We start from the raw sequence: 114,996 nt of genomic DNA, 5'->3' as shown, positions 1-114,996 counted from the left end.
TGGCCGGGCGCGTGGCCGCGATCGCTGACGGCTATGACATCGCGACCGTACCGCTGGAAGACCTCGGCGGGCGGGCCAATCTGCTTCGGCCCGTCTGGCAGAATGGGGAATTGCTGGTGGACTGGAGCCTGGACGAAATCCGGGCTCGGGCGACTGCAGCCAGCCTGCCCCGCTAGGTCAATCGACGAGGCGCATGTAACGCGGGTAGAGACCGGCTTCGTCGGATGGCACTGGCACGCGTTCGCCAAATGCCTCGTCGGAACGGCTGCGCTCATCGACGATGAAGGCATCCAGCCAGTTGGCAGGTGCGTAGCGAGGACCTTCGTCTTCACTGTTTGCGTGGTCGACAGGCGCTTCGATCAGGTCGAGGTCGTAGGTGGATGGATTACGCGATACCTGGTCGAGGAGGATACTGGATGCTTCCGTCATGGTCGCCTGATCAACGCCTTTATGGGAGCGGGCGACTTGAAAGACCCGATCCGTTACCGATTTTTGTTGGAGCGATGATGCGAAGTCTCGGTTAACGAAACCTTGGCAGATGCTCTTCTCTTTGGGTCAATTCTCATCGATGAAAAGATAGAGGCATGAGTTTCAGACCTCCCATTTTTCTGCTGTCGTCGTCTACCAAGGACACGATGACACCGCTCGACATCGAGCTTGCGGGCGAAAAGGCTGATGCGCTGGCGCGCGCCGGTCGGAAGGCCGAAGAGGCGCTCAGTCGGCTTGCAGCTGCACGAAATCAGGAGAAGGCTTCGCTGGATGCTCTGATCGATACGGCAGCCGATGCGGTATTTGCTCTGACCATTCAGCGGGAGCTCTGCGGCTTGAGAAACCAGCAGGACATGATCAGGAGATACGAAATCCCGGGCGATGTCATGGCGCGCGTCGGCATTACCCGGAAAGGGTGAAGAGCGGCGCCACGGCCGCCATCCGCGCCCTGACGTCAGCTATGCGCGAAAATGTCGGTTTCTTCCCAGCCCAGCAGATCCAGCTTTGCGCGTGTCGGCAGGAATTCGAAACAGGCCTTTGCGTGCTCCAATCGACCATCGCGCATGAGGCGGTGCATCAGCTTGTCGCGAAGCGCATGCAGATGCAGGACATCGGATGCCGCATATTCGAGCTGGGCCTGGCTCAGCGTTTCGGCCGCCCAGTCGGAGGACTGCTGTGCCTTTGAGATGTCGATTTCCAGCATCTCCTTCAGATTGTCCTTTAAGCCGTGCCTGTCGGTGTAGGTCCGGGTCAGACGAGATGCGATCTTCGTGCAGAAGACGCCGGTGGTGGTGACGCCGAAGGTATGAAAGAGGACGGCGATGTCGAATCGACCGTAATGGAAGATCTTCACACGCGTCGGATCCGCCAGCATGGCAACCAGATTGGGGGCTTGCGTCTGCCCGGCAGCAATCCGGATGACATCGGCCGTGCCATCACCCGGCGAAAGCTGGACCACGCAAAGGCGATCCCTGCGCGGGACCAGACCGAGGGTCTCTGTGTCGATTGCTATGGCATCCGTATAGCGGGCTGCATCTGCGGCGGAGATATCCCCGTCGTGATAGCGAATTTTTGTCATTTTTGCCTCCGGAAGCCATCGATCAGTTCCTGCCCGCTATAGCGGAAAGCTCCCGGCAGCACCATCCCGGGCCGAAACGGCGGGTTTACTCGCCAGCAGGAGGGTGCTGAGATGGGGTTAGAAGGCGATGACAGCTTTGTGACAGGTGCATGCAGCAATTCGTGCAGGGGCTAAAACTGATCAATTTGTGATCAAATGCGTGTTCGAATTCGGCGAATCGAAAGAGACGAAAGGCATTCGCGCGCCATTTGTTGAAGTCGAAACCCATCTCTGCCCGAAGCTATGCAAGAAACGCACTGCTGCGTTGCAACAACCGCGATTGGCAAATCAGAGCGATGCGCATATAACAAGACCATCGAAGCGGCGCACTCCTCCTCCCAGTGCCGCTCGGTAGGATCGGCAATACTCCTCCTCCTCCCAATTGCCGATCAAGTTTAAGAGCCTGGCGCATCCTCCTCCCGCGCCAGGCTCTTTTCATTTCTAGCTCCCCCATTTCGATATCATCCTCCATGCCGGTCGCACCGCAGAGTGTTCTGCTTGCTGCAAAGGCGTGCGGACCCATATAAGGCCTTCAGGCGAAACCGCTGAGGAGGCATACATGTCGGTAAAGTTCGGGACGAGTGGATTAAGAGGACTGTCGACGGAGCTCGTCGGTTCTGTTTCGGCACTCTACGCGACCGCCTTTGCGCGGCACATGTTGGACAGCGGCGCGTTGCAGACCGGATCGCCCGTGGTCATCGGCCGTGACTTTCGACCATCGAGCCCCGAAATCGCCGGCACCATCATGGCGGCTGTGAAGCGCCTTGGACTCGAACCCATCGACTGCGGCACGATCCCGACACCGGCACTCGCTCTCTACGGCGCTTCGATCGGTGCTGCAGGGATCATGGTGACGGGGTCCCATATCCCCGCCGACCGGAATGGCATCAAGTTTTACCGACCTGACGGCGAAATCAACAAGAGCGACGAAGACGCGATCACTCGTCTCGCCAGCGAGCTCAAGGATAGCGCTCAGGCCAACATGGTCGATGCCGGTGGCGGTGCGAACCACGAAGCCGACACGACGAAACTGTTCGTCGATCGTAATCTCGGCGTCCTTCCGGCAGGCTCCCTCGCGGGAAAACGGATCGGGATCTACCAGCACAGCTCGGTTGCCCGGGACATGCTGGTCACCGTCTTCGAGCACTTCGGTGCGACCGTCTTCCCGCTCGGGCGCTCTGAGCAGTTCATTCCCGTCGATACCGAGGCCGTTTCTCCCGACACCGTGACACAGCTCGCCCGCTGGACGGACGAGCTGGCGCTTGATGCGGTTCTTTCCACCGACGGAGACGGGGACAGACCGCTGGTCGCGGACGAGCATGGCATGCCGCTTCGCGGCGACCTGCTCGGGCTGGTCACCGCACGTTTTCTGGGGGCCGCCGTCGTCGCGACACCCGTGACCTCGAATTCCGGGCTTGAACAGGATGGCGGCTTCAGCGTTCGGCGAACCCGGGTTGGGTCTCCCTATGTGATCGCCGCCATGGAAGAGGCGCTAGCGAGCGGCGAACTCCGCGTCATCGGTTTCGAGGCGAATGGTGGTCTGATGCTGGGATCCGACTTTTCGATCGGAGAAACCCTGATCAAGGCCTTGCCGACCCGCGACAGTTTCCTGCCGGCGCTTGCCGTGCTTGGCACAGCCGCACAACGCGGTCTGTCGCTTTCGGCACTGGTCAATGATTTCAATCTTCCCGTGGCGCTCAGCGACCGTCTGGAAAATTATGCAAGTGAACGCAGCGCCTCTTTGATGGCGCATCTGCGCGGCTCCCGGCAGCAGTTGGAAACATTCCTCTCGCCGATCGGCACCGTCGAGACAGTGATTGACATCGACGGGCTGCGGGTGACTTTGACCGATGGCCGCGTCATCCATTTCCGTCCTTCGGGCAATGCTCCGGAAATGCGGTGCTATGTCGAGGCGGCGGACGCGGACAGTGCTGCGGCCCTGCTCAAGCAGGGTCTATCGCTGCTTGCAAGCTGGTCGATCTGAACCGAGCCGCCTGACGGGGCGTATTGGTTGATGACAGAAAACATGAGGACGTCATGACCAAGATTGCCTGGATTACCGGTTCAAGCACCGGCATCGGCCGCGCGCTGGCGGAACGACTGATACGCGACGGATACCGCGTGGCCGTCAGTGCACGCAGCGCCGATGCACTCGCGTCACTGGCCGCGAGCCACCCGGGCAAGGTCGGCGTCTATCCGCTCGATGTGACCGATCCTGCCGCTGTGAGGCAGGTCTTCGCCTCGATCGAGAACGAGATGGGCCCGGTCGATCTCGCGGTCTTTGCGGCCGGCTCCTATACCCGCGACTATGCCGAGGATTTCGACAGCGCGCGGACGCGGCAGATGTTCGAACTCAACGTGCTCGGCACGGCGTCATGCCTGGAAACGGTGATGCCGGCGATGATTACCCGCCGCAGCGGCCATATTGCGGTCGTGGCGTCTGTTTCGGGGTATGTGGGACTACCAGGTGCTGCGACATACGGCGCGACGAAGGCTGCTCTCAACGTGATGTGCGAAGCGCTCTATCCGGAGCTTGAGCGCCACGGCGTCAAAATGACCATCATCAATCCGGGTTTCGTCGACACGCCGCTGACGAAGAAGAACGACTTCCCCATGCCATTCCTGGTGTCAGCGGAAGAAGCGGCCGATACCATCGCCAAGGGGCTGGCGAAGGGGAAGTTCGAGATCATCTTCCCGTGGAAGATGGCGCTTACCATTCGCTTCCTGCATGCCCTGCCCCATTCGCTTCGGTTCGCCCTGACACGCAAAATGCTGCGTCCAAATCCCTGAACGCAGCATTCACTCGATATTCGAAATCAAAGTTCAGGCTGGCTTGTCCAGCCTGAATTGAACGACGTCGATGCGGCCGAAGCGGAAGCCGACGGCGCAATAGTGCAGGTAAAGACGCCACATGCGGTAGAAGCGACGGTCGAAGCCCAATGGCTCGATCTTCTGCCAGTTGGCGGTGAAGGCGTGGTCCCAGGCGATCAGCGTGCGATCATAGTCGCGGCCGAACCGGAAGCGGTCGCCAATCCTCAGACCGGCAGCTTCCGCATCCCGCTCGAAGGCGGTGACCGACGGCAGCATGCCACCCGGGAAGATATAGGTCTGGATGAAATCGGCGCTGCGGCGATAATAGTCGAAGCGGCTCTCATCGATGGTGATCGTCTGGATGAGGGCCTTGCCCCCCTCAACCAAGCGTTCCTGCACGGACTTGAAATAGACCGGCCAATTCTCTTCACCGACGGCCTCGAACATCTCGATCGAGACGATCTTGTCGAACTGGCCGCGGCAATCGCGGTAATCCTCGAGCCGGATGTCGACCCGATCGGCAAAGCCTGCCTTTTCCAGGCGGTCGCGGGCGAACTTCGCCTGTTCGTTGGACAGGGTGAGGCCGGTGACCCGACAGCCGGTCTTGCGGATAGCATGCTCGGCAAAGCCGCCCCAGCCGCATCCGATTTCCAGGACGTGGTCGTCCGGCCCGATCTGCAGCTCTTCGACGATGCGGGCGTATTTGGCTTCCTGGGCATCCGCAAGGCTCATGGCCGGCGCCGTGTAGAGCGCCGAGGAGTAGGTCATGGTCTGGTCGAGCCAGAGACCATAGAAGGCGTTCCCGAGATCATAATGATAGGCGATATTTCGCCGGCTACCCTTTTTCGAGTTGCGGCGCAGCTTGTGACGCAGGCGCGCCAGCGCCTTGAAGAGGGATGAGGAGGCGAGCACCGCACCGAGCTGGGCTTCGTTGGACAAAGCGAGTTCCAGAACGGCGCCGATATCGGGCGAATCGAGGTCGCCGTCCATGAAGGACTGTGCGAAGCCGAGCGTTCCGCCGGTCAGGAGGCGCAGGACAGGGCTCGCATTGCGCACGCACAAGACGGCATTCGGCCCCGGCTTCTCGCCGATCGCCACATGCTCTCCGTATCCTTCAAATTGAAGTGTGAGACGCCCGACGGCGATGCGATCGGCCCAGCGGCACATCATGCGCTGCCAGAATGTGAGAGAGCTAACCACAGGGTGCATTTCCTGCTCAGCGTGACTCATGACTTATTCATCCCATTCTGCACGACGATCGTAGACGCTATTCTGGCTGCTGCCGGCTCATGTCGATAGATGGGAACCCCCTTCCACCAAAGCTTCAGTGCCTCCCAATGAATGCCGCCCATCACTTTGAGGGTCATCAAAGGGTACTTCAGCAACATGTGCAACAAGCCTCTGTCCGACAAAGGACGGCGCCGGCCGGAAAAAGTTGCAAACAAAAGTGGCCCATCGGGATCGCTCTCGCCGATATTGATCGCGACATCGTCATCCGGCGGGCTGATGCGGAAATTGTATTCGCAGTTCATCGGCATGAAGGGGGAGACATACATCTCCTTGTCGCAGCTGTGGCGCAGGATGCCGTTCGCTTCTGCTTCCACCGGGATCACATAGGTGTGGCGCTCGTTGAAGGTGTTGCACACCTCGTAAAGGACTGCGGCAAGACCGCCCTCGGCGCGGTAGCAGAAGAAGACGGTGATCGGATTGAAGACATAGCCGAAGATCCGGGGATAGCAGAGCATGCGGATCTTCCAGCGGGCGTCTTCAAGCCCTGCCGCTGAAAGTCGTTCCTCAAGCCACGGGCGGAGCTCTCCGGTGCGACCATTGCCATGATCGACATCATGCACGGAATACAGCGCTGCGCGGTTGTAGCCGAAGAGGCGCAGGCCGTTGTTCAGCTGATCGATTTCGTCCAGGTCGATCAGAAGCGAGAACACGCTGTAGCGAAGGCTGTGCTTCTTAGGCCGGCTGCGAACATGCAGCACATGCCCGGCATAGATGGCGGACTGAAGCGTCATTCCGCAGCCTCAAGCTGACGGCTGATTACGATGCGGCCGGATTCGTTTTCGACCGACCAGGGACGGCGAACGCCGCCGAGCGCCTCGGCTACAGCAAGGCCCGCCTGCAGGCCATCCTCATGGAAGCCGCTTCCGAAATAGGCGCCGCAGAACCATGTGTTGCGGCGACCCTGCAGCTGCCAGATGCGGCGCTGCGCACGGATGGCGGCGACATCGAATAGGGGATGTTCATAGTTGAATGTCCGGATGACCTTGGACGGGTCGATCGGGCGGCATGGGTTGAGCGTCACGAAGAGCGGGGTCGCCGGATCGAGCGACTGCAGCATGTTCATCCAATAGGTGACGCAGAGGGTTTCGCTTGCGTCCGCCTGCTTGCCGGCGACGTAGTTCCAGCTTGACCAGACTGCCTTGCGCTTGGGCATCAACTGTTCGTCCGAATGGAGGACGGCGAGATTGGGCGTGTATTGGAAGGACTCGAGGATCTCACGCTCCTCGGTATCGGGATCTTCGAGCAGGTCGATGCTCTGATTGGCATGGGTGGCGAGAACGACATCATCGTAGGCTTCGACGCCGCCATGCACGTCTGTGACTTCCGCACCGGTAATGCCGCGGCGAACGCCCGTCACGGCCGTGCCGAGACGCACCTCGCCAGAGAAATCAGCTAGGATCCGCGCGACGTATTCGCGGCTGCCGCCCTTTACGGTGCGCCAGCGCGGGCGATCCTTGAGCACCAGCAATCCGTGGTTTGCGAAGAAGCGAATGAAGGCGTGGAGCGGATAAAGCCGCATTTCCGAAGCCGTTGTGGACCAGATGGCAGCGCCCATCGGCAGGAGATGATCCTCAATGAAGGATGGCGCATAGTCGGCCGAGGCCAGATAGTCGCCGAGCGATACACCCTCAAGCTCCCGTCGATCAAGAAGGCCCGGCGCCTCCTTGTAGAAGCGGAGGATGTCCTTGACCATGCGCCAGAAGCGCGGACGCAGGATGTTCGACTTTTGCCCCAGGAGACCGGAAAGGCCCGAGCCCGAATATTCGAAGGCCCCGTCACCGAGCGACGCTGCAAAGGACATGTTCGACGGCAGGGTCGGGACGTCAAGATGCTCGAACAGCTTCACGAGATTGGGATAGTTGCGGTCGTTATAGACGATGAAGCCGGTGTCGACGGGAATGTCCTTGGCTGCGCCCGGCGCCAGGACCGTATTGGAATGGCCACCCGGCCGGCTCTCCGTTTCATAGAGAACGACGTCGGCGCTTTTCGACAGCAACCAGGCGCAGGAAAGACCCGAAATGCCCGACCCGATGACCGCGATCCTGCGTTTACCGCCGAATGCGGCCTTCGTCGTACCAGTGTCCATTACCCGCCCTTTACAAACTCTTTTATCCAATGGATTCGCCAATGATTACGCAAGGTAAATCTCAATGGATTGATTGGCGCGAATAAATTCACATCAAGTGATCCGTCCGCAAAACGGCGGCGTAAAGCGCTTCATGATGAACGCGATACACATCTCGGCAGATGCGTGCCACAATGACCCCGGGCGAACCGCACGGCAACAGGTCGTTGCGTCGCTCAAACGAGGGAAAAAAAGCGTTTCGATGACCGAGTCGGTGGAAGAACTGGACCAGCGTAACTTCTCGCAGCTTTTGGCCGCCGTTGGCCGCGATAGAGACATCGAAGCATTCGAGACGATCTTCAAATATTACGGTCCAAAGGTGCGTGCCTATATGGCGAAGCTTGCCCGCGATGGGCAGGCAGCTGAGGAACTGATGCAGGAGACGATGCTCGCGGTCTGGAACAAGGCCGAGCAATTTGACCCGACAAGGGGAAATGTTTCCAGCTGGATCTTCACCATCGCTCGAAATCAACGCATCGACGCCTTCCGTCGCGAAAAACGTCCGACCTTCGACCCGTCTGATCCGGCTTTCGTGCCGGATGACGTGCCGCCGGCCGATGTCGAATTCGAAGGCAGGCAGGAGGCAGATCGCCTGCGCCGCGCCATGGAAACCCTACCACCCGAACAGCTCGAACTCCTCAAAATGTCATTCTACAGAGAAGCATCCCACAGCATGATCGCAGCCGAACTCGGACTGCCGATGGGAACCGTCAAATCCCGCATTCGCCTCGCCTTTGCGAAGCTGCGCGCAGCCTTGGAGGAGCGAGCATGACCCTCCACGTTCAACATCATCTCAGCGACGAACTGTTGCTCGATTACGCGACCGGAAACCTGGCCGAAGGCTGGAGCATTGCGGTTGCGACGCATCTGGCGCTCTGCCCGGCCTGCCGCGATCGGCTTTCCTTCATGGAACACACCGGCGGCCAGCTTCTCGAAGCGACCGAGGTGAAGTCTGATGAAACCTCGTCCGCAGACAGCTGGGCATCGATGAAAGCCAAGCTCGGAAAGAAGGCTGGCGCGACGTCTTCTGCGAAGCCCGTTGCCACGCCAGCAGACATTCCGGTTCTGCCCGAACCGCTGCGCTCCTATCTGGGCGGCGATGTGGAAGCCTTGAAATGGAAGGCTCTCGGTCGTGGTGCCTATCACATCCCGATCAAAACCGGTGATTCGGAAAGTCAGGTTCGCCTGCTCAAGATCCCGGCCGGCAAGCCTGTGCCCGAACATTCGCATGGCGGGCGGGAACTGACGCTTGTGCTGAAGGGTGCCTTCACCGATGGTGCAACGGTGTTCAAGCGCGGTGACATCGAGGAAGCCGACGAGACGTTGACGCACCAGCCGGTGGCGACACCGGAAGAGGATTGCATCTGTCTCGCCGTGACCGACGCGCCGCTGAAGTTCAAGAGCCTTCTGGTCCGTCTGGTCCAGCCGGTTCTCGGAATCTGATTGAAGGCCGGGCAGGCGCCCGGCCAGAGGGAAGACAAATGCCTTATGTGATCGCCTACGCCGCCACGGCCGTTGTCTTCTTTGCCCTCGACTATCTCTGGCTGACGCGCATTGCGATCGGCTTTTATCGCGAGCATATCGGCAGCCTGCTTCTGGCAACGCCGAATTTTGCAGCCGCCGGCATCTTCTACCTCTTCTACGTGATCGGTCTCGTCTACTTCGCCGTCATGCCAGCCGTCTCGGCGGGCAGCGTGCTGACGGCCATCTTCAATGGCGCCCTGCTTGGCCTGCTCGCTTACGGCACCTATGACATGACCAACCTCGCCACCTTGAAGGGCTGGTCGCTGCAGGTGAGCCTTGTCGACATGGCCTGGGGTGCTTTTCTTTCGGCCATGGCCTCGGCGGCCGGCTACTACGCCGTTTCGCGCTTTACGCAGTGAGCGCTGGAAGGGCGTCTTCGGGCGCCCTATGTTCTCGGCATGATCAAGCCGGACCTACTTCTCCATCCGACACCCGGTGGGCTTTATTGCCCGCTGGGTGATTTTTTTGTCGATCCGGTTCGGCCTGTCGACCGGGCGTTGATCACGCACGGACATTCCGACCACGCTCGCTCCGGCCATACACACGTACTCGCCACCCAACAGACCCTCGACATCATGGCAATCCGCTACGGTGAGGACTTCTGTGTGACGTCACAGAGCGCTGCCTTCGGAGAAACCATTTCGATCAATGGTGTTGCGATCCGCTTTCATCCGGCAGGCCATGTGCTTGGCTCGGCACAGATCGAAATCGAAGCACAGGGGACACGGATCGTTGTTTCCGGCGACTACAAGCGCGGGGCGGATCCGACCTGTGCGAGTTTCGAGCCGGTTCCCTGCGATGTCTTCATCACCGAAGCGACCTTCGGACTGCCGGTCTTCCACCATCCGGAGCCACGGCTGGAAATCCAGAAGCTGCTGACCTCGCTGCAGCAGTTTCCCGAACGCAGCCATCTGATCGGGGCTTATGCGCTCGGCAAGGCCCAACGGGTGATTTCGCTCATCCGGCGCGGCGGCTACGAGAAGCCAATTTATATTCATGGCTCGATGGCGCGGCTCTGCGACTATTACACCGAGCAAGGCGTGGAGCTGGGGGACCTCAGGCCAGCGACCACCGAGGACAAGAAGTCGGGCAGCTTCAAGGGCGCTGTCGTTATCGGACCGCCGTCTGCCTTCAATGATCGCTGGGCGCGCCGCTTCGAGGATCCCCTCGCCATCTTTGCGTCCGGCTGGATGATGGTGCGCCAGAGAGCGAAGCAGCGCGGCGTGGAACTGCCGCTCGTCATTTCCGACCACTGCGACTGGCCGGAACTTTTGGACACGATCCGCGAGGTCGGCCCGCAGGAGGTTTGGGTAACCCATGGGCGGGAGGAAGCGCTGGTGCGCTGGTGCGAGCTGTCCGGGATCAAGGCACGGCCGCTGCACCTCGTCGGCTATGAAGACGAGGGAGACTGAGATGAAGGCCTTTGCCCGCCTCCTCGATCGCCTTGTGCTGACACCCAGCCGCAACGGCAAGCTGACGCTGCTCGTCGACTATTTCCGTAACACGCCCGATCCCGACCGCGGCTATGCGCTGGCCGCGCTGACCGATGGGCTCGACATCAAAGGTGTGAAGCCGGCGCTGCTGAAGGAACTGGTGCTGGAGCGGATGGACCCGATCCTGTTCCAGTATTCCTATGATTATGTGGGTGACCTTGCCGAGACAATCTCGCTGGTCTGGGAGCCGCAGGCGCTGGAAGCCGAGGCCGAGCAGGATCTCGAAAGCTTGTCCAAGATCGTCGAGCGGCTGCAGAGGCTTGGGCGAAACGAGACGCGCTCCGTCATGCGGGACCTCTTTGACAGGCTCGACACATCCGAGCGGTTCGCGCTGATCAAGCTGGTCACCGGAGGACTTCGGATTGGCGTATCTGCGCGCCTCACCAAGCAGGCGCTGGCGCTCTACGGCGACAAGGATGTCGTTGACATCGAGAGCCTCTGGCATGGGCTGAAGCCTCCTTATACCGAGCTCTTCGACTGGCTGGAAAACCGGGTCGAAAAACCTGTCTTGTCGACGCCAGCGATCTTCCATTCGGTTATGCTGTCGACGCCGATCGAAGACAGGGATCTGCCCAATCTCGATCCAAACGACTTCGCTGCCGAATGGAAATGGGACGGCATTCGTGTGCAGCTGTCCTGCTCCGACGGCAAGAGCCGGCTCTATTCGCGCTCAGGCGACGACATCTCGGGGGCCTTTCCTGACATCATCGAGGCAGCGCAGTTCGAGGGGGTGATCGACGGCGAACTGCTCGTCGGCGGCACATCGCGGACCAATGCGCCGACGCGCACCTTTTCGGATCTCCAGCAGCGCCTCAATCGCAAGACGGTGACGGCCAAGATGCTGGAGGACTACCCGGTCTTCATCCGCGCCTATGACATTCTGTTCGAAGGCGACGCAGATGTGCGGCCGGAGACCTTCCTCACACGCCGCGAACGCTTAAGCGCGCTCGTCGAGCAGCAGGAGCCTAGACGTTTCGATCTCTCGCCGCTGGTTTCCTTCTCGACGTGGGAAGAACTGGAGCAGCGGCGCGCTGCCCCACCTGATCCCGTCATCGAAGGGGTGATGCTCAAGCGCCTGGATAGCAGCTATCAGGCCGGACGCGCCAAGGGACCGTGGTTCAAATGGAAGCGCGACCCGATGAATGCCGATGCCGTGCTGATGTATGCCCAGCGCGGGCACGGCAAACGCTCAAGCTACTATTCCGACTTCACCTTCGGTGTCTGGACGGCGATCCCCGGCGAAGGGGACGTGCTCGTGCCCGTCGGCAAGGCTTATTTCGGCTTCACCGATGATGAACTAGAAGTGCTCGACCGTTTCGTGCGCAACAATACGGTGGAGCGCTTCGGCCCGGTTCGCAGCCTGAGGGCAGAACCCGAGCACGGCTTTGTCGTCGAGGTGGCCTTCGAGGGCCTGGCGCGGTCAACGCGGCACAAATCCGGGATCGCGATGCGGTTTCCCCGCATCGCACGGCTTAGGCAGGACAAGCTGCCGAAGGATGCCGATCGCCTGGAGACGCTGGTCGCGATGCTCTGACGGCTCGCGTGTCTCCAGGATTAGCGCGTGGTCAGGCAGCGGGAGACACTGTCCTGCCAGCCGGCAATGGCAGCTTCCCGTTCGGTCACATCCATGCCCGGCTCGAAGCGGCGATCGCGCTTCCAGGTCGCGGCAAACCCCTTCTGGTCGGGCCAGAGGCCGGCGCGGGATCCTGCGAGCCAAGCGGCGCCGAGGACCGTGGTTTCGAGAACAACGGGGCGATCGACGGGGGCAGCCAGGATGTCGGCGAGGCGCTGCATCGTCCAGTCGGACGCGACCATGCCGCCATCGACGCGGAGCACCGTCTTCGACGCGCTGCCATTCCAGTCCTTCTTCATGGCCTCGAGGAGATCATGGGTCTGGTAGGCGACGCTTTCGAGCACGGCTCGGGCGAATTCTGCCGGGCCCGTTCCACGGGTCAGGCCGAAGATAGCACCGCGGGCATCGGCATCCCAATGGGGTGCACCAAGGCCGGTAAAGGCCGGCACGAGATAGACGCGCTGATGCGGATCGGCCTTGCTGGCGAGCGCATCCGTTTCCGAAGCGACCTTGACGAAACCCATCTGGTCGCGGAGCCACTGGACGGCGGCACCGGCGATGAAGATAGAGCCTTCGAGCGCGTAGGTTGTCTCGCCATTCAGTCGATAGGCGATGGTGGTGAGCAGGCGGTTCGACGAGGCGACGCGATCGCGGCCAGTGTTGAGAAGCGCGAAGCAGCCTGTGCCATAGGTCGACTTCATCATGCCCGGCTCGAAGCAGGCATTGCCGATGACGGCGGCCTGCTGGTCGCCGGCGACGCCGAGGATTGGGATCGCGGCGCCGAGCACGGACTGATCGGTGATGCCGAAATCGTCTGCGCAATCCTTGACCTCAGGCAGCATGGCGCGCGGGATCTCGAGGATCGACAAGAGTTCGTCGTCGAAGCTGTTGGCGCTGATGTCGTAGATCAGGGTGCGCGAGGCATTGGTCGCGTCGGTCGCGTGAACCTTGCCGCCGGTCAGCTTGTAGATGAGCCAGCTATCGACCGTGCCGAAGCAGATCTCGCCGTTCTCCGCGCGCACCTTCAGCCCGTCGACGTTCTTCAGCAGCCAGGACAGCTTAGTACCGGAGAAATAAGGATCGAGCAGCAAACCGGTCTTGTTCGTAAAGAGCGGCTCCAGGCCCTTATGCTTGAGCTCGTCGCAGAACCGGGCCGTGCGGCGGTCCTGCCAGACAATGGCATGGTGAACCGGCTGGCCGGTCTCGCGGTCCCAGACGACGACGGTTTCGCGCTGGTTGGTGATGCCGATCGCGGTCACATCGGTGATATCGATCTTGGCGGCAGCGACCGCCTTTTCGATGGTAGCGAGCACAGTCTGCCAGATCTCGTCCGCATCATGCTCAACCCATCCGGAATCCGGGAAATGCTGGGTGAACTCCTGCTGGGCGACGCCGACGATATGCATCTCGTGATCGAAGATCATCGAGCGGGTCGAGGTCGTTCCTTGGTCGATGGCCAGAATGTAACCGCTCATCAGGCGCAAACTCCTTAATTGAAGAAGCCGGGGCGTAGATTTCGCCCCGGCGGTTGTCAATGGATCAGAATACTGACCGGATCACTTCTGCCAGCTCTTGACCAGTTCGTCGTAGTTGACGGTGATCGGCTGTTCCTTCTCGTTCTCGATCTTCAGCTGCGGAGCGAGATTGCCCTTGGCAACGGCATCAGCGTTCCACTCTTCGAGGGTCTTTTCCTCGGCAAGCTTCGGACCGATATCGCCCTGGACGCCAGCGCGTTCGAGACGCTCAAGGACCTTTTCCTGCTCAGCGCAGAGCGAGTCCATGGCTTCCTGCGCAGTCTTTGCACCGGAAGAAGCGTCACCGATTGCCTGCCACCAGAGCTGGGCCAGCTTCGGATAGTCAGGAACGTTGGTGCCGGTCGGCGACCACTGCAGGCGAGCCGGCGAGCGGTAGAATTCGACCAGACCGCCGAGCTTCGGAGCGCGATCGGTGAAGGACTGGTGATCGAGGGTCGACTGACGGATGAAGGTAAGGCCAACATGGCTCTTCTTCACGTCAACAGTCTTCGAGGTGACGAACTGTGCGTAGAGCCAGGCGGCCTTCGCACGATCTTCCGGGGTGGACTTCATCAGCGTCCAGGAACCAGCGTCCTGATAGCCGAGCTTCATGCCGTCCTTCCAGTAGACACCATGCGGGCTCGGAGCAAAGCGCCACTTCGGCGTACCGTCGGCGTTGACGACCGGCAGGCCTTCCTTGACGAAGTCGGCAGTGAAGGCGGTGTAGGTGAACATCTGCTGGGCGACTTCACCCTGCGACGGCACCGGACCGGATTCGGAGAAGGTCATGCCCTGGGCAGCCGGAGGGGCGTACTTCTTCATCCATTCGAGATACTTCTCGATGGCGTAGACGGAGGCAGGGCCGTTGGTGTCACCGCCGCGGGCGACGCAAGAGCCGACCGGACGGGAGTTTTCGTCGACCTTGATGCCCCATTCGTCAACCGGGTTGCCGTTCGGGATGCCCTTGTCGCCGTTGCCGGCCATGGAGAGCCAGGCGTCGGTGAAGCGCCAGCCGAGCGACGGGTCCTTCTTGCCGTAGTCCATGTGGCCGAAGACCTTCTTGCCGTCGATTTCGCGACCGGTGAAGAATTCAGCGATGTCCTCGTAAGCAGACCAGTTGACCGGAACGCCGAGATCGTAGCCGTACTTCGCCTTGAAGTCGGCCTTGTTTTTCTCGTCGTTGAACCAGTCGTAGCGGAAGAAGTAGAGGTTGGCGAACTGCTGGGTCGGCAGCTGGTAGAGCTTGCCATCCGGAGCGGTCGTGAACGACTTGCCGATGAAGTCATCAATGTCGAGGGTCGGGCTGGTGACGTCCTTGCCTTCGTTCGCCATCCAGTCGGTCAGGTTGCGGACCTGCTGGTAGCGCCAGTGAGTGCCGATGAGGTCGGAGTCGTTGATGTAGGCGTCGTAGATGTTCTCGCCCGACTGCATCTGCGTCTGCAGCTTTTCAACGACGTCACCTTCACCGATCAGATCGTGGGTGATCTTGATGCCGGTGATGGCGGTGAAGGCCGGAGCGAGGACCTTCGATTCATATTCATGCGTGGTGATGGTTTCGGAGACGACCTTGATCTCCATGCCGGCGAAAGGCTTCGCGGCATCGATGAACCACTGCATTTCGGCTTCCTGCGTGGCACGATCGAGTGCCGACATGTCGCCGACCTCGGCGTCCAGGAACTTCTTCGCCGCTTCCATGTCGGCGAATGCGACACCCGTCATTGCCAGAAGCATGGCGGCCGTCGTCGTCAAAAGGTGCTTTCGCATAGTTTCCTCCCTAAGGTTGCGAATGCGTTCAGTTTGCAGTCCCGAGGATGGCGACCTCCCGCCGCCATCCATCTTGTCTTGCCCTAGACGAAGCGGAAGACGCCGATGGCGTAGACCACGGACAGGGCGAGAGCCCACCACAGGTTCGGTCCAACGAGACCGAGCCAAGCGAGATTGATGAAAGCCGATCCAAGCAGCGACACGAAAAGGCGGTCACCGCGGGTCGTCTCGAAGCGCAGAATGCCGGTTCGCGGATTGCCGCCCGGGGACAGATATTCCCAGACTGCCATCGACAGGATCAGGCTGAAGATCACGACGAAGAATATGGCCGTCGGCGTCGTCCAGGCCATCCATGTAAAGTCCATTTGAACCTCCTCAGACGCGGCCCAGGGCAAAGCCCTTGGCGATGTAGTTGCGGACGAAATAGATCACGAGCGCTCCGGGTATGATCGTCAGCACGCCGGCTGCGGCCAGCACGCCCCAATCCATGCCGGAAGCAGAAACCGTACGCGTCATGATGGCGGCGATCGGCTTGGCATCCGTTGTGGTCAGAGTGCGGGCAATCAGAAGCTCGACCCAGGAGAACATGAAGCAGAAGAAGGCGGCGACACCGATGCCGGATGCGATCAGCGGCATGAAGATCTTCACGAAGAACTTCGGGAAGGAATAGCCGTCGATATAGGCGGTCTCGTCGATCTCCTTCGGCACGCCCGACATGAAGCCTTCGAGGATCCAGACAGCCAGCGGCACGTTGAACAGGCAGTGTGCGATGGCGACTGCGATGTGCGTGTCGATGAGGCCGAAGGCAGAGTACAGCTGGAAGAAGGGAAGTGCGAAGACGGCTGGCGGCGCCATGCGGTTGGTCAGCAGCCAGAAGAACAGATGCTTGTCACCCAGGAAACGATACCGCGAGAAGGCATAGGCAGCCGGCAGGGCGACAGCAACTGCGATCACGGTGTTCATGCACACATAGATGATCGAGTTGATGTAGCCCTTGTACCACGAGGGATCCGTGAAGATCACCGCGTAATTGGCAAGTGTCGGATTGACGGGCCAGAGCGAGAAGGCACCCGTAATCTCTGCATTCGTCTTGAAGCTCATGTTGACGAGCCAATAGATCGGCAGGAGCAGAAAGATGATGTAGATTGTCGGAACCAGAAAGCCGAGGCCGGTGCGGTTGTCAGTGCTTTTCATCGGTATCTCCCTCAGCCCTTCGCGTCACTGTTGGTCATGACGGTGTAGAAAACCCAGGACAGCGCGAGGATGATCAGGAAGTAGATGATCGACATCGCAGCCGCCGGACCAAGGTCGAACTGGCCAACCGCCATCTTGACGAGGTCGATAGACAGGAAGGTGGTCGAATTGCCCGGGCCGCCGCCTGTCAGGACGAAGGGCTCGGTGTAGATCATGAAGCTGTCCATGAAGCGCAGCAGCACGGCGATCAGAAGCACGCGCTTCATCTTCGGCAACTGGATAAAGCGGAACACGGACCAGCGCGATGCGCCGTCGATCTTGGCGGCCTGATAGTAGGCATCCGGGATCGAGACGAGACCGGCATAGCAAAGCAGCACGACAAGGCTCGTCCAGTGCCAGACATCCATGACGATGATGGTGACCCAGGCGTGGATCGGGTTCTGCGTGTAATTGTAGTCGAATCCGATGGCATTCAGCGAATAGCCGAGAAGACCGATATCGACGCGGCCGAAGACCTGCCAGATGGTGCCGACAACATTCCACGGAATGAGCAGAGGCAGCGCCATGAGAACGAGGCAGACCGGAACGCCTAGTCCGGTTTTCGGCATGTTAAGCGCGATGAAGATGCCAAGCGGCACCTGGATCGCAAGAATGATCATCGAGAAGATCAGGTTGCGTCCGAGCGCATCCCAGAAGCGGTCGGACGAGAGGATATCGGTGAACCAGTCGGTGCCGGCCCAGAAGAACTGATTGTTGCCGAAGGTGTCCTGGACAGAATAGTTCACCACGGTCATCAGCGGAATGACGGCTGAGAATGCCACCAGCACCAGGACCGGAATGACCATGAACCAGGCTTTGTTATTCCAAGTCTTTTCCATGGTTCAGCCCTCCATTCCAACGCGCCAGGAATCGGCGAAGATGCCGACGCCCTCGGGGACGAATGTTACCTTCGGATCTGCGGGGATATCCGCATCCTCTGGGATGACGATCGACAGCGGGTTGCCGGCGAACTGCGCTCGCACGATCTTCTGACGGCCGATATCCTCGACCTTGGCGACGGTCACGGGCATGCCTTCGCGTCCGAGACGCAGGAATTCGGGGCGGATGCCGAGTTCGATCTTGCTCTGGCCGGACAGTTTGGGCGTTCCCGGCAGGTTCACCGTCTGGTCGCCAACGATCGCGGTTGTGCCATTCACCTTGACCGGCATCACATTCATGCCCGGCGAGCCGATGAAATAGCCGACAAAGGTGTGGCTCGGGCGCTCGAAGAGTTCGGCCGGCGTCCCGATCTGGACGATCTGGCCGTCATACATGACGACGACCTTATCGGCGAAGGTGAGCGCTTCGGTCTGGTCATGGGTGACATAGACCATGGTGAAGCCGGACTGGCGGTGCAGGCGCTTCAACTGCGAGCGCAGCACCCATTTCATATGCGGGTCGATCACCGTCAGCGGCTCGTCGAAGAGGATCGCGTTGACATCCGAGCGCACGAGACCGCGACCGAGCGAGATCTTCTGCTTCTGGTCCGCCGTCAGGCCTTGCGCCTGCTTGCGGGCCATGGGCTGCAAGTCGATCATGTCGAGGATCTCGTTCACCCGCTTGTTGACCTGATCTTCCGGCACATGCCGATTGCGCAAGGGGAAGGCCAGGTTGTCGTAGACGCTCATGGTGTCGTAGACGACCGGGAACTGGAAGACCTGGGCGATGTTGCGGGCAGCCGTCGGCAGGTTGGTTACGTCAACGCCGTCGAATTCGATCCGGCCATCCGAGGGATGGATCAGGCCCGAGATGATGTTGAGCAGCGTGGTCTTGCCGCAGCCCGACGGACCGAGCAACGCATAGGCGCCGCCATCATCCCATTCGTGATGGACTTCCTTCAGGGCATAGTCGCCGGCTGCGCGGGCGGCCGGGGTGTAGGCGTGGCGGATATGGTCGAGGTTGATGCGTGCCATGACGTTCCTCCTCACGCAGCCAGTTCGGCGGGCGCGCCAAGCGCCCTGCCGTCGGCGCCGAACGCCATCAGGTGACGGGTGTCGATGAAGACGTCGATCTCGCGGTCAGGATCGATGTCGTGGATGCCATGCGCCAGGCAAACCCAGCGGGCAGTTCCATATTCGACGTGGATGAAGCTCTCGGAGCCGGCGATTTCCGACACGAGGGTGCGCGAGCGCATGGCCATGGCTCCAGGCAGAGCAGCGAGCGACAGGTGGTGCGGGTGGAAGGCCACCGTCACCGGACCGTCTGCAATTGATGAGAGATGAGCCGGCATGCCGAGAACCGGCTGGCCGTTCAGCTCGAAACTTGCGCCCTTTTTGACGAGCGCAATTGTGTTGAGCGGCGGATCGGCGAAGGTCCGGGCCGTCAGAAGATCCGATGGACGACGGTAGACATTGATCGTCTCGCCGAACTGGGTGATGCGGCCTTCGGAGAGCGTCGCCGTGTTGCCGCCGAGCAGCAGAGCTTCAGACGGTTCGGTCGTCGCGTAGACGAAGATGGCGCCGGATTCGGCAAAGATCTTCGGCAGCTCCTCGCGCAGTTCCTCTCGAAGCTTGTAGTCGAGATTGGCGAGCGGTTCGTCGAGAAGAACGAGGGTCGCGTTCTTGACGATGGCGCGGGCCAAGGCCGTGCGCTGCTGCTGTCCACCGGAGAGGCTGAGCGGGGTGCGATCAAGATACGGCGTCAGCCGGAGCAGATCGGCGGCCTTGCGAACTTCACGATCGATCGTGGCTGCATCCTTGCCGCCAACGCGCATCGGCGAGGCGATGTTTTCGTAGACGGTCAGGGCCGGGTAGTTGATGAACTGCTGGTAGACCATCGCGACATTGCGCTTCTGGACCGGCATGCCCGTGACATCCTTGCCGTCGAAATGAACGGTTCCGGAAGTCGGCTTGTCGAGGCCTGCCATCAGGCGCATCAGGGATGTCTTGCCCGAAAGCGTGGGCCCGAGCAGGACATTGAGCGTACCCCGCTGCAATGTCAGATCGGTCGGGTGAATGTGATATTCACCTCCCGCCATTTTCGAGACTTTACGCAGTTCCAACATATGTCCTCGGGCCTCCTCCAAACCGTCGGTCTTCTTCAGTGGGATGGGCGATCAGGCCGCCGCCAACATCCCCAGATAGGCATCCAGCCCCTTCGCCTCCTCTGGCGTCAGGAACAGACCCTGTTTCGTTCGGCGCCACAGCACATCTTCGGCTGTGACCGCCCATTCCATGTCCACCAGCCAGCGAACTTCCGCTTCATAGAGCGTGCCGCCGAAGTGGCGTCCGAGATCGGCGACCGATCGGGCTTTGCCCAGGATCGACTTCGAATCGGTTCCGTAGCAGCGGATCAGGCGCTCGGCATGTCCCCGCTCCAGGAAGGGGTAGGCCTTCAAGAGATCCGCAACCGTCGGCTCAAAAGCTGTTGCAGCGAAATCACCACCCGGCAGACGACTGCCTGCCGTCCAGGCCGGTCCTTTTTCGCCGATCGATTCACCAATCTTTTCCAGCGCATGTTCGGCCAGACGGCGATAGGTTGTGAGCTTGCCGCCGAAGACGTTGAGCAAGGGGGCGTCGCCGCTGTTGCCTTCGATCTTCAGCACGTAATCGCGCGTCGCCTCCTGGGCCTTCGAGGCGCCGTCATCGAAGAGAGGACGGACGGCCGAATAGCTCCAGACGATATCGTCAGGGCGCACCGGTTCCTGGAAATATTCGCTGGCCGCATCGCAGAGGTAGTTCACCTCTTCGGGGCTGATGCGCACATCCTTCGGATCTTCGGTGTAGTCGCGGTCGGTCGTGCCGATCAGGGTGAATTCGCCTTCATAGGGGATGGCAAAGATGATGCGATTGTCGGGATTCTGGAAGAAGTAGGCACGCGGGTCGGTGAACTTCTTGCGGACGATGATATGGCTGCCTTGGACCAGGCGGACATTGTGTACGTTGTTGCGGCCGAAAGCACCAGCCAATACCTGGTCTACCCAGGGACCGGCGGCATTCACCAGCATACGCGCCTTGTGGGTCACCACAGAGCCATCGCGCTGCGACTTCGTAGTGACGACCCAGTGGCCTTCTTCGCGATGGGCGGACACGACGCGGGCGCGGCTCAGGATGTTTGCGCCACGGATCTGCGCGTCGCGGGCGTTGAGGACGACCATACGGGCGTCATCGACCCAGCCGTCGGAATATTCGAAAGCCTTCGAAAAGACCGGCTTCAAGGGCTTGCCGGCGGGATCGCGGCGCAGGTCGAGCGTCTTGGTGGCGGGCAGAAGCTTGCGACCACCCAGATTGTCGTAAAGGAAGAGGCCGAGGCGGATGAGCCAGGCCGGGCGAATGCCGCCCTTCTGGAAGGGCAGCACGAAACGCAGCGGCCAGATGACATGCGGCGCCATGGCCCAGAGGACCTCGCGCTCCATCAGAGCTTCGCGCACCAGGCGGAATTCATAATGCTCGAGATAACGCAAGCCACCATGGATCAGCTTGGTGGCGCCGGAAGATGTGCCGGAGGCGAAGTCGTTCATTTCAGCCAGGGCGACAGAATATCCACGGCCGGCCGCGTCACGCGCTATCCCGCATCCATTGATCCCGCCGCCGATCACAAACAGATCGTAGATTGGCTGCCCCGACATTATCCCTCCACATGTTCGCACCTGCAGCATTTGCTGCTATTGCGAAAGCATGAATATAATTTTCGAAATTTAAACGAATGTCAAACGAAACTTATTCCGCAGGTGGTTGGCCACTCGTCGGAGCGGTTTCGATGATGCGGACATCCTGCTCCGCGCAAATCGTCCGGATGCTGTCTGAAGGACAATGATCGGTGATAAACGTCTGAACCTGCGAGATATGGCCGATCCGGACAGGCGCCGTGCGCTCGAATTTCGACGCGTCGGACACGAGAATCACGTGGCGCGCATTGGCTATGATCGCTTGGGCGACTTTCACTTCGCGGAAATCGAAATCGAGCAGTGCACCATCTTCATCGATGGCCGAAACGCCGATGACGGCGAAATCCACTTTGAACTGGCGGATGAAATCCACGGCCGCCTCACCGACGATGCCGCCATCCGATCCACGGACCACGCCGCCGGCGATCACCACCTCGATTGAGGGGAAAATTCTCAAGTGATTGGCAACATTGATGTTATTGGTAATGACCATCAATTCCTTATGGTCGACCAATGCGTCACCGACCGCTTCCGTCGTGGTGCCGATGTTGATGAAGAGCGAGGAATTGTCGGGGATTAGATCTGCGGCGGCGCGGCCGATCGCCTGTTTCTCAGTTGCGGCCATGGAACGGCGCGCTTCGTATTTGACGTTTTCATTTCCGCTCGGGAAAACGGCTCCGCCGTGAATGCGGTTGAGGGCTCGTGCGTCGCAGAGGTCGTTGAGATCCTTGCGAATCGTCTGCGGCGTGACTGCGAAACGCGCCGCGAGTTCATCCACGAGAACGCGACCCTGCTCCTTCGCCAGAGCCATGATCTCCGCCTGCCTCGCCGAAAACATCATGTCGGCCCCTCCCTTTTTCGTTTTTCTTCAGTCTAGGCAAAAACGAAACATGAGCAATAGCCGAGACCGAAACTATCTCCGGCGCAGGAGGAGTATGAAAGCCAGACCTCCGGCGAGACCGGTGATGACACCGATCGGCACATCTTCCGGGGCCATGATCGTGCGCGAAACAATGTCGGCGAGGATCAGGATGACCGCGCCGGCGAGCGCCGATAGTGGGATGACGCGGATGTTGTCACTGCCAGCGGTCAGCCGGACGAAATGCGGAACGAGCAGACCGACGAAGCCGATTGCGCCGGAGAAGGCGACCATGACGCCGGTCAACAGAGCGGTGGCGATGAAGAGTTCGGCCCGGAAGCGGGCAACGGGAACACCGAGGGTCGCTGCCGTTTCGTCCCCCATGGCCATTGCATTGATTTCACGGGCGCGGACGACCAGGAAGACGAGGCAGGCGGCCAGCACGATCAAGGGATAGATGAGATGCGACCATTGGGCGAGGCCAAGGCCGCCCAGCATCCAGAAGACCACCGTATGGGCGGCCCGGGGATCGCCCAGGAAGATCGCAAGATTACCGAGCGACGTCGCAACGAACGCGATTGCCACGCCCGTCAGCACCAGGCGGTCAGCTCCGGCACCGGTGAAGCGCGTCACGGCGACCACGGCGAGCGTTGCGAGCAGCGAGCCGACGAAGGCGAAGAGGGGGACAGTGACCAGGCCGAAAATCAGGCCGGTGTGAAGCAGGGCGATGATCGCTCCGAGCGCCCCGCCTGAGGACACGCCGAGAAGATGGGGGTCGGCGAGCGGATTGCGGGTCACAGCCTGCAAGACGGCACCGACTGTCGCCAGACCGGCACCGACGAGACCGGCGAGGATGGCGCGGGGAAAGCGCACGTCCCAGACGATGCTCTCGCGGCCCGTAGACCATGTCGGCTCGAAAGTGCCGGGGACCAGCTTGTTGACCAGGATCGACCAGACCGTTTCAGCCGGGATGGCGGCGGACCCCAGTGAAACGCCTGCCGTGAGGCACAGGGCAAGCAGCACGAGCGCCAGACCTGTCCAGAGAAACATGCGACCGTGCATCATGCTGCCTTTGGTAGTGCTTGCGGGCGGGGCCGAAGATCAGCCCCGCCTCAGCGATCACATGTTGCGCGGGTGGAAGGCGTCTGCCAGGCGGCCGATGGCCTGGACGTTGCGCGGACCAGGCGTCGCCTCGACATATTCCAGCACGACGAAGCGGTCCTGCTTGACGGCGTCGAGGTTCTTGAAGGCAGGGGTCTCCTTCATGAAGGCGATCTTCTGCTCGGCGGTCACATCGCCGTAGTTGACGATGACGATCACTTCCGGATTGCGTTCGATGACGGGCTCCCAGGAAACCTCGGTCCAGCTCTTCTCCACATCATCCATGACGTTGACGCCGCCTGCAGCCTCGATCATCGCAGTCGGAATGCCGAAGCGGCCAGAGGTGAAGGGCTTCTCGCTACCGGAATCATAGACGAAGACGCGCACAGGCTTCTCGATGCCGCCGATCCGCGTGGTGATCTCATCGAGCTGCTTACGATAGCCGGCGACCAGTTCTTCAGCACGCTGCTCGACACCGAAGATCTTGCCGAGATTGAGCAGGTCCGCGAACATATCGTCCATCGTCGGCTTGTTCTTGGCCATGATGTGAATGCAGGATTCGGTCAGTTCGTAGACCTTGATGCCCAGGGGTTCGAGCGTCTCGGGGGTCACTTCGCCACCGACCTTCATGCCATAGTTCCAGCCGGCGAAGTAGAAATCGGCATCGGCGTTCAGCAACACTTCCTTAGTCGGATATTTCGGCGAAAGCTCCGGCAGTTCCTTCACGCCTTCGCGCAGCCCCTCATCCAGCGTCTTCCAGCCGGAGATGCCTGTGTAGCCGACCATGCGATCCTGCAGTTTCAAGGCGAGCATCATCTCGGTCAGGTTGACGTCATTGGAGATGGCACGGGCGGGCGCTGCTTCGAACGTGACGTCGCGACCGCAGCTCTTGACCGTGACCGGATAGGCGAAGGCGGAAGACGCCGTGAAGACCGATGCGAAGAGAGCGGCGGACAGGAGAAAACGGTTGGCCATGGTATCGGGGTCCTTTCGAAATCAGTTCAGAGCAAGTGAGAAAGAAAAACGGTGCGCGCGAAGACCTTCCGCCTGCTGGCGCGCGGCGAGCACACCGAAGGTCCCTGACAGGGCCTGTTCGGTCAGTACCGCCTCCGGTGCCCCGAAGGCGCTCATGCGGCCGCCATGCATCAGTGCGACATGGCTTGCGAATTCGGCCGCCAGATTGATGTCGTGCAACGTCGTGATGATCGTCAGATTGAGCGCGCCCAGCAGATCGAGGATTTCGAGCTGGTGGCGGATGTCCAGATGGTTGGTCGGTTCGTCGAGAATCAGGATCTCCGGCTTCTGGGCGAGTGCACGCGCCACCAGAACACGCTGCTTTTCGCCGCCCGAGAGGGTCGAGAACTGGCGGTTGGCCAGACGAAGAAGATCGAGATGGTCGAGGGCGTGTTCGGCTTCGGCTCTGTCCTGGTCATTCCAGCCAGAAAGGCCCTCGCGCCAGGGAACGCGGCCCATCATCACCACGTCGCGGACCGTGAAGGGGAAATCGCCAGGCATTTCCTGCAGGACGACAGCGACGCGCCGTGCAACCTGGCGGGCACTCATGGACCAGATATCCTGGCCGTCCACTTCGACGCGGCCTTCCAGGGGAGAGACGCCGCGATACAGGCAGCGGAGCAAGGTCGTCTTGCCGGCGCCATTCGGGCCGACGATCGCCAACCGGTCGCCGGCGTCGAGCGCAAACGAGACGTCACGAACCAGAAAATGGGATGATTTCGGACCCCAGCCGAGATCCGTGACCCGGATAGGGCACCCTTTGCTGCTACAACTCATCGGCGCACCTCCGCAGGGGAGCTACGGCCAGCGGTCACGCCATGGGCGAGCTTGGATCCAAGCCTGAGCGGCTCATGATCGAGACGGAAATGCATGCCAGTCCTCCGCAGGATTTCTCCGGAGGCAAAATGGCATGTGTTCGGCGCGCCTGAGGGCGCTGTGCAAAAGCCAGTTCGTATCCATCGGAACACCCCGTCCGCTTCGGTTTCATCGCTTGACGGCAGGTCTCCTGGCTTGCGGATATACGCTTTCCATTTGCCTTCCCACGGTGACCCGCAGTGGCCCGGCGTGTGAACGCCGCGAGAATGGACAGCAATCCGCTTACAGTTGCGGGGGCAGCCACGGTCTTGGTCCCTTTTGGGTCTTCCGCACCGTGTTCCCTATTAATCCCCTTCGGAGTCATCCGTTGAGGGAACCGTCACCTGCTTGCATAAGATCTGCAGACCCCGCCGGTCAAGCCTCTAATCCTCTAAGTTATGTAATACCATTACATTTAGCGAACAACGTTGACCCTGTCCACCCTTAAACTGGGTCCCGATATCAGGTGGTTGTTCTATCCTCGGCAGCCGCTTCCGGCAGGACGGCAGAGACTGCCTTCTCGTCGATGACGCGCGCGCCTCTCTGGCGGGTGGAATAGCGCCAGATCCACTGGATGCTGACCAGCAGCCTCTTTTCGAAATTGACCAGAAGATAGACGTGAACAAGGGCCCAGAGGAGCCAGGCGATGCGGCCCTTGAGCTGCCAGGAGCCAAAATCGAAGATGGCGGCATTGCGCCCGATGACTGCGGTGTTACCGCGATTGTGGAAGTGGAACGTGGGAATGGGCTTTCCTGACAGGAGGCTGGCTTTCAGCGCACGGCCGAGAAACGTTCCCTGCTGTTTTGCCACCTGCGCGAGGGCCGGCATCGGTTTGCCATCTTCGCCGACCGCAAGCGCCGTATCGCCGAGGGCATAGATGCCGGGCTTATCGACAACCGAAAGATCGGGCGCCACGGGCAAGCGACCGCCGGCTGCCGGCTCGATGCCCAGCCATTCGGCGGCCGGGGAGGCTTTCACGCCCGCACCCCAGACGATGCAGCTCGCGGGGAGGAACGTGCCGTCAACCTGAACGCCCTCCGCGGTGATGTCTTCGACAGGCGTATTGAGGCGGATATCGACACCGATCCCGGCGAGGTATTCGGAGGCGTATTGCGAGAGGGGCTCCGGGAAGGTGGATAGAATTCTCGGCCCGGCCTCGACCAGCAGGACCGTCAATTGATCGGCATGCAGCTTGCGGAAATCCTGGGCGATCATGAAGCGGCCGAGTTCAGAGATCGCGCCCGCCATTTCGACACCTGTCGGTCCGCCGCCGATCACCACACTGGTCAAAAGTCGGCGCTTCTCGGCCTCGTCGCTACTCCGCTCCGCCCTTTCGAAAGCAAGGAGCAGCCTGTGACGGATGTCGCGGGCTTCGTGGATGGATTTGAGACCCGGTGCATGCTGCTGCCAGTCGTCATGCCCGAAGTAGTTGTAGGTGGAGCCGGTGGCGAGCACCAGGCGATCGAAGTGGATCGATCCGCCGTCTTTCAGCATGACCGCCCGTGCGTGCGCATCGACCGACACGACCTCGGCCATGACCACGTGGATGTTGTCGTAGCGACCCAGTGTGCGCCGAATCGGTTCGGAGATGTCTGCCGGCGACAAGGCCGCCGTTGCGACCTGATAGAGAAGCGGCTGGAAGAGGTTGTGATTGCGGCGATCGATGACCGTCACGTCGATTGCCGTATTGCCCAGAGCCTGGGCGCAGGCGAGGCCGCCGAAGCCGGCCCCGACGATCACCACATGTGGTCTTTTCGTGGGTTCCGTTCCGTTTTCCATCATCACCTCTTGGTCCTGCCCCCACGACAAACCGGAGGGACACGCAAATGTTCCTCTTCGAATGACGCGATGCAATAGCTCAAAAATCATTGTTCCGATGATGGAACAATGTCCGCGCCTACCCGTTTTTCTGCTGCATTGCTTTTGTTCCCTCCCCCCAACCTCCCCCGGCCGCCCGTCCCAAGGGCGCCCACCTGAACCCCGCCAGTGGCGGGGTTCTCTTTGCTGTGGTTAGGGAGATGATTTGATACCCCTAAATTCTGCGTGCACTTACTGACTGGTCAAAGACTGAGCGCGCACCATGTGGTTTCGGACGGCGGGATAATGGGCCGTGGCATAGGTCTTCAAACCACCGGGAGGCCCATCGGCGGCGTAGGAGCCAAGCAATTGGATCGCCTGATCATGGGCCTTCATCTGTGCGGAGAGATAGGCACTGTCGAACTGGCTCTCTTCCGCCTGTTCCAGCGCCAGCAATGTCTGCCTCTGCTCCATGGAAAGGTCTTCGGACAGGCTGACATTGTCGGACTTGGCCGAATCGTGAAGCTCCCTCTGGGCGCGGCGATGGTCGTCGATCATCGTTTGGGCAAACGTCTTTACCTCGGTTGAAAGCCCCCGACGAAGCGCCACCTCGGACGACAGGATTGCGAAGGCATTGGCCGCAGCAGCCTCCTTGGCGAAGCCCGCTGGGTCGGGGGCAAGGGTCGTGGCGGCCTGGCTCGGAGTGGTCGCAGGCGTGAGTTGCTGGGCAGGCGTGCTCTCTTGGGCATAAGCCGCGGTGGAGCAAGTCAGCAAGATGATGGCGAGCGTCATTTTCGGGGTCATGGTGTCATCCTTTTTCCCCTGACCAACCGTTCAAAGCCGCGAGCGTTCCCAAACGGGCATGCCGGGCGCCGATTTGACAGGGCTCGGCAAAATTGGCAGCACTGTTCCATACGGAGAGGAGACTTCATGGCACGGCGTGGCGAGGGGCAGACGAGACTGGACGATGCAGCAAGGGCCGGCTGGCTCTACTATGTCGCCGGGCGGACACAGGATGAAATCGCTGCGTCCATGGGCATTTCGCGGCAAAGCGCCCAGCGGCTGGTCTCACTTTCGATTGCGGAAAAGCTGATCAAGGTTCGGCTCGACCACCCGATCGCGGCGTGCCTCGAGCTTGCGGAAGCGCTGCAGAAGAAGTTCGGCCTTAAGGAGGTCGAGATCGTGCCATCCGACCCGGCTTCGGAATCGGCGACTGTGGGCGTCGCGGAGGCAGGCGCTGCGCAGCTCGAACGCTGGCTCAAACAACCCGACCCGCTGGTGATTGCCATGGGCACGGGCCGCACACTGCGCGCCATGATCGACCAGCTGTCGCCGATGGAATGTCCGCAGCACAAGATCGTTTCGCTGACCGGGAATATCAGTCCGGACGGGTCGGCCGCCTATTTCAACGTCATCTTTTCGATGGCTGACGCGATCAAGGCACCGCATTTCCCGATGCCACTGCCGGTCATCGTGTCCTCTCCTGCAGAGCGGGAGCTGCTACACAACCAGCCTCTCGTTGCGCCGACAATCGCACTCGCCCAGCATTCTGGCGTCGCTTTCGTCGGCATCGGCGAAATGAACATGAGCGCACCGCTGCTCGTCGATGGCTTCCTGAAACGCGATGAAATGCAGGATCTGCTTCAGGCAGGCGCGGTGGGAGAGATCTGCGGCTGGATCTTCGGTGAGGACGGCACCTTGTTGAAACATCCGGTCAATGAGCGGGTCGCAAGCCTCGAGATCCCTTCCCGCCAAACATCGACGGTCGTGGGTCTTGCACGGGGTCGCCGCAAGCATCCGGCGATCCTCGCAGCTGTCCGGGGTGGTCATATCAACGGCTTGATCACGGACGAAGAGGCGGCGCGGCATCTCCTTGCCAGCTAGCAGCCGCTAAAATTTTCAATTTGAGATCTGAGGCTTAACGGGTTCATGCCGCATCGCAGCATGGAATCCCGATTGACATTTTTCGCGCACAGAGTGAGTAATTGCCCATGAGCAAAGCGAATGCTCATTTTTCTTCTGGGAGGAAGACATGACATTGAAGACGATTCTGCTGGGCGCATGCTCGGCGCTGGCGCTTGCCGGCATGGCTTCGGCCGAAACCCTGACGATCGCGACCGTGAACAACGGCGATATGATCCGCATGCAGGGCCTGACTTCCGAATTCACCACGGCGAACCCCGATATCCAGGTCGAATGGGTCACGCTTGAGGAGAACGTTCTGCGCGAGCGCGTCACGACCGACATCGCGACGAAAGGTGGCCAGTACGACATCATGACGATCGGCACTTATGAAGTTCCGATCTGGGCCAAGCAGGGCTGGCTGCTGCCGCTCGAAAACCTTGGCGCCGACTATGACGTCGACGACCTTCTGCCGGCGATCCGCTCGGGTCTGACCGGCGACGACGGCAAGCTTTATGCTGCACCGTTCTACGGCGAGTCTTCCTTCATCATGTACCGCAAGGACCTGATGGAGAAGGCCGGCCTCACCATGCCAGATGCCCCGACCTGGGAATTCGTGGCCGACGCTGCCCGCAAGATGACCGACCGCGCCAACGACATCAACGGCATCTGCCTTCGTGGTAAGGCCGGCTGGGGCGAGAACATGGCATTCCTGACGGCCACGTCGAACGCCTTCGGCGCCCGCTGGTTCGACGAGAACTGGAAGCCGCAGTTCGACCAGCCGGAATGGAAGAACACGCTCGACTTCTACGTCAAGCTGATGAACGACGCCGGCCCGCAGGGCGCCTCGTCGAACGGCTTCAACGAAAACCTCGCGCTGTTCCAGCAGGGCAAGTGCGGCATGTGGATCGATGCCACGGTCGCTGCTTCCTTCGTCACCAACCCGAAGGACTCGACGGTCGCCGACAAGGTCGGTTTTGCGCTGGCTCCCGACACCGGCCTTGGCAAGCGCGGCAACTGGCTGTGGGCCTGGAACCTCGCCATCCCGGCCGGTTCGCAGAAGTCCGCTTCGGCTGAAAAGTTTATCGGCTGGGCAACCGGCAAGGCCTATGCCGAGCTCGTTGCTTCCAAGGAAGGCTGGGCCAACGTTCCCCCGGGTACGCGGACCTCTCTCTATGAGAACCCGGAATACCAGAAGGCAGCTCCGTTCGCGAAGATGACCCTCGACTCGATCAACGCAGCTGACCCGAAGAGCCCGACCGTCAAGCCGGTGCCTTATGTCGGCGTGCAGTTCGTGGCCATCCCCGAGTTCCAGAGCCTTGGTACTTCCGTAGGCCAGCTCTTCTCGGCAGCACTTGCGGGCCAGATGTCGGTCGATGACGCGCTTGCCCAGGCTCAGAGCCTGACCGAACGTGAAATGACCCGCGGCGGTTACATCAAGTAATACACCCTCCCGAACCCACCTGCCCGGATCGCGATCCGGGCAGGATAGGCCTCGACCGCTTGCGGCCAATGCCGGTCGTCGTCACTTTGCCTCCAACGGGTTCCCGGACCTTCGTCCCTGGCGACCATCAGGCGAGCTTCACCATGGCTACTCAAAACACACGCACTCTCGCCCGTCTTATGATGGCTCCGTCCGTCGGGCTTCTGTTGATCTGGATGATCGTTCCACTGTCGATGACGCTGTGGTTCTCGTTCCAGAACTACAACCTGCTGAACCCAGCCAATGTCAGCTTCGGCGGTTTGTTCAACTACCGCTATTTCTACACCGATCCGGCCTTCTTCCAGTCCATCTGGAACACGCTGCTGATCGTCGGCGGCGTGCTGTTCATTACCATCGTCGGCGGCATTCTGCTGGCCATGCTGCTCGACCAGCCGATGTTCGGACAGGGGATCGTGCGGATTCTGGTGATCTCACCGTTCTTCGTCATGCCGCCGGTCGCGGCGCTGATCTGGAAGAACATGATCATGCATCCCGGCTACGGCGTGCTCGCGGACATCAACCGGGCTCTGGGCCTGACACCCGTCGACTGGTTCGCGCAATACCCGCTTCTCTCGATCATCATCATCGTTGCCTGGCAGTGGCTGCCTTTTGCGACGCTCATTCTTCTGACCGCTCTACAGTCGCTGGATGGCGAGCAGCAGGAAGCGGCTGAAATGGACGGCGCGCGGTTCATCGACAAGTTCATCTATCTGACCGTGCCACATCTCGCCCGCGCCATCACCGTGGTCATCCTGATCCAGACGATCTTCCTGCTCGGCGTCTATGCGGAAATCCTCGTCACCACCAATGGCGGGCCCGGTTATGCCTCGACCAACCTCGCCTTCCTCATCTACCGCACGGCACTTCTCGGCTACGACGTTGGCGGAGCCTCTGCGGGTGGAATCATCGCCGTCATCCTGGCGAACCTCGTCGCGATCTTCCTGATGCGCGCCGTCGGCAAGAACCTGGACCGGTAAGGAGATCGACCATGGCCCGTGCCACAAGTCCCCGCCGCAAGATCATCTTCACGATCCTCGCCTGGATCGCTGCCTCGGTAATCTTCTTCCCGATCCTCTACACGCTGATCACCAGCGTGAAGACCGAGACGGAAGCGATCCAGGGCTTCGACCTGATCCCGACTTTCACGTTCGAGAACTACGTGACCGTCCAGACGCAGCGCGATTACATCAAGCCGTTCATGAACTCCGTGATCCTGTCGGTCGGCTCGACGATCCTCGCACTCTTCGTCGGCATACCCGCTGCCTGGGCCATGGCGTTCTCGCCGACCAAGCGGACCAAGGACATCCTGATGTGGATGCTCTCCACCAAGATGATGCCGGCGGTCGCCGTGCTCGTGCCGATCTACCTGCTGTTCCGGGACTTCGGCCTTCTCGACACCCGCATCGGCCTCACAATCATGCTGACGCTGATCAACCTGCCGATCGTCATCTGGATGCTCTACACCTATTTCCGTGAGATTCCGGGCGAGATCCTCGAAGCCTCACGCATGGACGGCGCCTCGCTTTTCAACGAAATCGTCTATGTGCTGACGCCGATGGCTCTGCCCGGCATCGCCTCGACGCTCCTCCTCAACATCATCCTGGCCTGGAACGAAGCCTTCTGGACGATCCGCCTCACCACCACCAATGCGGCACCGCTGACGGCCTTCATCGCCTCCTTCTCCAGTCCGCAAGGACTGTTCTGGGCGAAGCTGTCGGCTGCCTCGACGATGGCGATCGCGCCGATCGTCATCCTGGGCTGGTTCAGCCAGAAACAACTCGTGCGCGGCCTCACCTTCGGCGCCGTCAAGTAAGGAAACCCGACCATGGGCAGCATCAAACTCGAACAGCTCTCCAAGTCTTTCGGCGAGCATGCGGTCATCCCGGGGATCGACCTTGAGATCAACGACGGTGAGTTCGTCGTCTTCGTCGGTCCTTCCGGCTGCGGCAAGTCCACACTTCTGCGGCTGATCGCGGGTCTCGAAGACGCGACCGGCGGACGCATCCTGATCGACGGCAAGGACCAGACACAGACGCCGCCGGCCCAGCGTGGGCTGGCCATGGTCTTCCAGTCCTACGCCCTTTATCCGCATATGAGCGTGCGCTCGAACATCGGCTTCCCGCTGAAGATGGCGAAGATCGATCCGGCCGAGATCAACCGCAAGGTCGAGGAGGCTGCCCGCATCCTCAACCTCACCGACTATCTTGAGCGCCGGCCGGGCCAGCTCTCCGGCGGTCAGCGCCAGCGTGTGGCCATCGGCCGTGCGATCGTGCGCAATCCGCGCTGCTTCCTGTTTGACGAACCGCTGTCCAACCTCGATGCGGCACTGCGCGTCGCCATGCGCCTCGAGATCACCGAACTACACCAGAAGCTGAAGGCCACTTCGATCTACGTGACCCATGACCAGGTGGAAGCCATGACCATGGCCGACAAGATCGTGGTCCTCAACAAGGGGCGCATCGAGCAGGTGGGCTCACCGCTCGAACTCTATCGCAGCCCGGCCAACCTCTTCGTCGCCGGCTTCATCGGCTCGCCGAAGATGAACCTGATTTCCGGGCAGGCGGCGGCCTCTCATGGCGCCCACACGATCGGCATCCGGCCAGAGCATGTCACGCTGTCGACAACAGAGGGCATGTGGCGCGGCCTCGTCACGGTTGCCGAGCATCTCGGTTCCGACACCTTCCTGCATGTGCAGGTGAACGGCGTTGGCACGATCACCACACGCACCGGCGGCGAGTTCCCGGTTCGGCACGGCGACACCGTCTATGTGACGCCGGATCTCGAGCGCCTGCACAAATTCAACGACAAGGGGCTTGCACAATGAGCGGGCGTCTCAGCGGGAAATCCGCTCTTATCACCGGCTCCGCACGCGGCATCGGGCGCGCCTTTGCAGAGGCCTATGTGCGAGAAGGTGCCACGGTCGCCATCGCAGACATCGATCTCGATCGGGCAAGCCGCACGGCCTCCGAGATCGGACCCGCGGCCTACGCGGTGAAGCTCGACGTGACGGACCAGGCCTCGATCGAGGCGGCCATCCGCGCCGTCGAAGAGCGACAAGGCGGCCTCGACATTCTGATCAACAACGCTGCCCTCTTCGACCTCGCACCGATCGTCGAGATCTCGCGAGCGAGCTACGACCGTCTCTTCTCGATCAATGTCGCCGGCACGCTGTTCATGATGCAGGCGGCTGCCCGATCGATGATCGCGAAAGGCCAGGGTGGCAAGATCATCAATATGGCGAGCCAGGCGGGCCGGCGTGGCGAAGGGCTGGTCGCCGTTTACTGCGCGACCAAGGCTGCCGTCATTTCACTCACGCAGTCTGCAGGTCTCGATCTCATCAAGCACGGCATCAACGTCAATGCGATCGCGCCCGGCGTCGTGGATGGCGAGCATTGGGACGGGGTCGATGCTCTCTTTGCCAAATATGAAAACCGACCGCTAGGCGAAAAGAAGAAGCTCGTTGGCGCCGAGGTTCCTTTCGGCCGCATGGGCCGTGCGGAGGACCTGACCGGCATGGCGATCTTCCTCGCCTCGACGGACGCCGACTACATCGTTGCCCAGACCTACAATGTCGACGGCGGAAACTGGATGAGCTGACGGCTCACACGGCCCCAAGCCAAGGAATGCACCCATGACGACCAAACTCTCGCTCGCAACTCTTGATGACATCGGCAATCGGGCTTCCCTGCCCTCCTATCGCCGTGACGAGATCCGTCCCGGGATCCTGCATTTCGGTGTCGGCAATTTTCACCGCGCGCATATGGCGATCTATCTGCATGACCTATTCAACAAGGGGCGTGACCTGGATTGGGGCATTATCGGCGCCGGCGTCATGCCGTCCGACCAGCGGATGCGCGACACACTCAAGGCCCAGGATTTCCTGACGACCGTGGTCGAGCAGGACATCGATCGCTCGGCGGCCACGATCACCGGGCCGATGCTGGATGTGATCACGGCACCGGATTTCGACCGCATCATCGCGACGCTCGCCTCACCCGATATCCGCATCGTCTCTTTGACGATTACGGAAGGCGGCTATTTCATCGACGCGGCCACTGGCAAGTTTGATCCGACACACCCCGCCATTGTTGCTGACGCGCAGGACCCCGCCCATCCGAAGACCGTCTTCGGCCTGATTATTGCTGGCCTCAAGGCCCGCCGGGAAGCAGGGATCCCTGCCTTTACCGTGATGTGCTGCGACAACATTCCGGGCAATGGCGAAGTTACAGAGGCGACCGTCTGCGGGCTTGCGCGCCTTTCGGATCCTGAATTTGCCGACTGGATCCACCACAGTGTCGCCTTCCCGAACTCCATGGTCGATCGCATCACGCCAGCCACCGGGCAGCGGGAGATCGATATCACGCGCGACAGCTACGGCATCGAAGATGGCTGGCCGGTGTTCTGCGAAGGCTTCAAGCAATGGGTGCTGGAGGACAAGTTTCCACTCGGCCGTCCTGCGCTCGAAGATGTTGGCGTCACCTTCGTGCCTGACGTCGCCCCTTACGAACTGATGAAGCTGCGGATCCTGAACGGCGGGCATGCCGCCATCGCCTACCCAGCTGCGCTCATGGACATCCACTTCGTGCATGAATCCATGGAAAACCCGTTGATCCGGGCCTTCCTCGCCAAGCTGGAGAACGAGGAGATCATCCCCGTCGTGCCGCCGGTGCCGAACACCAGCCTTCAGGACTATTACATCCTGATCGAGAACCGCTTCTCCAACCCGAAAATCGGCGACACCATTCCGCGACTGGCGCAAGACGGATCGAACAGGCAGCCGAAGTTCATCTTGCCTTCGACCGCCGATCGCTTGGCCAAGGGTCTAGATGTGCAGGGTCTCGCGCTCGTCTCGGCTCTCTGGTGCCGCTATTTCGAGGGCACAAGCGACGGTGGCAAGACGATCGCCTTCAACGACCCGAGTGCTGAACGCCTGCATACGGCCGCTCTCGCGTCCCGCAGCGATCCGATGGCCTTCATCGGGATTGCCGACATCTTTGGTTCTGTCGGCTCCGATCCGCGTTTTCAGAAGCGCTTCGCTGAAGCCATCGACAGCTTGCGGAGCCGTGGGGCCGCCGCTACGCTGCAAAGCTATATCGACGGAACCCTTGCCAGCTGAGTGACCATGGACCCGCAGCCGATCCGCCTCGTGATCTTCGACTGTGACGGGGTTCTCGTCGACAGCGAGGGGATCGCGTTGGAGGTTCTCGTCGAGGCGCTGGCCGAGAAGAGCATATCGCTGACGACCGGGGAAGCCGCAGACCGCTTCCTGGGCCGCAGTCTCGGTTCGCTCACCGATGTCGTTCGATCCGAATTCGGCGTCGAAATCGACCCGCCGTTTCTCGCCGGCATGCGGGAGGTGCTTTACGCCCGTTTCCGTGCAGAACTGAAACCCTTGCCAGGCGTGGCGGCTGTCATTGACGGGCTGAAGGCAACCGATGTCGACTGTTGCGTGGCGTCTTCCAGCCAGCGGGAACGGATCGAGCTTTCGCTTTCCGTCACCGGGCTCCTGCCGCGGCTTGCGCCGCATATCTTCAGCGCCACCATGGTGAAGAATGGCAAGCCGGCGCCGGATCTCTTCCTGCACGCGGCAGCGGCAATGGGGGTCGCGCCCGAGTCGTGCCTCGTCATCGAGGACAGCCCCGCGGGTATCAGTGCCGCCCGGGCCGCCGGCATGAAAGTCGTTGCCTTCACCGGCGGATCCCATACCCACCATGCCAGCTATGGGCAGGCTTTGGCGCTCCTTGAACCAGATGCGCAGTTTGACGCCATGGAGAATTTGCTCCACTTTGTCCTCGGAGTGAGGAGACCGGAAGATCTGACTGATGCGTGAGCACCTCTTGGCCGTGGATGTTGGCACGGGCAGTGCACGAGCCGGGGTGTTTGATCTCAGCGGTCGCCAGCTGGCCCGTTGCGTGGTGCCGATCAGCGTCCACCATTCATTACCAAAACACATGGAGCAGGACAGCGAAGAGATCTGGGCTGCTGTCTGTTCGGCCGTCCGCGCTGCGCTTGCCGAGAGTGGTGTTGCCGGAGAATCCGTGCTCGCCATCGGCTTCGATGCCACCTGCTCGCTGGTCGTGAGGGATGCCGTCGGGAAACCGATTTCCATCTCGGCATCCGATAGCCCTGGCCTCGATACGATTTTATGGATGGATCATCGGGCGATCGCCGAAACGGACGCCTGCAACTCCGTCGCCGATCCGCTTCTCGACCGCTTCGGTGGCCGTCTCTCCGTCGAAATGCAGATCCCGAAGCTGCTCTGGCTGAAGACGCATCGCCCTGACATCTGGGCCAGTTGCGGGCAGATCTTCGATCTTTGCGATTACCTGACATGGCGCGCATCGGGTTCACGGAAGCGCAGCCATTCGGCGCTTGCTTCGAAGTGGGGCTATACGCCGGAAGCACCCGGCACACCGCCGCTCGACTACTACCGGGCTGTTGGGCTCGGTGATGTCATGGAGCGGGCAGGCCTGCCGGCGCAATCGGAACCGCCTGGGCAGGCCATCGGCACGCTTACGGCCACGAGCGCTGGTGAGCTCGGCCTCGACGAACAATGTCTGGTGGCGCCGGGTCTCATCGACGCTTATGCGGGGACGGTCGGGCTCTTTGCAGCAGGCGCGCGGTCTGAGGTGCCCTTCTCGGCAGAGGCCGTGCTGATCGCGGGGACTTCGAGTTGTATTGTAAGGCTCAGCCAGGAGCCGATCTCCGGTCCGGGTTGCTGGGGCGGCTTTCGCGACGCTGCCGTCCCAGAGCTCTGGCTGACAGAAGCCGGCCAATCTGCTTCAGGCGCCTTTCTCGACCATATCCTGAAGCTGCATCCTGCCGGCGGCACGCCGATGAAGGCGCGCCACCGCGCGATCCTCGACGCGATTTCCGAGCATCTCGCCGAGGAGGGCTCCGATTTCGGTCTCCCCATCTCCGTGCTGCCCGACCTGCATGGGACGCGTTCGCCACTCTCGGATCCGCTTCTGACCGGAACCATTGCCGGACTGGACCTCGATCAGAGCCTCACATCCTTGCACAAGCTCTATTGGCGCAGTTGCGTCGCACTTGCCTGCAGCATCAGCCATATCATCGAGCGCCAGCCGCGCCGTGCGGGCCAGCCGAAGCGACTGTTGCTTGCAGGTGGATTGGCTGATCATCCGCTTCTGTCGCAACTCTATGCCGATGCGACCGGCTGTGACGTGCTCGTGCCGAAGGATTGCGACGCTGTGCTCCTGGGCTGTGCGCTGCACGCCGCCGTGGCGGCGGGTGCGTTTGCGTCCGTCGAGGAGGCCGGCAGGGCGATGCAGTTTGCGATGAACCATTTTCCGCCGTCGCCGTTGCGCCAGGCGGCGCTTTCGCGCGACCACGCAATGCTGAAAGCGATGATGCGGCACCGGGACGAACTGGCGGCGCTCGCCTCGCCGCCCGTGGCCAATACGGCAGTCGTGCACCGGGTGAGCTGATCCGCACCTGCGGTCTAATGTCCTAGGCTGCGTTTTGTCGAGCCGTGCCACCACCCGCTTGCGCTCAAATCAGAAACCTGCCATGTTGCCTATACAACTTGACAAGGTTTCGGGATGAAGACGCCTCAGACGCTGTTTTGTGAACGTGTTCTGCTGCCGCAGGGCTGGGCCCGCGACACGAAAATCGACATCGATTCGAGCGGGACGATCGTCTCGATCAAGACCGACAGCGCCAGCGATGCAAACTCGATCCGATTGTCCGGACCTGTCGTTCCGGCCTTGCAAAACCTGCATTCCCATGCCTTTCAACGCGCCATGGCCGGCCTTGCAGAGCAAGCGGGTTCGACGGATGACAGCTTCTGGACCTGGCGGGAGACCATGTATGGGCTGGTCAATCGCATGTCGCCCGACGACGTCGAGGTCGTAGCAACGAAGTTGTATAGTGAACTTCTGAAAGGTGGCTTCGGTCATGTCGTGGAATTTCACTATTTCCACCATGCGGTGATGGACCTTGGCAAATCCGACGGAGTGGAAATGTCTGCTCGTATCCTGCGTGCAGCCGCCACGTCCGGGATCGGCCTGACTCATCTGCCGGTATTCTATGCGCATGCAGGCTTTGGCGGGATCGCGCCTAATGCCGGCCAGAAGCCTTTCATTCAGAGCGTGGACAGTTTCCTTAGCCTGCTCGAACGGTTGGAGCCGGAATGCCGGACCGCGGGCGCCCGGCTCGGTCTCGCGATCCATTCCCTCCGCGCGGCAACACCGGATGAAATGCGCGCTGTTCTCACCTCTGAACAGACGGGCGGCCCCATCCATATTCATGTGGCCGAACAGGAACGTGAAGTCGAAGATTGCCTTGCCTGGAGCGGGCGCCGGCCCGTGAGCTATCTGCTCGATGAGTTCCCCGCCGATCAGCGCTGGTGCGCCATCCATGCCACCCACATGACACCGGATGAAACGGCGCGCCTTGCCGCATCAGGTGCCGTAGCCGGTCTCTGCCCGGCGACAGAGGCCAATCTCGGCGATGGCATCTTCCCGGCCACAGATTATGCCGGCCATGGCGGGCGATACGGGATCGGCACGGACAGCCATGTCGCTACATCGGTGGCCGAAGAATTGCGACTGCTGGAATATGGCCAGAGGCTGCGCGATCGTCGCCGCAACCGCCTGGTCTCCGGTCCGGGGGCATCGGCTGGTCGCACCCTGTTCGAGGCCAGCCTTGCAGGCGGCGCGCAGGCCGCGGGTCTGGCGATTGCCGGCATCCGTGTCGGTGCTCGGGCGGATCTCGTGGTGCTCGACGGCGAAAACCCCTTCATCGCGACGGCCAGGGAAGATCAGATCCTTGATCGCTGGATCTTCGCGCTCGGATCCGAAGCGGTCCGGGATGTGATGGTCGGGGGCGAGTTCGTCGTCCAGCAGGGGCGTCACCGGTTTGAAGAGTCGATCGATCGGGACTTCAAGCGGGTCCTCAAGACGCTTGCGAATTAAAGTAGCCGACTAATCAAAGCTCGAGATTGAAACGCCCATGCCGCAGCAGTGGAGGATCTGATGCCCGACACGATCGTTCTTGAGACGGCACTCACCGCCGACGAGATCCGTGCCATCGCGGGTGGCGCACGCCTCGAATTGGGCGAGACCGCCCAAGGCCGCATCGTCGCAGCCCGTACCATTGTTGAGGCGCTGGTCGATCGGGGAATCCGCGGCTACGGCATCAACACCGGCGTCGGCGCCTTGTGCGATGTGATCATCGACCGCAAGGATCAGTCGGCACTGTCTCGTAATCTGCTGTTCAGCCATGCTTGTGGCGTGGGTGAACCGCTCGGCCGGATCGAGACGCGGGCGATCATGGCGGCGCAGATCAACAATTTTGCACATGGCTATTCCGGCATCCGGCTTGACGTCGTTGACACCCTCCTCGCGCTTCTGAACAACGACATGCTGCCGCTGATCCCGTCCCGTGGCTCCGTCGGTTACCTGACCCACGCGGCCGCCATCGGCCTGGTGCTGATCGGCGCAGGTGAATGCCGAGATGCCGAAAATGTCATTTCGGGAAGCGAAGCCCTGCAGGCCCTCGGGTTGAAGCCCCTTGTGCTCCAGGCCAAGGAAGGCTTGAGCCTGGTCAACGGCACGCCGTGTGCCACGGGGCTTGCAGCGCTTGCGGTCACACGGCTTGCGCATCTACTCGATTGGGCGGATGCCGCAGCGGCGATGAGTTATGAGAACCTCGGCGCGCAAGCCGATCCTTTCGCGGAAATGCCGCTTGCGCTGCGAAAGTCCGACGGACTGCAGGAGGTGGGCCACAACCTGCGGCGACTTCTGGCCGGTAGCCCGCTGCTTGCCGAAGCCGCTGGCAAGCGGACGCAGGATCCGCTCAGCCTTCGGGCCGTGCCGCATGTGCATGGCGCCGTGCGCGACGCGCTGATCCAGGCGCGTGCGGTGGTGGACCGGGAGCTTGCGAGCGTCACCGACAACCCCGCCGTCAGCGGCTCGCCCGCGGATCCGCAGGTGCATTCGCAGGCGCATGCGGTCGGCGCGGCACTTGGACTTGCGATGGATAGCCTCGCCACGGCTGCCGCCGAACTGGCAGCCATTTCAGAGCGGCGTATCGACAGGCTCGTCAATCCGCTGGTCAGCGGCCTGCCCGCCTTTCTTGCGTCGGGAAGCGGCGTGGAATCCGGTTTCATGATCATCCAGTATACCGCTGCAGCACTGGTCGCGGAGAACCGCCGCCTTGCCATGCCGGCGAGCCTCGACGGTGGGATCACCTCGGCACTGCAGGAGGATATCCTGACTCATGCGACGCCGGCCGTGGCCAAGGCGCTGGCAATCCTCGACAATCTCGAAACAGTTCTCGCGATCGAACTTGCGGCCGCTGCACAAGCCTATGATCTGCAGACGTCGTCTGCCGCAAAGGCAGAGATGACGGAGGCCCTCTACCGACGTGTGCGGCACGAAACCGCCTTCTACCGAGATGATCGGCCTCTCAATATCGAGATCCGAAAAGTTCAGCAAATGCTGAAGGCGACAGCCTCCTGGTCCGAAAGCGAGGTCGCATGACGACGGTTCTGACCAATGCGCGACTGGCGACCATGGCGCCCGACCAGCCCGGACTCGGCGTGATCGAGAGTGGCAGGGTGGTGATCGATGGCGGGCGCATCGTCGCAGTGGGCGAGGCGCGCGAGGTCGCGATCCCCGCTGGCGCCGAGGTGATCGACTGCGAGGGTCGGTGGGTGACGCCGGGCCTCATCGATTGCCACACACATCTGGTGCATGCCGGCAACCGCGCCCGGGAGTTCGAGATGCGGCTTGCCGGCGCTTCCTACGAGGAAATCGCACGCGCTGGCGGCGGCATTGTCTCTTCGGTGCTTCAGGTGCGCGAGGCGAGCGAAGCGGATCTTGTTTCGCAAACGCTACCCCGGCTCGATGCGCTGATCGCCGAGGGCGTGACCACGGTCGAGGTCAAGTCCGGCTATGGGCTGACCGTCGAAGACGAACTCAAGATGCTGCGTGCCGCACGGAAGCTGGCCGAGCAGCGACAGGTCGCCATCACCACGACCTATCTCGGCGCCCATGCGACCCCCGCCGACTACAAAGGCCGCAATCGCGCTTTCATCGAGGAGGTGGTGCTACCGGGTCTGAAGGCGGCGCACGCGGAGGTACTGGTGGATGCGGTGGACGGTTTTTGCGAAGGCATAGCCTTTTCGTCCGACGAAATGCGGCTTGTCTTCAATGAGGCCCGCTCGCTTGGTCTTCCAGTGAAGCTGCATGCGGATCAGTTGTCGAACCTTCAGGGCGCGGCTCTTGCAGCCGAATACCAGGGCCTTTCGGCCGACCATCTCGAATACACAGATGAGAACGGCGCAGCCGAGATGGCCCGGACCGGAACCGTCGCGGTGCTGCTGCCTGGCGCCTACTACTTCATCCGCGAGACAAAGAAGCCGCCGATCGATCTCTTCCGCAAACACGAGACTGCCATGGCGCTTGCGACGGACTGCAACCCCGGCACCTCGCCGCTGACCTCGCTGCTGCTGACCATGAACATGGCCGCCACACTGTTTCACATGACGGTCGAGGAATGCCTTCTCGGCGTCACCCGCAATGCCGCCCGCGCGCTCGGGCGTCTCGATACGGTCGGGACCATCGAGGTCGGCAAGCAGGCCGATCTTGCCATCTGGTCGGTCGAGAGCCCGGCGGAACTCGTCTACCGTATCGGTTTCAATCCGCTGCATCAGCGCATCTGGAACGGCCACATCACCAAAGGAATTCTGTCGTGACTATTACGCTTCACCCCGGCCGCGTCTCTCTCGCCGAACTCGCGCAGATCTACTGGAGCGGCGAAAGCGCCGTACTCGACCGCAGCTTTGATGCCGGCATCGAGAAGGCCGCCGCGCGTATTGCGGAAATCGCAGCCGGCAATGCGCCGGTCTATGGCATCAATACCGGCTTCGGCAAACTCGCCTCGATCAAGATCGATGCGGCCGACACGGAGACACTGCAGCGCAATCTGATTCTTTCGCATTGCTGCGGCGTGGGCCAGCCCCTGGCCGACAATATCGTGCGCCTGATAATGGCGCTGAAGCTGATTTCGCTTGGTCGTGGCGCCTCCGGCGTCCGCCTCGAACTGGTTCGCCTCATCGAGGGCATGCTGGAGAAAGGTGTCACCCCACTCATTCCCGAAAAGGGCTCCGTCGGGGCGTCCGGTGATCTTGCACCGCTCGCCCATATGGCAGCCGTGATGATGGGCGAGGCGGAAGCCTTCGTTCAGGGCGAACGGCTTTCTGGCGTCGAGGCGCTGAAGCGCGCGGGGCTGACGCCCGTGGTGCTTGCGGCCAAAGAAGGCCTGGCGCTGATCAACGGCACGCAGGCCTCCACCGCGCTGGCGCTGGCCGGCCTCTTCCGTGCCCATCGCGCCGCCCAGGCGGCACTGATTACCGGCGCGCTCTCGACCGATGCGGCCATGGGCTCCTCGGCACCTTTCACCGCCGACATTCATACGCTGCGGGGCCATAAGGGCCAGATCGATACGGCGGCCGCCTTGCGTGGGCTGCTCGCCGGCTCCGTCATCCGGGAAAGCCATCTGGAAGGTGACGAGCGGGTACAGGATCCCTATTGCATCCGCTGCCAGCCGCAGGTCGACGGTGCCTGCCTCGATCTGTTGCGCATGACTGGGCGCACGCTCGAGATCGAAGCGAATGCCGTCACCGACAATCCACTCGTGCTCTCCGACATGAGCGTCGTCTCTGGCGGCAACTTCCATGCAGAGCCCCTGGCCTTCGCCGCAGACCAGATCGCGATTGCCGTCTGCGAAATCGGCGCTATCGCGCAGCGGCGTATCGCGCTCCTGGTCGATCCGGCGCTCTCCTATGGATTGCCGGCCTTCCTCGCCAAGAAGCCGGGGCTGAATTCCGGTCTGATGATCGCGGAGGTCACGTCGGCGGCACTGATGAGCGAAAACAAGCAGATGGCGCATCCGGCCTCTGTCGATTCGACGCCTACTTCGGCCAATCAGGAAGACCATGTCTCGATGGCCTGCCATGGCGCGCGGCGCCTGCTGCAGATGACGGACAACCTCTTCTCGATAATCGGGATCGAGGCGCTGACGGCAGCACAGGGCGTGGAGTTCCGCAGTCCGCTGAACACAAGCCCGGAACTGAGACAAGTGATCGCCACCCTGCGTGCCCATGTCGCCACCCTGGAGGAAGATCGTTACATGGCGCCCGATCTCGAGGCCGCCGGTCGCCTAGTTGCGGATGGCACCCTGGTTTCGGCCGTCTCGACCGGCTTGTTGCCGGGGCTGGAGGGCTGAGATGGCCGTCTTCGAAGTCAAGCAAGGCACCTCCCCTGTCATTCTCGCCTTTCCGCATACGGGCACGGATGTGCCGCCTGCGATCTGGGATCGCCTAAATGACAACGGCAGACTACTGGCCGATACCGACTGGCATATCCATGAGCTCTATGCCGGGTTGTTGCCGGACGCGACGACGGTCAGAGCGACGTTCCATCGCTACGTGATCGATGCGAACCGGGATCCCGATGGGGTGAGCCTTTATCCGGGGCAGAACACCACCGGCCTCGTTCCGGACACGGATTTCGACGGGGTCGCCATCTGGCAAAACGGCGAGCAACCAACGAGCAACGACATTGCCGAGCGGCTGGCAGGCTTCCATGCTCCCTATCATGCGGCGCTGAAAGCCGAGATCGAGCGCGTTAGGGCGATCCATGGCGTGGCGGTGCTTTACGACTGCCATTCGATCCGCTCGCTGATCCCATTTCTTTTCGAAGGACCTCTGCCGGACTTCAATATCGGCACCGACATGGGCCGCACCTGCGATGCCAGGATCGAGAAAGCCGCCGCCGAGATCGCCGGTCGGGCCGAGAGATATACCTCTGTGGTCAACGGGCGCTTCAAGGGCGGCTGGACGACCCGGCATTACGGGCAGCCGGAGACCGGCGTGCACGCCATCCAGATGGAACTGGCGCAGGTCACGCACCTCGCCACCGAGGCACCACCCTTCGCCTATGACGCCGGAAAGGCCGAGGCGCTGCGACGGCATCTCAAGGAAATTTTGACATCAATCGAAGCCATCGCGCTCGAACTGAAACGCTGAGGAGCGAGGACCATGAGCAATCCCAGACACAATATCCGCGACGTCCGCGCCGCCACCGGAACCAAACTCTCGGCCAAGAGCTGGATGACGGAAGCACCGCTGCGCATGCTGATGAACAATCTCGACCCTGACGTTGCCGAGCGACCCCACGAGCTGGTCGTTTATGGCGGCATCGGCCGCGCCGCGCGCACCTGGGAGGATTTCGACCGGATCGTCGAGACGCTGAAGACGCTGACCGAAGAAGAGACGCTGATCGTGCAGTCGGGCAAGCCGGTCGGCGTGTTCCGCACACATAAGGATGCGCCGCGTGTGCTGATCGCCAATTCCAACCTCGTGCCGCACTGGGCGACCTGGGACCACTTCAACGAGCTGGATAAGAAGGGGCTGGCCATGTACGGCCAGATGACCGCCGGCTCGTGGATCTATATCGGCACCCAGGGCATCGTGCAGGGCACCTACGAGACCTTTGTGGAAGCGGGACGTCAGCACTACAACGGCAATCTCAAGGGCAAGTGGATCCTGACCGGTGGTCTCGGCGGCATGGGTGGCGCCCAGCCGCTCGCCGCTGTCATGGCCGGCGCCTGCTGCCTTGCCGTCGAATGCGACGAGACCCGCATCGATTTCCGCCTGCGCACCCGTTATGTCGACGCCAAGGCGCATACGCTGGACGAGGCGCTTGCCCTGATCGACCAGTGGACCAAGGCGGGTGAGGCCAAATCCGTCGGCCTGGTCGGCAATGCCGCCGACATCTTTCCGGAACTCGTGCGCCGCGGCGTGCGCCCCGACATCGTCACCGACCAGACATCGGCCCATGACCCGATCCACGGCTATCTGCCGCTCGGCTGGACGGTTGCCGAATGGCGGGCGAAACAGGAGAGCGATCCGAAGGCGGTCGAAGTTGCCGCCCGCGCCTCGATGAAGACCCATGTGCAGGCCATGGTCGACTTCTGGAACATGGGCATTCCGACGCTCGACTATGGCAACAACATTCGCCAGGTCGCCAAGGAAGAAGGCTTCGAGAATGCCTTTGCCTTCCCCGGCTTCGTGCCGGCCTATATCCGCCCGCTCTTCTGCCGCGGCATTGGCCCCTTCCGCTGGGCGGCGCTGTCCGGCGATCCGGAGGATATCTACAAGACGGATGCCAAGGTGAAGGAGCTGCTTCCCGACAACAAACATTTGCACAACTGGCTGGACATGGCGCGCGAGCGCATTGCCTTCCAGGGCCTGCCTGCCCGCATCTGCTGGGTCGGTCTTGGTGATCGTCACAAGCTGGGTCTCGCCTTCAACGAGATGGTCCGCAACGGCGAGCTCAAGGCGCCCGTCGTCATCGGCCGTGACCATCTCGATTCCGGCTCGGTCGCCTCGCCGAACCGCGAGACGGAAGCGATGAAGGACGGCTCGGACGCCGTGTCGGACTGGCCACTTCTCAATGCGCTCTTGAACTGTGCCTCGGGCGCGACCTGGGTCTCGCTGCATCACGGCGGCGGTGTCGGCATGGGCTTTTCCCAGCATTCCGGCATGGTCATCTGCGCCGATGGCACTGACGATGCCGCCCGCCGACTGGAGCGGGTTCTGTGGAACGACCCAGCGACTGGCGTGATGCGCCATGCCGATGCGGGCTACGACATCGCGCTCGACTGCGCGAAGGAAAAGGGCCTGCGCCTGCCCGGCATTCTCGGCAATTGAGGGAGACCGACAGCCCCATGTCCCTCCGCATCCAGCGCTTTGACGAGCACCTGAAGATGCCCTGGAAAAACGGGCTGGGGATCACCCGCGAGGTGATCTCCAGGCCTGCTTCGGATGGGTTCGGCGGGTTCGACTGGCGGATCAGTCTTGCAACTGTTGGGGCATCCGGTCCGTTCTCGGTCTTTGCTGGGATCGACCGGACCATTGCCGTACTCCACGGGGACGGCATGCAGTTGACGATCGATGGCAGGCGGGAGGTGCCGCTTGTCGTCGGCTCGTCTCCCTTCGCCTTTTCCGGCGATGCGGAGGTTCAGGCGGATTGTCTGGGTGGGGAGACGCTGGACCTCAACATGATGAGCCGTCGCGGGCGTTTCGTTCATCGCATGACGAAGATCGTCGTGTCTGATGCACAGACGCTTTCGGTAACCGCCGATACCGTCGCTGTCGTCTTCCGAGATGAAGCCGTTGTCGCGATCGATAGCCTGCGATCGGATGTGGGGCTCGGTGACGTTCTTGTGGGCCTCGACGGGCCCCTTCAGCTTTCGGTCGAGCCCCGTAGTTCAAGATGCATGCTCTACATCATCGAAGTGACTGCCGTGTCTGCCGAGACACTGGATGCGGAACAGGTTGCCTAGACAAGGCCTCTGCCGATAAAGGGAGCGGCTGAGGCGGTCCGGCAGAGGCAAATGCCGCCGATACGCTCCTCAACCATCAGGGTCGACCACCATGTCCGAAGAGCAGCCAGGATTTGCACTCCCCGAGGAACGGCAGGACACGCCGCTCTACGAGCAGATGAAATCCGAGATCAAGGCCCGGATCGAGCGCGGCGAGTGGCCGACCAATCATCGCATTCCTTCCGAGAACGAGCTTGTCGAGCTTCTGGGCGTCAGCCGCATGACGGCGCATCGGGCGCTGCGGGAGCTCGCAAGCGAAGGCGTCATCATTCGCGTCCAGGGGCGCGGCTCGTTTGTTGCGCCGAAGAAGCGCAGCGCCAACGTTGCGGATGTTCGCAGCATTGCGGACGAGATCGCGGAGCGGGGCGGGCTGCATTCGGCCGAGCTCGTGCTGAAGCAGCCTGAAGTCTGCGATCACGACCTTGCCGATCGGCTGGAGGTTGCCGCCGGGACAACGGCCTTCCATTCGGTGATCGTGCACAAGGAAGATGATCTTCCGATTCAAATCGAAGACCGTTTCGTCAACGCGGAAGTCGCGCCCGACTATCTCGACCGCGATTTTCACACGATCACGCCAAGCGCCTATCTGAGCTCCATCGCGCCGATCTCGCGCGCCGAGCAGTTCGTCGAGGCCGTGCTCCCACAACCCTGGGAATGCCGGCTTCTGGCGATTGCCAAATCGGAACCCTGCCTTCAGGTCAGGCGAAGGACATGGTCAGGCGACCGGTTGGTGACCTCGGTGCGGCTTCTCTATCCCGGCAGCCGTTATAGCCTGGAGAGTTCCTACTGAACTCCGAAGAACATTAGCCGGCAATAGAATTTAGAGAATTTTGACCGGCTTCGTCCACTGGATGAGCACGACGCAGCCCTCCTCCGACGAGACGGAATGCGTTGTCCCTTCAGGATTGGCGATCAGCGATCCCTTGGGATAGTGGCCGAATTCATCGCTTTGAGATCCTTCCAGCACCAGGATCGTTTCGAGCCCTACATGTAGATGCCTGGGCACGGAGGCGCCCGGGGCGTAGCGCAGCAGTGCCAGTTCGGGCTCGCCCGTCACCAGACGGCAGATCTCGACACCCTCACGGAAGTATTCGAACTGGCAGTGCTGCCAGCCACCGCGCAGGAAATCCGGGAAACTCAAGGCTTCAGACATCGAGCGCCTCCACGATCTGATCGACGGTCGCCGCCCATCCGACGATCGCTCCTTGCGCGGTGATCATGTCGATGGCTGCCTGTTTGAATTCGGGGAAGTAGCTCTCTGTGGCATCGGTCGCGAGCAGGCATTCGAAGCCGCGATCATTGGCCTCGCGCATGGTGGTCTGGACGCAGACTTCGGTGGTGACGCCGGCGAAGACCAGCTGACGGATCTTCCGATCGGCCAGGATCTCTCCGAGGGGCGTCGCGTAGAAGGCGCCCTTGCCGGGTTTGTCGAGCTCGATCTCGCCCTCCATCGGATAGAGTTCCGGAACGATGTCGGCACCGGGTTCGCCGGAGATGAGGATGCGACCCATCGGACCGGGATCGCCGATGCGCAGAGAGGGCTTGCCACGCTCGCGCTTGGCGGGTGGGCAATCGGACAGGTCCGGACGATGGCATTCGCGCGTGTGGATGACAGGCAGTCCGGCAGCGCGGAAGGCGGCGAGCAGCCTTGCCGTCGCCGGAATGATTGCCTGCAGAAGGGCAACCTTGTTGCCCAGTGTTTCGCCGAAACCGCCGGGCTCGACGAAGTCGCGCTGCATGTCGATGATGATGAGGGCCGCATGGTCCCGATCGAGGTCGAAGTCGAAGGGACGCGCCTTGATGATTGCCATCAGTGATGTCCTGCCATGTGCCGGCCGATCTCGCCGATATCGGCGTTAGCGGCGGGAGTCTCATACGCGATATGCCCGTCCGACATCACGAGGATCCGGTCGGAAAGCTCCAGGATTTCGTCGAGATCTTCAGAGATCAGCAGAACAGCGGCGCCTGCATTTCTTGCGGCCATGATACGGGCACGGATTTCGGCAACGGCCGAGAAATCGAGGCCGAAGCAGGGATTGGTGATGATGAGGAGATCGACGTCGCCGGTCAGTTCGCGGGCGAGAACCGCGCGCTGCACATTGCCGCCGGAGAGCGAGGCGATCGGAGACTGGAGCGAGGCCGTCTTCACCTTGTATTCGCCGACCAGATGGCCCGCCTGTTCGAGCATGCGGCTGCCATCGAGCCAGAACTGCGCGCGACCTGAAGTGAAGTCAAAGTCGCGGAAGAAGATGTTCTCGGCCACCGTCATGCGCGGCGCGCAGGCATTCTTCAATGGCTCCTCGGGCAGATAGCGGACATTGAGTTTGCGGGCTTCGCCGCGCCGCGCGTGATAGGGCTCCGCCTTCACGCGGATCTCGCCCTTTTCCAGCGGCCGCTGGCCGGTCAGGATCTCCATCAGCTCCATCTGGCCATTGCCGGAGATACCGGCAATGCCGACGATCTCGCCGGATTTCACGGTGAGATCGGCGATGTCGACGGTCTTCAGGCCGGAGCGATCCGGGGCCCTGACGCCGGAGACGGAGAGGACAGGCACGCCTTGGTAGGCGACGCGGGCGGCCGGCTTCACCAGCTCCTTTTCACCGATCATCATCGCCGCCATGTCGGAAGTCGTGAGATCGGAGACCTTGCCGCCGCCGACATATTCGCCGCGTCTCAGGACCGAGACTTCGTCGGCAAAGGCCGTCACTTCGCGGAATTTGTGGCTGATCATCAGGCAGGTGAGTTCGCCGGCACTCGTCAAACCCCGGACCATGCCGAGCAATTCGTCGGCTTCCGCCGGTGTCAGCACAGAGGTGGGCTCGTCGAGGATCAGGAAACGGCGGCCGAGATAAAGCTGCTTCAGGAGTTCCAGCTTCTGCTTTTCACCGGCGGCGAGCCGGCCGACGGGGATGTCGAGCGGCACGGAGAAGGGCATTCGGTCCATGAAGGCGGAGAGCGCCTGACGCTCCTTCTTCCAGTCGATCAGCGCCGGTGCGTCCGCCCGGCTGATGACGAGGTTTTCGGCTGCGGTGAGCGATGGAACGAGCGTGAAATGCTGGTAGACCATGCCGAGCCCGAGATCATGGGCGGCACGGGGGTCGGGGATCTCGACCTCAAGGCCCTCGACCATCATCTGGCCCGAGGTCGGCTTGTAAAAGCCCATCATGCATTTGACGAGGGTCGACTTTCCGGCACCGTTTTCGCCGAGCAGCACATGGAAGGAGCCGGCGGCGACACGCATCGAGACGTCGTTGAGCGCCGTGAAGCTGCCGAAGCGCATGGTCATGCCGACGGTTTCCACCGACATGGCGTGATCGGGTGCTTTGAATTCTTGCGCCGGGACCCTCATGGCAGAGCGTCCACAAGCTTTTCGCTGTCCGACACGGAGCCAAAGACGCCACCCTGCATCTTGACCATCTTGATGGCGGCGGCATGGTTGCCGGGGTCGGTGGCGCCGCAGCAGTCCTCGAGGATGACGCATTCGAAGCCGCGGTCATTGGCCTCGCGCATTGTCGTGTGCACGCAGACATCGGTGGTGATGCCGGTCAGCACGATGTTTTCGATGCCACGCGTGCGCAGGATCAGTTCGAGATCGGTGGCGCAGAAGGAGCCCTTGCCCGGCTTGTCGATGATCGCTTCGCCCGGCAGCGGCGCCAGTTCGTCGATGATTTCCCAGCCCGGTTCGCCGCGGACGAGAATGCGGCCACAAGGACCGGCATCGCCGATGCCGGCGCCGATCTGCTGCGAGCGCCAGCGCTTGTTCGGCGGCAGGTCGGAAAGGTCTGGGCGATGGCCCTCGCGGGTGTGGATGATGTGGTAGCCCTTGGCGCGCATGGCCGAGAGCACCTTCTTGATCGGTTCGATCGGCGCGCGGGTGAGCGAGAGGTCGTAGCCCATCTTGTCGACATAACCGCCGACGCCACAGAAATCAGTCTGCATGTCGATGATGATGAGCGCGGTGTTCTCAGGACGGAGATCGCCGTTATAGGGCCAGAGATAGGGATCTGCCTTAATGGTCGTCATTCCGCCGCCTCCTTGTTGGTCTCGCCGTAGCGGCGCACGGGTTTCGGGAAGCCGCAGGATGTGCCGTCGGTCACCTGGACCTCGTCTTCCCAGGGGAGCTTGTACTCTCCGGCCACCAGGTCCTGCATGAAGGTGTAGGGGCAATCGCCCGCACCGCCGGCAACGGCCGAAAAGCCACGATGACCGAGTTGGTAGATGTTGTTTTCGACGCCCCAGACGCGCCGCGCCTCGCGCACGAGATCGGGGCGGACTTCCGCCGTGATGATCTCGTCCGGGCGACCGGATGTGCCATGGGCGATGATGCTGCCGTCGAAATTGACGATCATGCCCTCGCCCATGGAATCGAAAGTGCCGTCCGATCCGCACATGCAGACATTGGCGGTGACCATCAGATTGCAGAAAGAATTGGACTGGTTGGTGAAGCGCCAGGCCTCGCGCATCGGGGCGGTGTAGCCTGCCGTGCGCAGCATGATCTCGGCACCCTTATAGGCTGCCTCACGTGCCATTTCCGGGAACATGCCGTCGTGGCAGATGATCAGCGAGAGCTTGCAGCCTTTGGGGCCTTCGATGACGGGGATACCGAGATCGCCGGGTTCCCAGGGTTCGACCGGCACCCAGGGGTGGAGCTTGCGGTAATAGAGTTTGATCTCGCCCTGGTCGTTGATAACAAGACCGGTGTTCCACGGATTGCCGCCGGGATTGTATTCCATGATCGAAAAGCAGCCCCAGATGCGGTTGTCGCGGCAGGCCTCTCTGAAGGCTGCGACTTCGGGACCATCCATCCGGCACATGATCTCCGGGTTCGTATCCATCGAAAGGCCGTGCAGGGCATATTCGGGGAAGACGACGAGATCCATGCCGGCGATGTTGCGGCGCGCCTTGGCGACCATGCCGACAATCTTGTCGGTCTGGGCCGCGAGATCGGCCCGGGTGACCGTGTTCGGCAATTGCAGCTGCACGAGGCCGATGACCACCCCCTCGGGCGACTTGTTGAGACCGCCTAGTCCGTTCATGGATCCTGCTCCTATTTGGTGATGCTGAGTTCGCCGGGTGCCGACACCATGGCCCGGGTGCGCGAGCTGATCGCGATCAGGAGGCCAAGGGTGAGCACGTAAGGTGCGGCGTAGAAGAGGTAGTAGCCCTGGGTGACGCCGACCGATTGAAGCGCGGGCCCGAGCGCGCCCGCGCCGCCGAAGAGCAGCGAGGCATAGAGGCAATGGACCGGGTTCCAGCGAGCGAAGATGACGAGCGCCACCGCCATCAGGCCCTGGCCTGAGGAAATGCCTTCGTTCCAGCTGCCGGGATAGTAAAGCGAGAGATAGGCGCCGCCGACACCGGCCAGCGCACCGCCGACCGCAGTCGACCAGAGCCGCACTCGGTTGACATTGATGCCGAGCGCACGGGCGGCATCGGCACTGTCACCCGCGACCCGGATGGTGAGGCCGACGCGGGTGTTTTTCAAAACCCAGGCGGCGAGGAATGCGAGCGCAATGCCGACGAGGAAGAGGACGTTGACGTTAAGGGCCGCCTGGACCTGCGGGATATCCGACCAGAAACCGAGCGGGATCGACGGCAGATCAGGCGCGACAGGCTGGACGTAGGGCTTGCCGAAGAAGAAGGCGAGGCCCGAGCCGAAGATCATCAGGGCGATGCCGATCGCGATGTCGTTGACCTTGGGAAACTTGCAGATCCAGCCGTGCAGGAGGCCGAAGAGAAGACCGCAGACGGCCGCCGCGAGCGTACCCGCCCAGGCGGAGCCGGTATGATAAGCGACGGCATAGCCGCTCATCGCGCCGAAGACGAGCGTGCCTTCGAGGCCGAGATTGATGCGGCCGGAGCGTTCCGTCAGGCATTCACCGATGCTGACGAAGATGAAGGGGGTGGAGACACGGATGGCGCCGCCGAGGATGGCAAGGGGCATGCCCCAGAGACCGATATCCGTCATGCGCGCTTCCCCTTCTGCAGGGGGCCATCCAGCGTGATGCGATCACGGAACGCGTCGGACAGGAGGATGGCGATGAAGATCATGCCCTGGAAGACCACGATGGTCGCATCCGGCAGGTCGAGCCTGCGCTGAACGAGGCCACTGGACGCCTCGAAGCCGGCAAAGAGCAGGGTGGCCGGGATGATCGCCAGGCAGTTGTGACGGGCGAGGAAGGCGATGAGGATGCCGGTATAGCCATAACCGCCGGCGAGCGAGGCATTGGCCGAGCCATGGACGGCCGCCACTTCGAAGGCACCGGCGAGGCCAGCGAGAGAGCCGCCGAGCGCTGTAAAGCCGATCATCAGCAGGCCGGCTGGCAGGCCCTGGACCTGGGCTGCCCGGATGTTGCCGCCGACGATGCGGGCCGCAAATCCGAAGGTCGTCTTTTCGATCAGCACCCAGCAGAGGATGCAGGCGATGATGCCGGCCGCGAGGCCCCAGTGCACACCGATGCCGGGGATTTCGCCGATCCGATAGAGTTCCGGCAGGGGTGCCGTGGAGGGTTTGTTGAGGCTGGCTGGATCACGCAGCGGTCCTTCGACCAGATGGTTCATGAGCGCGATTGCGATATAGGCGAGCAGCAGGCTGGAGATCGTCTCGTTGACCCCGCGGAAATGCCTGAGAGCCCCGATGCCGCCGATCCAGATGGCACCGACGAGCGCACCCGCGATCATCATGGCGAGGATCCCGACCGGACCCGGCATGCCAGGCGCCAGCATGGCGACCGCACCGGCACCGACACCGCCGAGCACGATCGCCCCCTCTCCGCCGATCACCACGAGGCCCAGCCGGGCCGGCAGGGCGACGCAGAGGGCGGCGAGAAGAAGCGGTGCCGCGCGGGCGAGCGTGTTGGTCCAGGAAAAGGAGGTGCCAAAGCCCGCCTTGTAGACGAGGGTGTAGAACTCGATCGGCGAGGTGCCGATCAGGAGCAGAAAAACGGCAAAGAGGAGCATGCCGGCGAGCAGCGCTGCCAGTGGCAGGAAGAGCGGGTCGAGCCAGCGCAGGATCGTCTCGAGCGAGACACTGCGTCTGGCCAGGCCCTGCTGGCTTGCGAGATCCGCCGGTGCGCTCATGGCATGCCCCTCCCGGATGCTTTAAGAGGTCGATCCGACGACACCCTCGACGAGGTAGCCCATGCTTTCGAGCGCAACGTCGGTCTCGGCGAAAGCCTGGCCTTCGGTGGCGATGACATTGCCCTTGTTGTCCTTCAGCGGTCCCTTGATGACCGAGAAGCCGCCCTTCATGATTTCGGCAAGCGTCGCGTCGAACTGCTTGCGTGCCGGTTCGGTGACGGCCGGTCCGAGGGGACTCATCTTGACGAAGCCTTCGGCAAGGCCGCCGCGGACGAAGTTGTCGATGGTGCCGCCCGAAAGGGTCGTGTTGACCATGTCGGTATAGACCTTGGACCAGTTCCACTCGGCACCGGTAAGATATTTCTCAGGCGCCAAAGGGCTCTGGTTGGCGTGGTAGCCGCAGAGGAACATGCCGCGGCCGGCGCCGGTTTCCATGACCACCTTCGGGCCGTCGACATGGCAGGTGACGACGTCGACGCCCTGGTCGGCGAGTGCGTTCGTGGCTTCCGCTTCCTTGACGGCGAGCGACCATTCACCGGTGAAGATGACCTGGCAGGTGATCGTCGGATCGACGGCGCGGGCGCCGAGCAGGAAGGAGTTGATGTTGAGCAGGACCTGCGGAATGGGCTTTGCGGCGACGAAGCCGATCTTCTTGGTCTTGGTCATGTGACCGGCAACGATGCCGTTCAGATACTGGCCCATGCCGATATAGCCGAAATAGGAACCGGTATTGGCCGGTTTGCCCGGGGTCCAGAGACCGCCGCAATGCTCGAAGCGGACATCGGGATATTTCGGCGCCATGGTCAGGATATGGGGGTCGAAATAGCCGAAGGAGGTCGGGAAGAGCAGTGTTGCGCCGTCGAAGTTGATCATGCTCTCCATGGTCTTCTGGACGTCGACCGTTTCCGGTACCTGTTCTTCTTCGACCACGGTCACGCCCTCGATTGCCTTGATCGCGGCAGCGCCTTCGGCATGGGCCTGATTGTAGCCGAAGTCATCCTTCGGGCCGACATAGATGAAGCCGACGGTCAGGCCTGCGGCGCGTGCGATGTCGAAGGGAAGCACGCTGCTGGCAGCAGCCAGACCGGCGAGACCGGCTGACTGGCGCAAAAACTGGCGGCGGCTCGGCATAAGAAACTGGCTCATGAAGGATCTCCCAGATCAGGATGAACAGTGAAGCTCGGGCGGGCGCTGGTTCCCCTGATTTTCTATGGCGCTCCGCGTTCACCTTTGAGTAACCCATATGGCGCCGCTTCTGTCTTGTGCTAAGTTTTGCGCGAGCTGCTGCAAATTTTGCATCACCACAGGAGATCTCACATGCGGCATCTGACTTCGCTTCGGTACATCGATGCTGTCGCCAAAGCCGGCTCCATCCGCGGGGCCGCGGAATCGCTGGCAATCACCTCCACGGCGCTCAATCGGCGTATTCTGGCGCTGGAGGAGGAGTTGGGCGTGCCGGTCTTTGAGCGGCTGCCGCATGGAGTTCGATTATCGAGTGCGGGCGAGATCCTGATCCATCACATCCGCAACCAGATCTCCGACATGGAACGGGTGCGCTCGCAGATCGCCGACCTTTCAGGGGTTCGCCGCGGTCATGTGTCGATCGCCTGCAGCCAGGCGCTCCTGCCCTATTTCCTGCCGCATCAGATCGCGCACTATCGCAAGGACCATCCGGCGGTTACCTTCGGTGTGCATCTGCGCGATCGGCAGGCCGCGGAGCAGTCGCTGGTGGATCACTCGGCGGATCTGGCGATCGTCTTCGAGCCGGTCAGGATGGCCGATTTCATGACGCTGATCCGGGTGCATCAGCCGGTGCATGTGGTGATGGCGCCGCATCATCCTCTGGCAGCCAAGGACACCATCCGGTTGAGCGACTGTCTGGCCTATCCCTATTCCCTCCCGACGGTCCCCTTCGGCGTCCGGCACCTCATGGACATGGCGGCGCAGAAATCATCCTATCGGCTCGAGCCGGTGATCGAATCGGACAGTTTCGAGTTCCTGCGCAATCATGCGGTCGCAGAGAACATCATCACTTTCCAGATCCCGATCGGGCTTTCGGACCATACGATGACGGGAGAGATGATCACGCGGCCGCTCGACAAGCGGGATGTGCCGGCAGGCGTGCTCTATATGGGACAGTTGCGCGGCCGGACGCTTCCGGTCGCGGCGGCCCGCTTTGCGGCCCAGCTCTCGACGGCACTTGCCAGCCGATACGAAGTGTCGTGACGGGGTAGCCGAAACCTAGCGTTCGACGGCGTCCGGGCGCGTTGCGCGATAGAGTAGATAGGCGAAGACGGCAGCCAGGCCGAACCAGGTCATGGCATAGCCAAAATGTTTATTGGGGAAGGAGACCACCGTGAGCCCGCCGATGGGGAGGCCATCGCCGGACGCATCAGCATCTATGAAATAGGGCGCGACCTCTCGCAGCCCAATGGCTTCAGCCATGGCGACTGTGTCACGGGAGAACCATCTGCTAGCCGTGGGGTCGTTATCCCGGAGAAAGGCGCCACCCGGCTGGGTGAGGCGCAGGAGGCCTGTGACCGTTTGCTCACCCTCAGGTTTCGGTCTGTCAGCGGCCGAGGTCTGGTCATCTGGCACGAAGCCGCGATTGACGAAAAGGCGCCAGCCGTCATCCGCCTCGAAGGGCGACATGACCCAGAAACCTGAGCCTCTAGATGTGACTGCCTTCACGAGGGTATCGTCAGAGGGAAGATACTGCCCTCGCACTTCGACACGGCGATATTCCGCCGTGTCAAATGTGACGCCCGTCCAAAGATCGGGTCCGGGAGCAGCGGACGGCGGAGCCACAAGCCCCGCTTCGACACGTTCGATCAGCGCCGTCTTCCACTGCAGGCGTTGGAGCTGCCAGACTCCGAGGCCCACGAGCAGGCTGACCGCAAGCACGCCCAGCCCGATGAGCCACCACGGTCTGCGCGCTCGCGTCATGCCCTTCTGTCCTGTCAGGAGCCGAAGCCCTGGAAGCTCTCGTGGTCCATCGATGGCATCATGTTGGTGTTCAGGTTGTACATGACCCAAACGGATCCGGCGATCATGATGACCACCACGATGATGGTGAAGATCATCGACAGCATGGTCCAGCCTTCGTCAGACCGGGTGTTCATGTGCAGGAAATAGACCATGTGCACGAGGATCTGGACGACGGCGAAGCCGATCACCGTCACCGCCGTCAGCACACGGCTGTCGAAGCCGCCGCTCATGACGATGGCGAAGGGAATGATCGTCAGGATCGCCGCCAGCACGAAGCCGGTGAGATAGGAGCGATAGCTGCCGTGGTCGTGGCCACTGGTGTCGTGGCCGTGGCCCTGTTCGTGGTGGCCATGGGGCTGAATGGAAGGTTTGGACATTAGATCATCCCCAGAAGGTAAACGAAGGTGAAGACACCGATCCAGATCACATCGAGGAAGTGCCAGAACATGCTCAGGCATTCCATGCGTCTGGTGTTCGCCGGAATCAGGCCCTTCCGATTGACCTGGACCATCAGCGTGACGAGCCAGATGCAGCCGAACAGCACGTGCAGGCCGTGGGTGCCGACCAGAGCGAAGAAGGCCGAGAGGAAGGCAGACCGCTGTGGACCGGCGCCAAGCTCGATCAGGTGATGGAATTCGTAGATTTCGAGCGCCAGGAAGGCGAGGCCGAGCAGAAGGGTGACCGCAAGCCAGGCCTGCATGCGGGCCTGTCGACCTTCGTACATGGCGAGCATGGCAAAGCCGAAGGTGATCGAGGATACCAGAAGGAAGCCGGTGTTGATCGCGATCAGATTCAGGTCGAACAGCGCCTTGGGGCCTGGGCCTGCCGCGTAGCTCTGGCCGACAACCCCAAAGACCGCGAAGAGGACCGCGAACATCAGGCAGTCGCTCATCAGGTAGATCCAGAAGCCGAGCCGCGTGGACGCGCCTTCCGGATGATGGTGCGGTTCTGTTTCCCAATAGACGGCAGGTGCGTCGGATTTGGTGATGGTGCTCATGGTCGTCACGCTCCCACGCTTGCGAGTTCGCGATCACGGGCCTTTTCGACGCGCTCGACCTCATCGACAGGGACGTAGTAGTCCCGGTCGTAGTTGAAGGTGTGGGCAATCGCGACGCCGATTATCGCCACGAAGGACACAGCCGCCAGCCACCAGATGTACCAGACCAGCGCAAAGCCGCAGAGTGTGGCCAAGGCCGAAATGACGACACCCGTGCCGGTGTAACGCGGCATATGGATCGGGATGTATGGCGCTTTCGGGCGCTTCTGCCCGACCTGCTTCATGTCATGCCAGGCGTCGAGATCATGGACGACGGGCGTGAAGGCGAAGTTGTAGGACGGCGGGGGAGACGAGGTCGCCCATTCCAGTGTCCGGCCATCCCAGGGGTCGCCGGTCACGTCCATGTTGTCCTTGCGGTTCCAGATCGAGACTGCAATCTGGATGAAGAAGGCGGCGATGCCGACAGCAATCAACAGTGCGCCAAGGGCTGCCAGGATGAACCAGATCCGGAGATCCGGATCATCGAAGACGCGCATGCGGCGGGTGACACCCATCAGGCCGAGCACATAGAGCGGCATGAAGGCGAGCCAGAAGCCGCTGACCCAGCTCCAGAAGGAGACCTTGCCCCAGAAGACGTTGAGCTGGAAGCCGAAGGCCTTGGGCCACCAGTAGGCGATTGCGGCAAAGCAGCCGAACAGCACGCCGCCGATGATGACGTTGTGGAAGTGCGCCACCAGGAAGAGCGAGTTGTGCAGGACGAAGTCTGCCGGCGGGACGGCGAGGAGGACGCCCGTCATGCCGCCGATGGTGAAGGTCAGCATGAAGGCGACCGTCCACATCATCGGCAGGTCAAAGCGCACCCGCCCCTTGTACATGGTGAAGAGCCAGTTGAAGATCTTGGCCCCCGTGGGCACGGAGATGATCATGGTGGTGATGCCGAAGAAGGCGTTCACCGAAGCACCGGAACCCATCGTGAAGAAGTGGTGCAGCCAGACGATATAGCTCAGGATCGTGATGCAGACGGTGGCGTAGACCATCGAGCTGTAGCCGAAGAGCCGCTTGCCGGAGAACGTGGACGTAATCTCCGAAAAGACGCCGAAGAGGGGCAGGATCAGGATGTAGACTTCCGGGTGACCCCAGATCCAGATGAGGTTGATGTACATCATCGGGTTGCCGCCGAGATCGTTCGTGAAGAAGTTCGTTCCCACGTAGCGATCAAGCGTCAGAAGAATCAGCGTCATCGTCAGCACCGGGAAGGAAGCGACGATGAGGATGTTGGTGCAGAGTGCTGTCCAGGTGAAGACCGGCATGCGCATCAGGGTCATGCCCGGTGCCCGCATCTTCACAATGGTGACGAGCAGGTTGATGCCTGAAAGCGTCGTTCCGACCCCGGCAATCTGCAGACCCCAGATGTAATAATCGACCCCGACCCAGGGACTGTATCCGATACCCGAGAGCGGCGGGAAGGCGAGCCAGCCTGTCTGGGCAAATTCGCCGACGAAGAGCGAGGCCATGATCAGGACTGCGCCGCCGACGGTCATCCAGAAGGAGAAATTGTTGAGGAAGGGGAAGGAGACGTCACGCGCGCCGATCTGCAGCGGCACGACATAGTTCATCAGACCCGTGACGAAGGGCATCGCCACGAAGAAGATCATGATCACGCCATGGGCCGTGAAGATCTGGTCGTAGTGATGGGCATTCAGATAGCCTTCAGACCCGTTGAAGGCGAGCACCTGCTGCAGGCGCATCATGATGGCGTCGGCGAAGCCGCGCACCAGCATGATCAACGCCAGGATGATGTACATGATGCCGATCTTCTTGTGATCGACGGAGGTCAGCCATTCGCGCCAGAGGTATCCCCAGAGGCGATAATAGGTGAGCGCGCCGACCGTAGCGGCGCCGCCGACCACGACGACTGCGAAAGTCGCCAGAACAATCGGATCCGTCGGGATCGCACTCCAGTTGAGGCGACCGAGAAGAAACGTGGTGGAATGGTCTATCGTAGCCATACCGAATTCCTGTCAGAGTTGCGGCGCATTGCCGGCTGCCTGCCGAACGAGCGTGAGGAAGCGTTCGGCCTCACCGCCGAAGGGCGATGCCGGCTGCTGCATGTTGTGTCCCATAAGGGGACCCGAGACGACGGGCTTGTCGTTGAAGGAGGCGGGCTTTGCGGCCAGCATCTGCTCCAGTTCCTCGACCGAGCAGAAGCCCAGAACCTTGAAGGGTTCCCAACCGAAGACCGGCTCGCGCGTGCCCCGGCGTTCGTGCTTGTCGTAGATGAGAGCGCTCATGTTGACCGTGCCGGCGAGACCTGTGCCGCCCTGGGCGTCGAGCGCCATCATTTCTGCCATGCAGATCTTGCCCTCTTCGACGCACATGTTGACGACGCGCGGGAAGAGCTGCGGATCGATGCTGGCGAAGACCTCCGGCTTGACGTTTTCACTGGGGCGCTCGAGTTCCAGATACTTGGCGCGGTCGAGCTTTACGCTGCCAGAGCGTGCTTCTTCGACCCAGGCCTCGAAGGCTGCTGCGTCGGTTGCGTTCGCCTTGAAGCGCATGCCAGAGAAACCGGCACCCGAGTAATGCGAAGCCAGTCCCTGGAAGGTGCCTTCCTCGTTGAAGACCCCGTGCAGTGTCGTCTGCATGCCGGGCATGGCGTAGATCATGCCGGCCATATGCGGAATGTAGAAGGCGTTCATGACCGACGACGAGGTCAACGAGAAGCGGATCGGACGATCGGTCGGAACCGGAAGCTCATTTACGGTGGCGACGCCATATTGCGGGTAGATGAAGAGCCACTTCCAGTCGAGAGCTACGACCTGCACATCCAGCGGCTCCTGCTGCGGATCGAGCGGCTGCTCTTCGGAGACCCGCGCCAACGGACGGTAGGGATCGAGGAGATGGGTTCCGACCCAGGTCAGCGCACCCAGGCAGATGATGATCATGAGAGGGATCGCCCAGATGATCAGCTCCAGCTTGGTGGAGTGAGACCAGTTCGGCTTGTAGATCGCTTCCTTGTTGGCCGCCCGGTAGTGCCAGGCAAACCAGCAGGTCAGCACCATCACGGGGATAATGATGATCAGCATCAGCAAAGTTGAGATCACCAAGAGGTCGCGCTGCTGTGCGGCGATGTCACCCGTTGGCGCGAGGACTTCCGCCTTGCAGGCGGACAGGAAGAGGACCGCCATGATGGCGGTGAACAATTTCGGGAGGCGAAGCTTCTGCATCTCGTACCCTGATACACTGACGGGTCACTGAGCAGGGGTCCCCCCGAAACACTACTCGACGACCATTGATATTCGCCGAGTTAGTTAGTCGGGTTTTGCGGTGCAGCACATACGACAATTTGTCACCTGTCAATTTGGGCGTGTCTGCGGCATCGCTTTGCAGCATGTTAGACTAAGGCGCGGACTGTATTTCCCCCGTTCGGATCCGCCCTGTTCAGACAAGAAAGTGATCACGCGTTATGGCGAGCATGACCGGCTCTGCATCCCCCGCCGCACAGAACGGCCGCACAACCTCCGAAGACGATCATCACGTCTCCCCCTCGGATATCGCCGTCGGCGTCGTCATCGGGCGCACGTCGGAGTTCTTCGACTTCTTCGTTTTCGCCATCGCGTCCGTGATCGTTTTTCCGGCGCGCATTTTCCCGTTCCTCGATCCGCTGACCGGTACGCTCTGGTCCTTCGTGCTCGTGGCGCTCGCGTTCGTCGCGCGTCCGCTCGGAACCGTGCTGTTCACCCTGCTCGACCGCCGGCATGGCCGCGTAACCAAGCTGACAGTGGCGCTTTTCCTCTTGGGAACCTCGACCGTCGCCATGGGTCTCGTACCCTCTTACGAAACGGCCGGCTGGTGGTCGATTGCCATGCTGGCGATCTTGCGCATCGGTCAGGGCCTGGCACTCGGCGGTACCTGGGATGGTCTGGCGCCGCTTCTGGCAATCACCGCATCCAAGGACAAGCGCGGCTTCTACGCCATGATCCCGCAGCTCGGTGCTGTGGTCGGTCTCGCCGTTGCCGCAGTGCTCTTTGCTTATCTCGTCATGACGCTTTCCGCCGCTGACTTCCTCGATTGGGGCTGGCGCTATCCGTTCTTCGTCGCCTTCGCGATCAATGTCGTGGCACTCTTTGCGCGGCTTCGCATCGTCGATACGCCCGAGTTCAAAGAGCTGTTCGAGACGAACGAACTGACCCCCACCGGACTGCGCGCCACGATGTCGCAGGACGGGCGGACCGTGCTGCTCGGCGTCTTCGTGCCGCTCGCAAGCTTTGCGATGTTTCACATGGTCACGGTCTTCCCGCTGTCCTGGATCTTCCTCTACACGGATGAAGCGCCCGGCACCTTCCTCTTGATCGAAGCCGCGGGTGCAGGCCTCGGCGTTCTCGCCATGCTGTTCTCCGGCTGGCTTTCGGACAAGATCGGCCGCGAGAAGATCCTCATCTGGGGCGCCTGGGCGATCGGTGTCTTCGCGTTGACGGCGCCTCTGCTTCTGAATGGTGACCTTCCGGGTGTCACCATCTACATGATGGTCGGCTTCCTCGTGCTCGGCTTCAACTTTGCCCAGTCGTCCGGCGCGGTGGCATCGCTTTTCGACCGCCGCAACCGCTATACGGCCTCTGCCGTCGTCTCGGCGCTCGCCTGGATGTTCGGCGCCGGGTTCGCACCGCTGTCGGCGCTTCTGCTATCGACCTGGTTCGGCCTCTTTGCAGCCGGGCTCTACCTTCTCTCTGGTGCCGTCTGCAGCTTGATCTCACTTGCTCTTGTCAGGCAGATCTCGCTGCGGCCGAAGGCCCAAGAGCAGGATGTCTGAGAAAGCATAGATTGCTGCTTCTCTGATGATGGGCCCGGAGTTACCAACTCCGGGCCTTTTCGTTTGGGCCCTACGTGCTCGTAGATTAATCCTCAGCTGGCCGGTTTTTGCAGCTCTTGAGGCCGACCCGCCTGATGTCGCGGACGTTCAGAGCTTTCCAATGAAATCGAGGATTTCCGCTTCCGAGACGACGTCAGCATATTTGGCGTTCATATCGAAAAGGTTTGCCTCGTGCGGCGCTGTGTGCCGATCGCCGCAGGCATCCCGCACCACCGTCGTGATGAAGCCATGCGACATCGCGTCGACACAGCTGGCTCGCACGCAGCCACTGGTCGTCAGCCCTGTAAGGATGACATTGTCCACGCCCATGGAGGTTAGAAGCGGCGCGAGCGAAGTGCCGAAGAAGGCACTCGGATACTGCTTTGAGACGACAAACTCGTCCGGGAACGGCTCAAGACCTTTGGGCCATCCTCCGAGCGGGTTTCCCGCCGTGAAACAGGCGAGCGGTTTCGCCTTCTGGAAGAAGCGGCCACCATCCAGACCGGTGGGATGCAGCACCACGCCGGTGAGAATGACGGGAAGCCCCTTTTCACGCGCCTTTTCGCGAATGCGGAGCGCGCTGGCGAGTGCCTCATCGACGCCGGCATAAAGCGGGCTCTCCGGCTCGAAATAGGCCTGCACGAAATCTACCAGGATCAGAGCCGGCTTTTTGCCGAAGCCGATCCGGTTGTCATAGGCCTTGGCATAATTGGCGGCGAGATCGTCGGTCATGGCTCAGTCCTCGGTTTCGGCAAATTTTTTCTCGAAGGCCCACACGTCCTCGAAGCCGAGCAGGCTGTTGAAGTCCTTGAATGGATAGAGCGGGACGGCATCGGTGGTGATGCCGTTGTCGAGCAGGTCCTGATAGGCATGGCGTACCGCATGGCCATGGGCGAGGAAGCCGAGGGCCGGATAGATGGCAATCCTGTAGCCAAGCGCCTGCAGATCCGATGCCGGCAAAAGCGGGGTGCGGCCGCCATTGACCATGTTGGTGAGCAGCGGGCGGTCTATGGCATCGGCGATTGCCTTCACTTCTTCGGTACTCTCTGGCGACTCGACGAAGAGCACGTCGGCGCCTGCCGCTGCATAGGCTTTCGCTCTGCGGATCGCCTCGTCGAGACCGAGGCTCGTGCGGGCATCGGTGCGGGCGATGATCAGGAAATCATCGCTGCGCCGGCTGTCGACTGCCACTTCTATCTTCTTGACCATATCGGCCATGAGCACCACGCGCCGATTGGGCGTGTGGCCGCACTTCTTCGGGAATTCCTGGTCTTCAAGCTGGATGGCCGAGACGCCGGCATCTTCATAGCCGCGAACGGTGTGGCGAACATTGAGCAGTCCTCCATAGCCGGTATCCGCATCGGCAATGATCGGTGTGCGGGTGAGCTTCACCATCTGCGCGATGCGCTCGATCATGTCGCGATAGGTCGCAATGCCTGCATCCGGGATGCCGAGGGTAGAGGCAACCGTTCCATATCCCGTGACATAGAGCGCCTTGAAACCCATCTGGTCCGCGGTGAGAGCCGAGATCATGTCGTAGATCCCGGGAGCCAGAATAAATTCGCCGTCGGTGAGCCGCTTCTTCAAAGTGGGATCGGGCATGTGTCGTCTGCTGCTTTCATTTCGGATTGAGAACAGGTTCGAGGCGCCGAGCGGCATCGAGCAGATGATGGTCGGCGGAACGCGCTGCAATCAGCGTCACACCTATCGGCAGCGAGGGATGGCCGAGCGGCACCGGGATGTTGAGACAGGGGACGCCGAGAAGGGTCCAGGAGGCATTGAAGACGGGATCCCCCGGGCGACGTCCGGGCGGTGCAAAACCAGGGGCACTCGGGGCGATCAGGAGGTCGAAGTCCTGCATCAGCGCATCGAAGGCGATGCGTCCCATCGCCATGGCATCATAGGCCTTTGCGAGGTCCAGGAGGCTGGAGCCATCGCGATTTTCGACACGATGGTGGAAATCATCGTGAAGGGCTGCCCCATGGCGTCGCGCCAGATTGCGGAAGGACGCCTGCCCTTCCCTATGCAGGATCACGCGGTGGTGCCTGTCCAGAGCCTCAAACTCGGCTGGCAGTTCGATGGACTGCGCCGAATGGCCATGCGTTTCGAGCCGCTGTTTCGAAAGGTCGAGAGCCGTGAGGCTCTCGGACGCCAGGCGGTCGCGATAAGGCCCGGACGTGATTGCGATCCTGAGTTTACCTGGCCGGTCTGTCAAATGCAGCGCCTCATCGAGCCCGAGCACAGATGCCAGCAGCGCCACATCATCCACCGAACGGCCGTACCAGCCGACGGTGTCGAAGCTCTGCGCATAGATTTTCACCCCCTCGCGGCTTACCCGGCCATAGCTCGGCTTGAAGCCGACGATGCCGCAGAAGGAGGCGGGGCGGATGGTCGAGCCACCCGTCTGGGTCGACAGCGTCAAGGGCACATGCCAGTCGGCGACAGCGGCTGCAGAGCCGGCGGACGAGCCGCCTGGGGTATGGGCGAGATCATGCGGGTTGGCTGTCTGAGCGTCCCGACCAGCGGCGGCGAACTCCGTCGTATCGGTCTTGCCAAGAATGATCGCGCCTTCGCTGCGCAGCAGGTCGACCACCGCAGCATCGGCTGCGGGCTGGAAGCTCTGGTAGAGTGGCGAGTTGTGGGTGGTCGGAAGGTCTGATGTCTCGAAGACATCCTTCACCCCGATCGGCAGGCCGTGAAGCCTGCCGCGCTCGGCCTCCGGGACGGCATCGCAGCGATCGGCCTGCTCCAGTGCCGTTTCGCTGAGTGCGAGCCAGGCCCTGACCTCGCCATCCCGTTGACGGATCCGGTCGAGGCAGGCGGCAACTAGGGCGCGCGACGTCAAACGCCCGTCCGCCATCAGGGAGAGGGCCTCGGTTGCCGTAAGCGCTGTGAGATCCGGGGTGATGGGGGCATGTGATGTCATACGGCATCCTCTGGCGGCATCATCCGATTGAAATCGGTCACCTGTTGAAACGCCCGGCCCAACGTCAGGCAGAGCGCATCTGCCCCGGGGTGACCGACGATCTGAATGCCGGTTGGCAAGCCTGTCGAACCGACGCCCGAAGGCAGCATGAGCGCCGGCAGTCCCGTGACATCGAAGATCATGGTGTTGCGCGAAATGACTGTCTGGAAGGGCTGGCGTTCGCCATCAATATCGACGGTGAGATCATCGAGATGGCCGGCTTCGCCACCGAGACCCGGCGTGATCACCGCATCAATGTCGCGCATGGCGGTCAGGAATACCTGCAGCGCCTCGCTCCGGCGCTGCAGCGCTTCACCATAGTCACGGGCAGAGTAGCCTAACCCGTTCTTCAGACGATGCAGAAGGCCCGGATCGAAAAGCTCGGCGCGATCAAGGCGTGCAGCGTGAAGGCTCGCCAGCTCGCTCTGAAGGATGACCCAACCGGCTTCATGCAGAGGCTCGACGTCGATTCGCGGAAGCGGCACCAGGTGACAGCCGAGGGCCTCGAACTGCCGCAGGGCCGCCTGCCAATTGGCGAGCACGTGTTGGTCAACCTTTTCGATGAACCAGTTTACGGGGAAGCCGATCCTCAGGCCTTGGACGGAACCTGCCTGCAAAAGTGCTGCAACTTCGCCTGCGAGATGCGCTCCCCGGTCACCCGCCATAAACGGCAAAACCCGGGCGATATCCTCTGCGGATCGCGCCATCGGGCCGATATGATCGAGCGTCCAGGACAGCGGTGCTACCCCCTGGCGGGAGACCAATTCGCGGCTGGGCTTGAGCCCCGTCGTTCCACACCAGCAGGAGGGGACGCGGATCGACCCTCCCGTATCCGTGCCGAGTGCAAGCGGCATGAGCCGGGCCGCCAGCGCCGCGCCGGAACCGGTCGAGGACCCACCCGTCCAGCGGCTGCGGTCATAGGGATTGGTGACCGTGCCGAAGCGCGGATTGTGCGGGGAACCGGTCGCAAACTCTGTCGTGGCTGTCATGGCGAAGGGAATGGCACCGGCTGATCGCAAGGCTGCCACGACAGGCGCGTCGACCGGCGCCACGCGGTCCCCGGTGAAGTGCGAGCCTGATGTGACCACGGCACCGGCGACGTCAATGATGTCCTTCACCCCGAAAGGAATGCCTTCCAGAGGCCGTGCCCGCCCCTCCACGAAACGTCGATCGCTCTCACGCGCCGCCTCTTCCGCACCGGGCACGAAGCGAAGAACCGCTTCCCCTCCCGTCCGGGTGGCGTTTGTGCGGGCCTTGAGTTGCGACAAAAGATCTGACGGACGCAAGCTGCCACTGGCATAAGCCGAGAGCACCTCCGTCACGCCTGCCACGACCGCCGGCTCGTTTAGCGGCGCTGAGGACAGCGGCGGTGTCACCGATGCGGCATCGACTTTAGGTGCCAGGACATCGCGATGAACGCGGTCGACCCTTGTCGGATCGGCGAGCGTCATCGGATCAAACTGGATCCCCGCCTCCGAGCGAGGATCGTCTGTCGGTGCAGGCCGAGCCGCCGTCACGTCATTCCGCCGCGATCTGCTTGGGCGTGCGGCTTGCCATCAAGGGCTGGATGCGCTCGCCGAACTGATCGAGGCCGACAAGGAAGTCGTCGAAGGTCAGCATGATGCCCTTCGTTCCCGGAACGTCGCCAGCCTCGTCGAGCATGCGGGCGACCTTCGCGTAGGAGCCGACAAGCGTGCCCATGTTGAAGTTGACGGCACCCTCGGGGAGGTTGATGTGTTTGGCGGTGGAGTTGGCATCCGCCGTCGCATCCTTGCTGCCCTGGTCGGCCATCCAGGCCAGCGCGTCGACATCCGCACCCTCGCGATACTTCTGCCACTTCGCCTCGGCCAGCTCGTCCGTCTCGTCGGCGATCACCATGAAGAGCACATAGGCGCCCACGTCACGGCCTGACTTCGCGGCCGCATCGAGGAGCTTCTGGTTGTTGGGGGCATAGGCGGTCGGCGTGTTGATGCCGGAGCCCATGACGAAGTTGTAGTCCGCATATTCGGCGGCGAACTCCATGCCGCGCGGGCTCTGGCCCGCCGCGACGATCTCGATCTTGTTCGCCGGCATCGGCTTCATCATGCAGTCCTTCATGGTGAAGTGCTTGCCGTCGAAGCTGCAGCTGCCGTTCGCCCAGAGCTCCTTCATGATGTGCACGTATTCGGTCGAATAATCGTAGCGGTAGCCGAAATAGTCGTCGCCGGGCCAGATGCCCATCTGGTCGTATTCCGCCATCTGCCAGCCGGACACGATATTCACACCGAAACGACCGGGCGCAACGTTGTCGATGGTGGTCGCCATGCGCGCGACGATTGCCGGCGGCAGGGTGAGAACAGCCGTGGACGCAAACAGCTTGATACGCTCGGTGACGGCGGCGAGGCTCGCCATCAGCGTAAAGCTCTCGAGGTTATAGTCCCAGAATTCGGCCTTGCCGCCGAAGCCGCGCAGCTTGATCATCGAGAGGGCGAAGTCGAGGCCGTAGCTTTCCGCTTTCTGGACGATCTGCTTGTTGAGCTCGAAGCTCGGCATGTATTGCGGCGACGCTGTCGAGATCAGCCAGCCGTTGTTTCCGATAGGAATGAAGACACCGATATCCATGTGGTTCCCCTTTTAGTATGACCTACACGCAAGCAGTATGTACGAACTAATGCAAAAATTTTTGAGGCTGTCCAGCCAAAAATGCCTGATCTTTAGGCCTGCATATTTTTCGATCATTCGCCGGAATCGCGCGCAGGGCGGAGTTGCCGAGCAACCGTTCAAACGGACGATCTGTAGGCAAAACAGGACGCGGAAACGCCAGCAGCGCCCCAGAGCGCTGCTGGCGGCCATGGATCCATGATGAGAAAAGGGGAGGCTCAGCCTTCGGCGCGAAGCGTCGTGGTGAAGGTGAAGCGCTCTGCCGGAAGCACCTGGAAGGCGTATTCCAGCAGGCGGCGGCCGGAGCCGAAGTAGCGTCGAGTGACGACCAGCGCCAGATCGCCTGCCTTGACATCGAGCTTGGCGGCAATCTCGGCGTCGAGGATCATCGGGCGGATGTCCTGCTGGATTTCCTGGATCTTCTCCCCCGTGTACTGCTCGATATAGTGAAAGATGGCGCTGCGGGCGACCGTGATGTCCTTCACGGCAGCAGCCAGCTTGGCGTCGACATAGACCTCATTCCACGAGAACGGGCGGCTGCGATTGCCGGGATACCGGATACCGGCCATGTGGAAGAACTTGCGCCCGGGCCGGCAGCCGAGCTCGACGGCAAGCTTACCCTGGGCGGAGATCTCTTCCTTGGTATCGATCACGAATTCCGTTTCGGCGGCGATCTCGAACAGCTCCGAACGCGAATGGGCGATGAAGCGCTTCTTCTCCGGATCGAACCCCGCCTCAACGCGCGTGCCCACGCCCTTGCGGGCGGAAAGGCGCCCCTTGTTGCGAAGCGTTGCTATCGCCTGACGCACGGTCTGGCGGCTAACGCCGAGAGCGGCTGCGATCTCGTTTTCCGTGGGCAGAAGCGATCCGACCGGAAACTCGCCGTCGCTGATCCGGCTCTCTAGATGATGGGCGACCTGCAGGTAGAGCGGCGCGGTGTCCACTTCCGGCTTCCAGTCCATGCGCTTCTGATCCAAGCTCAACCATCCCCATCGGCGCAACGCCGAGTTCCTCGTGCCAGAGTTTCAACCTCCTTTCCCGGCAAAAGGCAAATGGAATTCGGGAGATCGAAGCAGGCCGCAGCACCGGCTTGCGATCCTTCACCAAATCAATTAGTACGTACATATCCTAGCCATATTCTCCGAGACAGCACCATATGTCTGACTTCATCGCCGAAGAGGCACCGCCCGCGCGACACGCCTCCTCGCTTACCCAGACCTTGATTGCCGCCACACTGATACAGATCGTTGCGACGGCGAGCGTGCTCGCGCTGACCGCGATTGCGCCCACGGTCGCGAAGGATCTCGATATCGGGGCCTACTGGATCGGCTACCAGATCAGCCTGATCTACTTCTCCGGAATGTTCTCCTCGGCGATTGCCGGGACGCTGGTTCAGCGCTTCGGCCCGATCCGGATCGAACAGGCCGCTCTCGCCTGTTTCGTGCTCGGCTTTATCGGAATTGCGAGCGCGGAGATCCCACTGATCATCGCCGCCTCCCTCTTCATCGGCATCGGCTATGGACTGAATAACCCCGCCTCCTCTGAAATGCTGAGCCGCGTCACTCCCTTGAACAGACGCAATATCGTCTTCTCCCTGAAGCAGTCGGGCGTGCCACTCGGCGGCATCCTTGCGAGCTTTGCCTTTCCGTTTCTCACGCGCTTCTTCGACTGGCATGTCGCGCTGCTCATCGGCGCCGTCGCCCCGATCCTGACGATGGCTCTTCTGGCCGCGACGCATGCGGCGGATGCGGTCAATCCGGCGCCAAGACGGTCTTTTCTGAAGGGGTTCGCCGAGGAACAGTCGACGATCTGGCGCAATCCACGACTGAGGGCGCTGTCCGCCCTCGGCTTTGCCTATTCGGCCATGCAGCTGTCCGTCTCGGCCTTTGCCGTCGTGACGCTCGTGCATGACGCCGGATGGTCGCTTCTTTCGGCAGGCTCCGTTGCTGCAGCCATGCAGCTTGCCGGCGCGGTCGGGCGCATTTTCTGGGGTGTCGTCGCCGATAGGATCGGTGGCGGGTTCAAGACGCTCGCCCTGCTCGGATTGCTGGGCGGTACCGGTTATGCCCTGCTGTTCTGGCTGACCGATCTGCCGACGATCGCGCAGGTGGCGCTTTTCGTTGCCATGGGTGGGGTCACCATCGGATGGAACGGCGTGCTACTCGCCGAGGTGGCCCACAATGCCCCAGAGGGACGGGTCGGCTCGATCACCGGCGGCGTGCTGGTCTATACCTTCATCGGGGTAATCGTGGGGCCCTCGTCATTCGGCAGCGTCTATGCACTGACGGGACACTATGGCGCCAGCTTCATGATCTTTGCGCTCTTCGGCTTTGCAGGCTGCTTGATCGCCTGGCGCGCGCATACGGCCAGCCCGTAACAATCCTCACCATATGTACTGACATATCACTCAGCATCTATTGATGCTGCACATGCGAGATCGCGCGTCTATCGGAGACGAACTGCGCGTAGTTGATCGCGATTCGATCGCCTGACTGAAAGGGTTTTCGGCATTCGCCGAATAAATGTGCAGTGCAAAAAAATAGGCAAAACACGATTGACGTTCGACTGACTATGTACGTACATTATCTACGAGCGGTCATCGAGAACCGCATCAGATGACACCGGAAAACCGGGTTAGAGACAGGGGAACGTCAATCATGCGCCTCATTCTTGCCAGTTCGCTTTTGGCCGCATCCACACTTGCGGTCGCCTCCACGCCTGTCGCCGCAGATCCCATGGCCGATGCAAAGGCCATCATCGAAGCGCACCGCGCCATGCCGGTATTCGCCGCACCCGGCGAGCCCTTCGACGCCAAAGCCTGCATGGCGGACAAGAAGGTTCTGTCGATCCCGATCTCGATGACGATCCCGTTCAATGTGGAGCTTCAGAAGGCCATGGCCTCGGCAGCGGCCGAAGTTGGCTTCACCTACACCACCTGGGACAACCAGCTGAAACTCGACCAGTGGGTTCAGGGGATTTCCCAGGCCATCAGCCAGGACTACGACGTGGTCGACCTTGCGGGCGGCCTCAATCCGGAAGTGCTGGGGCCGCAGCTCTCCGAGGCGCGCGCCGCTGGCCTCAAGATCAGCACGACCCACTTCTACGACGTGACACAGCCGGCTGTGGAGAGCGTCGACTATTCCGGCAAAGTCGACTTCACTGGCGCGGGCAAGTTGCTCGCTGCCTGGGCCTATGCGCAGACCGAAGGCAAGCCGAACGTACTGATCATCGGCTCTTCGGATGTGCTGCCGTCCATTCCTTTCGTCCAGTCCATCCAGGACCAACTCAAGGCGCTCTGCCCGGACTGCAAGCAGACGCATCTCGACGTGCCGGTCTCCGAATGGGCAACGAAGATCCAGTCGGGCACCCAGTCGGCACTGCTGGCCGACCCCTCGATCAACTACATCCTACCGATCTACGATTCGATGTCGCAGTTCGTCGTGCCCGCATTGCGCATCACCGGCTCTGAAGGCTCGGTGAAGGTTGCGAGCTTCAACGGCACGCCCTTCGTGCTGGATATGGTGCGCGAAGGACAGGTCGAGATGGATATCGGCGAGAGCCTCGGCTGGGCCGGTTATGCGGCTATCGACAACATCATGCGCATGCTGTGCGGCAAGCCGGAAGTGGCCAAACTCAATGTGCCGCTCCTTGTCTTCGACAAGGATAACATCGAGACCGCAGGGGTGCCTGCCAACTTCGACGATGGCTACGGCGACGCTCATCTCGAGGGTTTTCGCAAGCTCTGGATGCTGAAGTAACCCAGCCACATCGGGAGCCGCGCGATGACCGAGAATGCTGTGCTCAGGATGAACAACATTCGCATGCGGTTTGGGAGCTACTATGCGCTCAAGGGCGTATCGCTTTCCATCCGCCGCGGCGAGGTCTTCGGCCTGCTGGGCCAGAACGGCTCCGGCAAGTCGACGATGATCAAGGTCCTTGCCGGCTTCCACCAGCCGGAAGAGGGCAGCGAAGTGGTTCTTTGGGGCCAGACGCTGCCCCTGCCGCTTGACCCGATGGACATCAAGAAGCGTGGCGTGGCCTTCGTCCACCAGCATCTCGGGCTGGTTTCCTCGCTGACCGTCATGGAAAACATGCGCGTGACGGCACTGGGCCAGAAGACGCCCTGGCTGGTGAACTGGAAGCGCGAGGCGAAGGCGATTTCGGCCCTGTTCTCGGAATTCGGCCTCGATATCGATCCTTTCGCCACCGTCGCCAGCCTGCCGCCCGTGGAGCGGGCCTTCGTCGCGATAATCAGGGCATTCGAGGATCTGCGGGCCTCGGATGCCGGACACGGCGGTGAAGGCATCCTCGTTCTGGACGAGCCGACGCCTTTTCTCCCGGCCGAGGACGTGCAGAGGCTCTTCACCCTCATACGGTCCATCGTGCGGACCGGCGCCTCCGTGGTGATTGTCACCCATGACATCGACGAAGTGCTTGATATCACCGACCGCGTTGCCGTGCTGCGCGACGGCGAGCTTGTCGACATCCTCGACACCCGCACCGCGGAGCGCCAGTCCATTCTGGATACCATCGTCGGCACGCGGATCGACCATTTCGAAAAGAAACGGATGGCCGCGGAGGGCATACCGGCTGCGGTGCGGGTGCGCGACTTGAGCGACGGCAAGTCACCCGGCTTCGACTTCGAGATCCGTGAGGGCGAAACCCTGGGGGTGACCGGTCTGATCGGCTCGGGTTTCGCATCGGTTCCCTACCTGCTTTACGGGGCGATGCGCGGCTCCGGCACGATCTCGATCGATAGCCAGACCCTCTCCCTCTCAGCCATCTCCCCCCTTATGGCGCAAAAGCTCGGTATCGCCTTTCTCCCCGGTGACCGGCTGGGCTCCGCCGGCATCGGAAGCCTGTCGGTAACGGACAACATCACGCTGCCGGTCCTGAACGGGATGTTGAAACCCTATGGCCTCGATCGCGGCCGAATGATGCGAGAGGCGGGCCGTCTCGGCCAGATCTACGATGTCCGGCCGCAGAACCCGCAATTGAACCTCGGCTCCCTGTCAGGCGGCAATCAGCAGAAGGTGCTGCTGGCCAAGTGGCTGCAGATCAAGCCGAAACTGCTGATGCTCGACGAGCCAACCCAGGGCGTGGATTTCGGCGCGCGCCAGCAGATCTTCAAGGCGCTCGATCGGGCAGCGGCAGAGGGGACTGCCATTCTCTGCGCCTCGACCGACAATGAACAGCTTGAGCAGATTTGCGACCGGGTCATCGTCTTTTCCCGTGGACGTCCGGTCTTCGAGCTCAAGGGATCCGAAATTTCCCGCAAATCCATCACCGAAGCCTGTTTCCACAGCCATCAAGCGGAGGCTGCAGAATGACGACGCTCGACATCTCTACGACACCCACCCTTTCCAAGCCGAAGAGCCGCTTCACGCTGAAGACGGAAGCCGAACGCTTTGCGCTCGTTGCCGCCTGGCTTCTGCTCATCGTCATCTTTGGGATCCTGATGCCGGATTCCTTCCTGAGTTGGCGCAGCTTCTCCACCCTGTTCGGCTCCCAGGCGATCCTCGTCGTTCTGACGCTGGCCATCATCATCCCCCTCACCTCCGGTGACTTCGACCTGTCGGGCGCCTCGACACTCACCATGAGCTGCATGCTGATTGCGGTCCTGAACGTGAAGCTCGGCTGGCCAATCGTTCCGGTCGTGGTCGTCGCGCTTTTGAGCGGGGTGGTGATCGGTGCGGCAAACGCCTTCTTCGTCCTTTATTTCCGCATCCACTCGCTGATCGTCACGCTTGGGATCGGGACCTTCGTCAATGGCCTGATCCTCTGGATCAGCAACAGCCAGACGATATCGGGCGTCTCGATGGGCCTCGTGGAATGGGTCATCATCAACCGTTTCCTCGGCATCCCGCTGGCCTTCTTCTACGCGCTGATCCTCGCTGCCATCATCTGGTATGTGCTGGAATACACGATCCCGGGGCGCAAGCTGCTCTTCGTCGGTCGCGGTCGTGAAGTGTCACGCCTGAACGGCATCAATGTCGACCGCGTGCGCGCCACATCCTTCGTCTTTTCCGGCCTCATCTCGGCCTTTGCCGGCGTGCTCTATGCCGGCATGACCGGCTCGGCCGATCCACTGTCCGGCCTCAACCTTCTGCTGCCGGCCTTCGCCGCCGCCTTCCTGGGGGCCACGACGATCTCGCCCGGACGCTTCAACGCCTTTGGTGCCGTGATCAGCGTCTACTTCCTGGTCACGGGGATCACCGGACTGACGATGCTGGGCGCTGATGCCTATGTGCAGAACCTTTTCTATGGCGGGGCGCTCGTGATCGCGGTGTCGTTGAGCCAGTTGGTCCGCAACCGCCAACCGCAGGATTTCAGCTGATGGATCTCCAGGACGTCATGAAGGCGCTCTCCCATGCCTATTGGGGACGGGCCGCCATCGATCCGGAGCTTCTGGCCATGGTCGGCGAGTTGCAAAGGGATTCCACCGCGATCGCTCCTATCGAGGAGGGCGCAATCGGCAATCTCTTCAACGTAGAGCCGGCCGCCTTCGACAGGATCCTGCGGGGGGAGGCAGATCGATGAGCCTCGACAATCCGACATCACTGAAGGAAGCGGCCACAGCCATCCAAGAGCGACGCATCAGCGCGTTGGAGCTGAGCAAAGCCGCCATCGAACGGGCAAAATCGAGCCACAGCAGGCTCAACGCCTTCATCGAAATCGAGGAAGAGGCGGCGTTGCAAGCTGCTCGTCAGGCGGACGAGACGCTGGCACGGGGTGCCGCGACGGGGTTGCTTCACGGCGTGCCCCTGGCTCACAAGGACATGTATGACCGCAAAGGCTTCGTCACCGGATGCGGATCGAAGATCCGCGCATCACATGTGGCGACCGAGACCTCGACGGTGATGCAGCGGCTGGAAGAAGCCGGGGCGGTGTCGATCGGACGGCTGAACATGAGCGAATTCGCCATGGGGCCGACTGGTCACAACTTTCATCACGGGCGGGCGCTGAACCCGATCGATCCGGCCAGGATCACCGGGGGATCCTCTTCGGGCAGTGGGTCGGCCGTCGGTGGTGGCGTGGTGCTTGCAGCACTCGGCTCCGACACGGGCGGCTCCATCCGCCTGCCGGCCGCCTGCTGCGGTGTCGTCGGCATCAAGCCGACACAGGGTCGTGTCAGCCGACATGGTGTGATGCCCCTCTCCTTCTCGCAGGATTGCGTCGGGCCGCTGGCGCGCAGCGTAGACGATGCCTATCTCCTTTTGCAGATCATTGCCGGCGCGGATGGGCGAGACACGACATGCGTGGACACTCCTCCGCCTGCAGCGCTGCACGACGACCTTAGGTCACTCCGGGTCGGCATTCTGGGCGGACTGTTCGAGACCGGACTGGATGAGGTGGTCGGCGCCGCGGTGGAAAACACCTCAGATGTGCTGGCGAAGGAAGTCGGCCTTGTCGCTCGGACGAAGGGCATCGACATGCCGTCTGTCGCCGAACTCGCCAATGTCGTTGCCATGGCCGAAGCGGGCACGGTTCATTTCGACTGGATGCGGGAGAGGCCCGAAGACTACGGTCCGCAGATCCGCATGCGGCTGTCGCAGTCTCTGGCGATCCCGGCGCCGATTTATCTGCGAGCGCTGCAGATGCGGGCCGTCATGCTCGAGAGATATTTGAACGAAGCATTCGGCGACGCTGACGTCCTTATCGCGCCCGCGATGCCGTTTCTTCCGCCGCTCTCCAGCGACGTCGATATCGGCGCGAGCCCGAAGATGAACGGCGTGGTCAGCGCCATGACCTCCTTCACCCGCCCCTTCAGTTTTCTCGGCCTGCCCGTCGTGACGCTTCCTGTGGCCGCGTCTCCCGAGGGCCTGCCGATTGCCATCCAGGTCATTGCACGGCCCTGGCGCGAGGATCTGGCAGCGAGCGTGGCGCGCCGCCTCGAACAGGTCCTGGCGCTGCCCGCATTCGCACCGGACATTCACAGCCGGTCTGCGGCGGCGTGATGAACCAGAACAGAAGATTGCCCCTCAAGCCTGAAAGGATGACCCCCATGAACAGCATCCCAAGCTTCAATGCACCGCTCGAAGCCATTGCCCCGATCAGTCGCGAGGCCTTTCGCGACGGCATGGCGAAGATGGCTGCCGCCGTGAACATCATCACCACGGATGGGCCCGCCGGCCGTGCTGGCTTTGCGGCAACCGCCGTCTGCAGCGTCACCGACAGTCCGGCCACGCTCTTGATCTGCCTGAACCGAACCGCATCCGTCTTCGACACCGTGATGCAGAACGCAGTCGTCTGCGTGAACGTGCTTTCGAGCGAACACGAAGCGTTGTCGGGGCTTTTCGGTGGGAAGACGCCGGTCGACGAGCGCTTCGCTGCCGCTGAATGGGAAGCCGGCGTGACAGGCGCACCGGTCTTGAAGGATGCCCTCGTCTCCTTCGATTGCCGGATCACCGAGCAATGCGACATCGGAACCCATCGCGTGCTGTATTGCACGGTCGAAGGCATTCACGACGGCCAAGACGCCGAGGCGCTGCTCTATTATCGACGCAGCTATCAACGCGTCTGAGCCCCGCTCCCGTCACAAGCCGACCCTCGCCGATGAAGGCGGTCGGTGCATGACTGGCCATCGCTCATGTCACCTCGCTGCACACAGGCCAAGTCAATCCTTGTCGTAGATGCCGTTCTTTCGGAGCCGGTATTCGAGCTTTGCACGCGAGATGCCGAGGCTTCGGGCGGCAGCCGAGACATTGCCACGATGGGCGTTGAGGGCCTGACGGTAGAGATCGAGCTCGGCAGATCGGATGTGTGAGGATGACTGCAGGAAATCAGGCGTGATTGCTGCTTGCGACAGGCTGGGCTGGCCATAGATCAAGCGGCCTTCGCGCGTCAGCGACGGATGCGACGACGGCAGTGGTTCATTGGCTGTGAAGATGTGCTGCAGATCGATAAACCCGCCGGGTTCTGCAAAGATCACGCCGCGCTCGATCAGATTCTGCAGTTCGCGGATATTGCCGGGGAAGTCGTAGGCAAGCAACGCATCCATGGCGCGGCGAGTCAGGCCAACCACCTGGCGGCGGTGCCGCTCGCGGAACAGGCGCAGGAAATGATCGACGAGCAGGGGGATATCGTCCCGCCGCTCGCGAAGCGGCGGAATGGATATCGGGAAGACGCAGAGACGGAAATAGAGGTCCTGGCGGAAGCGCCCGGCTCGAACTTCGTCGGCAAGATCGACGTTCGAGGCCGCGATGACCCTGACATCGGCTGCGACCGTTTTCGAACCGCCGACGCGCTCGATCACCCGCTCCTGGATGGCGCGAAGCAGCTTGCCCTGCGCGGCATAGGCCAGCGATGCGATCTCGTCGAGGAAGAGCGTTCCGCCGGCCGCACGCTCGAAATAGCCGGGACGGGAGGCAACAGCGCCGGTAAAGGCGCCCTTCTCGACGCCGAAGAGTTCCGATTCCACCAAGGTGTCGGGAATGGCGGCGCAGTTGAGTGCGACAAACGGCTTGGTCGCGCGGTGGCTCAGCCGGTGCAATTGTTGGGAAAACAGTTCTTTGCCGACACCGGATTCTCCGACCAGCAGAACAGTCGCCTCCGTGTCGGCCACCTTCTCCACCATCAGTCGCGCGCGCAGGAAACTGGCGGAAACGCCCACGACCGGGTCGCCACCGGTGGTCGGCGCCGGATTCGCGGAGGCGCGGTCATCGCCTCGTTGCGCTTTTTTCGAGCGGCTGCGCGCAGTGCGCCGCGACCGTGGCCATTCGAGGCCGAGATAGGCCCGTTCGGGTGCGTCCTCTCCCCATTCCTCGGCATTCTGGCCGACGACGTAACAGCGTGACGCCCCCATGCCGGAGCATTCGATCTCGCGAAAAATCACAGGCCGGCCGAACAGCGTGCTGGTGTAGCCGCTGGGATAACCGGTCTGCATCCAGCAGACCGGCTCGCTCGCCAGGCCATGATGCGCGATATGCTCACCGGCTTCTGAGGAGTCGTACCAATAGAACTCGCCGAAATAGCGTCCCTTGTCGCTGTCGAATTCGAACTGCTTGGTCTCGACCTTGACGAAGCCCTCGAGGGTATGGACGCGCGGTCCTGCGGCGAGAGCATGGGTGAGGTCCTGGTACGGAAAGCGTTTCAAGATCAGTTCGGCATCCCGCACGCCCTGCATGTAACCGACGCGCATGAAGATGCCCTTTGCGGCTTCCATCCCGAAGGCGTCGATGATCTCCTGACGCAATCGACCGAGAACCTGGCTCTGCATCAGAACCATGCGCTGGTCGTTGAGCCAGATCCGGCCGTCGCCCAAGGCAAAATGGAGCGCCTCGGTCAGTTCCGAAAGGGTCGGCGAGGCCCCGGTATCGAGCTCGCTGAACGCGCCCCTGGACAACATCTTGCCCGTCGACTTCGACACATCGGCAAGAGAAACGAGCTTGGGCGGTTTGGGAGAGGTCATATCGACTTCATGTGTTTTCAGACTTTTCTCATGATTTCACCATTTTATGAAATCTGCAATCCAAGTCGGCCACACAAGAAGCGCAGAGCGGGTGCGACCTATTCCATTGTATTTTCCAGATATTTCGACGTTCAGAAGCGACCGGCACCAGTCTGGACAGCAATTGGCACATACCTTGCGATGACTTGTTCGAGCCACTTGAGGAGGTGGCACGGAGGACGCATCGATCAGCTGAGATGGGATGAGCGGTTTCAACACGGGCCGATCTCATGACGGCGAAGCTTTGCGCGGACCTCCCAACCATGGGACTGGAGGCCCTGAACAATGAATATGCACGCACCGAAATTCCTGGACACCGGCCGCTGGGGTGGCCTCGCCTATATCTCCGAATGGCAGGAGACCATGGCAGGAACGCTCAATGTGACCGATCCAGCCAATGGTAATGTCCTGGCCGCTGTCGGTCTCTGCGGTCCGGCGGATATCGCCCGTGCCGCCAAGCTGGCCAAAGCCGCACAGAAGACCTGGGCCAAGACCCTGCCCGCAGAGCGCGCCGCGATCCTCAATCGTGCCGCAGACCTTCTGGAGCAGAATGGCGAGGAGCTGGCGGCCTGGATCATGCAGGAATCCGGCTCCATCCATCCAAAGGCGATGATCGAGATCGAACACGGCACGCTCTTCATCCGCCATGCTGCTTCGCTCGCGATGCAGCCGTCAGGCATGTTCCTGCCCGGCATGGATGATCGGACAAATTATGCCCGGCGCGTGCCGCATGGCGTGGTCGGCGTCATCTCTCCGTTCAATTTTCCGCTCGTCCTCTCCGTGCGCTCGATCGCGGCCGCAATCGCGCTTGGAAACACTGTGGTGCACAAGCCGGATCCGCGAACGCCGATCTCCGGTGGCATCATCATCGCCCGTATCTTCGAGGAGGCCGGCCTCCCTAAGGGTGTCCTGCATGTCGTGCCGGGCGGCGCGGATGCCGGTGAGGCCCTCTGCAGCGATCCGAACATTGCCATGGTCTCCTTCACCGGCTCGGCCCGTGGCGGCTCCAAGGTGGGTGAGATCTGCGGCCGTCACCTCAAGCGCGTTCAGCTCGAACTCGGCGGCAAGAATGCCCTCGTCATTCTGGATGACGCCGATCTCGATGTGGCAGCCTCCAATGCCGCCTGGGGCACATTCCTGCATCAGGGCCAGATCTGCATGGCAACCGGACTGATCCTGGTCGATGAAAAAATCGAAGCTGCGATCACCGAGCGCCTCGTCACCAAGGCGCAACACCTGCCAGCCGGCGATCCCTCGACCAGGCAGGTGGCGCTCGGGCCGATCATCTCCGACAGCCAGGTCGACGCGATCCAGAAGATCGTTGACGATGCCGTGGCCAAGGGGGCGAAGCTACTCGCCGGCGGCACGCATGACGGTCGCTTCTATGCCGCAACCGTGCTCTCGGGCGTCAAGCCGGGCATGCTGGCCTTTGAGGAAGAGGTCTTCGGGCCGGTGGCCTGCATCGTCTCGTTCAAGATGGATGAGGAAGCAGTCGAACTCGCCAACCGGTCAGACTATGGGCTGGCAGCCGGCGTGATCTCGAACAATCTCGGGCGCGCCATGGCTGTGGGTGACGAGCTGAATGTCGGACAGCTCCACATTAACGACCAGACGGTCAATGGCGGCCCCTACGCGCCCTTCGGCGGCCGCGGAAAGTCCGGCAATGGCACCCGTGTCGGCGGCCCGGCAGACATCGAAGAGTTCACCCAGTGGCAATGGGTCTCGGTGAAGAAGGCCGCGACACCTTATCCCTTCTGATCAATCACGCCGAACACAAGCATTGGTGATCCCCGTCCGCCTTCGTGCGGACGGACGCGATCAAGCACAACCTCAGGGAAACACGACCATGAATCTCGCAGGAAAAACAATCGTCATCACTGGCGTCTCGTCGGGTATCGGCGGTGAAGTCGCCCGCCTCGCCCGCTTTCGCGGCGCAACCGTCATCGGGGTTGATCGCAACGACGCGATGCTGACACTCGACGGCTTCATCAAGATCGATCTCGCCGATCCGACGGCCATCAATGCAGTGCTTGCCCAGGTCCCCGCCCGCATCGATGCGCTCGTCAATGCTGCGGGCGTTCCCGGCACCGCCGATAAAGATCTCGTCGCCCGCGTCAACTTTCTCGGTCTTCGGCATCTGACGGAAGCCTTGATCGAGCGCATGCCGAAGGGCTCGTCCATTGTCAATTTCGCCTCGATCCTCGGCGCAGAATGGCCGAAGCGCGTCGAGCAGCACAAGGCGCTTGCCGACACCACGAGCTTCGCAGAGGGCCATGCCTGGCTTACAGCAAACCCTGTGCCGCAGGAAACCTGCTACCAGTATTTCAAGGAAGCCCTGATCGTCTGGACGATGAAGCGCAGCCAGGCCCTCTTCATGGAACGTGACATCCGAATGAATTCGGTGGCGCCCGGCCCGGTCTTTACACCGATCCTCGGTGACTTCGTGACCATGCTCGGCCAGGACCGCGTCCAGGCTGATGCGCACAGGATGAAGCGTCCGGCGCTAGCCGACGAAGTCGCCGGTCCCGTGCTCTTCCTATGCTCGGACGATGCCCGCTGGGTGAACGGTATCAATCTGCCGATCGACGGCGGTCTGGCGGCATCCTACACATAAGAGCCGGCATGCGTTCCTGATCAACCAGAGCATCGCGGCCGATACCAACTGATGGTCGCGATGCGCTGGTCCCTCGGGTACTCGCTGTGCGCTGTCGCGAGGATGATCGCGTTGCTACTCGATGATGATGGCCCTGAAATCATTGACATTGGTGCCGGTCGGGCCTGTCACCAGGAGGTCGCCAATCGCCTCGAAGCCCGAATAGCTGTCGTTCTGCGCGAGCAGTTTTCGTGCTTCGAAGCCAGCCGCCCGGAGGCGCGCGACGGTTCCTCCGTCGACGAGCGCGCCCGCATGGTCGCCTACACCGTCGATGCCGTCCGTATCTGCCGCCAGTGCCGTGATCGATAGTCCGTCGACGGCGAGAGCAAGTGCGAGCGCAAACTCGCTGTTGCGCCCACCGCGTCCTCCATCGCCGCGAAGGGTGACCGTGGTCTCCCCACCGGAGAGAAGAACGGAAGGTCGCGGAAACGGGCGGCCCTTTGTCGCGATCTCCCGCGCCATGGCTGCATGGACCAGGGCGACGTCACGGCTTTCGCCCTCGATCGAATCGGAGAGGATATGCGGCGTGAAGCCCGCCGTAAGAGCGACGCGTGCGGCGGCTTCCAGAGACAAGCCTGCAGAAGCCACAACGTGGTGTTCGTTGCGGGACAAGCGGGGATCGTCCGTCCTCGGGGCATCGGCGGCAGGCGAGCGCAGATGCGCCATCACCCCGGTCGGCAGGTCGAGTTTATAGTTCTCGATGATGGCGAGTGCATCCTCCTGCGTTGAAGCATCAGCAACTGTCGGCCCGGATGCAACGAAGGATGGAATGTCGCCGGGGATGTCCGAGACGATGAGGCTGACCACGCGCGCTTTCGTTGCCGCCGCCAGCCGACCACCCTTGATCATGGAGACATGTTTGCGCACCACGTTCATGGCGGAAATCGGCGCTCCGGAGGACAGGAGCACCTGATTGAGTGCGATCTCGTCATCGAGCCTCAGGCCTGGTGGAGGTGCAGGCAGAAGCGCCGAACCACCGCCGGAGATGAGGGCGATGACGAGATCTTGCGGATTGAGCCCGGCCACGAGATCCAGCAACCGTCTGGAGGCAACGAGCCCCGCCTCATCCGGCACCGGGTGCGCGGCCTCGATCACTTCGATTGATTGCGTGGGGCAGGCATAGCCGTAGCGTGTCACGACAAGGCCCGAGAGCGGGTCCGGCCAAAGGCTCTCAAGGGCCGCTGCCATCTGGGCCGCCCCTTTGCCGGCACCGACCACCACGGTTCGGCCGCCGACTGGCGGTGGCGGAAGGTGCGCGCGGATCCCGGCCAGCGGATTAGCGGCCTGAACGGCCGCCTGAAACAGGTTCTCCAGCAGCGTGCGGTGCTTCATGTTCCAGCTCGTCTTGGTGTTTTGCATGGCGGCTTCCCAGCCATAACCGGTGTAACACCATTGAGCCGTTTAGGACTACCGGGCGGTATGTTCATCCATGCCGGCCCAGCGCATCACCACGTCCAGATCAGGCCAAGGGCAAGAAGGGCTGCGGCGAGGCAACCACTACACCGGGAGCGGCGAAAGATGCTCGTGAATGGCCAGCCAACGACCGTCCGGCTGATGGGCAAAGACGATCGTCTCACGCTCGTGGTTCGTCATCGCTTCGCCGCCAATCATGAGATCGGTCTCCACCGCATGGGTGAAGATGGCGATATCGCCGACGATGTGCACGCTGCGGTTCGTCGAGCGGCAGGCCTTGACGCTAAAGCCGTCGCGGCTTTCCCACAGCGCCCATTCCGCCTCGTAGGCCGCGCGATTGGCAAGGGTGCGATCGAGATTGTAGAAAATGAAAGTCGCCGACGGCGCGAAGGCATCAAAATAAGCTTTGGTATCGTGACGGCCGAAGGCTGCCACCAGGGCATCGGCTGCGGAAAGCACTTCGCTCGTATGTTCTGTCATCTCTGTCATTTCTTCGGGATTTCGGTGGTGTCAGACGCGTTTCACGCTGCTGATCAACTCGGCGATCGGGCGATTCTGCTCGGCGACTCGGGCCTTGAGCTCTTCAAGCGGCATGCTCTCGTGCTTGCAGAACTCGATGAACATCATGTTGAGATTGTTGAAGAAGACCTCTCCCAGCGCCCGCGCGTCGACGCCGGCGATGACCACGCCACGCCGCTGGAGCGTCTCTATGAGCTGAACAACCTGGGCACAGAGACGCCCGTCGAGTTCGGTATAGCGCTTCGAGAGCGGCGTCTCTGGCTGCTGGATCGCGGATGCCATGGCGGTGCGCCACATCTCCTTGCTGAGATAGACGAGTGAGTGATCATAATACTGGTTGATCAGCGCGCCGAGCGCCTCGATCACGCTGAGTGGCGGGTTCGCGACGATGCGTTCGCCGGCTTCGAGCACTTCGGTCACTTCCATAGAAACCGTGGCGACGAGAACATCGCCCTTGTTCTGATAGTAGTTGTAGAGCGTGCCGACCGAGACCTCCGCCATCTCGGCAATGTCCTCGATGCGCGCACTGTCGTAGCCCTGTTCGCGGAACAGAGTGGTGGCCGCTTCCAGGATGCGACGGTTCCTGTCGGCCTTCTGTCGGGCGCGCAATCCGGTCATGGCTAACTCCGTTGGAATCTCCTCAAATTTGAGATTGACTTAAAAAATGAATTCACTCAATCTTTTTCTCAAGGCGCCGAAACGAGCGCTATTCTGATCAACGCGAGGGTCCGCTCGGGGCCTTCGACAAGAGGGTGAACTTATGGAAAAGACCGTACTGGGCGGGCTCTCCCGCCGCCTGCTTCTTGCGACCGTTGCCATCTCCGCCTTGTCCGGAGGGGCTCATGCTCAGGAGGAGCTGAATGCCCTCGTCTGGTGCGACCACACCGACCCGGCGCTGATCGAGCCCTTCGAAAAGGCGAACAACGTCAAGGTCAATCTCAAGGAATATGAGGGAACCGGCGCCGGTCTCTCGATCGTCGAGCAGTCGCGCCCGGGCGACTGGGACGTCTTCGTGATCGACGGTGTCGACGTGCCCCGCGCCGTCGAAATGGATCTTCTTGCCGAAATTCCGGCCGACAAGCTGCCGATGGCCGATATCTTTCCGGAAGTCCGCATGGAAGCCAACAACACCAAGGACGGCAAGATCTACGCCGTGACGGAAAAGTTCGGCTACAACACGATTTCCTACGACAAGAGCAAGGTCGATCCGAAGGACATGGAAGACCTGTCGATCTTCTGGTCCGAGAAATACAAGGGTCGCATCGCGCTCTATGACTACTACCTGCCGATGATCGGCCTGACCGGCCTTGCTATCGGCAAGAACACCGCCGACCTGACGGAAGCCGATCTCCCGGCGATCAAGGAAAAACTCTTCGAGATGAAGAAGGTCTCGCGTCAGGTGAGTGACGTTGTCGCCTCGCAGACCGCGCTTGTCAGCGGCGAGGTCGACATCATCCTCGGCGGCGGCGAGTGGGTGACCGCAGGTCTAACCGCCGAAAAGCCGGACCTCGACTGGACCGTGCCGAAGCAGGGCGCCTTGCGCTGGGCACAGTCGATCGGCGTGTTCAAAGATTCGACCAAGCAGGATCTGGCCATCAAGTTCGTGCAGTATATCATGAGCCCAGAAGGCCAGGCTCGCCTAGCCACTTCGTCCTGCTATTGGGGCATGCCGGCAAACGCCAAGGCCGGCGAGCAGCTGAACGACCAGCAGAAGACCGCACTGCGGTGGGACAAGCAACCCGAATACCTGAAGAACACCCAGCTCTATCCGGTGGCCAATGCCGATCTCGACGCGGCCATGCAGGACGTCTGGACCGAAATGCTGCAGCAATAAACGCTGCCCATAAAGGGCGCGGTAGGTGTCTTCCGTCCGCACCCCAAGCTTTCCCTCACGCTGTTATTTCATCGCGAGCATCGCGGCCCCTGCGGTCACATGCTGCGATGAAGAACTGCGCGCTTTCGACAGAAGTTCGGCCCTGAAGATTTGTGGCCGCCTTGAAGATCGGCCATCATGAAAACCTGCCAGCCGAGCCGATTGCCCTGCATGAACGGAGTATCCCGTCGATGACCGCCACCGCGCTCGAGCGCAGAGAACGCCGCAAGGCCTGGGGATTTGCGCTGCCGGCGGTCCTCTGGACCGTGGCCTTCTTTCTCGTGCCCTTCCTCTACATGGCGGCGATCAGCTTCTGGAAGCGCGAAGGCCGCGAGATCGTCGCCACCTGGACGCTCGACAACTACGCCGCCTTCTTCGGCAAGCCGCATTTCTTGAAAGCGCTGTTCAATTCGCTCGAGGTGACACTCACCGTCACGATCATTTCGATCCTGCTTGCCTATCCGCTGGCCTGGATCATTGCCGAACGCGTGCCGCGACGCTGGCAACGCTTTGCCCTGATCATGGCAATTCTTCCGTTCTGGACCTCCTATGTGGTGCGCTCCTATTCCTGGCTGCTGGTTCTGTCCAAGGGTGGTGTCGTGAACCAAGTGCTGATGTGGACGGGCCTGATCGCCGAGCCGCTCGAACTGTCTGCAACGCGGACCGGCACGGTGATCGGCTTCGTGCATTTCTTCGTCATGCTGCTGACCCTGACGATCTATGCCAATCTCGTTCAGCTCTCGCCGAACTACCGCCGCGCGGCAGCCGATCTCGGCGCAAACGGCTTCCAGACCTTCTGGCACGTGATCCTGCCACTGACGCTGCCCGGCATCATGGTCGGTGCCTTCCTTACCTTCGTGCTGTGCATCGGGGATTACATCACCCCGCAGATCCTCGGCGGCAACAATGAGCTCGTATTGCCGCAGGTGATCATGCTGCAGCTCGGCCGCCGCGCCGATTTCCCCATGGCAGCCGCCCTTTCGCTGGTGCTGATGGTGGTGGTCACGATCGCCTACCTCGCCTGTGCCCGATGGCTGAAGATGGAGAGGACGTAACCATGCGGCATCTCAACACGGCACTTGCGATCCTTTACGCCGGCGGGCTCTATGTTTTCATCTTCCTGCCGGTCGCCGTTCTCGTGATCTTCTCCTTCCAGGACGGCACGCTGCCTGTGCCACCCCTGCATGGCCTGACCTGGAAGTGGTACGGCGAGATCTTCGCCGACGAAAAGTTGATGTCGGCGCTGTTCAACTCGCTGATCGTCGCGATAATCTCGTCCGCGATCTCCTGCCTGCTCGGCTTCCTCGCAGCCTATGCCTTTGCCCGCTACAAGCTTCCCGCATCCGGCTTGCAGCGCGCCTTGATCGTCGCGCCGATGACGGTCAGCACGCTGATTATTGGGCTCGGTCTGCTATCACTGCTCTCCAGGCTCAATGTTTCGCTATCGCTATGGACCGTCGGCATCGGTCATGTCGTGATCAATTTGCCGCTCTGCTTTGCGATCATCTACGCCTCTATGGGCGGCCATCAGGTCAATATCGAACGTGCAGCACGGGATCTTGGCGCGAAGGACTGGCAAGTCATGACGCTTGTCACCGCGCCAATGCTGATGCCATCCATCCTCGCCGCCTTCTTTCTGTCGGTGACGTTCAGCTGGGACGAATTCATCATCGCATTCCTGCTGTCGCGCTTCGACGTGACCCTGCCGGTCGAGATCTGGAGCATGCTGCGCTCCGGCCTCGACCCAAAGACCAACGCCATCGGCAGCGTCGTCTTCCTCATCTCCGTCGCGTTCCTCATCGTCATGGAACTCGCCGTCTTCAGGAAATCCGGGAAATCCCAATGACCGCAGACGTCTCGATCCGAAACGCCACGAAAGTCTTCGGTGCCTTCCGCGCGCTCGACGATGTCTCGCTGGAGATTGCCGCCGGCGAGTTCATCGTGCTTCTTGGCCCGTCGGGTTGCGGCAAGACGACCCTGCTTTCGATCCTGGGTGGCTTTATCGAGCCGAGCGCTGGCACGATCGCTATCGGCGGTAAGGACATGACACATGTCGAGCCGGCAAAACGGCCGACCACGACCATGTTCCAGGACTACGCGCTGTTTCCGCACATGAAGCTCATCGACAATGTCGGCTTTGGTCTGCGCATGCGCGGTATGGGAAAGGCCGAACGCAACGAAAAGGCGCTCGCCATGCTCGATCTCGTGGGGCTCAAGGCCTCCGCGTCGAAGAAACCGCACGAGCTTTCCGGCGGCCAGCGTCAGCGTGTGGCGCTTGCCCGCGCGCTTGCCGTCGATCCTGATGTGCTGCTGCTCGACGAGCCGCTCGGCGCGCTGGATCTGAAGCTTCGCCGCCAGATGCAGGACGAACTGAAGGCCATCCAGAAGCGTGTCGGCACCACCTTCATCCATGTCACCCACGATCAGGAAGAGGCCATGGCGATCGCTGACCGGATCGTGGTGATGAACCACGGCCGGATCGAAGATGTCGGCAGACCCTCGGACATCTATATGCGGCCGCGCTCGCTGTTTGCCGCAGGTTTCATGGGCGAGGCCAACTTCCTGCCCGGTCGGGTGATCTCGATTGCGGAAGGCGAAGCGCAGGTGGAAACGGCGCTCGGCTCAGCGATCATCCCCATCACGGCTTTCACCGGGGACACGCCGTCGCCAGACCATAAGATCACCCTGTGCATTCGCCCCGAACATTTCCGGTCCGCCGGCGAAGAGGGCGCAATGGTTGCGCTCGGCCATGCGCGGATCACCGACAGCGCCTTCTTCGGAGCGCATCACCGATGCCACCTTCAGCCCAACGGCAATTCCGAGATCGTCATAACCGCCCATCTGCCGCAAACCGCACACCCGCAGCCGGGCGATGAATTCGAGTTGACGGTCAAGGCAGATACCATCGTCGCTCTCGCCGACGCTTAGGAGACACTTGATGAAATCGCGCATGCGCCCTGAGGACTGGTATAGTGTCCGCCGTCTCGACGATGACGTGACCTATATCTGCGAGCCGCATATCCAGGAATTCTATCGCTGCAACATCTGGCATGTGCGCGGGCGAGATCGCGACATGCTTGTCGACAGTGGCATGGGTGTCGTTTCGCTTCGTGAGTGGGTGCCGCTTGTCACCGAGCGCGAGCTGATCGCGGTGGCAAGCCACACCCATTTCGATCACATCGGCTGCCACCATGAATTCGAATGCCGTGCGGTCCATTCGGCAGAGGCGGATCTGCTCGCAGATCCGACACGCGAAAACACGCTGGCTGATCCTTACGTCACCGACGACATCTTCGACGCGCTGCCGCCCGAACCCTACTGCTCGAAATGCTACTCCGTGAAGCGGGCGCCGGCGACGCGGCTGCTGGAGGACGGTGACATGATCGATCTCGGAGATCGGCAGTTCGAGGTGATCCACACACCCGGCCATTCCCCCGGGGGTATCGCACTCTATGAGAAGGCAACCGAGATCCTGTTCTCCGGCGACATTCTCTACGACGGTCCGCTGATCGAGGACACCTACCATTCGAACGCCCATGACTATCACGCATCCATGGAGCGCCTGCTGCGGATCGAGGTGCGGCTGGTGCATGGTGGCCATTTTCCGAGCTTCAGCGGCGAACGATACCGGGAGTTGATCACCGGTTGGCTCGACGCAAAACATAAGACAATCTGACGGGAGGCACGCATGCTCGACAAGCGCAAGTTCTACATCAACGGCGAGTGGGTCGATCCGATCGCGCCTCACGACCTGGAGGTCATCAACCCCGCGACCGAAAAGCCGATCGCCGTGATCTCGATGGGCACGGCGGCCGATATCGACCGCGCGGTTGCCGCTGCCAAGACGGCATTTCAGAGCTACAGCCGCACCAGCCTCGACGAACGTATCGCGCTTCTCGAAAAGCTGCTTGAGATCTACACCCGCCGCTACGACGAAATGGCCCGTACCATAACGCTCGAACTCGGCGCGCCAATCACCATGAGCACCGATCAGCAGGCGCATGTCGGCGTCGGCCACCTCGAAGGTTTCATCGAGGCGCTGAAGCGCATCAAGCTGCGCGAAGTACTGCCTAACGGCGATATCGTGCTGCGCGAGCCGATCGGCGTCTGCGGCCTGATCACCCCGTGGAACTGGCCGATCAACCAGATCGCCCTGAAGGTCGTTCCGGCGCTCGCAACCGGCTCGACCTGCGTGTTGAAACCGTCAGAATTCACGCCTCTCAACGCCCTGCTTTACGCCGAGATGGTCCACGAGGCTGGCTTCCCGGCCGGCACGTTCAACCTAGTGAATGGCGATGGCATCAATGTTGGTGCAGCGCTCTCGCAGCACCGGGACATCGACATGATGTCCTTTACCGGCTCGACCCGCGCCGGTACCGCGGTCAGCAAGGATGCCGCCGATACCGTCAAGCGCGTCACCCTCGAACTCGGCGGCAAGTCTCCAAACATCGTCTTCGAGGATGCGGATCTCGAAGAGCGCATTACCGGCAGTGTGCTCGAATGCTTCAACAATTCCGGCCAGTCCTGTGACGCTCCGACGCGCCTTCTGGTCCAGCGATCTGTCTACGACAAAGCCGTCGACATTGCCCGGCGCGTCGGCAGCGAGGTCAAGGTCGGCAATCCAGAAGAAGCCGGCGAACATATCGGCCCGCTGGTCAGCGACATCCAATATGGCCGCGTCCAGACACTGATCGAGGCTGGCATCGCTGAGGGCGCTGAGCTTCTCGTTGGTGGCCCCGGCAAGCCTGAGGGTTTCGAGACAGGCTACTTCGTCAAGCCGACCATCTTTGCCGGCGTCAATAACCAGATGCGGATCGCCCGCGATGAGGTCTTCGGTCCGGTGCTGGCGATCATTCCCTTCGACACCGAGGAGGAAGCGATCGAGGTGGCCAACGACACCAATTACGGCCTGGCCGCCTACATTCAGTCCGGAGACCTCGACCGCGCCGAACGCGTGGCCGCGCGGCTTCGCGCCGGCATGGTGCATATCAATGGCGCGCCCCATCGCTATGGCAGCCCGTTCGGCGGCTACAAACAGTCGGGCAACGGGCGCGAAGGCGGCATGTTCGGGCTTGAAGACTTCCTCGAGATCAAGACGGTGCATCGGCCGAGTGCGGCCTAAAGATCAACTCCTTTGTGACCGCGGATGCCATCAGAGCCGCGGTCGCCAAGGTACCTGACGTGCTCTAGTGCGACTGGACCGAGAGACCAAATCGCCGAAGAATATCCGCGATCTTCGCGTCCTGCTCTGGATCCGGCAAGAGTGCCGGTTGGCGGCTGGCGCCGACCGAATTGTCCTGGAGGAAGAGCGCCCGCTTGACCATGGCAGGCGCAAAGCCAAGGGCGTAGAGATCGGTCCGGAAGGCCGTGAAGATCGCCTGCTGACGCTCGGCCTCTGCGAGATCACCGCCATTGTAGCCCTTCAGGATCCCTGCGAGCACATCGGGAAGCGCATTGCCAAGCCCCGAAATGCAGCCGGCAGCGCCATTCTGCAACGCCCAGAGCACCAGATGGTCCGGCCCAGAATAGACATCGAAGCCGGGCATGTCGCGGGACACCGCAAGATAGGCTTCTAGCGTTTCCTTGGCACCGCCAGAGTCCTTGATGCCCGCGATGTTGCCGTGGGCTGCGAGCTTGCGGGCCGTTTCCGGTTCGATGTGGTTCTGGGTGCGGGCCGGAATGTCGTAGAGATAGGTCGGCGTCTTCACAGAATCCGCAACCGTCGAGAAGTGTCTGACAAGGCCGTCCTGGGTGCAGGCGATGAAGAAGGGCGTGATGACGGCGATTGCGGTGACGCCGATCCGGTCGAACTCTTTCGCGAGCTTGATCGTCTCGAAGGTCGCCGGCATGCCGGCATTGACGATCACGTCGACCTTGCCGTCGACCTCGTCGACCACGGCTTCCGCGAGCTTTACCTTTTCCTCGAAAGTGAGCGCGGTGAAATCGCCATTGGTGCCGGCGCACATGATGTTATTGCCGGCGGCCACCTGGCGGCGCACCTGGGCCCGGGTGGCTTCGTAATTGATCGTTTCGTCTTCGTTGAAGCAGGTGACGAGCGCGACGAAGGCCTTTTTCGACATGACGATGTTCTCCGGAATTTTCTGACTTAGGAGGCGCGGCTAAGACGTGCGGCGCGGTTCTGCGCCTGCACGTCGGGATCGGGATCGAGTCCGGCGGCGAGCAGCGCCTGGGTGTAGGCTTGTTTCGGCATCTCGAAGATCTCTCTGACCGTTCCGAGTTCCACGACCTCGCCCTTCTGCATGACCATCACATGGTCGGCGAAGTCTCGCACGACCGGCAGGTCATGGGCGATGAAGATGAAAGCGATGCCCATCTTCTTTCGCAACCCGTCGAGAAGCGCGATGACCTGGGCCTGGACCGACACGTCGAGCGCGGACACCGCCTCATCGCAGATGATCAGTTGCGGCTCAAGCGCGAGCGCCCGGGCAATCGCGATGCGCTGTCGCTGGCCGCCCGAGAACTGGTGCGGGTAACGCCCCATATGCTCCGGTCCAAGCCCCACCTGGGCCAAGAGTTCGGCAACCCGCTCGCGCCACTTGGCCTTTGGCAGGATATCGGGATGGATGACCCAGGCTTCGGAGATCAGCTGGTAAACGGTCATGCGCGGATTGAGCGACTGTGTCGGATCCTGGAAGACCATCTGCAGATCGCGACGCAGCTTGTAGAGTTCGGCGGGCGACAGCTGGAAAAGGTCCCTGCCCTTCCACAGCGCCGACCCGGAATCCGGCTCATCGAGCCTGAGCAGGATGCGGGCGAGTGTCGATTTTCCCGAACCGCTTTCGCCGACGACGGCCAACGTCTCACCGGCGAGCAGGTCGAAGGAGACGCCCTTCAAGGCGGCAAAGGCGCCATAGTTCTTGCGCACGTCCCGCACGCTCAGCACGGGTTCGGCACTCTTCAGCGGCTGATGCATGTCGCCCTTGCCCGGCGCTGCCGCGATCAGCTTCGTCGTATAGGGATGCTGCGGATTCTTGTAGACCTCGCGCACCGTGCCGGCCTCGACCAACACGCCCTTTTCCATCACCACCACCCGATCCGCAATCTCGGCCACGACGCCGAGATCATGCGTGATGATGAGGACGGCCATACCGGTCTCGCGCTGCAACTCCTTGAGAAGCGCCAGCACCTCGGCCTGCACCGTGACATCAAGCGCGGTCGTCGGTTCATCTGCGATCAGGAGATCGGGACGTAAGGCCAGCGCCATGGCGATCATCACACGCTGACGCTGACCGCCGGAAAACTCGTGCGGATATTTGTCGAGGGCGTGTTCGGGGTCGGGAATACCGACGCGCCCGAGAAGGCGAAGGGCCTCGGCCTGGGCTTTCGTGCTTTCCGTGCCGTGCGTGGTCAGCGCCTCGCGGATCTGCCAGCCGACGGTATAGACTGGGTTCAGATGGCTGAGAGGATCCTGGAAGATCATCGCAATCTTGCGACCGTTGATCTCGCGTCGCTGCGCCAGCGGCATCGTCAAGAGGTCGATACCGTCGAGCAGGATTTCGCCCGAGGAGATGCGACCGGGCGGCATGTCGATCAGGTTCATGATCGCCGACGACGACACCGACTTGCCCGACCCGCTTTCGCCAAGGATCGCCAGCGTCTCACCGCGGTCGAGATGGTAGGACATGTCGCGCACGGCTTTCACCACGCCGACTGCTGTGTGGAACTCGACTGAGAGATTGCGGACTTCGAGAAGATGGTCAGCCATTCTTGGCCCCTTTCATTTCCAGACGCCAGCGCTGCACCGGATCAAGCGCAATCCGCAGCCAGTTGGAGAGCAGGTTGAGCGACATCGTCGTCAGGATGATCGCGAGCCCTGGCCAGAACGAGAGCCACCAGGCGTTGGTGAGATATTGCCGCCCCTGGCTGATCATCAGGCCCCAGGTGATCTCAGGCGGCTGGATGCCGATGCCGAGGAAGGACAAGGCACTTTCGGCTAGCATGACATAGGCAAAGTCGAGGGTGGCGAGTGTGGTGAGCGTCGGCAGGACCACCGGCAGGATGTGCCGGAAGAGGATGCGCTTGCTCGACGCACCCATGACACGGGCTGCCTGGACAAACATCCGCTCGCGGATCTCGAGCACTTCGGCCCGCGTGGTGCGCAGATAGACAGGGATGCGGGTGATCGCGAGCACCATCATCAGGTTCAAGATCGAGGACCCGAGAATATAGAGCACGATGACCGCAATCAGCAGCGACGGAAAGGACATGATCACGTCAGCCAGCCGCATGATGACCTGGCTGACCCGCGGAGAGGAAAAGCCGGCGATCAGGCCGAGAACCGTTCCGATGACAGCCGAAATCAGCACGGCACCGGCCGCGACCATCACGGTGTTCTGGGTAGCCACAATGATGCGAGCCAAGAGCGGACGGCCGAGCGCGTCTGCGCCCATCCACCAGACCCATGCTCTCTCGAAATCAAAGGGCGCTGCATTGCGGCCGCGCAGATTTTGCTTGGTGGCGAGGTCGCCCAGCCAGCTTGGGCCGATCACGGCCATCAGGAGAATGATGAGCAGAAAGATCGCGGCGCAAAGCGCAAACTTGTCGGCCAGCAACATGCGGAACATGCGCTTGAGGAAGTGCGGTTCGTCGATGATGGCGGTTGCTTCGATGGACATGCCGTCTCCTCAATTCCGGATGCGGGGATCGAGAAGCGCATAGGCAAGATCGATCAGCAGGTTCATGAGGAAGATGGCGAGCGCCGTGACGAGGATGGCCGCCAGCACCACGTTGAAGTCACGCTGCAGGATGGAATCGATCATCAGCTTGCCGACGCCCGGAAAGCCGAAGATCGTTTCGATGATGACGGCACCATTGAGTAGGCTGGCTGCCTGGTCGCCAATCACGGTGATCACCGGCAACATGGCGTTGCGCAGCGCATGGACGAAGATGATCGGGGTCGATTTCACGCCCTTGGCCCGCGCCGTCTTCACATAGGCCGACGAGAGCGCCGAGATCATCGAACCACGCACGACCTGAACGATGATCCCGAAGGGGCGAACAAAAAGCACTGATATCGGCAAGATCCAGTGCCAGATCGTACCGGTACCCGAGGTTGGTAGCCAGGCTAAGTTCACGGCAAAAATGACGATCGCGACGATGGCCAGCCAGAAATCCGGAACAGAGGCACCTACCAGCGAGACGATGGACGAGAAACGGTCGAAGAAGCCGCCGGCCCGGAATGCGGCGAGCGAGCCGACAACGATGGCGGCAGCGGTCACCAAGCTCATGGTGATGACGGCGAGCCACAACGTCCAGACGAAAGCTTCGAGGACCACGTCGAGCGCCGGCCGCGCCTTGCGCAGGGACTCGCCGAGATCGCCGGTCAAGACATCGCCGACGTAACGGCCGAACTGCACCAGAAGGGGATCGTTGAGGCCATGCAGCTCGCGGAACTGGTTCTTCATCTCTTCCGATGCTTCGACCGGCAGGAAGAGGGCCGCCGGATCACCGGTCAGGCGGGAGAGGAAGAAGACCATGACCACGAGCCCGATCAGGGAGATCAGACTGGCCACGGCGCGTTTTCGGATGAAGCTCAGCATGGCGTCCTCGGAGAAAACGATGCGGCGGGATCATCCCGCCGCATGACTTGCATTGGTACGGGCGAACTCCGCCCGACGATTACTTGATCTTGATCTCGGAGAGCTGCAGCATGGAATTCGTCGCCATCGTCGGCTTGAAGTCCAGACGCTCGGAGACACGCGAGAAGCCGACCATGTGGAAGAGAAGCACATCAGCCACCACTTCGTCATGGAGATAGGCGATCGCTTCCGACCAGAGCTTGGCGCGTTCCTCACCAACGGCGGCGGAGGCCCGCTTGATCAGGTCATCGACCTTCGGATCCGAGAAGCCGGACTGCGTGCCTTCGGTCGCATACTTGAAGAACATCGAGAAGGACGGATCCCCCTTCGAGTTGTCATGCATGGCAGCGACCAGCTGCGGGCCGCGACCCTCGGCGAAAGGCTTCGAGTAATACTGCTCATGCTCGGCGACTTCGACAAACTTCAGCTCAACCGTGAAACCCACCTCCTGCAGCTGCTGCTGGATGGCTTCCATAATCTCAGTGACGTTCGGGAAGTTGGCGGAACGGGCGATGATCGTGATCGGTGTATCGACCTTCACGCCATCGGCCTTCGCCTCCTCGATCAGCTTCTTGGCTGCTTCGGGATCATAGGCCGGCACCTTGACGTCCGGGTTCCAGCCGAGCGTCGGCGGCGGCACGATTGCCGTTGCGAGCAGTGCACTGTCCGGCAGCAATGTGCCGAGGAAGGCCTGGCGGTCAACCGCGACGTTCAACGCCCGGCGAATGCGGACGTCGTTCAGCGGTTCGATGTTGTGGTCGACACGCAGATAGACGGTTTCACTGTCGAGATAGGAGAAGTCGGTTGCCGGGTTGGTGGCCTCGACCTGCGAGATCGAAGGCGACAGATCGGCTTCGCCGGCCTGGACCATGGCGGCGCGGACCGCCGGGTCAGCGCGGAACAGGTAGGTTGCTTCCGTCACCTCGGGCTTCGCACCCCAGTAGTCGTCGCGGCTCGTCAGGACGATCTGCTGGCCTGGCGTCCAGTTGGAAAGCTTGTAAGGTCCTGTGCCAACCGGTTCGCGAACGAATTCGAGCGGCGTTTCTTCCGGAACGATGGTGACCAGCGTGAGGAGCAGCGGCAGGATCGGCTGGACCGGATCGGCCTTGAAATCAACCGTGTAGTCGTCGACGACGGTCGGCGTGACGGTCATGCCGCCGAAGTAACGACGGGATTCGCAGGTGTTCTTGTCGCTCATGATGCGGTCAAAGCTGTGCTTGACGTCCTTGGCATCGAAGGCGGTTCCGTCGGAGAACTTGACGCCCTGACGCAGATGGAAGCGCCAGCTGCCGTCGGCATTCTGCTCCCATTTCTCAGCGAGACGCGGTTGAACACCAGTACCGCCACGCACATCGAGCTCCGTCAGCGTTTCGCTGACATTCTCCATGATGATGCGGCCGATATTCGAGCGCGTCGCCATGCAAGGCTCGAGCAGATCGGCCTCCTCCGCCAACACGACCTTGATCGCGCCGGAACCGGCATGGACTGGCGACAAGGACGTGCCCATGACGAGGGCACAAAGCAATGCAGTCTTTCTCATTTTCATTCTCCTCCCAGATGAATTCAGTTTGAAGCTTTCACGCCTCGCGAGCGCGCAGCCATGAGCGCTGCGAGGCAGATCAGAACAGCGCCGACCACGGTGGTCAGGGCGATGGTTTCGTTGAACAGGGCAAATCCGCCGACGGCCACGAGGGGCAACCGCAGGAAATCGACCGGCGCGACGATGCTTGCCGGGGCAAGCGACATGGCATGGGTCATTAACCCCATGCAGCTGGTGCCGACCACGCCCTGAAGAGCCAGCAGCGCCAGCTCCCGGTTTCCCGGCATGGCGAAGAAGGGTACGGCAAGCGCCAGCGAAATCGGCACGGTCAAAAGAAGATTCCAAACCACCAGGGTCGAGGTCGTGTCACCGCGTGACATCGACTTCAGGATCAGCTGGATTGCGGCCTGCAGAAGTGCACCCGCCAAAGCCAGCGCGACTGCGAGCGTGAAGCCCGAAGGTGATGGTCCGACAATGACCATGGCACCGGAAAAGCCAACGACGACCGCAAAGAGCATCGAAAGACCGGGCCGCTCCCCAAGAAGAACTGCGGCGCCAAGCACGACGAAGATCGGGGACATGAAGGCAATGGCCGTGACGTCCGCAAGCGGCCCCATGCTGAAGGCAGCAAAGAAGGCGACCATCGCGAAAAGCTTGAAAAGTGCCCTGATGGCGTGCTGCCCGAGCGTATGCGTTGATTGCAGCACCTTTGGCCGCACAAGAACGAAGGGCAAGAGCACGACAGCACCGAACAAGGCGCGGAAGAAGGCAATCACGAAGGGATGCACGGCGCTATCGAGAGCGCGCACGATGACGGCATCGGACGCAGCCAAGACCGCCGCTCCAACTGCAAAGAGCACTGCGGCGGGAACCCGCTCGCCTTTCCCTTCTGCATGCATGCCATCCTCCCGGACCGACCTCCACGTCGGCATGCTCAAAACATCCAACTTCCGGCCATCTTTGTCAAATGATTTCCCGATGTAAAATTTGCCGCCTCCAAATCTCATAATTTATGTAAATAATTTCAACGGTATAAGAAAACAGAGAAAACTGAATCTGCCGAATTACAACATAAACAAACTTGACAACTTTGTAAAAATGATCGACTCCGGAAGACAAGAGGAGCACTCCATGACACCTGATGACATTGCCCGGCGCATGACCGGCATACTCACCACGTCGGATTCCGATCGGACCGAGGCCTATCTTCCATCGCCGATGGTGCAGAACCACGCATCCTTCCTGCACAGACAGGCAGACGGCAGTCTGATTTGCGCATGGTTTGGCGGATCGCTCGAAGGAAAGTCGGACATTTCCATCTACGCTTCCGTCCTTGCAGCGGGTGCGTCGGTCTGGGGTCCGCCGCAACGGCTGAGCTCCGACCCCGATCATTCCGAGCAAAACCCCGTGCTGTTTCAGGCGCCCGATGGGCGCCTGCTCCTGTTCCATACCTCGCAGCCCTCGGGCAATCAGGACGAATGCCGGATCCGGATGAGCGAAATCACCACCGACGCGGCGGACGCGACGCGCTTGAGGACGACCGAAGGCCGCTATCTCGACTTGCCCCGCGGCAGCTTCGTGCGCGCACCGGTCGCGGTCCGCGCTGATGGGACCTGGCTCCTGCCGATCTTCCGCTGCATCCCACGCCCCGGCCAGAAGTGGAACGGCAGTCATGACACCGCCGCCGTCGGCATCAGCGAAGACGGCGGAGCAACCTGGCGACTGGAAGAACTCAGCCAATCGATCGGTTGCGTGCACATGTCCCCGGTCTCTTTGGGCGACATGACGATGGCGGCATTTTTCCGCCGTCGCCAGGCGGATTTCGTCTACCGGACGGAGAGCCACGACGCTGGCCGGAGCTGGAGCACGCCCGTCGCTACTGATCTGCCCAACAACAATTCCTCCATCGCGGCCATCGCTTTGGACGACGGGCGTGTTGCAGTCATCTCCAATCCCGTCAACGCCGCGGCCTCCCCGGACCGTCGCACCTCCCTCTACGACGAACTCGGCGAGCAAGACGACAGGCCGGAGGCGGACCCGACTGGGGGCTGCGCCCCCATCTGGGGAGTGCCGCGAGCTCCTGTCATGGTTTGCATCTCGAGCGATGGCGGATTGACATTCCCGAAGCGGATCCAGATCGAGGATGGCCCGGGAACCTGCCTGTCCAACGATTCCACCGATGGACGAAACAAGGAAATGTCCTATCCGTGGCTGCTGGCCGACCAGGATGGATCGCTCCATATCGCCTATACCTATTACCGACGCGCGATCAAATATGTCCGGCTCGCCCCCGGCTGGGATCGTCCCGAAAACGGAGAATGACATGAGCGGCATTATCGGCATCACCATGGGCGATCCCTGCGGCGTCGGCCCCGAAATCTCGGTCCGCGCCCTGGCCGAGATGTCGGCAGAAGACCGCGCGGCTACACGCATCTATGGCAATCTCGCAACCTTGAACGCCGCGCGTGACGCACTGGGCCTGTCCATCGATCTCGTGCCCTATGTCGTCGACGTCGAGGTGGAAGGCGCTCCGCTTCCTTGGGGCACCTTGAGCCCCGTCGCAGGCGATGCCGCCTTCCGCTTTATCGAAAAGGCAGTCCGCGATGCAGAAGCCGGAACGATCGGCTGCATCGTGACCGCGCCGATCAACAAGGAAGCCCTTAACCTTGCCGGCCACCATTATGACGGCCATACCGGGATGCTGCGCAGCCTCACAGGCTCGAAGGCCGCCTATATGTTGCTTGCCTCGGAACGCCTGAAGGTCATCCATGTCTCGACCCACGTCTCTCTGCAGGAAGCGATCCGCCGGGCGACGACCGAACGCGTGCTCGCGACGATCAAGGCTGGCAACGATCACCTGAAGCGTATCGGCTACGACAAGCCGCGCATCGCCGTTGCCGGGGTCAATCCGCATTGCGGCGAAAACGGCCTCTTCGGCACCGAAGACGACGATCAGATCGCACCGGCGGTCGCGGCGGCGCGCGCCGAGGGCATCGACGTGCAGGGGCCGATCTCCGCAGACACCGTCTTTTACCGCGCCTATTCCGGCGCGTTCGATCTCGTGGTCGCGCAATATCACGACCAGGGCCATATCCCGATCAAGCTTGTCGCCTTCGACACCGCCGTCAACGTCTCCGTCGAGCTGCCGATCGACCGCACCTCGGTCGATCACGGCACCGCCTTCGACATCGCCGGCAAGGGCATCGCCAACCACGGCAACATGAATTCCGCGATCGCCTATGCCCGCAAGCTGGTCGCCGGCAAGACAAAGCAAGGATGACCTCGATGACAGCATCCATCACCCTTCACCAGCCGCGCCGACTGATCGTCGGTGCCGGAACAATCGGGGAGGTCGGCAACCTTGTGGCGGATGCCACAACTGCACTCGTCATTGCCACGCCGATCACCGCAGGTTTTGTCGATCGCCTCAAGCTTACGGGAAAGATCGAGATCTTCGATGCGATCCCGGGTGAACCCGATGTCGCGACGCTGGACGCGGCCCTTGCCGTTGCCCGCCGGGTCAGGCCCCAGGTCGTGGTGGGCCTTGGCGGCGGATCGGTTCTCGACGTGGCCAAGCTCGTGGCCGCGCTCTGGGACAGCGAGCAGACGCTGGCCGACGTTGCCGGCCCCAACAAGGTCGCTGGTCGCAACACCCGGCTCATCCAGGTCGCGACGACTGCGGGCACCGGATCGGAAGCCGGCATACGATCGCTGATCACCGATCCAGTGAAGGGTGCGAAGATCGCGGTTGAAAGTCCCCACATGATCGCCGATGTGGCCGTTCTCGATCCTCAGCTGACCTTCACCGTGCCCTCGGCCGTCACTGCCGCAACCGGCGTCGATGCCATGGCGCATTGCGTCGAAGCCTTTACCAACAAGCGCGCCCATCCGATGATCGACGGCTTTGCGCGCATGGGCTTCCGCCTCGTTGGGAAATACCTTGCCCGAGCAGTCAAGGATGGTTCCGACACCGAAGCACGCGAAGGCATGATGCTCGCCTCCTATTATGGCGGGATCTGCCTCGGTCCGGTCAACACGGCAGCGGGCCACGCAATCGCCTATCCTCTCGGCACGCGTCTCGGTCTGCCACATGGGCTGGCAAACGCCATCGTCTTCCCGCATGTGCTGGCCTTCAACCAGCCGGTCGTCAGCGAAAAGACGGCGGAAGTGGCCGAAGCGCTGGGCTTCAGTGCCAACTCGGCTGATGCCTTGCTGGAAAACGCCTGCCGCTTCTGCACAGATCTCGACATTGAGATGCAGCTCTCTCGGCATGGCGCGAAGGAGGATGCTCTGGCGGGCTACGCGACAGAAGCTCACGCCAATCGCCGGCTGATGGACAATAATCCGGCCGAAATGGCTGTCGAAGATGTCCTGGCGATCTATAGGGCGGCCTATTGAGGCTTCCTCCGTCGCAACCAAGTGCAAAGGGGGCCTTTTGGCCCCTTTTTTGTTGCCGGAGTCCACGAGTGTGCAGGCGTGACTCAGCCTTCCGGCAAGGCTGCCAGTGAGGCACTCGTCTGAAAGAGACGGGCGCGCGAACCGGTCAGATGGGCATGCATGAGTTCCTTCGCCCGCGCGCCCTCCCCGGCTGCGATCGCTGTCGCAATCGCCTCGTGCTCGGCAAACACCCGTGACAGTCCGGCGGTATCCCGTTTGACCGAGACACCGTGGAAGCGCATACCGACGGCGATGTGGTCCTTCAGCGCCTCCATGGCCGTCGAGAAATAGGTGTTGTTGGCGGCACGCGCGATCGCCAGGTGGAATTGGAAGTCGGCATCCTCGCGGTGAGCCTGGCGGTTGGTCGCGTCCCGCATCAATTCCAGCGCTTCTCGGATAGAGGCGAGGGTGGCCGGGGTATGGCGCATGGCCGCAGCCTCTGCTGCCGCAGGCTCGAGGGTCAGGCGAAACTCATAGCAGTTCAGGAGATCGGCCACGTTTTCGAGCTGTCCGAAACCAAGCGGCTGCTTCATACCGACCGAGCGGACGAAACTGCCGGCACCACGCCGCGAATAAATGAAGCCCTGCTCGCGCAAACGCCGCAGTGCCTCGCGAATGATCGGACGAGACACCTCAAACTCGATCGCCAGATCGTGTTCTGTCGGCAATCGCTCATCCGGTTGGTAAGACCCCGATTTGATCGCTCGATGCATGCGCTCGAATACCAGATCCGCCAGGCTCTTACGTGCCGTTCCGCTTTGCAGTCCCATTGTCAGCCCCTGCCCCCGTGCAGTTTTTCGGCGAGCGTCACCAATGTTTCCGGCACTCCGAATCCGCCTGATTTGGCGATGATACATTGCCCACCGGCATAGGCCAGCCCGAGCCCTGGCAGGCATTCGCCCTGCAAACGAAAACACTCGATGCCCATGCGAGCCATAACGGCTTCCGCGGTCGAGCCGCCGCAAAGGAGGAGTGTCCGGGCACCTTCAGTCAAACCGGGGTGTACCGAGGACGCAAGGTTTCGAGCGACCTCCTCCGAGCTGATCTCCGTGTCGCCGGAGACCGCCTGCACAAGCGTTGGGAATGTCTGCGGCTGGGCGGCAATCTCCAGCAAGCCGTTGGGTGCCGCATGGTGGTTCACAGCCTCCATCTCGCGCAACCGATCGACCTGTTCCACGGTGATGCGATCATGCGATCCAATGACAAAGAGCGCGGGCCCAATGGGTGGCTCAACCAGCTCGGACATCGGCTGGCCGGTCATCTCGACGGCCAGTGCCTCGGCAAGCCCGCGCGCGCCGATGAAGAGATCGATGCCCTCCACTTGGGCACCCGCCAGTGCATCCCGCATGTCCTGATCTGTCGCTGAATCGACGACGCTGCATCGTGATGCATGGTGGCCCAAGACGTTTGCCACGGAGATGGGCGTCGGCACTCCAAAACCCTGGACATATCCGTCGCGGACGATGCGACCAAAGGCAGGAATGGCGAGGGCAACGAGTGCGCGCTTGAATGGGATGGCATCAAGCTCGACTGCGATATGCCCCTTGAGGCGCGAGTCGACCTTTTTGAACAGCGTGACATCAGGCGGCAGTGCTTCCATCGCCTGACGCATGGCTTGGAGCGCATCTTCCGCAGACCGTTCCCGCGAGGCCAGATTGATCGACAGCACATCCGGCAACTGCGAAAGCCCTGATGGGACCGCATTCGGTGTCAAGGCGACTTCAGCATGAAGCCCGCGCGCGGCAAAGGGGGCAGCAGTATCCAATGCTCCGGTCAGATCATCGGCAATGATGACAAGCACCATCAGGCTCCATGTTGTTATCTTCTTGATCGAAATATGATCGCATTTCCAGAAGGATGCAACAGCATGATAACAAATCATGCCTGGAGAACTACGTCTTGGTGAGTACCGATCCGTCTGGTTCTCCAAACATGCTCAACCTGCCCGCTTCCGGTCGAGCCCGCATTTCATTCGCTGCAACTGACCTCGCACATGCCGCCACACTTGGTTGCAAACCCGCTTGACAGCTTCGTCAAAAGACTCATACTCGAAATTGGTCAGACAATCTGACCGCCTGCGTATCAGGGGAGTGATACGCTCGGAGGATTTTCATGTTCGTGGCTTTGGAGCCGCGCCGGCTTTATCGCCAAGTCGCGGAGCAGATCCGTGCACTCATCGAAACGGGTGAATTGAAGCCCGGCTCGCGGCTTCCACCGGAGCGCGAGCTCGCAGACCGCTTTTCGGTCTCAAGACCGACTGTCCGTGAAGCGCTGATCGTGCTCGAGGTCGAAGGACATATTCAGATCCGCATGGGCTCTGGTGTCTATATCAGCAGCCGGCCCCGGCCGACACAGGAGGCGATCGACCATGATGACAGCGAAGGACCGCTGGAAATCCTACAGGCGCGCTGCCTGATCGAAAGCGGCATCGCGGAAGAGGCCGCAAGGCTTGCGACGGCGGAGGGACTCAAGCGTATCGACGCCATTTTGGAGCGCATGGAGGGCGGACTGGACGATGGCGCGGTGGCGCTGGCATGTGACCGCGACTTCCATACGGCGATTGCCGACATCATCGGCAATTCGGCGCTCAAGCACTTCACCGGCCTGATCTACGACTCGCGCATGTCGCCGTATTTCAAGAAGCTGGCCAGCTATTTCGAGGGGCCGCATACCTGGAAGCTGGCGCTCGAAGAGCACCGCATCATTCGCAACGCAATCGCAGCCCGGGACCCAGATGGTGCCCGAGAGGCCATGCGGCGTCATCTGACGCTGGCGCAGAAGAGATTCTCGGAAAGCTTTGAGGAGGAGCCGACCAGAGAAGACTGACCGTTCAGGCCTCGCGCCCACGGTTTTCCAAAGAGTTCTGTTTCAATGGGAGGAATACATGAAACTGACACTTAAGACGCTTCTTGGAGCAGCGGCAGTGATTGTCGCATCCACTGTCTCGGTCCATGCCGAGACCGTTCTGAAATGGGCCCATGTTTACGAGACGTCGGAGCCCTTCCATACGGATTCCGTCTGGGCGGCAGAAGAGATCGGCAAGCGGACCGAAGGCCGCTACAAGATCGACGTCTTCCCGGCTTCGCAGCTCGGCAAGGAAGCCGACATCAACCAGGGCCTCAAGCTCGGCACCGTCGACATCATCATCTCAGGCTCGAGCTTTGCCGCTCGCGACCATAATCCGATCGGCGTCACCTATTACCCCTACATCTTCCGCGACCCGAGCCATCTCCTGGCCTACACGAAAAGCGACGTCTTCAAGAAGTTGACAGCCGGCTATGAAGAGAAGACCGGCAACCATATCGTCGCCGTCAGCTACTACGGAACGCGCCATACCACATCAAACCGCCCGATCGGCAAATGCGCCGATATGGAGGGTTTGAAGATCCGCGTGCCGGATGTGCCGGCCTATTTGGCGATGCCGCGGGCCTGCGGCGCCAACACGACGCCGATCGCCTTTGCGGAAGTCTACCTCGCCCTGCAGAACGGCACGGTCGAAGCTCAGGAAAATCCGCTGACGACGATCGAAGCCAAGAAGTTCTACGAAGTGCAGAAGAACATCGTGCTCACCGGCCACATCGTCGACCACCTGAACACGGTCGTTTCCAAGACCCGTTGGGCAAGTCTGTCGGATGAAGATAAGGCGATCTTCACCGAGGTGATGCTGGAAGCAGCGGCCCGCACGACGAAGACGATCGAAGCCCGTGAAAAGGCGCTGGTCGACGAGTTCAAGGCAAAGGGCATCACCGTGACAGAAGTCGACAAGGCTGACTTCGAAGCGAATGTGATCGCCAAGGCGAAGTTCGAGGACTTCGGCTACGACAAGGCTGATTGGGAAGCCATCCGCGCCATCAAGTAAAGGCGCCGTCCCGGCGCCTGTCCGGCGCCGGGACCTCTTTTTCAAATCATCTAGAATTGGAGCCGACCCATGACGGAGCACCCGCACGCGCCGATCAGTGTGGAGGAGATGGCGCATGCTTTCGAGGAGGAAGCGGCACCGGTCGATCTTTCACATCACGCCATCGAGGACTGGGTAACGCTGGCAGTTTTCTGGGGCATGGGCCTATCCGTGTTTTTGCAGTTCTTTACCCGCTACGTCCTGAACAACAGCTTTTCCTGGACCGAGGAAATCGCCGCCAACTGCTTGGTCGTGGTCGTCTTCATGGGATCCGTCATGTGCGTGCGCACCATGCGGCATATCCAAGTGGACCTGCTGTACCGCTTTTTGCCAACGCGGGCGGTCAGGGTTCTCGAAACGGTCGTCGATGTGATCGGCATCGCCTTCTTCGCCTACATGACCTGGCTGATGTGGCGCTATCTGGAGATTGTCGGCGGGGAGCGCATGGTCACCGTGGACCTGCCGCGCGGCATCGTCTTCTACACAGTCTTTGCAGCCTTTGCGCTGATGTTTGCCCGCTCTGTCCATAACCTCGTCAAGGATCTGACGGGGACGAAAACCGCGCGCCAGAAGGCGCAGGAAGACATCAACGCAGGGGGGATCTAAACCATGCTGCTTCTCATCGGATCCTTTCTGTTTCTTTTGATCCTCGGCACGCCGGTTGCCGTGTCCATGGCCGTCGCATCGCTCGCCTATCTGGTGATCTATGGCGTTGCCCCCGATATCATTGCGGCCCAGCGCATGATTGCCGGTGTCGAAAGCTTCCCGCTGATCGCAGTGCCCTTCTTCATCCTGGCCGGCAATCTCATGAACATTGCCGGGGTGACAGGCCGCATCTACAAGTTTGCTTTGTCACTCGTCGGCTGGATGAAGGGTGGATTGGCGCAGGTTAACATCATCGGCTCGGTGGTCTTCTCCGGCATGTCCGGCACGGCACTTGCCGATGCCGCCGGTATCGGGACCATCGAAATCAAGGCCATGAAGGACCATGGCTATCCGGTGGAGGCCGCCGTTGGCGTTACCGCCGCCTCGGCCACGCTCGGGCCCATCTTTCCGCCATCTCTGCCCTTCGTCATTTACGGGATGATGGCCAACGCCTCGATCGGGGCGCTTTTCATGGCCGGGATCATTCCGGGGGTCGTCATGACAGTCCTGATGATGCTGACGGTCTACATCTTTGCCAAACGCAAGGGATGGGGCTCTGATACCCCATTCGAGCTGAAGCAGTTGCTGGCTGCTTCACTGGAAGTGGTGATCGTCCTCGCCTTCCCTGTCGCCATCTATCTGATGATCCTCGCAGGAATGTCGGTCAATATCGCGGTGCTGATCGGGCTTGCGGTTCTCGTGGCGCTCGACTGGTATTTCGACTTTTCCGCGGTCATGGCGCTGATGACCCCCGTGTTGCTGATCGGCGGCATGACGATGGGCTGGTTTACGCCGACAGAGGCGGCCGTCGCTGCCGTTCTGTGGTCGCTGTTTCTCGGGCTCGTCCGCTACCGCACAATGACGGTCAGGACGCTGGCGAAGGCATCGTTCGACACAATTGAGACGACGGCCTCGGTGCTGTTCATCGTGACGGCCGCGTCGATCTTCGCCTGGTTGCTGACGGTAAGCCAAGCGGCACAGCTATTCGCGGACTTCATGTTCAGCCTGACCGACAATTGGTGGATGTTCCTGATCATCGTCAACATCCTGCTCTTGGTCGTCGGGGCGTTCCTCGACACGATTGCCGCCATCAGCATCCTCGTGCCGATCCTCATGCCGATTGCTGCCCGCTACGGCATCGATCCGGTGCATCTCGGGGTGATCATCACCCTCAACCTGATGATCGGGCTTCTGACTCCACCTGTCGGCATGGTGCTGTTCGTGCTATCGCGCATTTCCAAGCTGTCGGTGGAAAAGACGACGCTCGCCATCCTGCCCTGGATGATCCCGCTCTTCCTGGCGCTTGGTCTCATCACCTTCATCCCAGCCATCACCATGTGGCTGCCGACACAACTCGGTCTCATCCGTTGATCGGCTGGTCCGCTTCGGCGGGCCGGTCTCCGTCTTGAACAAAAGGTCTCTTTGCGATGCAAAACCGCGTTGCCCGCCTTCATGCCGAACGCGACCTGCGCGTTGAGCATCTCGATTATACGACATGTGGCGCCGGCGAGGTTCGACTTGCGATGGCAGCAGGTGGCATCTGCGGTTCGGACCTGCATTACTACCAGGATGGCGGCTTTGGCCCGGTCCGTGTCCGCGAACCCATCATTGCCGGTCACGAAGCCTCCGGCTTTGTGGAGGAAATAGGCGACGGTGTTTCGGGCGTTGAACTAGGGCAACTGGTGGCGGTCAATCCGTCCCAACCCTGCGGCCAGTGCCAGTATTGCCGAATCGGGCAACCCATCCACTGCCTGGACATGCGCTTCATGGGCTCGGCCATGCGTCTGCCGCATGAAGACGGCATGTTCCGCGAACACTTGGTCGTACCCGCCATTCAATGCCATCCGGTCGGCGGCGACGTCACACCGGGAGAAGCGGCCTGCGCAGAGCCGCTGGCGGTATGCCTCCATGCAATCGCCCAGGCCGGCGATCTCAACGCCAAGGCCGTTCTTGTCACGGGCGCGGGGCCGATTGGTCTCCTGACCGTGGCTGCCGCCCGTCATGCTGGTGCCGGGCAGATCGTGGTCACCGATCTGACTGATTCCGCCTTGTCGCGGGCCCACGTTATGGGTGCCACACAAGCCATCAATGTGAAAAACGAGCCGAACGGACTTTTGCCATTCACGGAGCGCAAGGGCTATTTCGACGTGGTCTTCGATTGCTCGGCGGCTGGCCCTGCCCTCCGCTCCGCCTTTGCGGCGATCAAGCCGCGGGGCATTCTGGTCCAGGTTGGCGTGACCGGCGACGTCACCATTCCCCTCAACGCACTGGTCGGCAAGGAAATCGTCTGGCGCGGCTCGCAGCGGTTCCATGAAGAGTTCTCTGATGCCGTCGCGTTGATCTCGACGCGTGAGATCGATGTGCGTCCGATCATCTCGCACAGCTTCCCACTCGATGCGGTGGTGGAAGCCTTTGAACAGGCCGGTGACCGGTCGAAGGCCTGCAAGGTGCAGATCACATTTCCACAGACGCATGAAAGCCTGAAGGACGAGAGATGAGACATACCTGGCGCTGGTTCGGCCCCATCGACAAAGTCAGTGTGAGAGATGCAGCCCAGGCGGGCGCCGAGGGCATCGTGTCGGCACTGCACCACATCGCAACCGGCGAGGTCTGGCCAGAAGACGAGATTGCCAAACGGCATGACGTAATCCGCGCCGGCGGCCTGGTCTGGGATGTGGTCGAGAGCATTCCGGTGTCCGAGGACATCAAGACACAGACCGGCGACTGGAAGCGCCACATCGCCAACTGGCAGGAAACGCTCAGACGCCTGTCGGCTTCGGGGATCCGAACGGTCTGCTATAACTTCATGCCAATCCTCGACTGGACGCGGACCGATTTGCGGTGGGAAACGGGTCACGGCGCCAAAGCCATGCGCTTTGATCTCGTCGATTTCGCAGCCTTCGACATCCATATCCTGAAGCGACCCGAGGCTGCCGCAGACTATCCGGACTGGCTGACCGACGAGGCAGCACGGCGTTTCTCCGGCATGGAGGATGCGAAGATCACGGCCCTCGGCAAGAACATTGGTGCCGGCCTGCCGGGCTCTGCCGATGGCTACACGCTCGAGCAGTTGCTCGAAAAGCTCCGCTCCTATCAAGGCATCAACCGCGAACGGCTGCAGCAAAACCTCGTCGATTTCCTGAGCGAAGTCGCGCCGGTGGCCCAGCAGGTCGGCATCAATATCTGCGCACACGGCGACGATCCGCCCTGGTCGCTGCTCGGCCTGCCGCGCATATTGTCGACAGAGGCCGACTATGCGCACATGCTGGATGCCGTTGATCTCAGCGCCAACGGCGTAACCCTCTGCACCGGATCACTCGGTGCGCGCCCTGACAATGATCTGCCTTTTCTTGCCAAGCGCTTTGCCGACCGCATCCATTTCGTCCATCTCCGCAACGTGACCCGTGACACCGACACGGTCCCCTGTTCCTTCTTCGAGGACGAGCATCTGGAAGGCGGGACCGACATGGTGGCCGTCATCGCGGCCCTCCTGACGGAGGAGGCAAGACGGCGCAAGGAGGGGCGTGAAGATCATCAAATTCCCATGCGTCCCGACCACGGCCAGGAAATCCTCGATGACCTGACACGTGGTGCACAGCCGGGCTATCCAGCCATCGGCAGGCTCAAGGGCCTGGCAGAGCTTCGCGGGATCGAGCGCGCGCTGTCGCATGCCCAATACGGACTGGGAGGCTGATATTGCAAAGGCTCTCCAGCACGACAGGTCTTCCGGATACGGTTCGTCAACCGCAGTTTGACCGGACGAAACTGAAACCCGGCATCGTGCATATCGGGATCGGCGCGTTCCACAGGGCGCATCAGGCGGTGTTCACGCAGCGTGCTCTGGAAGCCGAATTCGGACCCTGGGGCATCATTGCCGTGAACCTTCGTTCGCTGGAGCCGGTCGAAGCGCTCGCCAATCAGGATGGGCTCTACTCAGTCACGACACGCAGCGAGGCAGGGGATCAATCCGAGGTCATCGGCGCGACCGTCGACTGGATATGTGCCGCGTCCGATCGTGCCCGTGTGCTCTCGGCCCTGGCCGATCCGGCGATCCGCGTGGTGACGATCACCGTGTCGGAAAAAGCCTATGGTCTTGATCCGGCAACGGGCGGGTTGGACCAAGAGCATCAAGCCGTAGCTGCGGACCTCAGGAGGCCAGATGCGCCTGTCGGTGTGCTGGGCTTCCTCGTTGAGGGCCTTGCTCTGCGGCGCGCTGCAGGGCTTGCCCCCTTCACGGTTCTTTGTTGCGACAATCTACCATCCAACGGCAAGGTCGTGCGCCGCCTGGTTATGGAGATGGCCCAGCTGCGCGATCCCGCGCTGGCCGATTGGATCGCGGACAAGGGTCGGTTCCCCTGCTCCATGGTCGACCGGATCGTGCCCGCCGCGACCGACACCACCCGGCTTCGTGCCGAAAGACTGCTCGGAGCCAAGGACGCACTGGCAATCGACACAGAGCCGTTTTTGCAATGGGTCATCGAGGATGACTTTGTTTCCGGGCGGCCCGCCTGGGAGGCCGGCGGCGCAATCTTCGCCGGCAATGTCGAGCCCTATGAGAAGATGAAGCTGCGATTGCTCAACGGTACGCACACGCTGCTTGCCCATCTCGGGATCCTTGGAGACCTTGACTATATTCGCGACGTGATGGCCGTACCGGATCTGGCGGCAAAGGCACGCCTGCATATGGAAGAGGTTGTCTCGACGCTCGATCCGGTGCCCGGCATCGACCTTGCCGCCTATATCGACGATCTCCTGGCGCGCTTTTCCAATCCGACCATAGACCATCGCAACCTCCAGATCGCGCTCGATACGACGCAAAAACTGCCGCAGCGGCTTTTGGCGCCCACCGTCGACATGCTGGCGAAAGGTGAGACAGCCGCCGCGACGGCTTATGCAGTGGGGGTCTGGATGGCATCGGTGAAAAAGCGAGGCGATTGCGGCGATCCCCGCCGCAGCGACGTCCTTGCGGCGGCGGCAAGCATCGATGCCGCCGACCCGTCAGCATCGTTTTTTGCAATCCCCGGTCTTTTCCCACCTGAACTGATTGCCGCACGCGACTGGCGCGATCGAATAAACGCAGCGATCCTATCGTTCTAGCAGATGCGGCCAGGGTATGGAGAAGCAGGAAACAGCGACTTGCAGCCAGAAGGTCAGTGAGGCAAAGCGGTGCAGCAGACGATCGGATTAGGTCGAGCGCAAAGTGTCGACCTGCTCAGAGGTCAGCGGCCGCAAACGTTCGCCTCGCAGCATCAGAAATAGCTTGGCGGTCTCTTCCAGCTCTTCCATCGCAAACTGTGCTTCTTTCAACGTCTTGCCCGCAACGACGGGGCCGTGGTTGGCCAGAAGAACCGCATGGCTGTGTTCAGCCCTTTCGCGCACGGCTTCGGCGAGCGCTGCGTCCCCGGGCGGAAAGTAGGGCGCCATCGGCAAGCGCCCGACCCGCATCACGTAATAGGCTGTCAGCGGCGGCAGAACATCGTTGGGATCAAGACCGTCGAGAATGCTGACGGCAACGGCATGGGTGGAATGCAGATGTACGACCGCGCCCGAGCTTTCCCGGGCGCAGTACATGCATTGGTGCAGGAAGGCTTCCTTGGTCGGCTTGTCACCGCCGACATGCACGCCCTCGGCGGTGAATTTCGACAGCCGGCCGGGATCGAGCGATCCCATGGAGGCATTGGTCGGCGTCATCAGCATTTCGCCATTCGAGAGCCGCGCGCTGATATTGCCGGTCGAGCCGAAGGTGAAGCAGCGATCGAAAAGGGATTTGCCGACCTCGGCGATCTCGTCGCGCAGGCGGGTTTCCTCGGAGAGAGTGGATGTCATGGCAGCAGGTCCCATGCCTTGAGGAAGAAATCGGGCGCGCCGAAATTGCCGGACTTGAGCGCAAGCGCCATCGGCTCCGTCTGTCCGAGCGTCAACGTCCAGGGCACGCCGGGATCGATCTCTGGACCGATGAAGAGCGCGTCGGGTGCCAGCGCCCCGACCACGGCACCCGAGGTCTCGCCACCGGCGACGATCAGGCGGCGGACGCCAGCGGCCTTGAGGCCGAGCGCGGTTTCGGCGAGGAATTGCTCGATCAGCGATCCGGCCCTCTCGCGACCGAGGGCAGCCTGGGCAGCTTTCACCTCGTCAGGCTCTGCACTCGAATAGATCAGTGGTGCCCGTGCAGACTGGGCCAGCGCCCAGGAAAGGGCCTCCTCCACCCGGAAGCGACCTTCTGCAATTGCCATAGGGTCGAGCTTGAGCGTCGGGCCCCCCGCCTCGATCGCGGTGCGGATCTGGCCGCGGGTCGCTTCCGAGCAGGACCCGGCGAGGATCATCGACCGACCTTCGGGGGCGGAAAAGGCGAGCGCGCCTCCAGAAGAGCGCAAGCGGCCGGCGCGGCGGAAATTCTCCGGCAGACCCAGCGCGATACCAGAGCCGCCGGTGATCAGGGTCAGTCCTGCAGCGGCCTCACCGATCACCCGGAGATCGGCACCGGTCAGTGCATCGACGACCAGCGCTTGCTCGCCCTTGCCACGCGCTGCGTCGAAGGCTTGCGCGACGGCTGAAGCTCCCTGCCCGACTATCTCACGAGTCACCAGCCCCACCTTCAGCTGCGACTGGCCGGCCATCAGGCGAACCAGCGAGCTGTCGGTCATTGGGGTCAGCGGATGATTGCGCATCGGGCTATCGGACAGCAGCTGGTCGCCGACAAACAGATGGCCCTTGTAGATGGTACGGCCATTGGCCGGAAAGGCCGGGCAGACAATCGTCAGATCGGTACCGAGCGCCTGCATCAGGGCTTCGGTGACGGGACCGATATTGCCGGCGGGACTGGAATCGAAGGTCGAGCAATATTTGAACAGGAACTGCGTCGCACCCGCCGTCTGCAGGAAGGAGAGGGCCTCGAGCGACATGGCGACCGCTTCAGCTGCGGGATTGGTGCGCGACTTCAGCGCCACCACCACCGCGTCGACGTCCGAGAGATCAAGGCCAGCCTTGGGAACACCGATCGTCTGGATGATCCGCATGCCCTCCCGTGACAGCATCAGCGCAAGGTCGGTGGCTCCGGTCAGGTCGTCGGCAATGGCGCCCAAAAGCATGGCAGTCTCCGGTGAAGTGGCGCGCGGTCAGGCCGTTGCGCCGTCGATTATGGCAAATCCGGTGTCGATGATCTGCGCTTCGCCCGGCCGTTCAGCCTGAGCGAGAAGCGCCTCGACCGCCGTCTTGCCGATGTTGAAGCGGTTTGAGCGCACGGTCGACAGAGGCTTCGGCAGCGCCTGGCCGATTTCCAGCCCGTTGAAACCGAAGAGCGCGAGCCGCTCCGGCACCGGGATTCCGGCGCCCAGACAGTGCATGAAGCCACCGACTGCCATGTCGTCGTTGGAGAAGACGACGGCATCGGCCACAGTGCCATCGGCCAGCAGGCCGGCCAGCGTGTCGCGGCCGGCAATCGTCGAGCTCGGACCGTCATGGCGCTTCTCGACGGAGAGCGACAGGCCGGCTTCAGCCAACGCTTCGCAGAGGCCGTCATAGCGAGCCCGAGCACGACGGTCGGCTGTCCAATCGTGACCAACATAACCGATCCGGCTATAGCCGCGCCGCACCAGATGCTCGGCTGTCGCGCGACCGGCCCGGTGATGAGACAGGCCAACCGCGAGATCGATCGGCTGATCGTCGATGTCCATAAGTTCGGCAATCCGAATGCGACTGTTCTCCAGCATCCGGCGCGCAGCGTCCGTGTGTTCGAAGCCGGTGGTGATCAGCGCGGTCGGCTGCCAGGCGAGCAGCGAGGAGACGAGCTGCTGTTCCTTGCCGAGATCATAATCGGTGACGCCGATCATCGGCTGATAAGGCGTGTCGGCGAGACCGGCGTGGATGCCGCGCAGCACCTCGGGGAAAACGATGTTAGAGAGCGAGGGCAGGATCACGCCAATGATCAGCGAAGCCGAGGAGGCGAGCGAGCCGGCCGCGCGATTGGGGACGTAGCCGAGCGTGTCGATGGCGTCGAGAACGCGCTTGCGGGTTTCCTCCGCAATCGAGCCCTTGTTGCGGATGACCCGTGACACGGTGTTCTCACTGACATTCGCCAGGCGAGCCACATGAGTGAGCGTCGGCGTCTCCGGCTGCATTCGTTTCGTCTCCTCCCCTGCCGCATTGCCAATTGGCCAAGACGGCGACACGCGATCTGCTCTTCAGGACCGTGCCATAAACTTTATCTCAGCGCTAACATATTTCGCTTGATCGTGGCTAGAGGATGTGCTTAAAAAATTATGTTAGCGCTGAGATTAGCGCTTTCTGGGAGATTATACTTCGGGAGGAGTTCACCGTGAGAACCTTTAACAAGGCCGCGCTTGCCGCGTCGGCCGCGATGCTCTGCGCCTTCAGTTTCACTTCGGCCGTCCGCGCCGAGGACACCCATCGTCCGGAGTGCTTCTCTGCAGCACCCGACAATGCCAAGGTCATCAAGTACGAGAAGCGGGACGGCCCCTACAAGGTTGCCTTCGTCAACGGCTTTGCCGGCAATGACTGGCGCGTAACCGCCATCCAGGGCGCAAAGGCCTGGGCCGCACGTGAAGAAAACAAGGCGAAGCTGTCCGAATTCACCGTCGTCTCGGTTGGCAATGACAGTGCCGCCCAGATCGCTGCGATAGACAACTTCATCGCCGCCGGCTACGACGCGATCACCTTCATCGCCGTCAACCCGACTGCCTTCTCCTCCGTCATCAAGCGCGCCGAACAGGCCGGCACGGTGCTCGTGCCATTCGACAACGTGCTCGATACCGATGCGATCGTGCAGGTGAATGAAAACCAGTTCGAGCTCGGCGCAATGAAGGCGGAAGCCGTCGTCCGTGAAATCGAGAAGGCCAAGGGCAAGGTCGAGGGCAGCGTGCTCGAAGTCTCCGGCCTGCCGGGCAATGCGACCGACCGCGACAACCATCTCGGCATGCGCTCCGTGCTCGACAAGCATCCGGGCCTCAAGGTCGTCCAGGTGGTCGGCAACTGGGATGCCGGCACCGTGCAGAAGGTCACCGCCGACGCAATCGCCACCAATGGCAACTTCGACGGCGTGATGGTCCAGGAAGGCACGATCGGCGCACTGAACGCGATGAAGAATGCCGGTCACCCGGTCGTTCCGATCGGTGGTGATGCCGGCAACGGCGCCCGCAAGCTGATCGCCGAAGGCAAGTATCCGGGCCTCACTGCAGCCCAGGCGCCTGTCATGTCGGCCGTCGCACTCGAAGCCGCTGTCTCGCTGCTCGAAGGCAATGCCCTGCCACAGAAAGTGTTCCTGCCGATCCCGAACAAGGACAATTCAGAGCTGAAGGAAGGCACTGACTACTTCCCGAACCTGCCGGACACCTTCTACACGACGACAGGCTATCCGAATTGCTTCCCGGTCTTTACCCCGGAAGAGCTGCTCGGTCAGACCCCGGACAATACCTGATCCTCCCGGCTGGACGGCGGCGCCTGACACCTCATAGGGCGCCGCCGCCCG

107 protein-coding genes and 1 riboswitch (1 of these 108 running past the window's edge) are annotated in these 114,996 nt (G+C 61.6%); of the genes, 54 read left to right on the top strand and 53 right to left on the bottom strand.

Going from position 1 to position 114,996, the window contains the following annotated elements; translation table 11 throughout:
- A protein-coding gene (locus tag C0V73_RS13550) for a nicotinate phosphoribosyltransferase (RefSeq protein ID WP_102020536.1) crosses the window boundary here: on the top strand, positions 1–176 show its end. It extends 1,222 nt beyond the left edge of the window; only the last 176 of its 1,398 coding nucleotides appear in the window; the start codon falls outside the window, past its left edge; the stop codon is at positions 174–176.
- Between the two features lies 1 nt (position 177).
- On the opposite strand, the gene C0V73_RS13545 is transcribed toward C0V73_RS13550, so the two are convergent.
- Positions 178–429 (bottom strand): hypothetical protein, encoded by a 252-nt coding sequence (locus tag C0V73_RS13545; protein ID WP_102020535.1) that lies wholly within the window; start codon positions 427–429, stop codon positions 178–180.
- A 155-nt stretch (positions 430–584) separates the two neighbouring features.
- Between C0V73_RS13545 and C0V73_RS13540 the strand changes: the two genes are divergently transcribed.
- Positions 585–908 (top strand): DUF6665 family protein, encoded by a 324-nt coding sequence (locus C0V73_RS13540; RefSeq protein ID WP_102020534.1) that lies wholly within the window; start codon positions 585–587, stop codon positions 906–908.
- 35 nt (positions 909–943) lie between these two features.
- Here the strand turns inward: C0V73_RS13540 and C0V73_RS13535 are convergent, their stop codons facing one another.
- On the bottom strand, positions 944–1,567 hold the full coding sequence (locus C0V73_RS13535) for a ribonuclease D (RefSeq protein ID WP_102020533.1): 624 nt from the start codon (positions 1,565–1,567) through the stop codon (positions 944–946).
- A gap of 598 nt (positions 1,568–2,165) precedes the next feature.
- On the opposite strand from C0V73_RS13535, the gene C0V73_RS13530 reads away from it, so the two are divergent.
- Positions 2,166–3,590, top strand: a complete 1,425-nt coding sequence (locus C0V73_RS13530) for a phosphomannomutase (protein ID WP_102020532.1) — start codon at positions 2,166–2,168, stop codon at positions 3,588–3,590.
- Between the two features lie 53 nt (positions 3,591–3,643).
- The gene (locus C0V73_RS13525) at positions 3,644–4,396 is read left to right on the top strand and encodes an SDR family NAD(P)-dependent oxidoreductase (protein ID WP_102020531.1); all 753 of its coding nucleotides are present in this window, start codon (positions 3,644–3,646) and stop codon (positions 4,394–4,396) included.
- Between the two features lie 33 nt (positions 4,397–4,429).
- On the opposite strand, the gene C0V73_RS13520 is transcribed toward C0V73_RS13525, so the two are convergent.
- From C0V73_RS13520 to C0V73_RS13510, 3 genes are read right to left on the bottom strand one after another with little or no spacing between them, the layout of a single operon-like run.
- The gene (locus C0V73_RS13520; RefSeq protein ID WP_102020530.1) at positions 4,430–5,647 is read right to left on the bottom strand and encodes a cyclopropane-fatty-acyl-phospholipid synthase family protein; all 1,218 of its coding nucleotides are present in this window, start codon (positions 5,645–5,647) and stop codon (positions 4,430–4,432) included.
- Complete coding sequence (locus tag C0V73_RS13515) at positions 5,644–6,438, bottom strand: DUF1365 domain-containing protein (protein ID WP_102020529.1); 795 nt, start codon at positions 6,436–6,438, stop codon at positions 5,644–5,646. The genes C0V73_RS13520 and C0V73_RS13515 overlap by 4 nt, the downstream gene beginning before the upstream one ends.
- Positions 6,435–7,793 carry an FAD-dependent oxidoreductase gene (locus C0V73_RS13510; protein ID WP_102020528.1) on the bottom strand — a complete coding sequence of 453 codons (1,359 nt, stop codon included), beginning with the start codon at positions 7,791–7,793 and terminating at the stop codon, positions 6,435–6,437. The genes C0V73_RS13515 and C0V73_RS13510 overlap by 4 nt, the downstream gene beginning before the upstream one ends.
- Positions 7,794–8,034: 241 nt before the next feature.
- Here C0V73_RS13510 and C0V73_RS13505 point away from each other — a divergent pair, with 241 nt between their 5' ends.
- From C0V73_RS13505 to C0V73_RS13485, 5 genes are read left to right on the top strand one after another with little or no spacing between them, the layout of a single operon-like run.
- A complete protein-coding gene (locus C0V73_RS13505) occupies positions 8,035–8,604 on the top strand; it encodes a sigma-70 family RNA polymerase sigma factor (protein ID WP_102020527.1) in 570 nt (189 codons plus the stop codon).
- Entirely contained in the window at positions 8,601–9,275 is a 675-nt protein-coding gene (locus C0V73_RS13500; protein ID WP_102020526.1) for a ChrR family anti-sigma-E factor, read from the top strand. Before C0V73_RS13505 ends, C0V73_RS13500 begins: the two co-directional genes overlap by 4 nt.
- A 38-nt stretch (positions 9,276–9,313) precedes the next feature.
- Entirely contained in the window at positions 9,314–9,715 is a 402-nt protein-coding gene (locus C0V73_RS13495; protein ID WP_102020525.1) for a DUF2177 family protein, read from the top strand.
- Between the two features lie 39 nt (positions 9,716–9,754).
- Entirely contained in the window at positions 9,755–10,768 is a 1,014-nt protein-coding gene (locus tag C0V73_RS13490; RefSeq protein ID WP_102020524.1) for a ligase-associated DNA damage response exonuclease, read from the top strand.
- A gap of 1 nt (position 10,769) precedes the next feature.
- Positions 10,770–12,383, top strand: coding sequence for a cisplatin damage response ATP-dependent DNA ligase (locus tag C0V73_RS13485; protein WP_102020523.1), 1,614 nt, complete (start codon positions 10,770–10,772; stop codon positions 12,381–12,383).
- A gap of 20 nt (positions 12,384–12,403) precedes the next feature.
- Here the strand turns inward: C0V73_RS13485 and glpK are convergent, their stop codons facing one another.
- From glpK to C0V73_RS13415, 14 genes are all read right to left on the bottom strand, one after another.
- Complete coding sequence (glpK, locus tag C0V73_RS13480; RefSeq protein WP_102020522.1) at positions 12,404–13,897, bottom strand: glycerol kinase GlpK; 1,494 nt, start codon at positions 13,895–13,897, stop codon at positions 12,404–12,406.
- An 81-nt stretch (positions 13,898–13,978) separates the two neighbouring features.
- On the bottom strand, positions 13,979–15,700 hold the full coding sequence (locus C0V73_RS13475) for an ABC transporter substrate-binding protein (protein WP_102020521.1): 1,722 nt from the start codon (positions 15,698–15,700) through the stop codon (positions 13,979–13,981).
- Between the two features lie 83 nt (positions 15,701–15,783).
- Positions 15,784–16,065 carry a DUF2160 domain-containing protein gene (locus C0V73_RS13470; protein ID WP_102020520.1) on the bottom strand — a complete coding sequence of 94 codons (282 nt, stop codon included), beginning with the start codon at positions 16,063–16,065 and terminating at the stop codon, positions 15,784–15,786.
- A gap of 10 nt (positions 16,066–16,075) precedes the next feature.
- Complete coding sequence (locus C0V73_RS13465) at positions 16,076–16,894, bottom strand: carbohydrate ABC transporter permease (protein ID WP_102020519.1); 819 nt, start codon at positions 16,892–16,894, stop codon at positions 16,076–16,078.
- Positions 16,895–16,905: 11 nt separating this feature from the next.
- Entirely contained in the window at positions 16,906–17,772 is an 867-nt protein-coding gene (locus C0V73_RS13460; RefSeq protein ID WP_102020518.1) for a sugar ABC transporter permease, read from the bottom strand.
- A 3-nt stretch (positions 17,773–17,775) separates the two neighbouring features.
- Positions 17,776–18,846, bottom strand: coding sequence for an ABC transporter ATP-binding protein (locus tag C0V73_RS13455; protein WP_102020517.1), 1,071 nt, complete (start codon positions 18,844–18,846; stop codon positions 17,776–17,778).
- An 11-nt stretch (positions 18,847–18,857) separates the two neighbouring features.
- On the bottom strand, positions 18,858–19,937 hold the full coding sequence (locus C0V73_RS13450; RefSeq protein WP_102020516.1) for an ABC transporter ATP-binding protein: 1,080 nt from the start codon (positions 19,935–19,937) through the stop codon (positions 18,858–18,860).
- Positions 19,938–19,988: 51 nt separating this feature from the next.
- Positions 19,989–21,500: a glycerol-3-phosphate dehydrogenase gene (gene glpD, locus C0V73_RS13445; RefSeq protein WP_102020515.1), complete on the bottom strand. Its 1,512-nt coding sequence runs from the start codon at positions 21,498–21,500 to the stop codon at positions 19,989–19,991.
- Between the two features lie 91 nt (positions 21,501–21,591).
- A complete protein-coding gene (locus C0V73_RS13440) occupies positions 21,592–22,380 on the bottom strand; it encodes a DeoR/GlpR family DNA-binding transcription regulator (RefSeq protein WP_102020514.1) in 789 nt (262 codons plus the stop codon).
- Positions 22,381–22,452: 72 nt separating this feature from the next.
- A complete protein-coding gene (locus C0V73_RS13435; RefSeq protein WP_245407971.1) occupies positions 22,453–23,448 on the bottom strand; it encodes an iron ABC transporter permease in 996 nt (331 codons plus the stop codon).
- A gap of 69 nt (positions 23,449–23,517) precedes the next feature.
- Positions 23,518–24,474 (bottom strand): ABC transporter substrate-binding protein, encoded by a 957-nt coding sequence (locus C0V73_RS13430; protein WP_102020512.1) that lies wholly within the window; start codon positions 24,472–24,474, stop codon positions 23,518–23,520.
- Positions 24,475–24,495: 21 nt separating this feature from the next.
- Positions 24,496–25,290, bottom strand: coding sequence for an ABC transporter ATP-binding protein (locus C0V73_RS13425; RefSeq protein WP_102020511.1), 795 nt, complete (start codon positions 25,288–25,290; stop codon positions 24,496–24,498).
- A 201-nt stretch (positions 25,291–25,491) separates the two neighbouring features.
- Positions 25,492–25,725, bottom strand: a riboswitch (cobalamin riboswitch).
- A 105-nt stretch (positions 25,726–25,830) separates the two neighbouring features.
- The gene (locus C0V73_RS13420; RefSeq protein ID WP_210200166.1) at positions 25,831–27,147 is read right to left on the bottom strand and encodes an NAD(P)/FAD-dependent oxidoreductase; all 1,317 of its coding nucleotides are present in this window, start codon (positions 27,145–27,147) and stop codon (positions 25,831–25,833) included.
- 270 nt (positions 27,148–27,417) lie between these two features.
- A complete protein-coding gene (locus tag C0V73_RS13415; RefSeq protein ID WP_102020509.1) occupies positions 27,418–27,969 on the bottom strand; it encodes a DUF4142 domain-containing protein in 552 nt (183 codons plus the stop codon).
- Between the two features lie 126 nt (positions 27,970–28,095).
- On the opposite strand from C0V73_RS13415, the gene C0V73_RS13410 reads away from it, so the two are divergent.
- From C0V73_RS13410 to hutC, 17 genes are all read left to right on the top strand, one after another.
- Entirely contained in the window at positions 28,096–29,049 is a 954-nt protein-coding gene (locus C0V73_RS13410; protein WP_102020508.1) for a sugar-binding transcriptional regulator, read from the top strand.
- Positions 29,050–29,197: 148 nt separating this feature from the next.
- Positions 29,198–30,511, top strand: a complete 1,314-nt coding sequence (locus tag C0V73_RS13405; RefSeq protein WP_102020507.1) for a sugar ABC transporter substrate-binding protein — start codon at positions 29,198–29,200, stop codon at positions 30,509–30,511.
- A 143-nt stretch (positions 30,512–30,654) separates the two neighbouring features.
- The gene (locus C0V73_RS13400; protein WP_102020824.1) at positions 30,655–31,527 is read left to right on the top strand and encodes a sugar ABC transporter permease; all 873 of its coding nucleotides are present in this window, start codon (positions 30,655–30,657) and stop codon (positions 31,525–31,527) included.
- 11 nt (positions 31,528–31,538) lie between these two features.
- Positions 31,539–32,363, top strand: a complete 825-nt coding sequence (locus C0V73_RS13395) for a carbohydrate ABC transporter permease (protein WP_102020506.1) — start codon at positions 31,539–31,541, stop codon at positions 32,361–32,363.
- Positions 32,364–32,375: 12 nt separating this feature from the next.
- Entirely contained in the window at positions 32,376–33,374 is a 999-nt protein-coding gene (locus C0V73_RS13390; protein ID WP_102020505.1) for an ABC transporter ATP-binding protein, read from the top strand.
- A complete protein-coding gene (locus tag C0V73_RS13385) occupies positions 33,371–34,147 on the top strand; it encodes an L-iditol 2-dehydrogenase (RefSeq protein WP_102020504.1) in 777 nt (258 codons plus the stop codon). Before C0V73_RS13390 ends, C0V73_RS13385 begins: the two co-directional genes overlap by 4 nt.
- 34 nt (positions 34,148–34,181) lie before the next feature.
- On the top strand, positions 34,182–35,666 hold the full coding sequence (locus C0V73_RS13380) for a mannitol dehydrogenase family protein (RefSeq protein ID WP_102020503.1): 1,485 nt from the start codon (positions 34,182–34,184) through the stop codon (positions 35,664–35,666).
- Positions 35,667–35,672: 6 nt separating this feature from the next.
- The gene (locus C0V73_RS13375) at positions 35,673–36,380 is read left to right on the top strand and encodes an HAD family hydrolase (RefSeq protein ID WP_102020502.1); all 708 of its coding nucleotides are present in this window, start codon (positions 35,673–35,675) and stop codon (positions 36,378–36,380) included.
- On the top strand, positions 36,373–37,998 hold the full coding sequence (locus C0V73_RS13370) for an FGGY family pentulose kinase (RefSeq protein WP_102020501.1): 1,626 nt from the start codon (positions 36,373–36,375) through the stop codon (positions 37,996–37,998). Before C0V73_RS13375 ends, C0V73_RS13370 begins: the two co-directional genes overlap by 8 nt.
- Before the next feature lie 114 nt (positions 37,999–38,112).
- The gene (gene hutF / locus C0V73_RS13365; RefSeq protein ID WP_102020500.1) at positions 38,113–39,486 is read left to right on the top strand and encodes a formimidoylglutamate deiminase; all 1,374 of its coding nucleotides are present in this window, start codon (positions 38,113–38,115) and stop codon (positions 39,484–39,486) included.
- 60 nt (positions 39,487–39,546) lie between these two features.
- Positions 39,547–41,055 carry a histidine ammonia-lyase gene (gene hutH / locus C0V73_RS13360; protein ID WP_102020823.1) on the top strand — a complete coding sequence of 503 codons (1,509 nt, stop codon included), beginning with the start codon at positions 39,547–39,549 and terminating at the stop codon, positions 41,053–41,055.
- Positions 41,052–42,272 (top strand): imidazolonepropionase, encoded by a 1,221-nt coding sequence (gene hutI, locus C0V73_RS13355; protein WP_102020499.1) that lies wholly within the window; start codon positions 41,052–41,054, stop codon positions 42,270–42,272. The genes hutH (C0V73_RS13360) and hutI overlap by 4 nt, the downstream gene beginning before the upstream one ends.
- A complete protein-coding gene (gene hutH, locus C0V73_RS13350) occupies positions 42,269–43,804 on the top strand; it encodes a histidine ammonia-lyase (protein WP_102020498.1) in 1,536 nt (511 codons plus the stop codon). Before hutI ends, hutH (C0V73_RS13350) begins: the two co-directional genes overlap by 4 nt.
- A 1-nt stretch (position 43,805) precedes the next feature.
- Positions 43,806–44,606: an N-formylglutamate deformylase gene (hutG, locus tag C0V73_RS13345; RefSeq protein WP_102020497.1), complete on the top strand. Its 801-nt coding sequence runs from the start codon at positions 43,806–43,808 to the stop codon at positions 44,604–44,606.
- 12 nt (positions 44,607–44,618) lie between these two features.
- Positions 44,619–46,292, top strand: coding sequence for a urocanate hydratase (hutU, locus tag C0V73_RS13340; protein WP_102020496.1), 1,674 nt, complete (start codon positions 44,619–44,621; stop codon positions 46,290–46,292).
- 17 nt (positions 46,293–46,309) lie between these two features.
- The gene (locus C0V73_RS13335) at positions 46,310–46,927 is read left to right on the top strand and encodes a HutD family protein (protein WP_102020495.1); all 618 of its coding nucleotides are present in this window, start codon (positions 46,310–46,312) and stop codon (positions 46,925–46,927) included.
- A 91-nt stretch (positions 46,928–47,018) separates the two neighbouring features.
- Positions 47,019–47,756 carry a histidine utilization repressor gene (gene hutC, locus C0V73_RS13330; RefSeq protein ID WP_102020494.1) on the top strand — a complete coding sequence of 246 codons (738 nt, stop codon included), beginning with the start codon at positions 47,019–47,021 and terminating at the stop codon, positions 47,754–47,756.
- Between the two features lie 30 nt (positions 47,757–47,786).
- On the opposite strand, the gene C0V73_RS13325 is transcribed toward hutC, so the two are convergent.
- The 8 genes from C0V73_RS13325 to C0V73_RS13290 are packed head-to-tail and all read right to left on the bottom strand — an operon-like array spanning position 47,787 to position 55,192.
- Entirely contained in the window at positions 47,787–48,119 is a 333-nt protein-coding gene (locus tag C0V73_RS13325; protein ID WP_102020493.1) for a cupin domain-containing protein, read from the bottom strand.
- Positions 48,112–48,777, bottom strand: a complete 666-nt coding sequence (locus tag C0V73_RS13320) for a cysteine hydrolase (RefSeq protein WP_102020492.1) — start codon at positions 48,775–48,777, stop codon at positions 48,112–48,114. Before C0V73_RS13320 ends, C0V73_RS13325 begins: the two co-directional genes overlap by 8 nt.
- Positions 48,777–50,315: an ABC transporter ATP-binding protein gene (locus tag C0V73_RS13315; protein WP_102020491.1), complete on the bottom strand. Its 1,539-nt coding sequence runs from the start codon at positions 50,313–50,315 to the stop codon at positions 48,777–48,779. Before C0V73_RS13315 ends, C0V73_RS13320 begins: the two co-directional genes overlap by 1 nt.
- Positions 50,312–50,989, bottom strand: coding sequence for an isochorismatase family cysteine hydrolase (locus C0V73_RS13310; protein WP_102020490.1), 678 nt, complete (start codon positions 50,987–50,989; stop codon positions 50,312–50,314). The genes C0V73_RS13315 and C0V73_RS13310 overlap by 4 nt, the downstream gene beginning before the upstream one ends.
- Complete coding sequence (locus tag C0V73_RS13305) at positions 50,986–52,002, bottom strand: formamidase (RefSeq protein WP_102020489.1); 1,017 nt, start codon at positions 52,000–52,002, stop codon at positions 50,986–50,988. Before C0V73_RS13305 ends, C0V73_RS13310 begins: the two co-directional genes overlap by 4 nt.
- 11 nt (positions 52,003–52,013) lie before the next feature.
- A complete protein-coding gene (locus C0V73_RS13300) occupies positions 52,014–52,934 on the bottom strand; it encodes an ABC transporter permease (protein WP_102020488.1) in 921 nt (306 codons plus the stop codon).
- Positions 52,931–54,046, bottom strand: coding sequence for an ABC transporter permease (locus tag C0V73_RS13295; protein ID WP_102020487.1), 1,116 nt, complete (start codon positions 54,044–54,046; stop codon positions 52,931–52,933). Before C0V73_RS13295 ends, C0V73_RS13300 begins: the two co-directional genes overlap by 4 nt.
- Positions 54,047–54,067: 21 nt before the next feature.
- Positions 54,068–55,192: a BMP family ABC transporter substrate-binding protein gene (locus C0V73_RS13290; RefSeq protein WP_102020486.1), complete on the bottom strand. Its 1,125-nt coding sequence runs from the start codon at positions 55,190–55,192 to the stop codon at positions 54,068–54,070.
- A gap of 171 nt (positions 55,193–55,363) precedes the next feature.
- Here C0V73_RS13290 and C0V73_RS13285 point away from each other — a divergent pair, with 171 nt between their 5' ends.
- Positions 55,364–56,272, top strand: coding sequence for a LysR family transcriptional regulator (locus C0V73_RS13285; RefSeq protein ID WP_102020485.1), 909 nt, complete (start codon positions 55,364–55,366; stop codon positions 56,270–56,272).
- A 15-nt stretch (positions 56,273–56,287) separates the two neighbouring features.
- On the opposite strand, the gene C0V73_RS13280 is transcribed toward C0V73_RS13285, so the two are convergent.
- The 5 genes from C0V73_RS13280 to cyoA are packed head-to-tail and all read right to left on the bottom strand — an operon-like array spanning position 56,288 to position 61,258.
- Positions 56,288–56,992, bottom strand: coding sequence for an SURF1 family protein (locus C0V73_RS13280; protein WP_102020484.1), 705 nt, complete (start codon positions 56,990–56,992; stop codon positions 56,288–56,290).
- Positions 56,993–57,006: 14 nt separating this feature from the next.
- A complete protein-coding gene (gene cyoD, locus C0V73_RS13275; protein ID WP_102020483.1) occupies positions 57,007–57,411 on the bottom strand; it encodes a cytochrome o ubiquinol oxidase subunit IV in 405 nt (134 codons plus the stop codon).
- Positions 57,411–58,031, bottom strand: coding sequence for a cytochrome o ubiquinol oxidase subunit III (gene cyoC / locus C0V73_RS13270; protein ID WP_102020482.1), 621 nt, complete (start codon positions 58,029–58,031; stop codon positions 57,411–57,413). The genes cyoD and cyoC overlap by 1 nt, the downstream gene beginning before the upstream one ends.
- Positions 58,032–58,036: 5 nt before the next feature.
- Positions 58,037–60,040 carry a cytochrome o ubiquinol oxidase subunit I gene (gene cyoB / locus C0V73_RS13265; protein WP_102020481.1) on the bottom strand — a complete coding sequence of 668 codons (2,004 nt, stop codon included), beginning with the start codon at positions 60,038–60,040 and terminating at the stop codon, positions 58,037–58,039.
- A 12-nt stretch (positions 60,041–60,052) separates the two neighbouring features.
- The gene (cyoA, locus tag C0V73_RS13260) at positions 60,053–61,258 is read right to left on the bottom strand and encodes a ubiquinol oxidase subunit II (RefSeq protein WP_102020480.1); all 1,206 of its coding nucleotides are present in this window, start codon (positions 61,256–61,258) and stop codon (positions 60,053–60,055) included.
- Positions 61,259–61,497: 239 nt separating this feature from the next.
- On the opposite strand from cyoA, the gene C0V73_RS13255 reads away from it, so the two are divergent.
- Positions 61,498–62,841, top strand: coding sequence for an MFS transporter (locus C0V73_RS13255; protein ID WP_102020479.1), 1,344 nt, complete (start codon positions 61,498–61,500; stop codon positions 62,839–62,841).
- Between the two features lie 147 nt (positions 62,842–62,988).
- On the opposite strand, the gene C0V73_RS13250 is transcribed toward C0V73_RS13255, so the two are convergent.
- The 6 genes from C0V73_RS13250 to C0V73_RS13225 form a co-directional block, all read right to left on the bottom strand.
- Positions 62,989–63,612 (bottom strand): isochorismatase family protein, encoded by a 624-nt coding sequence (locus C0V73_RS13250; RefSeq protein WP_102020478.1) that lies wholly within the window; start codon positions 63,610–63,612, stop codon positions 62,989–62,991.
- Between the two features lie 3 nt (positions 63,613–63,615).
- Entirely contained in the window at positions 63,616–64,482 is an 867-nt protein-coding gene (locus C0V73_RS13245) for an isocitrate lyase/PEP mutase family protein (RefSeq protein WP_102020477.1), read from the bottom strand.
- A 16-nt stretch (positions 64,483–64,498) separates the two neighbouring features.
- The gene (locus C0V73_RS13240; protein WP_102020476.1) at positions 64,499–65,806 is read right to left on the bottom strand and encodes an amidase; all 1,308 of its coding nucleotides are present in this window, start codon (positions 65,804–65,806) and stop codon (positions 64,499–64,501) included.
- Positions 65,803–67,362 carry an amidase gene (locus C0V73_RS13235; RefSeq protein ID WP_210200165.1) on the bottom strand — a complete coding sequence of 520 codons (1,560 nt, stop codon included), beginning with the start codon at positions 67,360–67,362 and terminating at the stop codon, positions 65,803–65,805. Before C0V73_RS13235 ends, C0V73_RS13240 begins: the two co-directional genes overlap by 4 nt.
- Before the next feature lies 1 nt (position 67,363).
- Entirely contained in the window at positions 67,364–68,446 is a 1,083-nt protein-coding gene (gene rutA, locus C0V73_RS13230; RefSeq protein WP_102020474.1) for a pyrimidine utilization protein A, read from the bottom strand.
- A 257-nt stretch (positions 68,447–68,703) separates the two neighbouring features.
- Positions 68,704–69,462, bottom strand: a complete 759-nt coding sequence (locus C0V73_RS13225) for a GntR family transcriptional regulator (protein ID WP_136560649.1) — start codon at positions 69,460–69,462, stop codon at positions 68,704–68,706.
- A 179-nt stretch (positions 69,463–69,641) separates the two neighbouring features.
- On the opposite strand from C0V73_RS13225, the gene C0V73_RS13220 reads away from it, so the two are divergent.
- The 7 genes from C0V73_RS13220 to C0V73_RS13190 all read left to right on the top strand — a co-directional run bounded on the left by C0V73_RS13220 (position 69,642) and on the right by C0V73_RS13190 (position 77,009).
- On the top strand, positions 69,642–70,862 hold the full coding sequence (locus C0V73_RS13220; RefSeq protein WP_102020472.1) for an MFS transporter: 1,221 nt from the start codon (positions 69,642–69,644) through the stop codon (positions 70,860–70,862).
- A 280-nt stretch (positions 70,863–71,142) separates the two neighbouring features.
- Positions 71,143–72,243 carry a sugar ABC transporter substrate-binding protein gene (locus C0V73_RS13215; protein ID WP_172450174.1) on the top strand — a complete coding sequence of 367 codons (1,101 nt, stop codon included), beginning with the start codon at positions 71,143–71,145 and terminating at the stop codon, positions 72,241–72,243.
- Positions 72,244–72,267: 24 nt separating this feature from the next.
- Positions 72,268–73,815: a sugar ABC transporter ATP-binding protein gene (locus tag C0V73_RS13210; protein WP_102020470.1), complete on the top strand. Its 1,548-nt coding sequence runs from the start codon at positions 72,268–72,270 to the stop codon at positions 73,813–73,815.
- A complete protein-coding gene (locus C0V73_RS13205) occupies positions 73,812–74,822 on the top strand; it encodes an ABC transporter permease (RefSeq protein ID WP_102020469.1) in 1,011 nt (336 codons plus the stop codon). The genes C0V73_RS13210 and C0V73_RS13205 overlap by 4 nt, the downstream gene beginning before the upstream one ends.
- Positions 74,822–75,025 carry a hypothetical protein gene (locus C0V73_RS13200; RefSeq protein ID WP_102020468.1) on the top strand — a complete coding sequence of 68 codons (204 nt, stop codon included), beginning with the start codon at positions 74,822–74,824 and terminating at the stop codon, positions 75,023–75,025. Before C0V73_RS13205 ends, C0V73_RS13200 begins: the two co-directional genes overlap by 1 nt.
- On the top strand, positions 75,022–76,443 hold the full coding sequence (locus C0V73_RS13195; protein ID WP_102020467.1) for an amidase: 1,422 nt from the start codon (positions 75,022–75,024) through the stop codon (positions 76,441–76,443). The genes C0V73_RS13200 and C0V73_RS13195 overlap by 4 nt, the downstream gene beginning before the upstream one ends.
- Before the next feature lie 122 nt (positions 76,444–76,565).
- Positions 76,566–77,009 carry a flavin reductase gene (locus C0V73_RS13190; RefSeq protein WP_245407981.1) on the top strand — a complete coding sequence of 148 codons (444 nt, stop codon included), beginning with the start codon at positions 76,566–76,568 and terminating at the stop codon, positions 77,007–77,009.
- A gap of 93 nt (positions 77,010–77,102) precedes the next feature.
- Here C0V73_RS13190 and C0V73_RS13185 read toward each other — a convergent pair whose 3' ends face one another.
- On the bottom strand, positions 77,103–78,896 hold the full coding sequence (locus tag C0V73_RS13185; protein ID WP_102020465.1) for a sigma-54-dependent Fis family transcriptional regulator: 1,794 nt from the start codon (positions 78,894–78,896) through the stop codon (positions 77,103–77,105).
- Positions 78,897–79,220: 324 nt separating this feature from the next.
- Between C0V73_RS13185 and C0V73_RS13180 the strand changes: the two genes are divergently transcribed.
- Together C0V73_RS13180 and C0V73_RS13175 are read left to right on the top strand one after the other, a co-directional pair.
- Positions 79,221–80,693, top strand: a complete 1,473-nt coding sequence (locus tag C0V73_RS13180; protein ID WP_102020464.1) for a benzaldehyde dehydrogenase — start codon at positions 79,221–79,223, stop codon at positions 80,691–80,693.
- Positions 80,694–80,781: 88 nt separating this feature from the next.
- Positions 80,782–81,549, top strand: coding sequence for a coniferyl-alcohol dehydrogenase (locus C0V73_RS13175; RefSeq protein WP_102020463.1), 768 nt, complete (start codon positions 80,782–80,784; stop codon positions 81,547–81,549).
- Positions 81,550–81,663: 114 nt separating this feature from the next.
- Here C0V73_RS13175 and C0V73_RS13170 read toward each other — a convergent pair whose 3' ends face one another.
- From C0V73_RS13170 to C0V73_RS13160, 3 genes are all read right to left on the bottom strand, one after another.
- The gene (locus tag C0V73_RS13170) at positions 81,664–82,947 is read right to left on the bottom strand and encodes a glycerate kinase (protein ID WP_245407970.1); all 1,284 of its coding nucleotides are present in this window, start codon (positions 82,945–82,947) and stop codon (positions 81,664–81,666) included.
- A gap of 138 nt (positions 82,948–83,085) precedes the next feature.
- Positions 83,086–83,481 (bottom strand): nuclear transport factor 2 family protein, encoded by a 396-nt coding sequence (locus tag C0V73_RS13165; protein ID WP_102020821.1) that lies wholly within the window; start codon positions 83,479–83,481, stop codon positions 83,086–83,088.
- A 30-nt stretch (positions 83,482–83,511) separates the two neighbouring features.
- Positions 83,512–84,138, bottom strand: coding sequence for a TetR/AcrR family transcriptional regulator (locus C0V73_RS13160; RefSeq protein ID WP_069042678.1), 627 nt, complete (start codon positions 84,136–84,138; stop codon positions 83,512–83,514).
- A 142-nt stretch (positions 84,139–84,280) separates the two neighbouring features.
- Here C0V73_RS13160 and C0V73_RS13155 point away from each other — a divergent pair, with 142 nt between their 5' ends.
- The 6 genes from C0V73_RS13155 (at position 84,281) to C0V73_RS13130 (ending at position 90,515) form a co-directional block, all read left to right on the top strand.
- Entirely contained in the window at positions 84,281–85,354 is a 1,074-nt protein-coding gene (locus C0V73_RS13155; protein ID WP_102020462.1) for a spermidine/putrescine ABC transporter substrate-binding protein, read from the top strand.
- Between the two features lie 230 nt (positions 85,355–85,584).
- Positions 85,585–86,448: an ABC transporter permease gene (locus tag C0V73_RS13150; protein ID WP_102020820.1), complete on the top strand. Its 864-nt coding sequence runs from the start codon at positions 85,585–85,587 to the stop codon at positions 86,446–86,448.
- Positions 86,449–86,450: 2 nt separating this feature from the next.
- Positions 86,451–87,239, top strand: a complete 789-nt coding sequence (locus C0V73_RS13145) for an ABC transporter permease (RefSeq protein ID WP_210200164.1) — start codon at positions 86,451–86,453, stop codon at positions 87,237–87,239.
- Complete coding sequence (locus tag C0V73_RS23445; RefSeq protein WP_102020460.1) at positions 87,236–88,321, top strand: ABC transporter ATP-binding protein; 1,086 nt, start codon at positions 87,236–87,238, stop codon at positions 88,319–88,321. The genes C0V73_RS13145 and C0V73_RS23445 overlap by 4 nt, the downstream gene beginning before the upstream one ends.
- Before the next feature lie 10 nt (positions 88,322–88,331).
- On the top strand, positions 88,332–89,069 hold the full coding sequence (locus C0V73_RS13135) for an MBL fold metallo-hydrolase (RefSeq protein WP_102020459.1): 738 nt from the start codon (positions 88,332–88,334) through the stop codon (positions 89,067–89,069).
- A 12-nt stretch (positions 89,070–89,081) separates the two neighbouring features.
- Complete coding sequence (locus C0V73_RS13130; protein WP_102020458.1) at positions 89,082–90,515, top strand: aldehyde dehydrogenase family protein; 1,434 nt, start codon at positions 89,082–89,084, stop codon at positions 90,513–90,515.
- Between the two features lie 64 nt (positions 90,516–90,579).
- Here C0V73_RS13130 and C0V73_RS13125 read toward each other — a convergent pair whose 3' ends face one another.
- The 6 genes from C0V73_RS13125 to C0V73_RS13100 all read right to left on the bottom strand — a co-directional run bounded on the left by C0V73_RS13125 (position 90,580) and on the right by C0V73_RS13100 (position 97,431).
- On the bottom strand, positions 90,580–91,473 hold the full coding sequence (locus C0V73_RS13125) for a dihydrodipicolinate synthase family protein (protein ID WP_102020457.1): 894 nt from the start codon (positions 91,471–91,473) through the stop codon (positions 90,580–90,582).
- A 26-nt stretch (positions 91,474–91,499) separates the two neighbouring features.
- Positions 91,500–93,119, bottom strand: a complete 1,620-nt coding sequence (locus C0V73_RS13120) for an ABC transporter ATP-binding protein (protein ID WP_102020456.1) — start codon at positions 93,117–93,119, stop codon at positions 91,500–91,502.
- Positions 93,112–94,029, bottom strand: coding sequence for an ABC transporter permease (locus tag C0V73_RS13115; RefSeq protein ID WP_102020455.1), 918 nt, complete (start codon positions 94,027–94,029; stop codon positions 93,112–93,114). The genes C0V73_RS13120 and C0V73_RS13115 overlap by 8 nt, the downstream gene beginning before the upstream one ends.
- Positions 94,030–94,038: 9 nt before the next feature.
- Positions 94,039–94,953, bottom strand: coding sequence for an ABC transporter permease (locus C0V73_RS13110; protein WP_102020454.1), 915 nt, complete (start codon positions 94,951–94,953; stop codon positions 94,039–94,041).
- Between the two features lie 79 nt (positions 94,954–95,032).
- Positions 95,033–96,532 carry an ABC transporter substrate-binding protein gene (locus C0V73_RS13105; RefSeq protein ID WP_172450173.1) on the bottom strand — a complete coding sequence of 500 codons (1,500 nt, stop codon included), beginning with the start codon at positions 96,530–96,532 and terminating at the stop codon, positions 95,033–95,035.
- 23 nt (positions 96,533–96,555) lie between these two features.
- Positions 96,556–97,431, bottom strand: coding sequence for a DMT family transporter (locus C0V73_RS13100; RefSeq protein WP_102020452.1), 876 nt, complete (start codon positions 97,429–97,431; stop codon positions 96,556–96,558).
- Positions 97,432–97,663: 232 nt separating this feature from the next.
- Between C0V73_RS13100 and C0V73_RS13095 the strand changes: the two genes are divergently transcribed.
- From C0V73_RS13095 to C0V73_RS13085, 3 genes are read left to right on the top strand one after another with little or no spacing between them, the layout of a single operon-like run.
- A complete protein-coding gene (locus C0V73_RS13095) occupies positions 97,664–98,854 on the top strand; it encodes an exo-alpha-sialidase (protein ID WP_102020451.1) in 1,191 nt (396 codons plus the stop codon).
- Position 98,855: 1 nt separating this feature from the next.
- Positions 98,856–99,812, top strand: coding sequence for a 4-hydroxythreonine-4-phosphate dehydrogenase PdxA (gene pdxA, locus C0V73_RS13090; RefSeq protein WP_102020450.1), 957 nt, complete (start codon positions 98,856–98,858; stop codon positions 99,810–99,812).
- Entirely contained in the window at positions 99,809–100,930 is a 1,122-nt protein-coding gene (locus C0V73_RS13085; RefSeq protein WP_102020449.1) for an iron-containing alcohol dehydrogenase, read from the top strand. The genes pdxA and C0V73_RS13085 overlap by 4 nt, the downstream gene beginning before the upstream one ends.
- An 83-nt stretch (positions 100,931–101,013) precedes the next feature.
- Here the strand turns inward: C0V73_RS13085 and C0V73_RS13080 are convergent, their stop codons facing one another.
- Both C0V73_RS13080 and C0V73_RS13075 read right to left on the bottom strand, forming a co-directional pair.
- Positions 101,014–101,739: a FadR/GntR family transcriptional regulator gene (locus C0V73_RS13080; protein WP_102020448.1), complete on the bottom strand. Its 726-nt coding sequence runs from the start codon at positions 101,737–101,739 to the stop codon at positions 101,014–101,016.
- A gap of 2 nt (positions 101,740–101,741) precedes the next feature.
- On the bottom strand, positions 101,742–102,770 hold the full coding sequence (locus C0V73_RS13075) for a four-carbon acid sugar kinase family protein (protein ID WP_172450186.1): 1,029 nt from the start codon (positions 102,768–102,770) through the stop codon (positions 101,742–101,744).
- 311 nt (positions 102,771–103,081) lie between these two features.
- On the opposite strand from C0V73_RS13075, the gene C0V73_RS13070 reads away from it, so the two are divergent.
- The 7 genes from C0V73_RS13070 to C0V73_RS13040 all read left to right on the top strand — a co-directional run bounded on the left by C0V73_RS13070 (position 103,082) and on the right by C0V73_RS13040 (position 110,609).
- A complete protein-coding gene (locus C0V73_RS13070; protein ID WP_102020447.1) occupies positions 103,082–103,795 on the top strand; it encodes a FadR/GntR family transcriptional regulator in 714 nt (237 codons plus the stop codon).
- Between the two features lie 58 nt (positions 103,796–103,853).
- Positions 103,854–104,828 carry a sialic acid TRAP transporter substrate-binding protein SiaP gene (locus tag C0V73_RS13065; RefSeq protein ID WP_102020446.1) on the top strand — a complete coding sequence of 325 codons (975 nt, stop codon included), beginning with the start codon at positions 103,854–103,856 and terminating at the stop codon, positions 104,826–104,828.
- Positions 104,829–104,897: 69 nt separating this feature from the next.
- On the top strand, positions 104,898–105,473 hold the full coding sequence (locus tag C0V73_RS13060) for a TRAP transporter small permease (RefSeq protein ID WP_102020445.1): 576 nt from the start codon (positions 104,898–104,900) through the stop codon (positions 105,471–105,473).
- 3 nt (positions 105,474–105,476) lie between these two features.
- Complete coding sequence (locus tag C0V73_RS13055) at positions 105,477–106,883, top strand: TRAP transporter large permease (RefSeq protein WP_102020444.1); 1,407 nt, start codon at positions 105,477–105,479, stop codon at positions 106,881–106,883.
- A 56-nt stretch (positions 106,884–106,939) separates the two neighbouring features.
- The gene (locus tag C0V73_RS13050; protein WP_102020443.1) at positions 106,940–108,010 is read left to right on the top strand and encodes an L-idonate 5-dehydrogenase; all 1,071 of its coding nucleotides are present in this window, start codon (positions 106,940–106,942) and stop codon (positions 108,008–108,010) included.
- Positions 108,007–109,206 (top strand): mannonate dehydratase, encoded by a 1,200-nt coding sequence (uxuA, locus tag C0V73_RS13045; protein ID WP_102020442.1) that lies wholly within the window; start codon positions 108,007–108,009, stop codon positions 109,204–109,206. Before C0V73_RS13050 ends, uxuA begins: the two co-directional genes overlap by 4 nt.
- A 2-nt stretch (positions 109,207–109,208) precedes the next feature.
- Positions 109,209–110,609, top strand: a complete 1,401-nt coding sequence (locus C0V73_RS13040; protein ID WP_245407969.1) for a mannitol dehydrogenase family protein — start codon at positions 109,209–109,211, stop codon at positions 110,607–110,609.
- 87 nt (positions 110,610–110,696) lie between these two features.
- Here C0V73_RS13040 and otnC read toward each other — a convergent pair whose 3' ends face one another.
- The 3 genes from otnC to C0V73_RS13025 are packed head-to-tail and all read right to left on the bottom strand — an operon-like array spanning position 110,697 to position 113,629.
- Positions 110,697–111,338, bottom strand: a complete 642-nt coding sequence (otnC, locus tag C0V73_RS13035) for a 3-oxo-tetronate 4-phosphate decarboxylase (protein ID WP_102020440.1) — start codon at positions 111,336–111,338, stop codon at positions 110,697–110,699.
- Positions 111,335–112,600: a 3-oxo-tetronate kinase gene (gene otnK, locus C0V73_RS13030; RefSeq protein ID WP_102020439.1), complete on the bottom strand. Its 1,266-nt coding sequence runs from the start codon at positions 112,598–112,600 to the stop codon at positions 111,335–111,337. The genes otnC and otnK overlap by 4 nt, the downstream gene beginning before the upstream one ends.
- A 27-nt stretch (positions 112,601–112,627) precedes the next feature.
- Complete coding sequence (locus C0V73_RS13025; RefSeq protein WP_102020438.1) at positions 112,628–113,629, bottom strand: LacI family DNA-binding transcriptional regulator; 1,002 nt, start codon at positions 113,627–113,629, stop codon at positions 112,628–112,630.
- 197 nt (positions 113,630–113,826) lie between these two features.
- Here C0V73_RS13025 and C0V73_RS13020 point away from each other — a divergent pair, with 197 nt between their 5' ends.
- Positions 113,827–114,945 carry a sugar ABC transporter substrate-binding protein gene (locus C0V73_RS13020; protein ID WP_172450172.1) on the top strand — a complete coding sequence of 373 codons (1,119 nt, stop codon included), beginning with the start codon at positions 113,827–113,829 and terminating at the stop codon, positions 114,943–114,945.
- Positions 114,946–114,996 lie beyond the last annotated feature (51 nt).

The organism is Rhizobium sp. TH135, assembly GCF_002855515.1.
In the GTDB taxonomy this organism is placed as follows: domain Bacteria; phylum Pseudomonadota; class Alphaproteobacteria; order Rhizobiales; family Rhizobiaceae; genus Allorhizobium.
The sequence above is the reverse complement of the archived record's forward strand: the minus strand, read 5'-3'. Positions and strand labels throughout refer to the sequence as shown.

Coding starts and splice junctions, on each gene's coding strand:
- C0V73_RS13545 (WP_102020535.1), bottom strand. CDS start 429: ATGACGGAAGCATCCAGTATCCTCCTCGACCAGGTATCGCGTAATCCA.
- C0V73_RS13540 (WP_102020534.1), top strand. CDS start 585: ATGAGTTTCAGACCTCCCATTTTTCTGCTGTCGTCGTCTACCAAGGAC.
- C0V73_RS13535 (WP_102020533.1), bottom strand. CDS start 1,567: ATGACAAAAATTCGCTATCACGACGGGGATATCTCCGCCGCAGATGCA.
- C0V73_RS13530 (WP_102020532.1), top strand. CDS start 2,166: ATGTCGGTAAAGTTCGGGACGAGTGGATTAAGAGGACTGTCGACGGAG.
- C0V73_RS13525 (WP_102020531.1), top strand. CDS start 3,644: ATGACCAAGATTGCCTGGATTACCGGTTCAAGCACCGGCATCGGCCGC.
- C0V73_RS13520 (WP_102020530.1), bottom strand. CDS start 5,647: ATGAGTCACGCTGAGCAGGAAATGCACCCTGTGGTTAGCTCTCTCACA.
- C0V73_RS13515 (WP_102020529.1), bottom strand. CDS start 6,438: ATGACGCTTCAGTCCGCCATCTATGCCGGGCATGTGCTGCATGTTCGC.
- C0V73_RS13510 (WP_102020528.1), bottom strand. CDS start 7,793: ATGGACACTGGTACGACGAAGGCCGCATTCGGCGGTAAACGCAGGATC.
- C0V73_RS13505 (WP_102020527.1), top strand. CDS start 8,035: ATGACCGAGTCGGTGGAAGAACTGGACCAGCGTAACTTCTCGCAGCTT.
- C0V73_RS13500 (WP_102020526.1), top strand. CDS start 8,601: ATGACCCTCCACGTTCAACATCATCTCAGCGACGAACTGTTGCTCGAT.
- C0V73_RS13495 (WP_102020525.1), top strand. CDS start 9,314: ATGCCTTATGTGATCGCCTACGCCGCCACGGCCGTTGTCTTCTTTGCC.
- C0V73_RS13490 (WP_102020524.1), top strand. CDS start 9,755: ATGATCAAGCCGGACCTACTTCTCCATCCGACACCCGGTGGGCTTTAT.
- C0V73_RS13485 (WP_102020523.1), top strand. CDS start 10,770: ATGAAGGCCTTTGCCCGCCTCCTCGATCGCCTTGTGCTGACACCCAGC.
- glpK (WP_102020522.1), bottom strand. CDS start 13,897: ATGAGCGGTTACATTCTGGCCATCGACCAAGGAACGACCTCGACCCGC.
- C0V73_RS13475 (WP_102020521.1), bottom strand. CDS start 15,700: ATGCGAAAGCACCTTTTGACGACGACGGCCGCCATGCTTCTGGCAATG.
- C0V73_RS13470 (WP_102020520.1), bottom strand. CDS start 16,065: ATGGACTTTACATGGATGGCCTGGACGACGCCGACGGCCATATTCTTC.
- C0V73_RS13465 (WP_102020519.1), bottom strand. CDS start 16,894: ATGAAAAGCACTGACAACCGCACCGGCCTCGGCTTTCTGGTTCCGACA.
- C0V73_RS13460 (WP_102020518.1), bottom strand. CDS start 17,772: ATGGAAAAGACTTGGAATAACAAAGCCTGGTTCATGGTCATTCCGGTC.
- C0V73_RS13455 (WP_102020517.1), bottom strand. CDS start 18,846: ATGGCACGCATCAACCTCGACCATATCCGCCACGCCTACACCCCGGCC.
- C0V73_RS13450 (WP_102020516.1), bottom strand. CDS start 19,937: ATGTTGGAACTGCGTAAAGTCTCGAAAATGGCGGGAGGTGAATATCAC.
- glpD (WP_102020515.1), bottom strand. CDS start 21,500: ATGTCGGGGCAGCCAATCTACGATCTGTTTGTGATCGGCGGCGGGATC.
- C0V73_RS13440 (WP_102020514.1), bottom strand. CDS start 22,380: ATGATGTTTTCGGCGAGGCAGGCGGAGATCATGGCTCTGGCGAAGGAG.
- C0V73_RS13435 (WP_245407971.1), bottom strand. CDS start 23,448: ATGTTTCTCTGGACAGGTCTGGCGCTCGTGCTGCTTGCCCTGTGCCTC.
- C0V73_RS13430 (WP_102020512.1), bottom strand. CDS start 24,474: ATGGCCAACCGTTTTCTCCTGTCCGCCGCTCTCTTCGCATCGGTCTTC.
- C0V73_RS13425 (WP_102020511.1), bottom strand. CDS start 25,290: ATGAGTTGTAGCAGCAAAGGGTGCCCTATCCGGGTCACGGATCTCGGC.
- C0V73_RS13420 (WP_210200166.1), bottom strand. CDS start 27,147: ATGGAAAACGGAACGGAACCCACGAAAAGACCACATGTGGTGATCGTC.
- C0V73_RS13415 (WP_102020509.1), bottom strand. CDS start 27,969: ATGACCCCGAAAATGACGCTCGCCATCATCTTGCTGACTTGCTCCACC.
- C0V73_RS13410 (WP_102020508.1), top strand. CDS start 28,096: ATGGCACGGCGTGGCGAGGGGCAGACGAGACTGGACGATGCAGCAAGG.
- C0V73_RS13405 (WP_102020507.1), top strand. CDS start 29,198: ATGACATTGAAGACGATTCTGCTGGGCGCATGCTCGGCGCTGGCGCTT.
- C0V73_RS13400 (WP_102020824.1), top strand. CDS start 30,655: ATGGCTACTCAAAACACACGCACTCTCGCCCGTCTTATGATGGCTCCG.
- C0V73_RS13395 (WP_102020506.1), top strand. CDS start 31,539: ATGGCCCGTGCCACAAGTCCCCGCCGCAAGATCATCTTCACGATCCTC.
- C0V73_RS13390 (WP_102020505.1), top strand. CDS start 32,376: ATGGGCAGCATCAAACTCGAACAGCTCTCCAAGTCTTTCGGCGAGCAT.
- C0V73_RS13385 (WP_102020504.1), top strand. CDS start 33,371: ATGAGCGGGCGTCTCAGCGGGAAATCCGCTCTTATCACCGGCTCCGCA.
- C0V73_RS13380 (WP_102020503.1), top strand. CDS start 34,182: ATGACGACCAAACTCTCGCTCGCAACTCTTGATGACATCGGCAATCGG.
- C0V73_RS13375 (WP_102020502.1), top strand. CDS start 35,673: ATGGACCCGCAGCCGATCCGCCTCGTGATCTTCGACTGTGACGGGGTT.
- C0V73_RS13370 (WP_102020501.1), top strand. CDS start 36,373: ATGCGTGAGCACCTCTTGGCCGTGGATGTTGGCACGGGCAGTGCACGA.
- hutF (WP_102020500.1), top strand. CDS start 38,113: ATGAAGACGCCTCAGACGCTGTTTTGTGAACGTGTTCTGCTGCCGCAG.
- hutH (WP_102020823.1), top strand. CDS start 39,547: ATGCCCGACACGATCGTTCTTGAGACGGCACTCACCGCCGACGAGATC.
- hutI (WP_102020499.1), top strand. CDS start 41,052: ATGACGACGGTTCTGACCAATGCGCGACTGGCGACCATGGCGCCCGAC.
- hutG (WP_102020497.1), top strand. CDS start 43,806: ATGGCCGTCTTCGAAGTCAAGCAAGGCACCTCCCCTGTCATTCTCGCC.
- hutU (WP_102020496.1), top strand. CDS start 44,619: ATGAGCAATCCCAGACACAATATCCGCGACGTCCGCGCCGCCACCGGA.
- C0V73_RS13335 (WP_102020495.1), top strand. CDS start 46,310: ATGTCCCTCCGCATCCAGCGCTTTGACGAGCACCTGAAGATGCCCTGG.
- hutC (WP_102020494.1), top strand. CDS start 47,019: ATGTCCGAAGAGCAGCCAGGATTTGCACTCCCCGAGGAACGGCAGGAC.
- C0V73_RS13325 (WP_102020493.1), bottom strand. CDS start 48,119: ATGTCTGAAGCCTTGAGTTTCCCGGATTTCCTGCGCGGTGGCTGGCAG.
- C0V73_RS13320 (WP_102020492.1), bottom strand. CDS start 48,777: ATGGCAATCATCAAGGCGCGTCCCTTCGACTTCGACCTCGATCGGGAC.
- C0V73_RS13315 (WP_102020491.1), bottom strand. CDS start 50,315: ATGAGGGTCCCGGCGCAAGAATTCAAAGCACCCGATCACGCCATGTCG.
- C0V73_RS13310 (WP_102020490.1), bottom strand. CDS start 50,989: ATGACGACCATTAAGGCAGATCCCTATCTCTGGCCCTATAACGGCGAT.
- C0V73_RS13305 (WP_102020489.1), bottom strand. CDS start 52,002: ATGAACGGACTAGGCGGTCTCAACAAGTCGCCCGAGGGGGTGGTCATC.
- C0V73_RS13300 (WP_102020488.1), bottom strand. CDS start 52,934: ATGACGGATATCGGTCTCTGGGGCATGCCCCTTGCCATCCTCGGCGGC.
- C0V73_RS13295 (WP_102020487.1), bottom strand. CDS start 54,046: ATGAGCGCACCGGCGGATCTCGCAAGCCAGCAGGGCCTGGCCAGACGC.
- C0V73_RS13290 (WP_102020486.1), bottom strand. CDS start 55,192: ATGAGCCAGTTTCTTATGCCGAGCCGCCGCCAGTTTTTGCGCCAGTCA.
- C0V73_RS13285 (WP_102020485.1), top strand. CDS start 55,364: ATGCGGCATCTGACTTCGCTTCGGTACATCGATGCTGTCGCCAAAGCC.
- C0V73_RS13280 (WP_102020484.1), bottom strand. CDS start 56,992: ATGACGCGAGCGCGCAGACCGTGGTGGCTCATCGGGCTGGGCGTGCTT.
- cyoD (WP_102020483.1), bottom strand. CDS start 57,411: ATGTCCAAACCTTCCATTCAGCCCCATGGCCACCACGAACAGGGCCAC.
- cyoC (WP_102020482.1), bottom strand. CDS start 58,031: ATGAGCACCATCACCAAATCCGACGCACCTGCCGTCTATTGGGAAACA.
- cyoB (WP_102020481.1), bottom strand. CDS start 60,040: ATGGCTACGATAGACCATTCCACCACGTTTCTTCTCGGTCGCCTCAAC.
- cyoA (WP_102020480.1), bottom strand. CDS start 61,258: ATGCAGAAGCTTCGCCTCCCGAAATTGTTCACCGCCATCATGGCGGTC.
- C0V73_RS13255 (WP_102020479.1), top strand. CDS start 61,498: ATGGCGAGCATGACCGGCTCTGCATCCCCCGCCGCACAGAACGGCCGC.
- C0V73_RS13250 (WP_102020478.1), bottom strand. CDS start 63,612: ATGACCGACGATCTCGCCGCCAATTATGCCAAGGCCTATGACAACCGG.
- C0V73_RS13245 (WP_102020477.1), bottom strand. CDS start 64,482: ATGCCCGATCCCACTTTGAAGAAGCGGCTCACCGACGGCGAATTTATT.
- C0V73_RS13240 (WP_102020476.1), bottom strand. CDS start 65,806: ATGACATCACATGCCCCCATCACCCCGGATCTCACAGCGCTTACGGCA.
- rutA (WP_102020474.1), bottom strand. CDS start 68,446: ATGGATATCGGTGTCTTCATTCCTATCGGAAACAACGGCTGGCTGATC.
- C0V73_RS13220 (WP_102020472.1), top strand. CDS start 69,642: ATGTCTGACTTCATCGCCGAAGAGGCACCGCCCGCGCGACACGCCTCC.
- C0V73_RS13215 (WP_172450174.1), top strand. CDS start 71,143: ATGCGCCTCATTCTTGCCAGTTCGCTTTTGGCCGCATCCACACTTGCG.
- C0V73_RS13210 (WP_102020470.1), top strand. CDS start 72,268: ATGACCGAGAATGCTGTGCTCAGGATGAACAACATTCGCATGCGGTTT.
- C0V73_RS13205 (WP_102020469.1), top strand. CDS start 73,812: ATGACGACGCTCGACATCTCTACGACACCCACCCTTTCCAAGCCGAAG.
- C0V73_RS13200 (WP_102020468.1), top strand. CDS start 74,822: ATGGATCTCCAGGACGTCATGAAGGCGCTCTCCCATGCCTATTGGGGA.
- C0V73_RS13195 (WP_102020467.1), top strand. CDS start 75,022: ATGAGCCTCGACAATCCGACATCACTGAAGGAAGCGGCCACAGCCATC.
- C0V73_RS13190 (WP_245407981.1), top strand. CDS start 76,566: ATGGCGAAGATGGCTGCCGCCGTGAACATCATCACCACGGATGGGCCC.
- C0V73_RS13185 (WP_102020465.1), bottom strand. CDS start 78,896: ATGACCTCTCCCAAACCGCCCAAGCTCGTTTCTCTTGCCGATGTGTCG.
- C0V73_RS13180 (WP_102020464.1), top strand. CDS start 79,221: ATGAATATGCACGCACCGAAATTCCTGGACACCGGCCGCTGGGGTGGC.
- C0V73_RS13175 (WP_102020463.1), top strand. CDS start 80,782: ATGAATCTCGCAGGAAAAACAATCGTCATCACTGGCGTCTCGTCGGGT.
- C0V73_RS13170 (WP_245407970.1), bottom strand. CDS start 82,947: ATGCAAAACACCAAGACGAGCTGGAACATGAAGCACCGCACGCTGCTG.
- C0V73_RS13165 (WP_102020821.1), bottom strand. CDS start 83,481: ATGACAGAACATACGAGCGAAGTGCTTTCCGCAGCCGATGCCCTGGTG.
- C0V73_RS13160 (WP_069042678.1), bottom strand. CDS start 84,138: ATGACCGGATTGCGCGCCCGACAGAAGGCCGACAGGAACCGTCGCATC.
- C0V73_RS13155 (WP_102020462.1), top strand. CDS start 84,281: ATGGAAAAGACCGTACTGGGCGGGCTCTCCCGCCGCCTGCTTCTTGCG.
- C0V73_RS13150 (WP_102020820.1), top strand. CDS start 85,585: ATGACCGCCACCGCGCTCGAGCGCAGAGAACGCCGCAAGGCCTGGGGA.
- C0V73_RS13145 (WP_210200164.1), top strand. CDS start 86,451: ATGCGGCATCTCAACACGGCACTTGCGATCCTTTACGCCGGCGGGCTC.
- C0V73_RS23445 (WP_102020460.1), top strand. CDS start 87,236: ATGACCGCAGACGTCTCGATCCGAAACGCCACGAAAGTCTTCGGTGCC.
- C0V73_RS13135 (WP_102020459.1), top strand. CDS start 88,332: ATGAAATCGCGCATGCGCCCTGAGGACTGGTATAGTGTCCGCCGTCTC.
- C0V73_RS13130 (WP_102020458.1), top strand. CDS start 89,082: ATGCTCGACAAGCGCAAGTTCTACATCAACGGCGAGTGGGTCGATCCG.
- C0V73_RS13125 (WP_102020457.1), bottom strand. CDS start 91,473: ATGTCGAAAAAGGCCTTCGTCGCGCTCGTCACCTGCTTCAACGAAGAC.
- C0V73_RS13120 (WP_102020456.1), bottom strand. CDS start 93,119: ATGGCTGACCATCTTCTCGAAGTCCGCAATCTCTCAGTCGAGTTCCAC.
- C0V73_RS13115 (WP_102020455.1), bottom strand. CDS start 94,029: ATGTCCATCGAAGCAACCGCCATCATCGACGAACCGCACTTCCTCAAG.
- C0V73_RS13110 (WP_102020454.1), bottom strand. CDS start 94,953: ATGCTGAGCTTCATCCGAAAACGCGCCGTGGCCAGTCTGATCTCCCTG.
- C0V73_RS13105 (WP_172450173.1), bottom strand. CDS start 96,532: ATGAGAAAGACTGCATTGCTTTGTGCCCTCGTCATGGGCACGTCCTTG.
- C0V73_RS13100 (WP_102020452.1), bottom strand. CDS start 97,431: ATGCATGCAGAAGGGAAAGGCGAGCGGGTTCCCGCCGCAGTGCTCTTT.
- C0V73_RS13095 (WP_102020451.1), top strand. CDS start 97,664: ATGACACCTGATGACATTGCCCGGCGCATGACCGGCATACTCACCACG.
- pdxA (WP_102020450.1), top strand. CDS start 98,856: ATGAGCGGCATTATCGGCATCACCATGGGCGATCCCTGCGGCGTCGGC.
- C0V73_RS13085 (WP_102020449.1), top strand. CDS start 99,809: ATGACCTCGATGACAGCATCCATCACCCTTCACCAGCCGCGCCGACTG.
- C0V73_RS13080 (WP_102020448.1), bottom strand. CDS start 101,739: ATGGGACTGCAAAGCGGAACGGCACGTAAGAGCCTGGCGGATCTGGTA.
- C0V73_RS13070 (WP_102020447.1), top strand. CDS start 103,082: ATGTTCGTGGCTTTGGAGCCGCGCCGGCTTTATCGCCAAGTCGCGGAG.
- C0V73_RS13065 (WP_102020446.1), top strand. CDS start 103,854: ATGAAACTGACACTTAAGACGCTTCTTGGAGCAGCGGCAGTGATTGTC.
- C0V73_RS13060 (WP_102020445.1), top strand. CDS start 104,898: ATGACGGAGCACCCGCACGCGCCGATCAGTGTGGAGGAGATGGCGCAT.
- C0V73_RS13055 (WP_102020444.1), top strand. CDS start 105,477: ATGCTGCTTCTCATCGGATCCTTTCTGTTTCTTTTGATCCTCGGCACG.
- C0V73_RS13050 (WP_102020443.1), top strand. CDS start 106,940: ATGCAAAACCGCGTTGCCCGCCTTCATGCCGAACGCGACCTGCGCGTT.
- uxuA (WP_102020442.1), top strand. CDS start 108,007: ATGAGACATACCTGGCGCTGGTTCGGCCCCATCGACAAAGTCAGTGTG.
- otnC (WP_102020440.1), bottom strand. CDS start 111,338: ATGACATCCACTCTCTCCGAGGAAACCCGCCTGCGCGACGAGATCGCC.
- otnK (WP_102020439.1), bottom strand. CDS start 112,600: ATGCTTTTGGGCGCCATTGCCGACGACCTGACCGGAGCCACCGACCTT.
- C0V73_RS13025 (WP_102020438.1), bottom strand. CDS start 113,629: ATGCAGCCGGAGACGCCGACGCTCACTCATGTGGCTCGCCTGGCGAAT.